Source organism: Paraburkholderia fungorum (assembly GCF_046027605.1).
GTDB lineage: Bacteria > Pseudomonadota > Gammaproteobacteria > Burkholderiales > Burkholderiaceae > Paraburkholderia > Paraburkholderia fungorum_F.
Genome location: NZ_JAQQEF010000011.1, coordinates 113,609 through 228,951 on the forward strand (window position 1 = coordinate 113,609; position 115,343 = coordinate 228,951).

95 protein-coding genes and 2 pseudogenes (2 of these 97 running past the window's edge) are annotated in these 115,343 nt (G+C 61.3%); 48 read left to right on the forward strand and 49 right to left on the reverse strand.

What is annotated here, in order from left to right; translation table 11 throughout:
* A protein-coding gene (locus tag PQR53_RS19640) for an MDR family MFS transporter (protein WP_408457211.1) crosses the window boundary here: on the reverse strand, positions 1-1,154 show its 5' portion. The gene continues 358 nt to the left of window position 1, outside the view; only the first 1,154 of its 1,512 coding nucleotides appear in the window; its start codon is at positions 1,152-1,154; its stop codon lies off the left edge, out of view.
* Between the two features lie 111 nt (positions 1,155-1,265).
* Here PQR53_RS19640 and PQR53_RS19645 point away from each other — a divergent pair, with 111 nt between their 5' ends.
* Positions 1,266-2,084 carry a TetR/AcrR family transcriptional regulator gene (locus tag PQR53_RS19645; protein WP_408457516.1) on the forward strand — a complete coding sequence of 273 codons (819 nt, stop codon included), beginning with the start codon at positions 1,266-1,268 and terminating at the stop codon, positions 2,082-2,084.
* A 36-nt stretch (positions 2,085-2,120) separates the two neighbouring features.
* On the opposite strand, the gene PQR53_RS19650 is transcribed toward PQR53_RS19645, so the two are convergent.
* A complete protein-coding gene (locus PQR53_RS19650; RefSeq protein WP_408457519.1) occupies positions 2,121-2,843 on the reverse strand; it encodes a ribonuclease activity regulator RraA in 723 nt (240 codons plus the stop codon).
* Between the two features lie 489 nt (positions 2,844-3,332).
* Here PQR53_RS19650 and PQR53_RS19655 point away from each other — a divergent pair, with 489 nt between their 5' ends.
* A complete protein-coding gene (locus PQR53_RS19655; protein ID WP_408457213.1) occupies positions 3,333-3,845 on the forward strand; it encodes a response regulator in 513 nt (170 codons plus the stop codon).
* Positions 3,846-3,953: 108 nt separating this feature from the next.
* On the opposite strand, the gene PQR53_RS19660 is transcribed toward PQR53_RS19655, so the two are convergent.
* The gene (locus tag PQR53_RS19660) at positions 3,954-4,544 is read right to left on the reverse strand and encodes a Fur family transcriptional regulator (protein ID WP_408457216.1); all 591 of its coding nucleotides are present in this window, start codon (positions 4,542-4,544) and stop codon (positions 3,954-3,956) included.
* A gap of 122 nt (positions 4,545-4,666) precedes the next feature.
* Positions 4,667-5,293 (reverse strand): glutathione S-transferase family protein, encoded by a 627-nt coding sequence (locus PQR53_RS19665; protein ID WP_408457219.1) that lies wholly within the window; start codon positions 5,291-5,293, stop codon positions 4,667-4,669.
* A 263-nt stretch (positions 5,294-5,556) separates the two neighbouring features.
* Between PQR53_RS19665 and PQR53_RS19670 the strand changes: the two genes are divergently transcribed.
* Positions 5,557-7,251 (forward strand): ATP-binding domain-containing protein, encoded by a 1,695-nt coding sequence (locus tag PQR53_RS19670; protein WP_408457222.1) that lies wholly within the window; start codon positions 5,557-5,559, stop codon positions 7,249-7,251.
* Between the two features lie 12 nt (positions 7,252-7,263).
* Here PQR53_RS19670 and PQR53_RS19675 read toward each other — a convergent pair whose 3' ends face one another.
* Positions 7,264-8,211, reverse strand: coding sequence for a phosphoribosyltransferase (locus tag PQR53_RS19675; RefSeq protein WP_408457225.1), 948 nt, complete (start codon positions 8,209-8,211; stop codon positions 7,264-7,266).
* Positions 8,212-8,509: 298 nt separating this feature from the next.
* On the opposite strand from PQR53_RS19675, the gene PQR53_RS19680 reads away from it, so the two are divergent.
* Positions 8,510-9,055 (forward strand): putative pterin-binding protein, encoded by a 546-nt coding sequence (locus PQR53_RS19680; RefSeq protein WP_408457228.1) that lies wholly within the window; start codon positions 8,510-8,512, stop codon positions 9,053-9,055.
* Entirely contained in the window at positions 9,025-10,884 is a 1,860-nt protein-coding gene (locus tag PQR53_RS19685; RefSeq protein ID WP_408457231.1) for an ATP-binding response regulator, read from the forward strand. The genes PQR53_RS19680 and PQR53_RS19685 overlap by 31 nt, the downstream gene beginning before the upstream one ends.
* A 104-nt stretch (positions 10,885-10,988) precedes the next feature.
* Here the strand turns inward: PQR53_RS19685 and PQR53_RS19690 are convergent, their stop codons facing one another.
* The 3 genes from PQR53_RS19690 to PQR53_RS19700 form a co-directional block, all read right to left on the reverse strand.
* Positions 10,989-11,843: a helix-turn-helix domain-containing protein gene (locus PQR53_RS19690; protein ID WP_408457234.1), complete on the reverse strand. Its 855-nt coding sequence runs from the start codon at positions 11,841-11,843 to the stop codon at positions 10,989-10,991.
* A gap of 335 nt (positions 11,844-12,178) precedes the next feature.
* A complete protein-coding gene (locus PQR53_RS19695; protein ID WP_408457236.1) occupies positions 12,179-13,519 on the reverse strand; it encodes a type II toxin-antitoxin system HipA family toxin in 1,341 nt (446 codons plus the stop codon).
* A gap of 2 nt (positions 13,520-13,521) precedes the next feature.
* Positions 13,522-13,776, reverse strand: coding sequence for a helix-turn-helix domain-containing protein (locus tag PQR53_RS19700; RefSeq protein ID WP_323045700.1), 255 nt, complete (start codon positions 13,774-13,776; stop codon positions 13,522-13,524).
* A gap of 323 nt (positions 13,777-14,099) precedes the next feature.
* Between PQR53_RS19700 and PQR53_RS19705 the strand changes: the two genes are divergently transcribed.
* The 6 genes from PQR53_RS19705 to zwf all read left to right on the forward strand — a co-directional run bounded on the left by PQR53_RS19705 (position 14,100) and on the right by zwf (position 20,496).
* A complete protein-coding gene (locus PQR53_RS19705; protein WP_408457238.1) occupies positions 14,100-15,440 on the forward strand; it encodes an NAD(P)/FAD-dependent oxidoreductase in 1,341 nt (446 codons plus the stop codon).
* 44 nt (positions 15,441-15,484) lie between these two features.
* Positions 15,485-16,117 (forward strand): cysteine peptidase family C39 domain-containing protein, encoded by a 633-nt coding sequence (locus PQR53_RS19710; protein WP_408457241.1) that lies wholly within the window; start codon positions 15,485-15,487, stop codon positions 16,115-16,117.
* A 95-nt stretch (positions 16,118-16,212) separates the two neighbouring features.
* Positions 16,213-16,479, forward strand: a complete 267-nt coding sequence (locus tag PQR53_RS19715; protein WP_408457244.1) for a hypothetical protein — start codon at positions 16,213-16,215, stop codon at positions 16,477-16,479.
* A gap of 90 nt (positions 16,480-16,569) precedes the next feature.
* Entirely contained in the window at positions 16,570-17,679 is a 1,110-nt protein-coding gene (locus tag PQR53_RS19720; RefSeq protein WP_408457247.1) for a potassium channel family protein, read from the forward strand.
* A gap of 143 nt (positions 17,680-17,822) precedes the next feature.
* Positions 17,823-18,812: a bifunctional Delta(1)-pyrroline-2-carboxylate/Delta(1)-piperideine-2-carboxylate reductase gene (lhpI, locus tag PQR53_RS19725; RefSeq protein WP_408457250.1), complete on the forward strand. Its 990-nt coding sequence runs from the start codon at positions 17,823-17,825 to the stop codon at positions 18,810-18,812.
* A gap of 202 nt (positions 18,813-19,014) precedes the next feature.
* On the forward strand, positions 19,015-20,496 hold the full coding sequence (gene zwf / locus PQR53_RS19730; RefSeq protein ID WP_179737692.1) for a glucose-6-phosphate dehydrogenase: 1,482 nt from the start codon (positions 19,015-19,017) through the stop codon (positions 20,494-20,496).
* A 122-nt stretch (positions 20,497-20,618) separates the two neighbouring features.
* Here zwf and icmH read toward each other — a convergent pair whose 3' ends face one another.
* From icmH to tssJ, 3 genes are all read right to left on the reverse strand, one after another.
* Positions 20,619-21,398 (reverse strand): type IVB secretion system protein IcmH/DotU, encoded by a 780-nt coding sequence (gene icmH, locus PQR53_RS19735; protein WP_408457254.1) that lies wholly within the window; start codon positions 21,396-21,398, stop codon positions 20,619-20,621.
* Positions 21,395-22,741, reverse strand: coding sequence for a type VI secretion system baseplate subunit TssK (tssK, locus tag PQR53_RS19740; RefSeq protein WP_408457257.1), 1,347 nt, complete (start codon positions 22,739-22,741; stop codon positions 21,395-21,397). Before tssK ends, icmH begins: the two co-directional genes overlap by 4 nt.
* Positions 22,742-22,849: 108 nt before the next feature.
* Entirely contained in the window at positions 22,850-23,476 is a 627-nt protein-coding gene (gene tssJ / locus PQR53_RS19745) for a type VI secretion system lipoprotein TssJ (protein ID WP_408457260.1), read from the reverse strand.
* Between the two features lie 363 nt (positions 23,477-23,839).
* Here tssJ and PQR53_RS19750 point away from each other — a divergent pair, with 363 nt between their 5' ends.
* The 9 genes from PQR53_RS19750 to tssA all read left to right on the forward strand — a co-directional run bounded on the left by PQR53_RS19750 (position 23,840) and on the right by tssA (position 34,673).
* Positions 23,840-24,523, forward strand: coding sequence for a tetratricopeptide repeat protein (locus PQR53_RS19750; protein ID WP_408457263.1), 684 nt, complete (start codon positions 23,840-23,842; stop codon positions 24,521-24,523).
* A 37-nt stretch (positions 24,524-24,560) separates the two neighbouring features.
* On the forward strand, positions 24,561-25,109 hold the full coding sequence (gene tssB / locus PQR53_RS19755) for a type VI secretion system contractile sheath small subunit (protein WP_408457266.1): 549 nt from the start codon (positions 24,561-24,563) through the stop codon (positions 25,107-25,109).
* A gap of 18 nt (positions 25,110-25,127) precedes the next feature.
* Positions 25,128-26,618, forward strand: a complete 1,491-nt coding sequence (gene tssC / locus PQR53_RS19760) for a type VI secretion system contractile sheath large subunit (protein WP_408457269.1) — start codon at positions 25,128-25,130, stop codon at positions 26,616-26,618.
* A gap of 72 nt (positions 26,619-26,690) precedes the next feature.
* Positions 26,691-27,194 carry an Hcp family type VI secretion system effector gene (locus PQR53_RS19765; RefSeq protein ID WP_408457272.1) on the forward strand — a complete coding sequence of 168 codons (504 nt, stop codon included), beginning with the start codon at positions 26,691-26,693 and terminating at the stop codon, positions 27,192-27,194.
* Between the two features lie 83 nt (positions 27,195-27,277).
* A complete protein-coding gene (tssE, locus tag PQR53_RS19770; RefSeq protein WP_408457275.1) occupies positions 27,278-27,757 on the forward strand; it encodes a type VI secretion system baseplate subunit TssE in 480 nt (159 codons plus the stop codon).
* Positions 27,758-27,885: 128 nt separating this feature from the next.
* The gene (gene tssF, locus PQR53_RS19775; RefSeq protein WP_408457278.1) at positions 27,886-29,724 is read left to right on the forward strand and encodes a type VI secretion system baseplate subunit TssF; all 1,839 of its coding nucleotides are present in this window, start codon (positions 27,886-27,888) and stop codon (positions 29,722-29,724) included.
* Complete coding sequence (gene tssG, locus PQR53_RS19780; RefSeq protein ID WP_408457281.1) at positions 29,688-30,782, forward strand: type VI secretion system baseplate subunit TssG; 1,095 nt, start codon at positions 29,688-29,690, stop codon at positions 30,780-30,782. The genes tssF and tssG overlap by 37 nt, the downstream gene beginning before the upstream one ends.
* 34 nt (positions 30,783-30,816) lie before the next feature.
* Entirely contained in the window at positions 30,817-33,492 is a 2,676-nt protein-coding gene (gene tssH / locus PQR53_RS19785) for a type VI secretion system ATPase TssH (protein WP_408457284.1), read from the forward strand.
* A 68-nt stretch (positions 33,493-33,560) separates the two neighbouring features.
* Entirely contained in the window at positions 33,561-34,673 is a 1,113-nt protein-coding gene (gene tssA, locus PQR53_RS19790) for a type VI secretion system protein TssA (protein ID WP_408457287.1), read from the forward strand.
* 87 nt (positions 34,674-34,760) lie between these two features.
* Here tssA and PQR53_RS19795 read toward each other — a convergent pair whose 3' ends face one another.
* From PQR53_RS19795 to PQR53_RS19810, 4 genes are all read right to left on the reverse strand, one after another.
* The gene (locus tag PQR53_RS19795) at positions 34,761-35,717 is read right to left on the reverse strand and encodes an OmpA family protein (protein ID WP_408457522.1); all 957 of its coding nucleotides are present in this window, start codon (positions 35,715-35,717) and stop codon (positions 34,761-34,763) included.
* 4 nt (positions 35,718-35,721) lie between these two features.
* Positions 35,722-36,714, reverse strand: coding sequence for a type VI secretion system-associated protein TagF (gene tagF / locus PQR53_RS19800; RefSeq protein ID WP_408457290.1), 993 nt, complete (start codon positions 36,712-36,714; stop codon positions 35,722-35,724).
* The gene (gene tssM / locus PQR53_RS19805) at positions 36,711-40,625 is read right to left on the reverse strand and encodes a type VI secretion system membrane subunit TssM (protein ID WP_408457292.1); all 3,915 of its coding nucleotides are present in this window, start codon (positions 40,623-40,625) and stop codon (positions 36,711-36,713) included. The genes tagF and tssM overlap by 4 nt, the downstream gene beginning before the upstream one ends.
* 267 nt (positions 40,626-40,892) lie before the next feature.
* A complete protein-coding gene (locus PQR53_RS19810; protein ID WP_408457295.1) occupies positions 40,893-41,738 on the reverse strand; it encodes a M15 family metallopeptidase in 846 nt (281 codons plus the stop codon).
* A 124-nt stretch (positions 41,739-41,862) separates the two neighbouring features.
* On the opposite strand from PQR53_RS19810, the gene PQR53_RS19815 reads away from it, so the two are divergent.
* Both PQR53_RS19815 and PQR53_RS19820 read left to right on the forward strand, forming a co-directional pair.
* Positions 41,863-42,816 carry a hypothetical protein gene (locus PQR53_RS19815; RefSeq protein ID WP_408457298.1) on the forward strand — a complete coding sequence of 318 codons (954 nt, stop codon included), beginning with the start codon at positions 41,863-41,865 and terminating at the stop codon, positions 42,814-42,816.
* Positions 42,817-42,852: 36 nt separating this feature from the next.
* Positions 42,853-43,087 (forward strand): annotated as a pseudogene (locus tag PQR53_RS19820) (nucleoside hydrolase); the annotation flags it as partial.
* 36 nt (positions 43,088-43,123) lie between these two features.
* Here the strand turns inward: PQR53_RS19820 and PQR53_RS19825 are convergent.
* Both PQR53_RS19825 and PQR53_RS19830 read right to left on the reverse strand, forming a co-directional pair.
* Complete coding sequence (locus PQR53_RS19825) at positions 43,124-44,080, reverse strand: LysR family transcriptional regulator (RefSeq protein WP_408457300.1); 957 nt, start codon at positions 44,078-44,080, stop codon at positions 43,124-43,126.
* A 1,261-nt stretch (positions 44,081-45,341) separates the two neighbouring features.
* A complete protein-coding gene (locus PQR53_RS19830) occupies positions 45,342-46,394 on the reverse strand; it encodes an NAD(P)-dependent alcohol dehydrogenase (protein ID WP_408457303.1) in 1,053 nt (350 codons plus the stop codon).
* 319 nt (positions 46,395-46,713) lie between these two features.
* Here PQR53_RS19830 and PQR53_RS19835 point away from each other — a divergent pair, with 319 nt between their 5' ends.
* Positions 46,714-47,787 (forward strand): AraC family transcriptional regulator, encoded by a 1,074-nt coding sequence (locus PQR53_RS19835; RefSeq protein WP_408457306.1) that lies wholly within the window; start codon positions 46,714-46,716, stop codon positions 47,785-47,787.
* A gap of 20 nt (positions 47,788-47,807) precedes the next feature.
* Here PQR53_RS19835 and PQR53_RS19840 read toward each other — a convergent pair whose 3' ends face one another.
* The 3 genes from PQR53_RS19840 to PQR53_RS19850 form a co-directional block, all read right to left on the reverse strand.
* Positions 47,808-48,590: a molybdopterin-dependent oxidoreductase gene (locus PQR53_RS19840; protein WP_408457309.1), complete on the reverse strand. Its 783-nt coding sequence runs from the start codon at positions 48,588-48,590 to the stop codon at positions 47,808-47,810.
* On the reverse strand, positions 48,587-49,219 hold the full coding sequence (locus PQR53_RS19845; protein WP_408457311.1) for a cytochrome b/b6 domain-containing protein: 633 nt from the start codon (positions 49,217-49,219) through the stop codon (positions 48,587-48,589). Before PQR53_RS19845 ends, PQR53_RS19840 begins: the two co-directional genes overlap by 4 nt.
* Positions 49,220-49,303: 84 nt before the next feature.
* Positions 49,304-49,936, reverse strand: coding sequence for a hypothetical protein (locus tag PQR53_RS19850; RefSeq protein WP_408457314.1), 633 nt, complete (start codon positions 49,934-49,936; stop codon positions 49,304-49,306).
* Between the two features lie 184 nt (positions 49,937-50,120).
* Between PQR53_RS19850 and PQR53_RS19855 the strand changes: the two genes are divergently transcribed.
* Together PQR53_RS19855 and PQR53_RS19860 are read left to right on the forward strand one after the other, a co-directional pair.
* Entirely contained in the window at positions 50,121-50,792 is a 672-nt protein-coding gene (locus PQR53_RS19855; RefSeq protein WP_408457317.1) for a heavy metal response regulator transcription factor, read from the forward strand.
* Positions 50,789-52,189, forward strand: a complete 1,401-nt coding sequence (locus PQR53_RS19860) for a heavy metal sensor histidine kinase (protein WP_408457319.1) — start codon at positions 50,789-50,791, stop codon at positions 52,187-52,189. Before PQR53_RS19855 ends, PQR53_RS19860 begins: the two co-directional genes overlap by 4 nt.
* On the opposite strand, the gene PQR53_RS19865 is transcribed toward PQR53_RS19860, so the two are convergent.
* From PQR53_RS19865 to PQR53_RS19890, 6 genes are read right to left on the reverse strand one after another with little or no spacing between them, the layout of a single operon-like run.
* Positions 52,186-52,605: a VOC family protein gene (locus tag PQR53_RS19865; protein WP_179737675.1), complete on the reverse strand. Its 420-nt coding sequence runs from the start codon at positions 52,603-52,605 to the stop codon at positions 52,186-52,188. The two genes, PQR53_RS19860 and PQR53_RS19865, sit on opposite strands and share 4 nt — an antisense overlap.
* 45 nt (positions 52,606-52,650) lie before the next feature.
* Entirely contained in the window at positions 52,651-53,487 is an 837-nt protein-coding gene (locus tag PQR53_RS19870) for an HAD family hydrolase (protein ID WP_408457322.1), read from the reverse strand.
* 33 nt (positions 53,488-53,520) lie between these two features.
* Complete coding sequence (locus PQR53_RS19875) at positions 53,521-59,334, reverse strand: non-ribosomal peptide synthetase (RefSeq protein WP_408457324.1); 5,814 nt, start codon at positions 59,332-59,334, stop codon at positions 53,521-53,523.
* Positions 59,335-59,383: 49 nt separating this feature from the next.
* Positions 59,384-60,241, reverse strand: coding sequence for a hypothetical protein (locus PQR53_RS19880; RefSeq protein WP_408457327.1), 858 nt, complete (start codon positions 60,239-60,241; stop codon positions 59,384-59,386).
* A 35-nt stretch (positions 60,242-60,276) separates the two neighbouring features.
* Entirely contained in the window at positions 60,277-60,981 is a 705-nt protein-coding gene (locus tag PQR53_RS19885) for an acyl-homoserine-lactone synthase (protein WP_179737661.1), read from the reverse strand.
* 14 nt (positions 60,982-60,995) lie between these two features.
* Positions 60,996-61,718 carry an autoinducer binding domain-containing protein gene (locus PQR53_RS19890; protein WP_408457330.1) on the reverse strand — a complete coding sequence of 241 codons (723 nt, stop codon included), beginning with the start codon at positions 61,716-61,718 and terminating at the stop codon, positions 60,996-60,998.
* A gap of 946 nt (positions 61,719-62,664) precedes the next feature.
* Between PQR53_RS19890 and PQR53_RS19895 the strand changes: the two genes are divergently transcribed.
* From PQR53_RS19895 to PQR53_RS19910, 4 genes are all read left to right on the forward strand, one after another.
* On the forward strand, positions 62,665-63,672 hold the full coding sequence (locus tag PQR53_RS19895; protein WP_408457332.1) for a hypothetical protein: 1,008 nt from the start codon (positions 62,665-62,667) through the stop codon (positions 63,670-63,672).
* 55 nt (positions 63,673-63,727) lie between these two features.
* On the forward strand, positions 63,728-64,990 hold the full coding sequence (locus PQR53_RS19900) for an MFS transporter (protein WP_408457335.1): 1,263 nt from the start codon (positions 63,728-63,730) through the stop codon (positions 64,988-64,990).
* A gap of 38 nt (positions 64,991-65,028) precedes the next feature.
* The gene (locus tag PQR53_RS19905) at positions 65,029-66,216 is read left to right on the forward strand and encodes a porin (RefSeq protein ID WP_494471271.1); all 1,188 of its coding nucleotides are present in this window, start codon (positions 65,029-65,031) and stop codon (positions 66,214-66,216) included.
* A 194-nt stretch (positions 66,217-66,410) separates the two neighbouring features.
* On the forward strand, positions 66,411-66,734 hold the full coding sequence (locus PQR53_RS19910) for a hypothetical protein (protein ID WP_179737653.1): 324 nt from the start codon (positions 66,411-66,413) through the stop codon (positions 66,732-66,734).
* 96 nt (positions 66,735-66,830) lie between these two features.
* On the opposite strand, the gene PQR53_RS19915 is transcribed toward PQR53_RS19910, so the two are convergent.
* Entirely contained in the window at positions 66,831-68,336 is a 1,506-nt protein-coding gene (locus tag PQR53_RS19915) for a sensor domain-containing diguanylate cyclase (RefSeq protein ID WP_408457340.1), read from the reverse strand.
* 213 nt (positions 68,337-68,549) lie between these two features.
* Here PQR53_RS19915 and PQR53_RS19920 point away from each other — a divergent pair, with 213 nt between their 5' ends.
* The 6 genes and pseudogenes from PQR53_RS19920 (at position 68,550) to PQR53_RS19940 (ending at position 76,031) form a co-directional block, all read left to right on the forward strand.
* Complete coding sequence (locus PQR53_RS19920; RefSeq protein ID WP_408457342.1) at positions 68,550-69,482, forward strand: 2-hydroxyacid dehydrogenase; 933 nt, start codon at positions 68,550-68,552, stop codon at positions 69,480-69,482.
* A gap of 143 nt (positions 69,483-69,625) precedes the next feature.
* The gene (locus PQR53_RS19925) at positions 69,626-72,547 is read left to right on the forward strand and encodes a molybdopterin-dependent oxidoreductase (RefSeq protein WP_408457345.1); all 2,922 of its coding nucleotides are present in this window, start codon (positions 69,626-69,628) and stop codon (positions 72,545-72,547) included.
* Between the two features lie 44 nt (positions 72,548-72,591).
* Entirely contained in the window at positions 72,592-73,338 is a 747-nt protein-coding gene (locus PQR53_RS19930) for a 4Fe-4S dicluster domain-containing protein (RefSeq protein WP_408457348.1), read from the forward strand.
* Between the two features lie 39 nt (positions 73,339-73,377).
* The gene (locus PQR53_RS19935; protein WP_408457350.1) at positions 73,378-74,328 is read left to right on the forward strand and encodes a dimethyl sulfoxide reductase anchor subunit family protein; all 951 of its coding nucleotides are present in this window, start codon (positions 73,378-73,380) and stop codon (positions 74,326-74,328) included.
* A 22-nt stretch (positions 74,329-74,350) separates the two neighbouring features.
* Positions 74,351-74,470, forward strand: a pseudogene (locus PQR53_RS38950) (IS6 family transposase); the annotation flags it as partial.
* Positions 74,471-74,867: 397 nt separating this feature from the next.
* Positions 74,868-76,031, forward strand: a complete 1,164-nt coding sequence (locus PQR53_RS19940; protein WP_408457352.1) for a porin — start codon at positions 74,868-74,870, stop codon at positions 76,029-76,031.
* Between the two features lie 251 nt (positions 76,032-76,282).
* Here the strand turns inward: PQR53_RS19940 and PQR53_RS19945 are convergent, their stop codons facing one another.
* From PQR53_RS19945 to PQR53_RS19990, 10 genes are all read right to left on the reverse strand, one after another.
* Positions 76,283-77,776, reverse strand: a complete 1,494-nt coding sequence (locus PQR53_RS19945; RefSeq protein WP_408457354.1) for an amidohydrolase family protein — start codon at positions 77,774-77,776, stop codon at positions 76,283-76,285.
* A 38-nt stretch (positions 77,777-77,814) separates the two neighbouring features.
* A complete protein-coding gene (locus PQR53_RS19950; protein WP_408457356.1) occupies positions 77,815-78,663 on the reverse strand; it encodes an ABC transporter permease in 849 nt (282 codons plus the stop codon).
* A complete protein-coding gene (locus PQR53_RS19955; protein WP_408457359.1) occupies positions 78,656-79,507 on the reverse strand; it encodes an ABC transporter permease in 852 nt (283 codons plus the stop codon). The genes PQR53_RS19950 and PQR53_RS19955 overlap by 8 nt, the downstream gene beginning before the upstream one ends.
* A gap of 6 nt (positions 79,508-79,513) precedes the next feature.
* Positions 79,514-80,572, reverse strand: coding sequence for an ABC transporter substrate-binding protein (locus PQR53_RS19960; RefSeq protein ID WP_408457361.1), 1,059 nt, complete (start codon positions 80,570-80,572; stop codon positions 79,514-79,516).
* Between the two features lie 86 nt (positions 80,573-80,658).
* Positions 80,659-81,846, reverse strand: coding sequence for an ABC transporter ATP-binding protein (locus tag PQR53_RS19965; protein WP_408457364.1), 1,188 nt, complete (start codon positions 81,844-81,846; stop codon positions 80,659-80,661).
* On the reverse strand, positions 81,843-83,201 hold the full coding sequence (locus PQR53_RS19970; RefSeq protein WP_408457366.1) for an amidohydrolase family protein: 1,359 nt from the start codon (positions 83,199-83,201) through the stop codon (positions 81,843-81,845). Before PQR53_RS19970 ends, PQR53_RS19965 begins: the two co-directional genes overlap by 4 nt.
* A gap of 22 nt (positions 83,202-83,223) precedes the next feature.
* On the reverse strand, positions 83,224-84,057 hold the full coding sequence (locus PQR53_RS19975) for an amino acid ABC transporter ATP-binding protein (RefSeq protein WP_408457368.1): 834 nt from the start codon (positions 84,055-84,057) through the stop codon (positions 83,224-83,226).
* Positions 84,058-84,079: 22 nt separating this feature from the next.
* Positions 84,080-84,727 carry an amino acid ABC transporter permease gene (locus PQR53_RS19980; protein WP_408428810.1) on the reverse strand — a complete coding sequence of 216 codons (648 nt, stop codon included), beginning with the start codon at positions 84,725-84,727 and terminating at the stop codon, positions 84,080-84,082.
* A 13-nt stretch (positions 84,728-84,740) separates the two neighbouring features.
* On the reverse strand, positions 84,741-85,598 hold the full coding sequence (locus PQR53_RS19985) for a transporter substrate-binding domain-containing protein (protein ID WP_408457371.1): 858 nt from the start codon (positions 85,596-85,598) through the stop codon (positions 84,741-84,743).
* A gap of 64 nt (positions 85,599-85,662) precedes the next feature.
* Positions 85,663-86,391, reverse strand: coding sequence for a maleate cis-trans isomerase family protein (locus PQR53_RS19990; RefSeq protein ID WP_408457373.1), 729 nt, complete (start codon positions 86,389-86,391; stop codon positions 85,663-85,665).
* 504 nt (positions 86,392-86,895) lie between these two features.
* On the opposite strand from PQR53_RS19990, the gene PQR53_RS19995 reads away from it, so the two are divergent.
* The gene (locus tag PQR53_RS19995; protein ID WP_408457375.1) at positions 86,896-87,591 is read left to right on the forward strand and encodes a GntR family transcriptional regulator; all 696 of its coding nucleotides are present in this window, start codon (positions 86,896-86,898) and stop codon (positions 87,589-87,591) included.
* Positions 87,592-87,667: 76 nt separating this feature from the next.
* Here PQR53_RS19995 and PQR53_RS20000 read toward each other — a convergent pair whose 3' ends face one another.
* Together PQR53_RS20000 and PQR53_RS20005 are read right to left on the reverse strand one after the other, a co-directional pair.
* Positions 87,668-90,238, reverse strand: a complete 2,571-nt coding sequence (locus tag PQR53_RS20000; RefSeq protein WP_408457377.1) for an adenosylcobalamin-dependent ribonucleoside-diphosphate reductase — start codon at positions 90,236-90,238, stop codon at positions 87,668-87,670.
* 364 nt (positions 90,239-90,602) lie between these two features.
* Positions 90,603-90,887: a DUF3331 domain-containing protein gene (locus PQR53_RS20005; RefSeq protein WP_179741437.1), complete on the reverse strand. Its 285-nt coding sequence runs from the start codon at positions 90,885-90,887 to the stop codon at positions 90,603-90,605.
* 345 nt (positions 90,888-91,232) lie between these two features.
* Here PQR53_RS20005 and PQR53_RS20010 point away from each other — a divergent pair, with 345 nt between their 5' ends.
* Entirely contained in the window at positions 91,233-92,315 is a 1,083-nt protein-coding gene (locus PQR53_RS20010) for an AI-2E family transporter (RefSeq protein WP_408457380.1), read from the forward strand.
* Between the two features lie 123 nt (positions 92,316-92,438).
* Here the strand turns inward: PQR53_RS20010 and PQR53_RS20015 are convergent, their stop codons facing one another.
* On the reverse strand, positions 92,439-93,299 hold the full coding sequence (locus PQR53_RS20015; protein ID WP_408457382.1) for an alpha/beta hydrolase: 861 nt from the start codon (positions 93,297-93,299) through the stop codon (positions 92,439-92,441).
* A 130-nt stretch (positions 93,300-93,429) separates the two neighbouring features.
* Positions 93,430-94,542: an OpgC domain-containing protein gene (locus PQR53_RS20020; protein ID WP_408457385.1), complete on the reverse strand. Its 1,113-nt coding sequence runs from the start codon at positions 94,540-94,542 to the stop codon at positions 93,430-93,432.
* 60 nt (positions 94,543-94,602) lie between these two features.
* On the opposite strand from PQR53_RS20020, the gene PQR53_RS20025 reads away from it, so the two are divergent.
* Complete coding sequence (locus PQR53_RS20025; RefSeq protein ID WP_408457387.1) at positions 94,603-94,863, forward strand: hypothetical protein; 261 nt, start codon at positions 94,603-94,605, stop codon at positions 94,861-94,863.
* A 233-nt stretch (positions 94,864-95,096) separates the two neighbouring features.
* Positions 95,097-96,269: a porin gene (locus PQR53_RS20030; protein WP_408457390.1), complete on the forward strand. Its 1,173-nt coding sequence runs from the start codon at positions 95,097-95,099 to the stop codon at positions 96,267-96,269.
* Between the two features lie 85 nt (positions 96,270-96,354).
* Here the strand turns inward: PQR53_RS20030 and PQR53_RS20035 are convergent, their stop codons facing one another.
* Positions 96,355-96,654, reverse strand: coding sequence for a hypothetical protein (locus PQR53_RS20035; protein ID WP_218899974.1), 300 nt, complete (start codon positions 96,652-96,654; stop codon positions 96,355-96,357).
* Between the two features lie 364 nt (positions 96,655-97,018).
* Positions 97,019-97,606, reverse strand: coding sequence for an NUDIX domain-containing protein (locus tag PQR53_RS20040; protein WP_408457392.1), 588 nt, complete (start codon positions 97,604-97,606; stop codon positions 97,019-97,021).
* A 122-nt stretch (positions 97,607-97,728) separates the two neighbouring features.
* Between PQR53_RS20040 and PQR53_RS20045 the strand changes: the two genes are divergently transcribed.
* From PQR53_RS20045 to PQR53_RS20060, 4 genes are all read left to right on the forward strand, one after another.
* Positions 97,729-98,484 (forward strand): DeoR/GlpR family DNA-binding transcription regulator, encoded by a 756-nt coding sequence (locus PQR53_RS20045; RefSeq protein ID WP_408457395.1) that lies wholly within the window; start codon positions 97,729-97,731, stop codon positions 98,482-98,484.
* Between the two features lie 395 nt (positions 98,485-98,879).
* Positions 98,880-101,708, forward strand: coding sequence for a xanthine dehydrogenase family protein molybdopterin-binding subunit (locus PQR53_RS20050; RefSeq protein ID WP_408457398.1), 2,829 nt, complete (start codon positions 98,880-98,882; stop codon positions 101,706-101,708).
* A complete protein-coding gene (locus PQR53_RS20055; protein ID WP_408457401.1) occupies positions 101,705-102,463 on the forward strand; it encodes a (2Fe-2S)-binding protein in 759 nt (252 codons plus the stop codon). Before PQR53_RS20050 ends, PQR53_RS20055 begins: the two co-directional genes overlap by 4 nt.
* Positions 102,463-103,785 carry a cytochrome c gene (locus PQR53_RS20060; RefSeq protein ID WP_408457525.1) on the forward strand — a complete coding sequence of 441 codons (1,323 nt, stop codon included), beginning with the start codon at positions 102,463-102,465 and terminating at the stop codon, positions 103,783-103,785. Before PQR53_RS20055 ends, PQR53_RS20060 begins: the two co-directional genes overlap by 1 nt.
* Positions 103,786-103,985: 200 nt before the next feature.
* Here PQR53_RS20060 and PQR53_RS20065 read toward each other — a convergent pair whose 3' ends face one another.
* Positions 103,986-104,393, reverse strand: coding sequence for an SRPBCC family protein (locus PQR53_RS20065; RefSeq protein ID WP_408457404.1), 408 nt, complete (start codon positions 104,391-104,393; stop codon positions 103,986-103,988).
* A gap of 130 nt (positions 104,394-104,523) precedes the next feature.
* Between PQR53_RS20065 and PQR53_RS20070 the strand changes: the two genes are divergently transcribed.
* Both PQR53_RS20070 and PQR53_RS20075 read left to right on the forward strand, forming a co-directional pair.
* Positions 104,524-104,940 (forward strand): hypothetical protein, encoded by a 417-nt coding sequence (locus PQR53_RS20070; protein ID WP_408457407.1) that lies wholly within the window; start codon positions 104,524-104,526, stop codon positions 104,938-104,940.
* 713 nt (positions 104,941-105,653) lie between these two features.
* Entirely contained in the window at positions 105,654-106,697 is a 1,044-nt protein-coding gene (locus PQR53_RS20075; protein ID WP_408457409.1) for a peptidoglycan DD-metalloendopeptidase family protein, read from the forward strand.
* Between the two features lie 759 nt (positions 106,698-107,456).
* Here the strand turns inward: PQR53_RS20075 and PQR53_RS20080 are convergent.
* Positions 107,457-107,855, reverse strand: coding sequence for a hypothetical protein (locus PQR53_RS20080; protein ID WP_179737621.1), 399 nt, complete (start codon positions 107,853-107,855; stop codon positions 107,457-107,459).
* A gap of 449 nt (positions 107,856-108,304) precedes the next feature.
* Between PQR53_RS20080 and PQR53_RS20085 the strand changes: the two genes are divergently transcribed.
* The 3 genes from PQR53_RS20085 to PQR53_RS20095 are packed head-to-tail and all read left to right on the forward strand — an operon-like array spanning position 108,305 to position 112,334.
* Positions 108,305-108,760, forward strand: coding sequence for a (2Fe-2S)-binding protein (locus PQR53_RS20085; protein ID WP_323043332.1), 456 nt, complete (start codon positions 108,305-108,307; stop codon positions 108,758-108,760).
* A gap of 1 nt (position 108,761) precedes the next feature.
* Positions 108,762-111,023, forward strand: a complete 2,262-nt coding sequence (locus PQR53_RS20090) for a xanthine dehydrogenase family protein molybdopterin-binding subunit (RefSeq protein ID WP_408457411.1) — start codon at positions 108,762-108,764, stop codon at positions 111,021-111,023.
* 12 nt (positions 111,024-111,035) lie between these two features.
* Complete coding sequence (locus PQR53_RS20095) at positions 111,036-112,334, forward strand: c-type cytochrome (RefSeq protein WP_408457414.1); 1,299 nt, start codon at positions 111,036-111,038, stop codon at positions 112,332-112,334.
* Positions 112,335-112,460: 126 nt separating this feature from the next.
* On the opposite strand, the gene PQR53_RS20100 is transcribed toward PQR53_RS20095, so the two are convergent.
* The 4 genes from PQR53_RS20100 to PQR53_RS20115 all read right to left on the reverse strand — a co-directional run.
* Positions 112,461-113,117 (reverse strand): amino acid ABC transporter permease, encoded by a 657-nt coding sequence (locus tag PQR53_RS20100; RefSeq protein ID WP_408457417.1) that lies wholly within the window; start codon positions 113,115-113,117, stop codon positions 112,461-112,463.
* 2 nt (positions 113,118-113,119) lie between these two features.
* A complete protein-coding gene (locus PQR53_RS20105; protein WP_408457420.1) occupies positions 113,120-113,866 on the reverse strand; it encodes an amino acid ABC transporter permease in 747 nt (248 codons plus the stop codon).
* Positions 113,867-114,011: 145 nt separating this feature from the next.
* Entirely contained in the window at positions 114,012-114,836 is an 825-nt protein-coding gene (locus tag PQR53_RS20110; protein WP_408457423.1) for a transporter substrate-binding domain-containing protein, read from the reverse strand.
* Between the two features lie 91 nt (positions 114,837-114,927).
* Positions 114,928-115,343: the 3' end of an ABC transporter ATP-binding protein gene (locus tag PQR53_RS20115; RefSeq protein ID WP_408457426.1), read on the reverse strand. It continues 658 nt past the right edge of the window; only the last 416 of its 1,074 coding nucleotides appear in the window; its start codon lies off the right edge, out of view; its stop codon occupies positions 114,928-114,930.

Genomic DNA, 115,343 nt, shown 5'->3' on the forward strand with positions numbered 1-115,343 from the left:
ACCATGCCAAGGCCGAAACCGAGAATGCCCATGTCGATATACATCACATGAATGGGCGTATCGATCTGCAGGCGTGCAAGCAGCAGCATGGCGACGGCCACGAGGAACGTGCCCGCGATCGGGAACATGCGGTACTTGCCGATCTTGCTGATGACACGGCCGGTCACCATCGACATGACGAACAGGCCGCCCATCATCGGCAACATCTGCATGCCGGCTTGCGTGGGCGTGGAGCCTTTGACCACCTGCAAATACAAAGGCAGAAAAGTGACCGAGCCGAACAGCGACACGCCGATGATGAAGCCAATCAGACTGCTCAGCAAAAACGTGCGCTGTTTGAAGAGTTCGAGCGGCATGATCGGCTCGACCGCGCTGCGTTCTTCGTGAATGAAGCCCCAGATCGCCACCAGCCCCATGCCGAGTGTGAACCACAGTTGCGGCGAGGACCACGGCAGGATCGTGCCGCCCTGGCTCGTGAACAGGATGATGCAGGTGAGCGCGCCGGCGAGAAACGCGGCGCCCATGTAGTCGATGGTGTGCTTGACATGCCGCACGTGCGGTTTGAACACCGCGCCGATCACCACCAGCGAAATGATGCCGAGCGGCAGGTTGATATAGAAAATCCAGCGCCATGACAGATGCTCGACGAGAAAGCCGCCGAGCAGCGGGCCGATTACCGTGGCGAGACCGAACACGCCGCCGAACACGCCCTGAAAGCGGCCACGTTCAGCGGGCGGAATCACGTCGGCGATCGCGGCCATCGTCACCACCAGCAGGCCGCCGCCGCCGAGCCCTTGCAGCGCGCGCAGCACGATCAGCTGGGTCATGTTCTGCGCGACGCCGCACAACGCGGAGCCGACGAGGAACACGATGATCGCCGTCTGCAGCACGATCTTGCGGCCGAACAGATCGCCGAACTTACCGTACAGCGGCACGACGATGGTCGAGCTGAGCAGGTAGGCGGTCACCACCCACGACAGGTTGTTGAGCCCGCCCAGTTCGCCGACGATGGTGGGCAGCGCAGTCGAGACAATGGTCTGATCCAGTGCGGCGAGCAGCATGACCAGCAGCAGTGCCGGAAACAGCAGGCGGATTGGCGGATGGTCGGCGGCCTGCCCGGCGGGCTGAGCATTGGGCTGCACGTCGGGCTTCATCAGTTCGGTGGGTTGAGTCGTTGTCGATTGGTCCATGACACCACGGCGTTGAAATTAATTAATTTGGAGATTAATATAGGCGACATCGTATCACTCGTCAAATCGAATGCAATGGCCAGGATTCCTTCGGATGAAAAGAAAGTGAAGAGCGCGCCGCGCAACCCAGTCGCGGCGGAGGCGCGAAAGCTTTCGAAGTCGGAGTCGGTCGCGGTGGGCGATTCCGCGAATGCTGTAAAGCCCGCACCTGCATCCGCAGCCGCACCTGCACCTGCACCTGCACCCACGCGACGTCCCGGCAGGCCTTCCGGCTCGGTGCGCGGCCCGGAGCAGCGCAGCCGCCTGCTGGATGCCGCGCTCGTCCTGTTCGCCCGGCAGGGGATCGTGGATACAACGCTCGGCGAGATTGCCCGCGAGGCGGGCTTCACGCCGGCGATGATGCATTACTACTTCAAGACGCGCGATCAACTACTCGACGTGCTGATCGACGAGCGTTTCGCGCCGCTGCGCTCGGCGCTCGGCGTGCCGTTTCAGGAAAATCCCGACGACCCGGTGACGGCCATCACGCAGCTTGCGCAGCGTCTCGTCCAGGTTGCGAGCGATCACCCGTGGTTTCCATCGCTGTGGGTGCGCGAAGTGATCAGCGACGGTGGTCTGCTGCGCCAGCGCATGCATGAACGGTTCGGCGACACGCATCAGAAAGCGTCGTTGGCCGCCATTGCGCGTTGGCAGAAGGAAGGGCGCCTGAATGCGGGGCTGGAGCCGTCTTTGGTGTTCGTCTCACTGCTAGGTCTGACGATTCTGCCGCTGGCCACGTCGAAGCTGTGGCGCAACGATCCTGTGCGGCGCAATATCGGCGGCGAGGAGATCGCCCGGCATGTAGTGGCCTTGCTGGTGCAGGGCATCGGCCCCAGCCCCAGCAAAGCGAGCTGATACGTCGGCTGCAGACCGGCTGACAAACCGGCCGACTCACATACGCTTATTTTTCTGCCGCCACGTCTCGTACTCAGCCTTGGTCTTTTCGTTCGGCGGATAAGTGCCGGGCAGCGCGGCGCCCTCACGGATACGCTCGGTGAGGAACACTTCGAGTTGCTCCTGCTCGACGGCGGCCTGGGCAACTTCGGCCGCCATTTTGCGTGGAACCACCACCACGCCGTCCGCGTCGCCCACGATCACGTCGCCGGGAAACACGGCTACTCCGCCGCAGCCGATCGGCACATTGATATCCACTGCATGATGCCGGATCAGATTTGGCGGCGCGCTGGCTCCGGCACAAAACACCGGTATGCCGAGCGCGGCGATCGTCGTGCTGTCCCGCACCGGGCCGTCGGACACCATGCCGGCCACGCCGCGCACCTGTAACCGTTGTGTGAGGATCGAGCCGAATGAGGCGCTGCCACGCTCGCCGCGGCAATCCTGCACGAGCACATGACCGGCTGGAATCGTCTCGACACATTTGCGTTGTGCGTACTCGGGATCGGCGAACAGTTCGAGCACGTCAATGTCTTCGCGCGAGGGGATATTGCGCAGCGTGAATGCCGGCCCAACCAGATTCGCGCCACCGTGTGCGGCGAGTGGCGCGACACCTTGCATAAATGTATTGCGCAAGCCGCGCTTGAACAGCTGGGTGGTCAGCGTGGCAGTGCTGACATGACGGAGTGCTTCGAGCGTGGCGGAGTCGAGATCGGACATGGTGTCGGGCGGCCTCAGGTTGTTGCTGTTGTGGGGAAGATGACGCTTGAGTGACGTGCTGTATTGCCGCGGCTGCGCGTAGCCGCGGCAATACAGCACACGATGATAGCGCCCCCGTGGATCGCGCGGCAGGCTCACGCAACCATGCGGATGCAGCGACCCCGGCGACGACCCGAGCGCGGCACGCATCGTGCTACCAAAGAGGGGGTGGACACGAACGCCCAGCATGAAACACAAGCGCGCAGGGCGTCGCAAAAGATCAAGAATGTCAGGGAAGATGCCGGGCGGACAAGGCGGTGCACATGGGTTTGCACCGGCCGCCCCGGCGAATCGGGTGTCGGCATCGGTCTGCCAGAACGGTGGCGCCGAGGGCCGGGTTTTCATTGGCGTGCAATTTTGGCGCGTTACTGTGCGCGCGCGTTGCGCTTAGGCCATGTTTTACAATCGCGGGCCTGGATGCAACTCGACGCATGAAATCGAGTCGGAACCATGGACAGCAATACCGCAGCCGCGCAAATCGGCGGCAAACAGCAGGACGATACGTTGGCCGCGCCTGTCGGCCTAACCGGTTTTTTAGAGCAACAACAGAACATGAACGGAGCATTGAGACTCGATCAGGCCACGATCGTGCTCGTCGAAGACGACCGGGACAGCCGGGAATCCCTGGCATTGTTACTCGAGGCGGAAGGGGCGCATGTCGTCGCAGTGGAGGATGCGGAAGAGGGGGTCGAAGCAGCGCTGCGGCTCTTACCTGATGCCGTGGTCTGTGACCTCGATTTGCCGGCCATGGATGGCTTCTATCTGATCCAGCGGCTGCGTGATCACGAGATTCGCGGTGACCACGTACCTTCGGTGGCGGTGGCGCTCACGGGCCATACCGACGACGCCTACCGCTTGCGCAGCATCGGCGAAGGCTTCCAGCATTTCATGACCAAGCCGGCGTTGCCCGAAGACCTCGTGACGCTATTGCACGACGCGATAGACGCCCGCGGGGCCGGTTGAACGGTTTGGCGGGCAATGGCAGTGTCTTTTCCCCGCGGTCTGGGCGCCAGACTTGCGCGGCCGAAACCGACCGCGATCAGCTGACAAGGCTGATCGCCGGCGCCATTGTCATTTGGTGGCTGCTGCCAAGGTTGCGGCGCTGGCGCTCGCTGCCTCCGCTGCCTGACAGGCGGCACATAAACCCTTCAATTCGATTTCATCGCTGGCGAGGCGGTAGCCCGCGTCTTCAATTTGCGCGACGAGTGCCTGGCGCAGCTTGGGTTGATGCAGTTCGGTGACGTTGCCGCATTGCTGACAGACCACCAGAATGCCATGCTGGCATTGCGTCAGGTCATGGCAGACGGTGAACGCATTGATCGATTCGATGCGGTGCACGAGCCCCGCCGACAACAGAAAGTCCAGTGCCCGGTAAACCGTGGGCGGCGCCGAGCCGGGATGGATCTGGCGCATGTCGTCGAGCAATGAATAGGCTTTGGTGGCGCGCCCGGAATTCAGCAACAACTCGAGCACTTTGCGGCGGATCGGCGTGAGTTTTTCGCCGCGTTCACGGCAATACTCTTCCGCGAGAGTCAGTGCGGCTTCCTGCGATCCACCGTTCTCAGCGTGCATGTGCCCCGGCTCATGATGATGAGCTGAGGCAGCGGGGGCGGCTTTATCGGCGGCGGTTGTGGACTTCGCGGCGGGCTTGGCGGTCTTCATGGGTCGATTATAAAGGCCATCGTGCTTCGCTGTGCCGGCCTGCTGTCCGCTTGCCCGACTCCCGCCTGCTTCCTGCCTGACAAGCCCGAGCGCCGCGGCCAGGCAAGAAGCGGCCGGATGGCCTACGTCAGCGGGAAATCGATGTATTTCTTGAAGCCCGAGCGCGTCGCAATCCGCGAATACCAGCGTTCCAGATTCGGCAGCGACGGACGTTCAACGTCGTCCAGCCCGAACCAGCGTTTCGCGTACGCGCCGATCACGATATCGGCGAGCGTGAACTTCTCGCCTTCGAGGAAGAAGCGGCCTTGCAGATGGTTGTCCAGCAGACGCCACAGCAACGTGACCGCGCTGAAATCGGCGGCGAGCCTGACGTCGTCGCGCTCCGCGGCGGGCGTGCGCACGAGGGCCCAGAACACCGGACGCTCGGTGGGTTGCAGCGTGGTCAGCGTCCAGTCGAGCCAACGGTCGATGCTGGCGCGCAGTTTCGGCTCCGACGGATACAAAAGGCTCGATTCACCGTATTGCAGCACCAGATAGCGCAGGATCGAGTTCGATTCCCACAGCACGAAGTCGTCGTCGACCAGCGTCGGGATTTTTCCGGTCGGATTCATGGCCAGATAATCCGGCTCGTTGTTGCGGCCGAATTGCAGGCCCGCGTCGATGCGCTCGTATGGCAGCACCAGTTCGTCGCAACACCACAAGACTTTCTGTACGTTGACCGAGTTGGCGCGGCCCCAGATCGTGATCATCCGGCAAATCCTTTTCTTGACATTGACAGTTGGTAAGCCGCGCACGGCGCGCGGCGTTCAGCCAGTAACGATACACGATGCGCATGGCTTGCGCGCCGCCGGTGTGCAACCGGCCGCGCGGGGTGGGCCGACGCATGGTTCAAGCGGCTTCCGATTCGCGCCCCCGAATAGCGGCCAACGCCGGCCAAAGCACCGGCCAAAGCATGCCGGCAACGCGCGGGCGTTGCGTACAATGGGCTCACCCGAATCCGACGAGGCACCGCATGGCCCGCATTGTTCCCGACGACTGGAAGAGCCTCGCCGCCACCGGCGCGGCGGCACGCGAACGCGAAACTCTCGCGCTGCTGGAAGAGGCGCTTCCCGATGGCTACACCGTCTATCACGGCGTGCACTGGACCCGCCTGAATCAGAACTTTTCGGTGTTCGGCGAGGCCGACTTCGTGATCGTCAGCCCGGCCGGGCGCGTGATGATCGTCGAACAGAAAACCGGCTTCCTGCGCGAAACGCCGAAGGGACTCGTCAAGGTCTATCTTCAGACGGAACGCAATGTGGCGATCGCGCTCGCGCATACCGTCGAAACGCTGCATCGGCGTTTCACCGCGGCGTTCGGCGCGGGCACGTATTTCATTGAAGAACTGCTGTATTGCCCGGACCACATCGTCAAGGACGCGGCGATTGCCGGCGTCGATCCGGCGCGGATCGTCGACGCGACGCGCAAGGGCCGGCTTGCCGCGATCATCCGCGAAGCCTTGCCGGCCGACGAACCGCGCCTTGCCTGCGCACCGAAAATTCACCACTTTCTCGCCGACGAACTCGCGCTCACGCCCGACGCCAGCGCGCTGGTGGGTCAGGCCGGCACGCTGGTCACGCGGCTGGCCGGCGGCCTCGCGAGCTGGGCGCGGCGGCTCGAGTTTTCGCCGTTCCGGCTGCGCGTGATCGGCACGGCCGGCTCCGGCAAGACGCAACTGGCGGTGCAGGTGATGAAAGACGCGGTGGCGCGCGGGCAACGGCCCTTGTACGTGTGTTTCAACCGGCCGCTCGCGGATCACATCGCGCGGGTCGCGCCGCCCGAGGCGAAGGTGGCGAACTATCACCAGCTCTGTGACTGGATCGCGCGCGACGCCGGCCGCGAGCCGGATTTCCAGTCCGGCGACGTCTTCGATCAGCTTGAAACGATTTTTGCGCAAACGCCGATCGATGCGCGCTGGCAATTCGACGTGCTGATCGTCGACGAAGGGCAGGATTTCCAGCAGCCGTGGGTGGCCGCCCTCGAGCGCCTGTTGCGGCCGGGCGCCGCATGGTGGTGGCTCGAAGACCCATTGCAGAATCTGTATATGCGTGAGCCGGTCGAATTGCCCGGCTGGACCACGCTGAAAGAGACCACCAACTATCGCAGCCCGCGCGACATTCTCGACTATGTACGCGACGTGGTCGGCGCTGCGGTGCCGGTCGCGGCGGGTCTTGCGTCGGGCAGTCCGTTTGACGGCTCCGATATTTCGCTCTCCGTCTATGACGAAACGAATGCCGCCGAGGGCAGCATCGAGGCGACCAAGCGGGCGATCACGCAGGCGTTGTCGCTCGGCTTTCGCAAACAGGATATTGCGGTGCTGTCGTTTCGCGGCCGCGAAGGTTCGGCGATGACGGCTCAGGATCATCTCGGCCCGCATCGCTTGCGCAGTTTTACGGGCAAGTACGATCTGTTCGGCAACCCGGAGTATCGCGAAGGCGACGTGCTGTTCGAGTCGATCTATCGCTTCAAGGGGCAGGCGGCGCCGTGCGTGATTCTCACCGAAGTCGACTTCGATACCTTCGACGAGCGTATCGCGCGCAAGCTGTTCGTCGGCGCCACGCGGGCGACCATGAAGCTGATCATCGTCGCTTCACAGCGGGCCGCGGAGCATTTGCATCTGCGCGACGGGAAAGAGCTCAGGGAAACCAGAGAGTTCAAAGAGGCGTAAGAAGCGTGGCCCTCACGTCCACGCCCGCGCGCCCACCAGCATCCCCGTTTGCGTGAGCGCGTCCCACCAGATCACGCGCAGCAGTGGCGCCTGCTGCGCGATCAGCAGCGCCTGCACCGGATCGCTCTCGACAAAATGCGTGACGCCGCCGCGCAACGCCGCAGCGGCCTTGTGAGCGGCGGCGCCGGCGGGACTTTCATCGTGCGTGCCGGGCGTGCGCATCACGAGGCGCATATGACCGAAGCCGTGCCGTGCGAGCCACGCTTCAGTGCGCGGGCGATCCAGTTCCGGCCGGCCGGTGATGATCGTGCGAACCCGTTGCATATCGATGCCGGGCAGCATCTCGAACGGCAGCAGCGCATCGCGTTCGGCGAGCGCCGCGGCCAGATCCTCGTCGTAGCGCGCGAGCGGCACGTCGGGTAGCAGAATGCCGTCGAGGTCGATCGCGTAGGTGGCGTATTCGTGGTCGTCGGCCATCGTGGGCGCCGCGCCCGACTCGACGCGCTGCCAGTCTTCACGATAGCGCTCGGTATAAGCCTGGCGCTCCCACGGAAACAGCGCGAAGTAACCCCGGGCGTCGATCGCGTAATCGGGTTGCATGCGGCTCAGATCGTCGACCGCGGCGGTCAGCGTCCTGACGTCGAGGCCATGCTGCTGAAGGAACGCGATGCAATCGGTCAGCGTAAAGCCGCGCCCCGCGATGTCTTCGCACAGCAGCACCTTCGAGCCCGCGGGCGGAATCGGCAGCGTCGAATCCCAGGCGGCGGTGCGCGTCTGACGGTCATAGCGCAGGAAGGCGACCGGCGTGCCGGCCGCATGCGAGACCATCAGCGCAAGCGGCGCGCCGCCACGCAGAATGCCGATCGCCAGCGTGAACCGCTCCGCCAGCAACGCGGGTTGCTGCGATTCGATCCAGCGATCGAGTTGTTCGTAAGTCAGGGGTAAAACCGGCTTGTTCATGACTCTGATGGCGTCGCGTTGCGCACGTGGAACAGCTGTCGGCTGGACGGAGAGCCGCACGCGGCGCAGCGTAGCGGCAGGCTCCCGTTTTTGAGGCAAAGAAATTTGGCGATATTATGCATGCGGTTCAAAGATCGCGCGTCGCAGTGACGCGCGTCACTGGAGCGGACGTTCCGTCAAGAACGACGCGGTAGCCGGAAACGGACTTGGCAGATTCGCCGGCAGGGCTGGATCTGCAGATGGGTCGACGCGACGGAGCCGCCCGCAAAAATAACAAACGATGGAAAAAACCAGGCAGATGAGCAAGGTGAGCACAGCGGTGGATGGCTGGACCGGCGGGAAGGCCACATGGTGGGGACTGGGGCTGATCCTCGCGCTCGCCGCGTGGAGCATGCAGGCCCAGGCGCAGGCAGACTCGTTGCCCTTATCGCTCGATGTGACGGGCAAAATCAGCAAGACCAACGACGCGGCGCACCGGTCATATCACTTCACCGAGGCACAACTGCTCGCGCTGCCGGTCCATTCGATTACGACCGCCACCACCTGGACCCCGCGTTCCACCTTCACAGGACCGCTGCTCGCGGATATCCTGAAGACAGTCGGCGCATCCGGCAGCGCAGTCGAGATCCATACGCTCGACGACTATACGTACACCATTCCGGTGTCGGACTGCGATCGCTACGGCGTGGTCGTTGCGTACAGCATGAACGGCCGGCGCCTGAAGATCAGCGACTTCGGGCCGCTGTTTCTTATCTATCCGCGCGACGCGTTCCCCGATGAACTCACGGGCGCGTTGGGCGATTCGAAATTCGTATGGCAGATCAAGGCACTCATCGTCAAATAACGCGCCGCCCCTGGCGTCGTGTTCTCTATGTGCTGATCTGGCTGACCGCGCTCGCGGCGCCGGCCGGCGCAATCGGCTATCTGTTGTACGCGAACCTGCTCAACCCGCGCGCCACCGAACAACTGACCGGTTCATACGACGGTTTCTATTGGGACGCCGCGCAGCTGCAGATCGCCTACGCGCGTTTCGAGAATCAGCTGCTGCTGTATCAGTCCGGCGTGGACGACGACTATCAGCGGCTCATGCTGCGCTACCAGTTGCTGCAATCGAAGCTGCATGTGATGGCCGGTTCGACACGCCGCTTGACCACGCAGATCGCTTTGCTGCAACGGCAGCTGGACGAAATCCAGGCGCTCGATCATCTGCTGGACGAAATTCAGCCCGAGGTCGACGCCTTGCCGAAGAACCGCAGCCGCGCCAATCGGATCGTCGCGGAGTTGCGTCAACATTGGAACGAGGTCAACGATCTCGCGTTGACCCGCCGTTTCGCCGACGTGGCCGACCGTGAGGCGATGAGCCGCGATTTCATCGACAAGCGCCGCATGCTGTTCGCGGGCGGCCTGTTGCTGCTGTTACTGTCGGCGGCCGCGACCACGCTGCTGGTGTTCAACGGCCGGCGCCGCACGCGCCTGATGCATCAGCAGCACGCGGCGCTCGAAGCCGAACACCAGGCGAGCCGCGCGGCGCGCGAGGCGAGCCTCGCGAAGGACGCGTTCCTCGGCATGATCAGCCACGAATTGCGCACGCCGTTGCACGCGATCGTGTCGTCGATCGAATTGCTGGGCTTCAACTATCACTCCGAGGCGGACCGCAAGGTGATCCAGCGGCTCGAAACCGCCGGGCGGCATCTGGAAGCCCAGATGAAAGACCTGACCGACTACGCGCGGCTCGGGGCCGGCAAGCTCGAGTTGCGGCACGAGCATTTCGAGGCGCGCGAACTGCTGGCGTCGATCGTCGACGAACATGCAATGTCAGCCGAGGCGCGCGGGCTTACGCTGGAAAGCGAGGCAAGCGGCGTGAGCGGGCTCGTCGATTCCGATCCACACCGGATTCGCCAGATCATCAACAACCTGGTCACCAACGCGATCCGTTATACCGAAGCCGGCACGGTGCGCGTACAACTCAGGCAGCGGCCGGCGCTGTTGATCTTCGTTGTCAGCGATACGGGGCCGGGCGTGCCGCATGCGCAGATTCCGCTGATCTTTCAGGAGTTCACGCAACTGGACGCGTCACGTACGCGCCGCTTCGAGGGCGCGGGGATGGGGCTCACGATCGTGCAGGGACTGGTCCGGCTGTTCGGTGGCACCGTCGAGGTGGCGAGCACGGTGGGCGAGGGCACCACCTTTACGGTGACGATCCCGGTCACGCCGGTCGCGGCAACCGAGCCGCCCGGCGTGGCGGCCCATGCCGAACCGGGCGGCGCGCGCCCGTGCGTGCTGATCGTCGACGACAACCGCCTGGTTCGCGAGTCGCTCGGTGAAATGATCGCGCACATGGATTTCGACGCGCATGCTGTCTCGAGCGCCGACGAAGCGCTCGCGTGGCTCGACGCGCATCGCTGTGACGTGGTGTTGCTCGATCTGCATATGCCGGATCGCGACGGTTATACGTTCCTCGCGGATTTCGCGGCACGTGGGGGACCGTCGTCGGGTGTGCCGGTGATCGTGGTGAGCGCGTACGCGCCGCAGGCGCATAGCGCGGGCCGTGCGGATGGGGGCGCGGCTGAAGCCGGCTTGCAGCCGTTTTTTGAAACCTTGTTAAAGCCAGTCCATTACGAGGAACTGCGCAGCGCGTTGCAGCGTGCTTTGGCTGTGCGGCACACGGCGTGATGCAAGGCGTGATGCGGCGTGTGATGAAGCGTGACGCGACGACCGGGGGCCGCGGATGGAGGAGGGCTCAACCTGAGCACACACCTTCAGACGCTTGCCTCGCCTCAGGGCCGGTTGAGGCGCTTGGACAGATCGGCGACCAGAATCGCCATGCGCGCGGGCTTTTCATAGCACGCGACGTCGTAATTGCGGATCACCTGGCTGATCTCCGATTCGCTGGCCTTGCCCGTCAGCAGTTCGCCGGTCAGCACGAAAATCGGCGCGTCCGGATTCTCCGATGCCCGCACGGCGCCGATCGCCGCCGCCGAGGTTTGCGAGCCGAACAGCCAGTCGATCACGATGCCGTCGAAGACCTGGGTTTGCAGTTGTTCGGCGAACGCCGCGAGGCCGTAGATCGCCACAGCCGCGAAACCGCTGCGTTCGAGATAGTCGCGCAGGTTGTCGGCCGACGCCTGGTCGTCGTCGACCACGGCAATGGTCGGCTTGTCGGTTTCAGCGCGGCGCGGATAGATCTCGATCTTGTGGACCTCGTACGCGCTTTGGTAAAGCGTGCCGTCGTGACGCGCCACGCGCCACTGGCCGAGCTTCGAGTACGCGACGAATTCCGGGCGGCTGCCCGGTTCGAGCGCGGCGCCGACCCATGCCGTGCAGGCCAGCTCGATCGCGCCGATGCTGAACACCGCTTCCTGGGCGATCGCGCCGACCATGCCCGGATCGAGCGACTGCGCGCCGAATAGCTGAGCGGCAGGTTCGCCGAACACCTCGGCCACCTTCTTGATCTGCGAGAGGGTCCACGGGCTGTTGCCGCGCAACTTGCGGTGTCCCTGCGAAAAACTCAGATCGAGGATGCGGCACAGCTCCGTGGTTTGCTGGCGTTTGCCGATGCCATGCCGGCTCATCAACTCGCGCACGCGCTCGGCCACTGCGATGGAGTCAGGTGAGTGTGTTTCGTTAGTCATACTGCGTGAAGATCCGCCTTCTTGAAGGGTGGCTGTGGAGAGTGCGATACCGCACGCGCGGTCCGGCCATGCCCATTGAATGGGCGTTGACGCGGCGACGCAGGGGACAGCAAATGTACCGTAAAAAGTATCGCGATTTGTGTTTTTGTATGACCGTGATCGGGTCTTTCAGTGCGCGGCGCGAGCGGACGGACTCGGCGATTTTTATGCATTTGGCATGAATTGCATTTTACCGATGAAACCGTACCGCATCGGCAGAGAATTATTCAGCGTCTCATGCTGCCTTATGTGGCTGCCTGCCTTATGCGGCTGACTACCTTATGTGGCTGACTACCTTATGTGGCTGACATCTTGTCGAGCCTGGCCGCCGAGCTTTTCAGACCTTTGAAGATCCGCTCGGCGACCTTGCCCGGAAACCGCTCGGGCAATTCGGACGAGACCCGCGCGATGACCTCGGGCGTCTGGTCGATCAGCCGCTGGATCAACGGCTCGGCGTTCGCGCCGTACGAGCACCTCAGCGCCATGGTGTTGAAGTGGCGCCGCTGCACGTCGCGAAAGGCGTCGTGTTTGCTGCGCGACCACATTGCCATGGCGAGCCTCGCCTTGTACCACGACCACTGGTTCGGCCCACTGCCTTCCACCGGCCAGATCGACATCACGTCGTAAAGCGGCGTTAGGCGGTACTGGCCGCCCGCCAGCAGGCGAATGCTGAAATTCTTGGCGTGGCCGTCCGGCGCGGCCAGCATCCAGAACAGGATCTGGCTTGCCAGCAGCGTTTCGATGTCCTGTTGCGCCGAGACCGATTGCTGAAGAATCCGCGCGAGGTCCAGCACGCCCGGACCGCCTTCGTTTTCATACTTGCGATGCGACGGCACGCCGTACACCTGGCAGAAGTCTTCCTGCGGCAGGCGCAGCAGCCAGTGCCCGCTCGAATGCAATTGCCGGTCGAAGCGCTCGACGCTTAGCACCCGCTGCTTGCCGAACGTCAGGATCTCGGTGTTAGCCACCGGCAGGCCATAGGCGCGCAGGATGCGCAGACACAGCCATTCGTTTTCGACCGAGGTGCTGAGGTCGGCGAGCTTGTTGCCGACGAGCCCCAGCGGCAACTTGAAAATATGCGTGGTGGGCGTGGCGCCATGCGGACGTTGCCACTTGCCGTCATGCCACAGCAGGGCGGTTTTCTCCTGCGCGCCGGCGAGCGAGATGCGGAAATCGTCCGCTTCATCGGATGCGCCGGCGGCGGGGTTGCTGACGGTGCGCGCCAGCATGGTTTCGATCTCGCTGTCGGAGAGCGGCGTACCTTCGATCCGTTCGACACCGGCCGGCGCGTCGTCGACGGCCAGCAATTGAACGGCGCCCACGCAATCGCGGCCGATGGCTTGCAGCAGGTCGAACGCGTCGAGGGTGTCGGTCTGGTAGCGCTGGGCGATGCGCTTTCTGATCGCCTCGCTGTCGGGTAGCAGGTTGTCGAAGTAGTTGAGCACCCGCGGTCCTTTGTGCGCCGCGTTGCTCGGCGCGAACGGCAGCGAGAGCGAAAGTGGCCGGCCCGCGGAGGAGACGACCCAGGCGGGGTCGTAGGCGAACTCCATGGGGCCGCGGGTGGGAAGGCGCCAGACGCCGACACGCTCGCCGTTGGCCCACACCGAAAGCGCCCGCGAATGCGTTTGGCGGCCCATGCTTACCACTCGATCAGAGGCGCCGGCTCAGGCACCGGCTGGTTTTTGTCGCGAACCTGCAGTTGCAGGCCGTAGGCGCCGCATAGCGCCAGCAGTTGTGTGAGGGTGAGGGCGGTGGCGTCGGTTTCCAGCGCCGAGATACGGCTCTGGCTGATGCCGATGCGCGCGGCGGCTTCGGCCTGGGTAAGGCCGGCCTGGCGCCGGCCGGCGGCGAGCAGCTGGGCCATCTGGTCTGGCGTGGCGACGAGGTGGATCATGACAGATTATCCGCGAGACGAATAAATGCACTTTATGCGTCTCGCAGGTATTTGTCAAATATTCGTGTGACGCATATTCGACAAATATCTGTCTGGCGAATAAAATACAAATATTCGTTTGGCAAATAATTTGCGCTTTCCTGTTTCCTGTCTGCCACGGCAAACGGCAAACGGCAAACGCCAAACGGCAAACGGCAAACGGCAAACGGCAAACGGCAAACGGCAAACGGCAAACGGCAAACGGCAAAACAGGCGCATTACGCCATTGCGGACGACCGGGCTGCCTGCGAAGATTACGCCCACACTTAAAACCCGCCAGCCCGATGACCACGACTTACCCGCTGCACGCGAGCTTCACTCTTGCCGACCAACCGTTCCCAAAACACGCCGACGTGGTGATCGCCGGCGCGGGCATCATGGGCTGCGCGGCCGCCTACTATCTCGCGCGGCGCGGCCTCTCGGTGGCGGTGCTCGATAAGTCGCGCATTGCCGGGCAGCAGTCGTCGCGGGCGTGGGGCTTCGTGCGCCAGCAGGGCCGTGAAGCCGCCGAAGTGCCGCTGATGATGGCCGGCATCCGCTTGTGGAAAGCACTCGAAAGCGAGCTGAATTTCGATCTCGAATGGCGTCAGGGCGGTTGCCTCTATGTGGCGACCGCCGAACCGGACTGGACCTCGTTCCAGCAATGGATGGACGTGGCGCGCCAACACGGGCTCGATACGCGCACGCTCGATCGCAAGCAGATCGACACGATCGTCACCGGCATGCAAGGCTCGGTCCTTGGCGGCCTCTACACCCCGAGCGACGGCCAGGCCGAACCACGCCGCGCCGCCGCCGCTTTCGCGGCGCGGGCAGCCGAAACCGGCGCGCTGTTTTTCGAAGGCTGCGGCGTGATCGGTGTCGAACGCGCAGGCGGCGCGATTGCCGGCGTGGTGAGCGAGCGCGGCACGATCCGGACGTCGCGCTTCATCTGCGCGGCCGGCGCCAGCAGCTGGCGTCTGCTCAAAACGCTCGGGCTCGAACTGCCGCAGCAAGCGGTGCGCGGCACCTGCATGCGCACCAATCCGCTGCCGCGCGTCACCGCGTCCACCTTCTGGGGCCACGGCCTCGGCGTGCGGCAACGCGCGAATGGCGCGATCAATCTCGCTGACGACATGCAAGTCGACGTCGATATGACGCTCGGCCATTTCCGCGCGCTCAAGTGGTTCCTGCCCGAACTGTGGAGCCAGCGCGAGAAGTTCAGTTTCCATCTGAACGGCGCGTGTCTGAACGATCTGCGGGAGCGCCTGCCAGGCGGGGTGCCAGAGAACGAACGCGTACTGCATCCGCGCGATCCGCATCCACAGCCGAACGTGAGCCATGCACCGCGCGCTTTGAAAAAACTGCGCACGCTATTTCCCGCGTTGAAGAACGCCCAGGTGGTGGAGTCGTGGGCCGGTCTGATCGACGTATTGCCCGACGGTATTCCGGTGATCGACGCGCCACCGCAAGTCAGCGGCCTGACCATTGCCACCGGTTTTTGCGGACACGGTTTCGCGATGGGACCGATCGTCGGCAAACTGCTCGCCGAGATGAACGACGGCGGCAAAGCTTCGCTCGATCTGTCGGCGTTCCGCTTGCAGCGTTTCTTCGACGGGACGATGCAACGTCCGCGCAGCATGCTGTGAAAACCCATGCGGTAAAAACCTCTTCCACCCACTCCGCTCGACTCATGAACCCACCGACGCTACGCCACACCGACGTGCCGTACTACACGCAATGGGGCAGCCCCGAATGGGTGCGCCACATCGTCGAACAACAGGGCGACCCGTGCGACGACCCAGCCTGGCAACGCAGCGGTTTCGCCGACCCGGAGCGTTACCGCTTCTGGGGCAAACGCCTGTGCGGTCTGACCTGCCTCGAATCCGCGCTCGACTACTGGCGCATCGAACATGCGCCGCGCGCCGCGCTGCTGGATGAAGCATTGCGGCACGGCGTGTACCGGTTGCGCGACGACGGTGGCGTCGACGGCTTGATCTATCGGCCGTTCGCGGATTGGATCGGCAGCGCATTCGGCATTCAGGTCGAGGTACTGCCTCAGGCGGCGCTCGAAGAGATCGCCATGCGCATCGACGGCGACACGCTGGTGATCGTCTCCGTGAGCCCCGAGATCCGCTATCCGGAGCGGCCGAACCAGCGCCAGGGTGGGCATCTGATCCTGCTGCACGGCCGCGATCGCGAGGGCGTATGGTTTCATAACCCGTCGGGTATCGCGCCTCACCAGGCGGATGTGTATTTGCCGCTCGCAACCATGGCGCGTTTCTACGCAGGGCGTGGCATGACGCTTACCCGCATCGCGCGCTAGCCGCGGCGGTCGGCACGCCGGATGGCGAGCGCAATGATCGGGCCCGTTTTCTGCTGAACAGGATGTCACCGACCTTTGCGATAGCGGACCCCGTCATGAATCGAATCCACGTCCTTGCCTCCAGCCTTGTCGTCAGCGTTGCAGCGCTGAGCGCAGCGACCGCGGCGAACGCGGCCTCCGAAGATGATCAGGCCAAGGCCTGTCGCGGCGACGCCATGCATTTCTGCTCCGCTGAGATTCCGAACAAGGAAAAAATCACCGCCTGCATGAAGCAGCACGTCGACGAACTCAGCCCGCCGTGCCGCGCGATGTTCAAGGGCGGCAAGAAAGGCGACGCCAAAGCCCAACCCGCTCCGCAGTGAAGGCGGCGGCGCGGCCGCCTGCTCCCGATCCGGCCCCACGGCGCACGAGGCGTCGTAGAATCGCTTGTTCTCGATTCCTGGAGCCGCCGCGTGTCTGATCAGCCCCACCCAGCACCGCAGCCACGCCCGCCACGCTTTCGCCTGCCGCGCCGGGCGCGCACCCCCTGGCAGGCGCCGCGCGCCCGCACGCTGTTCACGCGCCCCACGGCGTCGCCGCAGCGCATGCTGCTGCAGCGTATCTATCTCGTGCTCGGTCTCTGCGTGCTCGCCTTCGCCGTGCTCTATCTCGACCGCGACGGTCTGCGCGACGCCAATCGCAAGGTGCTCGGCATCGTCGACCTGATGTACTTCACGATGGTCACCGTCGCCACCGTCGGCTATGGCGACATCGTGCCGGTTACCGCCCGGGCGCGACTCATCGACGCCTTCTTCATCGTGCCGATCCGGATCGTGATCTGGTTCGTGTTTCTCGGCACCGCCTATCAGTTCGTCATTCAACGCGTCATCGAGGAATTCCGCATGAAACGCCTGCAAAAACAACTGCGCGATCACGTCGTGGTGTGCGGCTACGGCTTGAGCGGTTCGGTCGCGGTGCGCGAGCTGCTGGAAAGCGGCTTCACCGCGGAGTCGATCGTCGTCATCGATTCGCGGCAGGAGGCGCTCGAAGCGGCCACGGCCCTGGGCGTCGCGGGCCTGCTCGGCGATCCATCGCGCGAGGATCTGCTGCAGCAGGCGCAGGCGCGCCTCGCCCGCGCGGTCATCATCGCCGTCAGCGACGACGCCATCGCGATCCTGCTGACGTTGACCGTGCGCAGTGTCGCGCCGGACACGAAAATCGTCGTGCGGATCCAGGAGCAAACCTACCAGCGCCAGTTGCGTCAGGCCGGCGCGGACGTGATCGTTTCATCGACCAAGATCGGCGGCCTGTTGCTCGCCGACGCGGTGGACAGCAACTACATCGTGCCGTTCGTCAACGATCTGCTGTCGGCGCGCGGCCGCGTCAATCTGGTGGAGCGTCCGGCGACGGCGCTCGAAGTGGGCCGCTGGAGCAATGCGCTGCCGGGCGCGGTGGTCGTCGGGCTGATACGCGCGGGAAAGATGCTGTCGTTCTACGAAGACGAGCCGTGTCCGATCGAGCCGGGCGATCTGTTGATGGTGATCCAGTCGTCGCGTCACGCGAGTGACGCGTCCGGCGCTTAACTGACGGAACCGATGAACGACAGCGCCGCGCATGTGCACGGTTTTTGCAAGCAGGATCGTCGATGAACGCGATCCGTCGACTGATGGTTTTCTGGTGTGCTGACTTAAATGCATCATTTCGAAAGGACAGGAAAATCCCGCTTATGACCCGTTCGTCTCGCCCGCTCACACAGATTTTCGACGCCGCCGCTACCGCGCGGCTGATCCCGTATGCAACGCTCGTCGACGCGTTAAAGCGCGCGAGCATCGACTACGCGCAGCAACGCATCGTGAGTCCCGAGCGACTCGTCGTGCCGCTCAACGAGGGCGGCATCATGCTGTCGATGCCGGCCACCGCGCCCGATCTCGCGATCCACAAACTGGTCAACGTGTGCGCGAGCAACAAGCCGCGCGGCATCCCAACGATCCACGGCCAGGTGATGGCGTTCGACGCCGACACCGGCGAGACGCTCTTCATCCTCGACGGCCCGACGGTAACCGGGCGTCGCACGGCGGCGATGTCGATGCTCGGCATACACACGTTCGCGCCGGCCACGCCGCGTGAATTCCTGCTGATCGGCACCGGCACGCAGGCGGTGAATCATCTGGAAGCGATCGGCGAACTGTTCCCCGACGCGCGCGTGTGGGTGAAGGGCAGTGCGCCCGCACGGGCCGAAGCGTTTTGCGCCGCGCATCGTGCCGATGGCACACAAGGAACACCGGGCACCGGTGGCGCGCAGGGTGGCAAGGTGCGCGAACTGCAGCCGCTGGCCGACCCTGACGCGAACATTCCCGATTCGATCGACGTGGTGATCGCGCTGACCACCAGCAAGCAGGCCGTCTACAACGAAGCGGCGCGCCCGGACCGGCTCGTGATCGGCGTCGGTGCGTTCACGCCGGCCATGGTCGAGATCGGCGCGCGCACGATCGCAGGCAGCGCGCTATTCGTCGACGACGAAGCCGGCGCGCGGCATGAAGCCGGTGATTTCATCCAGGCGGGCGTCGATTGGACGCAGGTCGGCGGAATTGCCGCAGTGGTCGAAAAAACCGCTTCGTTGCCGCCGGGAAAGCCGATCGTTTTTAAAAGCGTCGGATGCGCGGCATGGGATCTGGCGGCCTGCCGCGTCGCGCGCGAAGCGTTGCGGGGAGGCTGATCGTGGACCGTTTGCGTCGCCTGGCGCGGCGGGATTCTTAGGTCCGGGTTGGCATCTTGCGCCAACCTGCGGCACATGTTGCCGTGCAAACAATCTCAAAACGTTGCACCATAGGCGTTTGCCAGAAAAAAGTGCCGGCCCGCCGGCGTTTTTTGCTCCTTGTCTTTTGACCTGACGCCTATCACGACGCTGCGACCGCGCTATGACGACCCAACACGCTTCTGCCACTCCCAAATTGCCGCTCGACATGATCATCTTCGGCGGCACCGGCGATCTGTCGTTCCGCAAGCTGCTGCCCGCGCTCTACATGGCGCATCTGCACTGCAATCTGCCGCCGGACACCCGCATTCTCACGATCGGCCGCAAACCGTGGTCGCGTGAGGAGTACATCAACGAATTCATGGAAGCGAAGGCGAAACCCTTCATCGAAAAGAAGGCGTTCGATGCCGCCGCCTGGGACAAATTCCTGGCGTTGTTCGAGTACGTGCGCATGGACGTCGATTCGGTCGAGGATTACCACCGTCTGAAAGAAGCGTCGCGCGACGGCGTGCGCCGCGTGTTCTATCTCGCGACCTCACCGGATCTGTTCACTAACATTTGCGACAACCTGTCGGCGGCCGGTCTGGTCGACGAGAATTCGCGTGTCGTGCTCGAGAAACCGCTGGGTCACGATCTGGCGTCCGCGCAGGAGATCAACACGGCGGTCGGCAAGCATTTCAGCGAAGCGCAGATCTACAGGATCGACCACTACCTCGGCAAGGAAACGGTGCAGAACCTGATGGTGCTGCGCTTTGGCAACGCGATTTTCGGCCCGCTATGGCAGGCGCCGTATATCAAGAGCGTGCAGATCACCGTGGCCGAAGAGGTCGGGGTGGGCAGCCGGGCCGGCTTCTACGATAAAACCGGCGCGCTGCGTGACATGGTGCAGAACCACTTGCTGCAGCTGCTGTGCATCGTCGCCATGGAGCCGCCGGTGTCGCTCGATCCGGATGCGGTGCGCGACGAGAAGCTCAAGGTGCTGCGCTCGCTGCGCCCCATGACGCCCGAGGATATCGCGCGCGATACCGTGCGCGGCCAGTACACGGCCGGCGCGGTAAACGGCGAGCCGGTGAAGGGCTACCTCGAGGAAGACAACGTACCGGCCGGCAGCCGCGCCGAGACTTTCGTCGCGTTGCGCGCGCATATCAACAACTGGCGCTGGGCCAACGTGCCGTTTTATCTGCGCACCGGCAAGCGGATGCAGAAGAAGGTATCGGAAATCGTGATCGAGTTTTCCGAATTGCCGTTCTCGATCATTCCGAGCGGTGGGCGCAATTACGGCAACCGTCTGGTGATCCAGTTGCAGCCGGAAGAGTCGATCCAGTTGCAAATGCTCGCGAAAGAACCGGGCAGTGGCATGCACATGCTGCCGGTGAATCTGAACCTGGACTTGCAGCAGGCCTTCACCGAGCGGCGCGCGGAAGCGTATGAGCGTTTGCTGATCGACGTGATTCGCGGACGCCTCACGCACTTCATGCGTCGCGACGAACTCGAAGCCGCATGGGCATGGGCCGAACCGATTCTCGAAGGCTGGAGCAAGTCGGGCGACAAGCCGCGTGCTTATACGGCAGGCACATTTGGACCGGCTGCGTCGACGGCGCTGATGGCGCGTGAAAACGCGGTGTGGGCGGAGGAATCGCAGTAAGCGGGTAGTCGAGCGTCGGCGCTACGTCGACGTTTCGAAGCGTTCGTCTCGCACATCTCGCACAAAAAAAGGCGGCCCGTTTTCGCGGGCCGCCTTTTTCATTATGGGCTTGCCGTTCTGATTTACGGCAGTGAGATCGTCAACGTGGCCGATTGCGGGCCAAGCTTGACCACCTGCGAATACGGTGCGAGCGTGCGCAACGTCTGATCGCGCAAATAGGTGTTCAGGCCAAGATAAGCCAGCAGTCCCACCAGCGCGAATACCGCCCCGATCGACCACAACGGCACCTCGCGCTTGAGCCGGTGCGCGACCTGATCGGGCAACGGCCAATGCGGCGCGAACGGGGCGCGCTTGCCTTTCATATGCGCGATTTCGTCGCCGATTCGCGCGGTCAGATAGGCGAGCTTCTCCGGTCCTTCGAGCAGATATTTGCCCTGGAAGCCGAGCAGCAGGCACATGTGGAACACTTCGAGCGACTGCAAACGCGCGGCGCCTTGCGCGCGGCATTCCTCGAGATACTGGAAGAACTTCTCGCCCGCCAGTTGTTCGCCGAACAGCACCAGTTGCAGCGGCCGGCGTTCCCATTCAGTGCGAATCCTGAATGTCGACGACAACACCGATTCGTCGATGGCGGCGCAGAACGCAAACTTGGACGCGTAGACGTCTTCCGCCGACGCATTGAGCTTTTTTGCTCCGCGCTCGAAGTCGCCGAGAAACTGCTGGATGCGCTGGCTGAATTCGTGCGAGTCGCCGGGCTCGCGGCCGTTCTTCAACAAGAACAGCATGAAGAAGCCGTCGTACAGCAGATCGAGCAGCGAGCGCACCTGGTAGCTCGGCTCGGTCATGGGGGCGGGCGTCGCGGCAGGCGTGCTGCCGCCAAACAGGGAGGGCGCGTAGCTCATGATGTGACGGCGATCAGTTCGAGTTGAAGATCGTTGATGCCCGACGGCGCGTAGATCATGGCCGATTGAGCCTGCAACATGCGGTCATACAATGCGCCGCGCGATTCGAAAGAGAAGTAGCACGCGCCCGGCCGCACCGGAATGGCGGGCGGCACTTGCGGCGTATAGACGAGCCGCACGCCCGGCATGGCCGAGAGCACCAGCTTGTCGACGTCGTCCGGCGCGCCGACCTTGAAGCGGGCGGGCACGGCTTCGACGAGTTCAGCGGTCGGCATGTCCGCGGAGACGGCAATGTAGAACAGGGTCTTGTCGTCGATCTTGCCCGAGTCGAGGCGGCCCGCATGGAACGACGGACGCACTTCTTCGAGCGCGATCGCGAAGTATCGCGTGGAGATCACGGTTTCGAGCAGATCGCGCAGGATCGTGTCAAGGCGCGCGAAGCCCGGGCCCGGATCGTCGTGCCGGTAAGCCGGCAGATCGGACAGCGCATAGCCCTTCGAGAACGTCATTAACTGCCCGGCCAGACGCAGCAACTCCTGGAACAGACGTTCCGGATGCAGCGCCGAATGCTGGTACAGATGCGCGAGCGACGCAAACGCGGCGCTCGCCGTATGCAGCAGCCAGAACGACGCGATGTCGCCGGAACGGAACTCGATGATGTTCTTGGTCGGCTCGCGGTGAAAGCCGTACAGCGCGTTGACCTTCGCCTGCAGCGCGTCGATCAGTTGACGCAGCCGTTGATGCAGGATCGGGGACGCGTCGATCGCGAGGCAGGGCGGCACGAATGTGTCGTCGATTTCAAAACCCGACGTGGCGGTGCGGCGCACGCGCACGAGCGGCACCGACAGCAACTGGTCGCGCGGTTCGCTGTGCGCAATCAGTTTGACGCGGGTCTTGAGAAACGTGATGTCGGCTTCGGCGGCGTCCGTGAAATGATCGGCCACTGGCGTTTGTTCGCTGACGTAACGCGACACGAAACCCGCGTTGCTGTCTTGCGAGTAGTTCGCGCCGGTTTCGCGCAGCGGATGCAGTGCAAGATAAAACGTGAATTCGTTGATGCCGTCGGGCAGCGTGTCGAGCGCGATCGGCGGCGGCAGGTCGTCGGCTTGTGGCGCGGAATAGAGCGCGCCATCGGGAAACACCAGCGAGAGCTCGCTCACGCGCAGCACATTGCTGCCGAGTGCGTCGCGGTCCAGACGTGCCGAACGCAGGCCCCAGTTGTACGGCTGAATCGCCTGGATCGATTCGAACAGGCGCGCCTCATGATAGGCGTCCTGACGCTGAAAATGCTGCGGCCTCAGAAACAGGCCTTCCCCCCAGAGCACTTTTGCGGAATAACTCATCTCAAACCTGTTATATGCGTTCAGCGTGTGACGAGGCCGGAGATAACCGATTCGAACGCCGAATTGTTAATTCTCTAAAAAATGTTAAATCGTATTTTGCCGGCATCTTTAACCGCAACTTACCGACGAAAGCATATTCAGCGGTTGGGCGGGCAATCCCTGTTCAGGTGGGATCACAGTGCCGTTGGTCACCGTCATTGCACAGTTATGCAGGCCGATCATTATGCCGGATTTCTCCGACTTCGCCGGGTCGAAAGCGAATTTCCAACGCTGCATGGCCGGATCGCGGAATAGCGCGACGATACCGAATGCCTGAGCTTCACGCGAGACTTTTTCGGTGACGATGTAACGTTGACCGGGAATCAGCGTAACTTCGCGCACGCCGAGCAGATCGCCGCCCAGTATGGTCTTTTCTTTGGCCGGATCGGTGAAGGCGTCGAATGGCGCCTGCTGGAATGAAGTGGGGTCTTTCAGCACATAAAGCCGCACGACCAGTGCCAATGGGCGTTTGTCATTGGCGGCATTCAGATTGGGCGCCGCGTACAACGTGAGGCCGACATTACGCGGCGGCTTTTGCGCGTCCGGTACGTCCGGCTTGCCGATGCCGCTCGCCTGCAAAACCGCGCTGGCAGCGGCTCCCAGCGCCGGCACAGCGGCCGCGCAGCCGCCCAGCAGCGCGCACGCCGCGGCGCTGGAAATCAATAGCGATGCATGGCGAACAAGACGCGAATTCATATACATCGACCGGCCTGGCGCCGTCCCCAGTCAAAACATCAATAACGAAATCAATCCGGCCAATTTGCAGCAACGCTATGCCGCGTAATGCCGCTTTATGCAAAGCGCATTGCTGTCCGGCGCAACCCTTTCTGCTGTCTGGTATGCGGAAATTTTTGCCGTTCTCTAGATTGCGGCAATTGAATCAGGAAACAATTTCTGCATGTTTCGTTTAAATGAACCTGATGCATTTTTTTTGTGCAATGCTTCTTCACACGAAAGTTGAATTATCGAAATTTGGCCTGTACTATACCCGCGCAGTTGAAGCAAAGCAAAACTCGGGTTTCTCCCTGAATTAAAAAAATCGCACGTCGGTGAAAAACGATGAATGAGCGTCTTTTAGTAAAACTATCTGGGGTTGTGTTGGCATGCGGCGTGATTGCCGGTTGCGCGACACAGGGCAACAACACAGCGGCCACACCGGAGGCTTTTAATAAGCAACTCGCGGACGCGGACACTGTCGCGAAGGGTGGCGATCAGGATCGCGCCATTGCGCTTTATCAGCAATTGTCAAAATCCGATCCAACACGTGAAGAACCGTGGTCGCGCATTGCGCAGATCCAGTTCACGCAGGGGCATTACGGTCAGGCCATCGTCGCCGCGCAGGAAGCCCTGCAGCGCGACCAGACCGATCGCCAGGCAAAGAGCGTGCTGGCTGTAGCAGGCCTGCGCGTGGCCACGCAATCGCTTGGCGAATTGCGCCAGGATGCGTCGCTCGCGGGCGACGCGAAGTCGGACGCGCAGGCGCTCGCCAAGCAGTTGCGCGACACGCTCGGCGAAGCCACGTTGTTCCCGCCCGATCCGAACGACAAGCCCGCGGTGAAGAAGAAACGCATCGTTCGCCACGTCGCCAAGGGCAAGGCCGCGGATACGCCGGATGTCACCACCAGCGCCGCCACGCCGGCCGCTCCGGCGGCGCCCGCCACACCGGCTGCGCCTGCAGCGCCAGCACCCGCCAAAGCCGCGCAAAGCGGCGGCGCGTCCGATCCGTTCAGCGCGCTGCGCTGATCCACACGCCTGATTCATCTGCATCCGGGAGCCGACGATGGCGAAGAAAGAAAGTATTCAAAAACGCTTGCAAAAAGTGCGGCCGCCCCGCGTTCAACTCACGTACGAAGTGGAGCGCGGCGATGCGATCGAGGTGAAGGAACTGCCGTTCGTCGTCGGTGTGGTTGCCGATCTGGCAGGGCAGTCCGAAGTCGAGCAGCCGAAGCTGCGCGATCGCAAGTTCGTCAACATCGACCGCGATAATTTCGACGACGTGATGAAAGCGATCGAGCCGCGCGCGGCGTTTCAGGTGGAAAACCGCCTGAGCGAGGCCGGTGGCAAATTCGCCGTCGACCTGCGCTTCAAGTCGATGGCCGATTTCAATCCGGACGAAGTGGTCGCGCAGATCGAGCCGCTGCGCCGTCTGCTCGAAGCGCGTTCGAAACTGGCCGACCTGCGCAACAAGCTGGCCGGCAACGACAAACTCGAAGATCTGCTGAGCGAAGTGCTCAACAACACGCAGCAATTGCAGACGCTGGCGAAAGACCAGGGCAACGCAGCAGACCAGCACGCCGGCGCGCTGGATCACGACAAGCAGGGCGAATAAGTACGTACGGGGTGTGAGATGAACCAGCAAACGGCAGCAGCCCAACTCGCCACCGCGCAGAGCGGCACGGAATCCACGTTGCTCGACGAAATCGTCGAGAAAAGCCGCGTGGCCAAATCAGAGTCCGAACACGCGCGCGCGAAAGACCTGATCGGCGAACTCGTACACCAGGTGCTCGACGGCACCGTGGTGGTCTCCGACAACCTGTCGGCCACCATCGACGCACGCGTCGCGGAACTCGACCGCCTGATCTCCGCGCAACTGAGCGCGGTGATGCACGCGCCGCAATTCCAGCGCATGGAAAGCACGTGGCGCGGTCTGGACTATCTGTGCAAGGAAAGCAATACCGGCTCGACGGTCAAGATCAAGGCGTTGCACGCGCCCAAGCGCGACCTCGTGCGCGACTTCAAGAACGCGATCGAATTCGATCAAAGCGCACTCTTCAAGAAGGTTTATGAAGAAGAGTTCGGCACTTTCGGTGGCGCGCCGTTCGGCACGATCATTGGCGACTTCGAGGTGACGCGTCAGCCTGAAGACGTGTACTTCATCGAACAGATGGCGCACGTCGCGGCCGCGGCGCATGCACCGTTCATCGCATCGGCGTCACCTGAACTGATGGGTCTCGAAACGTTTGCCGATCTCGGTAAGCCGCGCGATCTCGGCAAGGTGTTCGATACCGTCGAATACGCGAAGTGGAAGTCGTTTCGCGACTCCGAAGACTCGCGTTATGTCGGCCTGACGTTGCCGCGTTTTCTCGGCCGCCTGCCGTTCAATCCGAAAGACGGCGCCACGGCGGAAGGCTTCAACTTTGTTGAAGACGTGGACGGCACCGATCACAGCAAATACCTGTGGTGTAACGCAGCGTGGGCCTTCGCGGCTCGCCTGACGGCCGCGTTCGACGACTTCGGCTGGTGCGCGGCGATTCGCGGCGTGGAAGGCGGCGGTCTGGTGGAAGATCTGCCCACTCACACGTTCAAGACCGACGACGGCGAAGTCGCGCTGAAATGCCCGACCGAAATCGCGATTACCGATCGTCGAGAAAAGGAACTGAGCGACCTCGGTTTCATTCCGCTCGTGCACTGCAAGAACTCGGATTACGCGGCGTTTTTCGCCGCGCAATCGGTCCAGAAGCCCAAGAAATACAGCACTGATAGCGCGAATGCGAACGCCGTATTGTCCGCGCAACTGCAGTACATCTTCTCGGTGTCGCGCGTGGCGCACTATCTGAAGGCGATGATGCGCGACAAGATCGGCAGTTTCGCATCGGCACAGAACGTCGAAGTATTCCTGAATCGCTGGATCTCGCAGTACGTGCTGCTGGACGACAACGCGACCCAGGAGCAGAAAGCGCAGTTCCCGCTGCGCGAGGCATCGATACAGGTCTCGGAGATTCCGGGCAAGCCCGGTTCGTATCGCTCGGTCGCTTTCCTGCGCCCGCACTTTCAACTGGACGAGCTGTCGATCTCTTTGCGGCTTGTCGCTGACCTGCCGAAACCGGCAAATTCATAAACGAAGTCAGAAGACCCGTGCTGGCCGTACGGGTCGACTGTTAAAACCACCTCTTTGGGGAGTCGATGAGTTATGAAGGATATCTATTTAAAATTCGGCAATCCGGCGATCAAGGGCGAGTCCGCCGATAAAGATCATGCTGGCTGGATCGAAATCGATTCGTGGAGTCACTCGATCACGCAACCGCGTTCGGCAACGGCTTCAACGGCGGGTGGTCACACGGCCGAGCGTTGCGAGCACGCCGACATGCAGTTCACGAAAGACATCGACGTGGTCAGTCCGCTGCTTTATCAACACGCATCGGGCGGCACGACGTTCGACGAGGTGACGATCGACTTCATGCGTTCGGACGGCGAAGGCAATCGCATCAAGTACCTGGAAGTGAAGCTCAAGTACGTGATCATCTCGAGCGCCACGCCGAGCGTGGTGGGCGAAGGCCTGCCGACGGAACAATTCTCGCTGAAGTACGCTGCCGTGCAGTGGAAGTACACGCAGCAGAAGATTGGCGGCAACCAGGGCGGCAACGCGCAAGGCGCGTGGAGCCTGACGAAGAACGACAAGACGTACGCGGTCTGATGCCGGGGCGCACGCGGCGCGCGGCCTGACAAGGCTGGCGCACGCCGCGCGCAACTCGCGTCGAACTGCTTCTTCGGACGCTGATGAAACGCTTCGAACCCAGCTTTCTCGACAAGCTGTTCGACGACGAACCGCATCTGCCGGCTTCTCCGGCGATGCGGCAGTTGTCGTTGGACGAGTTGAAGGCCACCGTCGCGCGCGATGTCGAGGCGATCCTGAACACCCGGATCGCACTGACCGAGCACGAACTCGCTGCGCTGCCGGAATGTCAGCGCTCGGTGCTCACGTACGGGCTGAACGATTTTGCGGGCCTGAGCCTCGCGAGTCACTACGACCGCACGTTCATCTGCAAATCGATTCAACAGGCAATTGCACGGCATGAGCCGCGCTTACAGCAGGTGGCGGTCACGCTCGAATTGAGCGAACAATCCACCAACGCGCTGAACTTTGCGATTCAGGCGCTGCTGGTCGTGCATCCGGCGGAAGAACCGGTGAGTTTCGATGCGATGCTGCAGCCTTCCACGCTGCAATACTCGGTGACGCGCGCACGCGCAAAGCTTTAGTAACTGATTTTGACGGCTGGTTTTTAGTAACTGCGTTTCAGTATTTCGAGTACCGCTTTGCCGCCACCCTCAACGCGCAACGGGGGCGATAGATTGGGCGGAGAAGGAACAGGTCCGGGGATAGATCGATGGAAGAATTGCTGCCGTATTACGAGCGCGAATTAGCATTTCTGCGGCGCTATTCGCGCGATTTTGCCGAACGCTATCCGAAGATCGCGGCGCGCCTGGCAATGTCCGGCGAGCACTGCGAAGATCCGCACGTCGAGCGGATGATCGAATCGTTCGCGCTGTTGGGCGCGCGCATCAACAAAAAGCTCGATGACGATTACCCCGAATTCACCGAAGCGCTGCTGGAAGTGTTGTATCCGCACTATCTGCGGCCTTTTCCGTCGTGCTCGATCGCGCAGTTGGGCACCTCGGCCGCGTTCAGTCACCTGACCGAACCGGTGCTGATCGAGCGCAGCACCGAACTCAAGTCGCGGGCGATTCGCGGCGTGCAATGCCGTTTTCGCACCGCCTACGAGGTGACGCTGGCGCCGATCCGGATCTCGGAGGCGAAGTACACGTCGGTGGCGATGGCGCCGAGCGCGACCGTCCTGCCGGGCAACGCGACGGCGATCGTGTCGATCACGTTCGAATCGACGGCCGCGCAGCTCGATCTCTCCGCCTTGAAACTCGGCACATTGCGCGCGCACCTGCACGGCGAGCAATCGTTTATCGCGGCTTTGGCGGATTGCCTGTTCGTCAACGCAATGGCCTCTTATGTGGAAGCCGATCGTTGCGGCGTGTGGAAGCCATTGCGTGAATCGCCAGTCGTGCAAGCCGGATTCGACGAAGACGATGCGCTAATCGACTATCCGGCCAAATCGCATCCGGCGTACCGGTTGTTGACGGAGTACTTCGCGTTCCCCGAAAAATTCAACTTCACCGATTTCGATCTGGTGGCAATGACGCGCGCAAGCGGTCGCTGCCAGCGCCTGACGTTGCATGTCGTGCTGAAGGAAGTACGCAGCGATTCGCACGTCGCACGTCTGCTGGATTCGTTGTCCGCGCATCATTTCCGGTTGTTCTGCACGCCGGTGGTGAATCTGTTCGAACAGCACGGCGAGCCGATCCGCATCAGCCATCAGGCGATTTCGTATCCAGTGGTCGCCGAAGCGCGCCGCGCGTTCGCCTACGAGGTCTATTCGATCGACTCGGTCAAGCTCGTCCGGCAACAGGCGCATGAAGAATCGGTGATCGAATTCCGGCCATTCTATTCGCTGCATCACGGCGAAGCGGCACGTGCCGGGCACTACTGGTTCGCGCGGCGTAACGATTGGGTCGCGCAGAAAAGCCCGGGTTACGAGACCGAAATCTCGATCGTCGATATCGACTTCGAACCGGCCGCGCCGCAAACCGATACGCTGAGTCTCGATCTGACCTGTACCAATCGCGATTTGCCGGCGGGCCTCGCCGTGGGTCTCGAAGGCGGCGATCTATTTCTGGAAGGCGGCTCGTTGACCGGCAACATTACGATGCTGCGCCGGCCGACCCCGAGCGTGCGTTTCGAGCGCGGACGCGCCTCGCACTGGCGGTTGATATCGCATCTGGCGTTGAATCATGTGTCGCTCGCCAATAGCGGACTGTCGGCGCTCAAGGAAATGCTGGTGCTTTACGATTTGCGGCGCACGGCGGTGTCGGCGCGGCATATCGACGGCCTGGTCGGCATCGAGCAGCGCGCAGCGGTGCAATGGCTGCCGGGCAAACCGTTCGCGACCTTCGTGCGCGGCATCGAGATTCGTTTGACGATCGACGAAGAGCATTTTGTCGGCACGAGTCTCGCGTCGTTCGTGCGGGTGATCGACACGTTTTTCGGGCTGTACGTGCATCTGAACAGCTTTGTGCAACTGGTCGTCGTGTCGAAGCGCACCGGCGAGGAGATTCTGCGATGCAAACCGCGCAGCGGCGAGTCGATCCTGGCGTAGTCGAGCAGCTTCTCGACGAACCGCATCGCTTCGAATTTTTTCAGGCGGTGCGGATTCTCGAGAAGTGGTTCGCGCAGCAAGCGCCGTCGAGTAACGGACGTCCCGGCGAAATCGTCGCGCAGCGGATTGCCTTTCGCAATTCGTTGTCGATGTCGTTTCCCCCTAGCGAAATTCACAGCGCGCAGTCCTACGACGAGGAAGGCGCGGCGCTGAAAGAGAAGCCACAACGCACCGCCGCGCTCGAAGCGGGGTCGCTTCATAAGGTCGATATCACGCCGGCGTTCTTCGGTTTACTCGGCGGCCAGGGCGCATTGCCATTGCATTACACCGAGCAGATCGTCGCGCGCGAGCAGATCCAGCGCGATAGGGCCGCGCGCGAATTCTTCGACGTGTTTTCGAATCGCGCGACCGCTCTGTTTTACGCGGCATGGAAGAAATACAGGCTGCCGTTTCATTACGAACTGGATCGCGACGAACGTTATCTGCCGCTGTTGCTCGCGTTGGCGGGAGTAGCCGATGACGACACCCGCAACAGTCTGCAAAGCGGCGACGGCGCGCTATTCGACGAAGCAATCGCTGGTTATGCATTGGCCGCGCGGCACCGGCCGGTTTCGGCGGCCTACTTGCAGCGCACGCTGTCTGAGTACTTCAAGGTGCGGGTGCGCGTCGATCAGTTCGTCGGCAAATGGTACGACGTGCCGCGCGATCAATTGACCGTGCTCGGTGGTGTCAACGCGACGCTCGGCGCGACCGCGCTGGCCGGCGAGCGGGTCTGGCAGCGCGACATGCGCGCGCGGCTCGTGATCGGCCCGCTCGACAAGGCCGACTACGAAGCGTTTCTACCCGGCGCCGACCACGCCGTGGCGCTCGAACGCATGTTGACGTTGCTCGCCGGGGTGACGCTCGAATACGAGGTCGCACTGGTGCTGCGCCGCAAGGAAGTGGGGCCCAGCATGCTGAGCGGCGGCGCGCGCCTCGGCTGGGACGCATTTCTATGCACCAGGGAAGCCGACCATGACCGCGCGGACGCCCGCTACGAATTGCACGTGATTCACTGACCATAACGATAGACCAGGACCCGGATCGCACGACATGAGCACGTCCCTCAATACCCTGATCGCCAAACTGAATCCGACTTGCCGGCAGGCGGCTTTGCTCGCGGCGAACAACTGTCTCGCGCGCGGTCACTATGAGGTCGACCTCGAGCATCTGTTGCTGGCGCTGCTGGATGAAGCGGCGAGCGATGTCACCGTGGTGCTGCGCGCGAGCAGGATCGACGCGCATGCTTTGCGCGCGGATATCGAGCGCGAATTGCGGCGTCTGAAGACCGGCAATACGCGCACGCCGGTGTTCTCGATGCATCTGATTGACCTCCTTGAACAGGCGTGGCTGATTGCATCGCTCGATTCGCAGATTGGACGGATCCGTTCGGGGCATTTGCTGCTCGCGTTGCTGACGGCGCCGGAGCTCGCGCAGTTCGCCGAGCGCATGTCGCCGTTGCTGCGCGAAGTGCGCGTGACGGATCTGAAACACAAGTTCGACGAATTGACCGCGGGGTCGCGTGAAGTCGAGCGTAGCAATGCGGAAGAAGGCGCGGCGGAAAGCACCGGCGATGCACCGGCGGCAGATTCAACACCCGGCGCACCGTCGAAAACCCCCGCACTGGATACGTACACCAGCAATCTCACGCAGCGTGCGCGTGAAGGCAAGATCGATCCGGTGATCGGCCGCGAAGGCGAGATTCGCCAGACCATCGACATCCTGATGCGTCGCCGGCAGAACAATCCGATCATGACGGGCGAGGCGGGCGTCGGAAAAACGGCTGTGGTCGAAGGCCTCGCATTGCGCATTGCGGCCGACGACGTGCCGACGCCGCTGAAAGGCGTCGCATTGCATGTGCTCGATATGGGGCTATTGCAAGCAGGCGCGAGCGTCAAAGGCGAATTCGAGAATCGCCTGAAAAACGTGATCGACGAGGTGAAGAAGAGTCCGCATCCGATCATTCTGTTCATCGACGAAGCGCATACGATCATCGGCGCGGGCGGCCAGGCCGGGCAGAACGACGCGGCGAATCTGCTGAAGCCGGCCTTGGCGCGCGGCGAACTGCGCACCATCGCGGCGACCACGTGGAGCGAATACAAGAAGTACTTCGAGAAAGACGCGGCCTTGGCGCGGCGTTTCCAGGTCGTGAAGATCGAAGAGCCGGGCGAGACGCTCGCGGCGGCGATGTTGCGCGGCATGGCCGCGTTGATGGAACAGCACTTCAACGTCCGCGTGCTGGACGATGCAATCACCGAAGCGGTGCGTCTGTCGCATCGCTACATCAGTGGGCGTCAACTGCCGGACAAAGCGATCAGCGTGCTCGACACCGCCTGCGCGAAAGTTGCGCTCGCGCATAGCTCGACACCGGCCGCGATCGACGACACGAAGAAGCGGCTCGAACGTATCGACGCTGAAATCGCCGCGCTGGAACGCGAGGTGGCGAGCGGTGCGCTGCACGACGAGCGGCTCGCGGAACTGCGCGGCCTGCGCGAAGAAGACGTGAAAGATCTGGCCGTCGACGAAGCGCGCTACGACAAGGAGCGCGCCCTGGTGACGGAAATCATCGGCTTGCGTGCCGAGATCGATGCGGCGCGCGTGAGCAGCGCGGACGCCGAGCAGGCCGGCAAGGCGCAGCAGGCGCGCGAAACGCTTACCACGCGTGTTGCGGAACTGCACGCATTGCAAGGCGGCCAGCCAATGGTTCCCTTGCAGGTCGATGGCCACGTGGTCGCCGAAATCGTCGCTTCATGGACCGGCATTCCGCTCGGCCGCATGATCAAGGACGAAATCCAGACCGTGCTGAATCTGCAACCCCTGCTGGCGGCGCGCGTGATAGGGCAAGACCATGCACTCGATGCGATCGCGCAACGCGTGCGCACCGCCAGCGCGAATCTCGAAGACCCGAACAAACCCCGCGGCGTGTTCATGTTCGTCGGACCGTCGGGCGTCGGCAAGACCGAAACCGCGCTGGCGCTTGCCGACGTGCTGTACGGCGGCGAACGCAAGATGGTCACGATCAACATGAGCGAGTACCAGGAAGCGCACAGCGTGTCCGGCCTGAAGGGTTCGCCGCCGGGCTATGTCGGTTACGGCGAAGGTGGCGTGTTGACCGAAGCCGTGCGCCGCAATCCCTACTCCGTGGTGCTGCTCGACGAAGTTGAAAAGGCGCACCCTGATGTGCTGGAAATGTTCTTCCAGGTGTTCGACAAGGGCACGATGGACGACGCCGAAGGGCGCGAGATCGATTTCCGCAACACGCTGATCATTCTGACTTCCAACGTCGGCTCGCAGGCGGTGATGCAATCCTGCCTGAATAAGAACGCCGAAGAACTGCCGGATGCGGACGAACTCGCGGAGACCTTGCGCCCGCAACTATACAAGGCATTCAAACCGGCATTTCTCGGCCGCATGAAAGTGGTGCCGTACTACCCGATCTCCGACGAGGTGCTCGCCGAAATCATCGACCTGAAACTGGAGCGGATTCGCCGCCGCATCGAGTCGAATCACAAGGCGGTTTTCGAGTGGGAAGAATCGCTCGTCGATGCGGTGCTCGCGCGCTGCACCGAAGTGGATTCCGGTGCTCGCAATGTCGATCACATTCTGAACGGCACGCTATTGCCTGAAGTCGCGCAGCAGGTGCTCGAGCGCATTGCGAACGGCACCGCGATCGAACGCATCTCTGTGCGGGCGAGCGAAGCGGGTGAGTTCGAATACACGGTGGCGTGACGAGGTATGTGCCTGCTGCCGCCGAATTTTTTAAATGCCGAAGTACCGGATACCGATTGCTTTCTGTCATGCCGACTAATCTGAACACACTGCTGGCGCCGATCAGCGAAGCCTCGCCTTGTGGCGAAGATCTGCTGTTTTCAGCGGATTTCGACGCGATCCAGCACGCGCGCCGTTTTGAAGACCCATCGCTGGATCAGGGCGAATGGGTCACGGATATCAAGGAGGCCGACTGGCCCTTCGTGGTCGAACGCTCGTGCAGCCTGCTGCAGACGCAGACTAAAGATCTGCGCCTCGCTGTCTGGCTCACCGAGGCGCTTGCCATCGAAGAGGGCATGACAGGTCTCACGCAAGGTTATGCGCTGCTCAAAGGGCTGTGCGAACAGTACTGGGATCACGTGCATCCACTGCCGGAAGGCGACGATACCGAGTATCGCCTCGGCAATGTCGCGTGGTTGATCGGCCGCACCGGCGATCTGCTACGGGCCATGCCGCTCACATCGTCGCAAGGCAGTTCGTACAGCACGATCGATTGGGATGTGGCCACGCATGTTGCACAAGCGGTCAAGCGCGATCCGGATCACGCGGACGATATCGCGCGCGGCAAGCCCTCCGTCGAGCAGATCGAGGCGTCCAAACGCGCCACGCCGCCGGCGTTCTATTCGTCGCTGCTGGTCGATCTGAAAGCGTTCGAAGCCGCGATGCTGGCGCTCGAACAGCAACTGGACCAGCGTGCCGCCGATTCCGCACCGAGTTTCCGTCAGGCAAAGGATGCGTATGAGAGCGTCTACCGATTGGCGGAACGCTTCGCGCGCGAACTGGGTGTGAGCGCTGAGGCGTCGTCGCCGCCAAAGGCGCCGAAGCCGGAAGAGCACGAACGCGCCGAGCCCATCTTCAAGACCTCACCGCAACGCGAGGAACCCGTGTTGACGACCAGCGCGACCACGATCAGCCCGATTGCCGGAATCCAGAGCCGTGCGCAAGCCGTCGCGCAGTTGCGCGCGGTGGCCAGATTCTTTCGCAGCACCGAGCCGCACAATCCGGCTGCTTACCTTGCCGACAAGGCGGCCGAGTGCGCGGATATGCCTTTGCATCAATGGCTTTCCTCGGTGGTGAAGGACGACGGATCGCTTGCGCATATTCGCGAGTTGCTGGGCGTGAAGCCCGAGGACAACAGCTAGAACTTCGGTCGTGCAAAAAAAGCATGGCATCGAAAATCGGTGCCAGGCTTTTTTTAACCAAACGCTCGCGCTCAGGCAAACAACACCTCAAGACCCTGCACGAAACTCAATGCGCCGGTTACGTGCGCGTCCGTCGGTCGTATCGTTGGAAGCAATCGGTTGATCCGGACCGACGCCTGTGGTCGTCATCTGCTCGGGCGCAATGCCCTTGGCGACCAGATAACCCTTCACCGCATCCGCGCGCGCCTGACTCAGCGCGATATTCGAGGTGCGATTGCCCGAGTTGTCGGTGTGACCGATGATCGCCACCATCTTCGTCTGCATCTTCGACAACACTGCCGCCATTTGATCGAGAATCGCGCGGCCTTGCGGCGTGAGCGTGGCGCTTCCCGTCTCGAACTCGATCGTGCGATTCGCCAAAGTCTGATCGAGCAGGCCCTGTTCGGAGGCGCTCACGCGCAGGCCGTTCTTGATCGTATAGGTCGGATTCAGTGCATTGGCCATATCGCTCGCGAGCTGCTGGCGCTGCGATTCGTTGTGCACTTCGCCCTTCACGTCGATCTGCGTGCCATCGATCTTCAACTGGCCTTTGCTGATCTGCTTCAACTGCGGGCCGATCAGCTTCTGCACGTTGGCGGACCAGTTCGGCGGCGTTGCGACGTCGGCGACTTCGATCTGATCGACCACGTTTGCCGCGCCGTAGGTGTCGCGCAGACGCGCGAGCACCGCCGCCCTGGTCGCTTCATCCGGCACCTTGCCGCCCACGACGACCTGGCCCGGCGTGGCGTTGGCAGCCGGGGGTGCTGCGCTGACCGTGCCGGTACCGGCGCCCGTGGTGCCGCTGGCGAGCCCGGCTGTGCTCACTGCGGGGCCGGCATTGCCCGGTTGCGTCGACGAAGATGCGGGCAGAACCGTCGTGTGAATCGAAATGCCGCTATTGTCGACCGGTGTGACGCGTGCCGGGCCGTCGTTGTCGGCATGGGCGAGCGCGCTGATCAGAAGGCCAGCCAGCAGCGAAGCAATGCGCGTAGTTTGGCTCAACATCATGTCACGCTCCCGTGAATGCTTCGCGGAACGTGTCGATGCTGACACGCAACGACAGTTGCGGTTGGTCGAGATAGCTGACGAGCTTGCTGATGCCATGATCGTTTTGTGCGTGTTCGTCGATCCACTCGGGATCGTCGATATCGATGTTATGCGCCGCGTACGCCTGCGGATCGACCACGCTATGCAGCGTCCTCGCCGAGGCGCCGTTAAAGCCGATGATGAGCCGCTCGCGCTCGGCAATCGTGCCGATGAAAATCGCCAGTTCGAAATCGGCCTGCGCGACGAACGGGGCGATCAGTTCGAGCCAGAATGCGGCGACTAGCGAACGATAGAACGGATCGTTCGGCAGCGGCAGCGTCAACCCGCGTTCGAGATGCGACGAACCACTTTGCATCACCGGACGCAGCAGCGAACCGAGTGCCAGCATCGCCCCGCGCAAACGCACCGGATGGCCGCTCGCAAGCAGCATCTGTTCGAGGCCGGCGAGCGTCTGATGCTCGACAAAGTCGTTGAAGGTGCCGTCGTGCGGATTGCCCGGGCCGCCGCTTATTTCGATCGGCACCTGGGTTTCGCCAAGCGCTTGCAGCGCGCCCGCTGGCTCGCTCACGCCGAGCAGCGGCTTCATATGCGAGGCAATGCGCGACCACAGGCGCGCGAAGGCCAGCGGACTGTGCGCCAGAAACGTCAGCGGTTTTTCGACTTCCAGCGCGGTAGCGGCAAGAAACGGAAAGCGTCGCGACGATTGATCCTGGCTTGCCACCATATGCCCGGCAATCGCCAGCTTGCTGCGCGAACCGAGGAACGCGAAGTGCATCGGCTTGGCGTTTTCGTAGACGATCTTCCAGCGCGGATCCTCGGTGAGCAACTCCATGGCCTCGGCGATCCAGCGGTCGAGCGTGGCCAGCAACTGCGGGTTATGCGCGCTTTTGACGAAGTCGCCGCGCGACGGAATCTTGCCGAAATAGGCGATCTGCGCCTGCACGGTTTGCGTCATTGCGCACCCCCTGTATTCGAAACCGCGGTGGCGGCTAACGCCGGCCGTGCCGCTTGCGACGCCGGCGCGACAGCTGGCGTGGCGCCCGCTGTTCCTGTTGGTCCTGCTGGTGGTGTGGCACCCGCGGCCGTCGCGTTGACCGAATTGGCCGCCGCGCTCACGTCCGCCACCGACGACGGCAGCCGCAAGCCGCGCAGGCTTTGCTGTTGCGGCGCGTCGCTGCTGGCGCCGCCCGAAGCCTGCGACGTGCTGATGATGCGCATGCTGACCGCCACGGTGACATTGCCTTGCGTCCACGACAGATCGAAGGTGCCGTCCGGACGACGCTTGCGCTGCGCCGAGTTGATCAGCTTCTCCAGACCGTAGCGGCCCGGCTCGTTCACCAGTTGCAGCGTGCGGCCGTCGAAGGTCGTGGCACTCAGCGTGGCGCCCGGCGAGCCCGACGGATTCGGCCACACGAAGTTGGTCCACTGCGGCGGCGTATTGCGGTAACGCATCTGCTGGCCGTCGATCGCGAGCGTGTATTCCGTAGTGCCGCTGCTTGGCTGCGGCAGGATCTGGAACACGGTCTGCGGTTCGGACGAGCCTTGCGCTCCCGAAGTTGCGGCTCCTCCGGCAAGCGGCGCCACCCAGCGCGCGAACCCGCTGGTGAAGTCGGGCGTCAGCGCGAGACCCATATCTCCCCACGTGCGTGAAGTCAGCGTGTCGCCACGGCGTACTGCGAGCGGCCCGAGCGTGGTGCCGACGAATTTGGCGATCGCGCCGTCCGGCCCGAACACCTGGGCGATTTCGCCGGCGCCGGCTTCGACCTTGGCATCGCCGGCAAACGGATACTTGGTCGCGAGCGACCCCTGGAAGGTCTGATAGACCTGCGCGTTCCACACCTTGTTGACTTCGACGCTGGCCGGCTGGATCACCACCGCATACGCGGCCATCAGCGGACGCACCAGCAGTGGACGCAGTGCCTTGCGTTGCGAATCGGTGAGACCCGTCAGCATCTGTTCGTCGACGTATTTCAGCGAATCGGCCAACTCGGAGCCGCTGCCGTCGAGCGTCTGCTGCATGAGCTGACGCGCGCCCGGTCCCGGATCGCCCTGGTTCCTGATTACGTTAAAGCGCGTGCGGACCTTCGAGAGCGTGTCCATGTAGCCCTTCAACATCGAGCCATTGTCGCCGGAGACGACGATGCGCCCCAACGCCGAGAACTCCTGGCCGATCGGACCCATCGGCACCTCGGCCGGATTGCCGTTGATGTCGATGTTGGCGCTCAGCTGGCCGGTCGGCGCACGCGAGAACCATTGCTTGAACCAGCTCGTGACGCCGGTTTGCGCGCGCTTCAGGTTCGCATTGAAGAGCGACGGGTTGTCCCACGAAGTCTGGTCGTACGCGGTTTCGAGCACCTTGCGGATCGGCGAATCCTGCGGGTCGCCGAGGCGATTCATCGCATCCACGGCCTGGCTGAAGCTGCCGAAGCTCTGCACGGCAATGCCTTGCATGAACTTCTGCCAATGCATCGCGTACTCGGTCTTGTACATCGCCACGAGCGCCTTCTGGATCTGCTCGGGGCTGCCTTCCAAAGTCAGATCGTCATGCGCGGAGGTGTTGAGCACCCAGTCCTTCGCCTGCAATTCTTTGGTCGCGGCATCGCGAATCGCCGGCTGCACGTACTGGAACCAGGCTTCACGCGTGAAGGTGCCGGGGATCGCATAGCTGCCGGCCACCAGCGCCGTATTGTTTTCGCCGACGATGCGCGCGATCGTCATGGGCGCGAAGCGGGTCGACGCGCGCGCCTTGATTTCCTCATAGACGCGCTGACGGGCCGGCATGCCACGCACCACGCGGCGCAGGTTTTCACGGGTCTGGTCGACGAGGCCGAGGTTCTGGTCGATCATCGGCCAGTCGTTGTCGGACACGCGCGACAGATAGAAGGTGATCATGCGCTCGGCGCTGCGGATCATCTCGTCGCGGGGCATGTTGCCGCGATTCGTTTCGAGCCAGCCGCGCCAGAAGCGGGCCACCTGATCGGTCAGATGAGCCGTTTCCACATGACGTTTGTCGCTGAGCATCAGGTAGGTCTTGAGCGCGTTGTACGCGTCTTCGACATTGGTCGGCGACGCGTCGCTATACAGGCCACCCTGGCTGTTCGCCGCCATCGCGCTATGCGCCGATACGGGAATCGGGGTGGCCGCGTCCGGATTGCGGTTCAGCGGGGCCAGCTGGTCCGGGTGCGCGTTCACGTCTTTCAGGAACGAGGCGAGATTCTGCGAGACCGGGTCGAGCAGGATCTGGCGCACGCCGTTGTAATACTCGGTGAGCAGGTGCTGCTCGAGGCGGTCGCCCTGATACAGCCCGAGCGACACCGCGAGCGGCTTGTCGCGGCGGAACTGCTCGAGCTGGTCGATGCGGTCTTCGAGAATGTCCATGGCCTGCAAACGCGATTGCAGGTCGTTGCGGTTCTGCTGCAGGCGCACCACGTTGTCGAGGTCGGCCTTCACATTGTCGGTGAGCTGCTGATTGCCGATCGTCGACCACGTCCAGCCGCCTAGCGCCAGCGCCAGCACCGCGACGAAACCGAAGAACGTTGCATAACGCATGCGCGTCTTGGCGGGGCTGGCGAATTGCCTGACCGTTTGACGATCGGCGAAGATCACCTTGGAGAACAGGTCGCGCAGGAAGAAGCCGTTCTTCGAGAACGCGCTATGCGGCTTGGGCAGGCTCTCCGCGGAGAGGCTGAAGCGGTTGGCGATACGCGTGGCAGCGGCGCTATTGGTTTCGCCTTCCTGCAATGCGCTCGTGAAGTAGAAGCCGCGAAAGATCGGCTTGTGCTGGAACGGGTTCGCTTCAAACAACGTGGCGAGAAACGCGCGCAACGCGGGCTTGATGGTCGAGAATTCGAGCGGGAAGCTCAACTGACCCGGCGAAAGCTTGTTGCCGCGATTGATCGACATCTGCGCGACGCTGATTTCTTTCAGGCCGTCGTACAGTTCTTCAAAGTGCTCGTCAAAGAGGCCCACTACATCGCGCTTTTCGTCCGGCTCGTAGGGCAGGGTGGCGCCCCACACACGGTCATATTCGTGACGCTCGCTGCCGCTGAAAAATTCGGTGAAGCCCGTGATCAGGTCGGCCTTGGTGAACATCACATACACGGGCGCGAACACTTCGAGTTTCTCGGTGAGCTCCTGCACGCGCTGGCGCAGATTCTTGGCGAGGTTGATCGCGAACTCGGGCTTGCTGCTGGTCAACTCGGCAATGCTTGCCGTCACGATGATGCCGTTGATCGGTGCCTTCGGCCGGAAACGCTTGAGCAGGCCCAGGAAGCCGAGCCATTCAGTGCGGTCCTCTTCGTGCACGGAATAGCGGCCGGCGGTGTCGAGCAGAATGCCTTCAGTCGTGAAGAACCAGTCGCAATTGCGCGTGCCGCCAATGCCGTGAATCACCGCGCTGTTCTTGTCGGCGAAAGGAAACTGCAGCCCTGAATTCAGCACCGCGCTGCTTTTTCCCGCGGCGGGGTTGCCGATCACGATGTACCAGGGCAATTCATACAGCGCCGAGCCGCCGGACATCTGGCCGATCTTCGAGGTCTTGATCGTTTTCACCGCATCGACGAGGCGCGTGCGCAGGACATCGAGTTCGGCCTGGCGCGCGGGTGTCGGCGCGGGCTCGCTTTCGGTCTGCTTTTCGGCCTGTTGCTCGAGCATTTCGCCGAGCTTGTTGTTCGCGCGCCGCGCGCGCAGGCGGCGCACCGCCCAGACCAGCAGCCAGAGCACGATCACCGCGCCGAGCACGATGGCGGGCCACATCAGGTCGACCTGCAAGGTGTCGGCGCCGATGAACAAAACTGCCGCGAGCGCGAGCAGGCCGATGATCGAGAGCGTGCGTGTATGGGTCAACACGTTAAGAATGCGTCGCATAAGCCGGTCGGGTCTTGGTGATGTGTGTTGTGGCGCGTGTGTGGCAAACAGCGGGGCGCGAGTGCAGGCAAAGTCTGCCTGCACCGTGTTTGAAAAAATACGAAAGCATATTCAGGGAAAGGCGAATGCGGCCGAATTGTTAAATCCGCCATGGAATGCCGGCGCTATGGCGATTCGGCCAATGCCGTTATCCGTGGGGAATTGCCAACTTTTGCCCGAAATATTGATTGAACGCCCCATGCCAGCCTCTTTATGTGCCGCTTCGTCTTAATGTCCACGCCCCAGGACGAAGCCGGGTTTGTGATATTCAACGTGCCCGAGATCCATCATTTTCCAGCGACCACCCCACGTCAGGCCGACCTGTTCAGCCGTCTGTCCGTATAGTTGATAGCCTCGCATGGCCCAGGGGTCTTTTTCTGAAATGACGAGCTTGCCGTCGCGCAAAAACGCGTTGTCTGCGGCAAGACCGTATTGGTGATAGCTCTGAAATGCAGCGGCATTGGTGACGTTACCCCCCATTTGCGCAAGCCGGTTTTGCCGCTCCGGACTGCGATAACCTTCCAGCAATGCCATTTCATACCCGTATTGCTCGTGCATGATTTTGTACACGAGCAATAAACGCGTTCTGAAATCGGCGTCGAGCAAATTCCAGTCGCGGCTCGCGTCTTTCAGCGCGGGCCGGATCTGCTCCACTTCCTGCGTTGCAAATACCTCTGGCGGCAGCGGCGGCGGGGGCACGAGCTGTTCGCCATTCAATAACGCAGCAATTTTCTCGTCTGGTACTCGTGCAGTGTCATCGAATTGGAATAATTGCCGGCCGCGTAAAGCCAATGCCACCAATGGCGGCGTCGCAAGAATACCTGTCGTGGTTAAAATCAGCAAGCGCCGCTTTGCCAGTAACTTTTGCATATCGACTATTGTCGATTGCGAAATTTTTGCCGAATTAGCTAAATGACCTCGAGCTTTTGATGCACGTTGCGATGCCCCGCGCATAACGCGGCCATGAATGGCGAGTGCGGCGTCTAATAAGGAGGCGCGTACCGCCGGCAATAGCAGCATTGCTGCGATTACAACGGCGATGGCGAAATAGGCGAGAAGTACTACGGCAATCAAAGTCGACCCCGGAAATTGGAAACAATTGTATTTTGTAATGCTTGCTCTTAGAATCAGGCCTGCTCGGAGAGGAGCCGGAACGTATTATCACGGCGAAATAATCCAGGATTCAATGAGACAGTGAATGAGTGCGCCGGAAAGTTCGAATTCCAAAGCCCCGCCTAGCCTGTTATCCGATAAGGCTAAGGGCGCCGATGGCAATGGTTCGCGAATTCTCGCGAATCTGGAAGGCCGCGTCGCGCCGCCTGCTGACAAACCACGCCGGTCGAAAGTGCCGCTCGTGCTGGTCGCCTTGCTGGTGATCGCGGCGGGCGGTTGGGGCGCATGGCATATGCAGCAGCGCATGCAAACAGCGTCGATCGCATCGGTTGCGGCAGTCACGCCTGCTGGTGCCGGGAAAGCCGCTGTGCCGGCATCGGCCGCGAGCGGTGCGCCGCAGGTCACCGCGAAAGCGGAGCCGCCGGCTGCGGCATCGTCGCAAGCGGCCACGATCGTTGCCGACGACAGCGACAGCAAGGCCCCTGCGGCATCCGCAAGTGCGCCTGCGAGCGACGATGAAAGCCGCTTGTCGCGCGCGCTTGCCGATGGCGCTGAGCCGAGCAGCGCGTCCGTACCGGTTGCGTCGGCCACGGTCGCGCCGGCGGCAACGGCGCCTGCGGCAAAGCACGGCAAGAGCGCAACGGCTCTTGCCAGCAATGCGAAACACGAGACGTCGACCCACGGCAAGAAAGAAAGCACGATCGCAAGCAATCATCACGCGAGCGCGCCGGGCGCCGTCGCTCAAACGAAGAAATCGCGTGCGGCCGGCAATGCTTCGAAAGATGATTCGGATGCCGATCTATTGGCCGCGCTCGTGGCACGCACCAAACCGGCCGATGCAAAAGTGGCAGATGGCAACACGCCCACCAGGGTCAGCACGTCGGCGACGCCTGGGAACGCCAAGCTGGCCGAACGCGTGAAAGAGTGCGGGCAACGCGGCTTCTTTGAAGACCAGTTGTGCCGCTGGCGCGTGTGCGACGGACATTGGGGCAAGGATCCTGCCTGTCCGGGTTCGGCGCCGCAGGCTCGCCAGCCTTAGTTGAAACGGCGCGCGTCCTGGCGACGCACTATCGAATCAGGCATCCGGGACACGTTGACGCTGGCGTATCCGATGCATCCGTCGTTCGAGACGCAGACGGTAGGCGAGTGGCCGGATCGGCGTCAATGCTGGCAAATCGGCCGGTTACACCGGTTTGCCGCTGGTGGGTTTGCAGAAGGTGACGGTCGTCAAACGTTTCGACAACCCGAATTTTTTCAATGTCCACGTTGATCCGCTGACGCGTCCGGTGCTGGTGACGCTACCGAACTAACACTTCCGTGGTGCTGCGAGTCTGCATGAACCCGCCTCAGGCGGGATGCAGGCCGCGCAACAGTTGGCGGACTCGCGACATGTCCTGATCGACGTCTTCGGTCTGTTCGAACAATTCCGCGAGCCAGTCGACGAAGGCGCGCACGCGCGGGGACACGCGGCGGTTCTTCACATACGCGACCGAAACGGGCATCGGCACGGGTTTCCATTGCGGCAGTACTTCGCGCAGGAGTCCCGAATCGAGGTAGGGCTGCGCCGCGATCCGTGCGGGTTGAATCAGGCCGAGGCCTTGCAATCCGCAGGTGAGATAGGCCTGCTCGTCGCTGACTTTGACGAAGCCTTTTACCTTGACGTTTTGCGCTTCGCCGTCCACTTCGAAGTCGAAGTCGACTTCACGGCCGTTATGGGGCGACATGCAATTGACCGCGACGTGTCCGCGTAGATCGTCGAGATCGGCGGGCGTGCCGTGGCGGGCCAGGTAGGCGGGGCTTGCGCATGTCACGTGCTCGAGGGTGCCCAATTGCCGCGCGATGAGATTCGAATCTGGCAATTCGCCTAACTGGATACTGCAGTCGATGGCCTCCGAGACCAGGTCGACCGTGCGGTTGCTGATGCCGATGGCCAGATCGAGGTTCGGGTAGCGGGTGTGGAAGTCGTCGAGTGCCGGCAAGACGATCGCGCTCGCTACTGCGCCGGGCATTTCGATGCGCAGCCGGCCGGTCAGGTTATCCGTTGCATGGCGGAGGCTGGCTTCCATTTCGTCGATGTCGGCGAGGATTTGCGCACAGCGCTCGTAGTAGGCCGCGCCTTCTGGGGTAATGCTCAGGCGCCGCGTTGTACGGGTTAGGAGGGCGGTGCCTAGCAGGGCTTCCAGGTTCTGGACGATGGTTGTCGCTGTCGCCCGGGGGATGTCGAGGGACTCCGCTGCGCGGGTGAAACTGTTGGTGTCCACGATTCGGATGAATGTCCGCATTGCAGTTATTCTGTCGATCACGGTTTAGACTCCAATGGGTGTTAAAGGGGGTGTCTTGCGGGGCGCTTTTAGGTTGTATGCCTGCGGCGTTGGCCTTTCCTTGATCTGTTTGCCTGCGGGCGCTTGTTGGTTGTGTGCCTACGGTGTTGGCCTTTCCTTGAATTGTTATTGGTTTATTAGCGTCGCCCCTGTGCGGGGCGGGCACCTACTTTTCTTTGCCTGCCGCAAAGAAAAGTAGGCAAAAGAAAGCGGCTCACACCGCTAGCTCATAAGCGGGTCCCCTGGCTTGGAGGGGGTAGTGGTGCATCTGGAATCCGTGCTCTCGCACATTCGACGTGAGTGACACAGCAGTCATACTTCCGGCGGCGCTGCGCGCGCCGACGCGGTACTTCATAAAACCACGCGCCGTTTTTACGCTCGTCAGTACTTCATAAGCCGCTCGATGTATTCAATGCACACGGCGCTTTAAGAAGCAGCTAGCCGTTTTACGCCTCGCAGTAATTCACCAATTCGCTCGTTGCACTTGCCTCGACATTTCAGAAAGCAGCTAGCCGTTTTACGCCTGGCAATAGTTCACCAATTCGCTCGTTGTACTTGATCTCGGCGCTTCAGAAAGCGGTTAGCCGTTTTTACGCCTGGCAGTAGTTCGTCAAGCTGCCTGCAGCATTGGGTTGCCCACAGCACTTCAAAAGCCGGCTTGCCGTTTTCAGAGCCCAGTCGCACCGATATGCGGCTAGCTACGTTTAGCGTTGGTGGCAAATTCAAAACACTGGATCCGTTGGCATTTCGCCGAGGCGAAGCCGACGGCCCCCCAACCACGTCGAAACGAAGCCACGGGTTTGCATGTGAACCCTTCCGGCGAGCACGTAGTGCGAGGCGGGAAGCATGATTGCTTTGTCGCTAACGCGGAGTGTGCGGGGGCACGGATTCCAGATGCACCACTACCATGACTGCGCGGGGTACCCGCTTAAGAACTAGCGGTTTGAGCCGCTTTCTTTTGCCTACTTTTCTTTGCGGCAGGCAAAGAAAAGTAGGTGCCTGCCCCGCACAGGGGCGACGCTAATACACCAATAGCAGATCAAGGAAAGGCCAACGCCGTAGGCACACAGACAAAGCGCCCGCAGGCAAACAGATCAAGGAAAGGCCAACGCCGTAGGCACACAGACAAAGCGCCCGCAGGCAAACAGATCAAGGAAAGGCCAAACGCCGTAGGCAAACAGCGAAAGCAAGCCCCTGCCTGCAAGGCAACCCAAAACCCCCGGCTGCCTTGCAGGCAAAAAAATCACTTCCTCAAAGAATCGAGATCAACCACAAACCGATACTTCACATCACTCTTAAGCATCCGTTCATAAGCCTCATTAATCCCCTGCATCGGAATCACTTCAACGTCCGAAGTAATCCCATGCTCGCCACAAAAGTCGAGCATTTCCTGCGTCTCGGCAATCCCGCCAATCAGCGAACCCGCCAGACGGCGACGCTTCATGATCAGATTGAACACCTGCGGCGACGGATGATCGTGCTCCGGCGCACCCACCAGCGTCATCGTCCCATCGCGCCTGAGCAGATTCAGAAACGGATTCAAATCATGCGGCGCAGCCACGGTATTCACAATCAGATCGAAGCTGTTTGCATGCGCTTCCATTTCTTCAGCATTCTTCGAAATGACAACCTCATGCGCACCCAGTCGCTTCGCATCTTCAATCTTCGACGGCGACGTCGTAAACAGCACGACATGCGCGCCCATCGCGCGGGCCAACTTCACGCCCATGTGACCGAGGCCGCCAAGCCCGACGATCCCGACCTTCTTGCCAGGACCGGCGCCCCACGTGCGCAGCGGCGAATACGTCGTGATACCCGCGCACAGCAACGGCGCGACACCCGCCGGGTCGAGATTCTCCGGCACGCGCAGCGTGAATGCCTCATCCACCACCAGTTGCGTCGAATAACCGCCGTAGGTGATCTGACCATCAAGCCGGTCCACACCGTTGTACGTGCCGACAAAACCGTTTTCGCAATACTGCTCAAGATCTTCCTTGCAGCTCGCACACGTGCGGCACGAGTCGACGAGGCAGCCCACGCCCACCACGTCGCCTGCCTTGTACTTCGTCACGTCCGGGCCGACCGCCGTTACGCGGCCGACAATTTCATGGCCCGGCACCACCGGAAAAACCGTGTTCTTCCATTCGTTACGTGCCTGATGCAAGTCGGAATGGCACACGCCGCAAAACAGTACTTCCATTTGCACGTCGTGGGCGCGCAGTTCGCGTCGCTGGATTTCGAACGGGGCGAGCGGCGCGGTAGCGTCGGTCGCTGCATAGGCATAAGTCGTGCTCATGGGTAGCTCCAGCAAAGAGGGTGATGTCGCAAGGCGCCGACGATGGGCGACGCGTGTCGCCGATGCGGCCAAACCTTGTTATGAACCGGGATCACCGCGCAGGCGGTGGTCGACTTATTCACCGAAACAGTGAAGGGACGACCGAGCCCGGCGCAGCGCGGAAAAGATGATCCGGCAGGGTTCCCATAGTAGGAGCCGGGAGCGAAGCAGGGAATACCTGAATATCTTGAAGGTTTGCCTAAAACTCCTGGTGACGAGCGCAGTAGGTCGTTTGATGCTAAATTTCAAGCATTATTCTCTTGCACGTCACTATACCGTCATGTCAACCCGTTCTATTGAACCCGCCCCGGCCGAGCTCGACGCGCGCAATCGCGATCTGGTCGATGGCAATTCCGTCGAGCACAATCCGGCCGACTGCGACCGCGTCGACGGCGCCCCCGGCAATGGCACCCACGGCGATCCTGCCCAGCAGCGTCTCGTCGAATGGTTCGACGCGCTCGCGCCCAATCCGGGCATCACGCGCTCGAGCCTGGAAGGCGTCAATCTGCTGCGGGCCAATCAGCCGATGCCGCGCATGCCCGTGATGTACGAGCCGAGCATCGTGATCGTCTGCCAGGGTCGCAAACGCGGTTTTCTCGGCGATCAGGTGTTCCAGTACGACGCGCAACAATACCTGGTGCTGTCGGTGCCGCTGCCGTTCGAATGTGAAACCGAAGCGAGCGCGGAAGAGCCGTTCCTCGCGATCTCGGTGCGGGTCGATCTGACCATGGTGGCCGAGTTGCTGATGGCGCTGAACGAAACGCAAGGCACCACACAGCACGAACCGCTCGGCATCTATTCGACGCCGCTCGATCCGGCGTTGTCCAATGCCGTGCAGCGATTGATGGAAGCATTGGCTTCGCCGCTCGATGCGCGCATTCTCGCGCCTGGCGTGGTCCGCGAAATCTGTTATCGCGTGTTGACGGGCGAGCAGGGCGACGCGATTCGCGCGGCGCTCACGCATCAGAACCATTTCGGCCGCATCGCCAAAGCGCTCAGGCGCATCCACGCCGACTATCACGGAGAACTCGATGTCGATACGCTCGCCGCTGAAGCGGGAATGAGCCTCGCCGTTTTCCATGCGCAGTTCAAAGCCGTGACGGCCACCTCACCGATGCAATACGTGAAGACCACGCGTTTGCATCACGCGCGTTTGTTGATGGTGCAGGACGGCTTGAACGCGGGCGCGGCCGCGGCACGCGTCGGCTATGAAAGCGCGTCGCAATTCAGCCGTGAATTCAAGCGCCTGTTCGGCCTGAGCCCGGTCGATGAAGTCAAACGCATGCGCACCGTGTACGATGCGCCGCCACCGCGCATCGTCAAGCCGGTTGCCCGGTATGTGACCGCGGTATAAGCGTGCGTTCGCAGGAAGCGTCATAGCCCGCTAAACCAGTTGTACCCCTGGTCTTCCCAATAGCCACCAGGGTTCGTGTTGGTCACGAAGATCGCGGCGATGTGCTTGGGATTCTTGAAGCCGAGTTTGGTCGGCACGCGCAGCTTGAGCGGATAGCCGTATTTGGCCGGCAGCGGCGCGTCGCGGAAATCGAGTGTCAACTGGGTTTGCGGATGCAGCGCTGTCGCCATGTCGAGGCTCGAGTAATAGCGGTCCGCGCATTTGAAGCCGACATAGCGTGCGCTCAGATCGGCGCCGATTCGTTCGAGAAAAGTGCGAAACGGCACGCCTCGCCATTGCCCGATCGCGCTCCATCCTTCGATGCAGATGTGGCGCGTAATCTGTGAGGCCTGCGGTAAGGCGCGCAGTTGATCGAGATTCCACGTGCGCTTGTCGGACACCAATCCGGACACTTCCAGCTGATACGTGGAACCGTCGATATCCGGCGCATCGAACTCCGGATAGAACGCGTTGAACGGGAACGGGTCCGTGATTTCGCTTGCCGAATAGGTCGGCGCGAGTTTGTTGCGATCGAACAGCCATCCCTGCACGCGATCGTTCCAGCGTGACATGGCCCACAACACCTTGTCGACCGAATCGCCGTCCTGCATGTTGCAGCCCGAGAGCATCGCGAGCGCGCCGATCGAAAGCGATGAGCGCAGCAACAGGCGCCGTTGCAGGCGTTCGATTTGCGGTTTGTGGTCGGCGAGGATAATGCGCGTGTTGCGCGATTCGCGCGAGTCCGGGCGTTTTGATTCACTCATGCCTCGCTCCTTTTGTGCGCGGAGAGCCGGGCGCGGCCGGTCAGCATCGGCAACAGCGTGCGCGGCACCAGCAGCACCAGCGCGAGGTGCACGACGACGAAACCCACCACGCCCGCCATCGCCACGAAGTGCACGCGACGCGCGAAATCGAAGCCGCCGAACAGCGCGGTAAGCCACGAAAATTGCACCGGTTTCCAGATCGAAAGCCCCGACGCAACCAGCAGCACACCAAGGCACAAGACGAACAGATAAAGCGCGCGCTGCACCGCGTTATATTTGCCGGTATCGTGCGGCAACCTGAGTTGCATTGCCAATGCGGCATCGTGTAAGACATCGCGCGGATAGACCGGCAATAGCTTGCGACGGAAATGCCCACGCGCGATGCCATACGTCAGATATAACAGGCCATTCGCGCATAACAGCCACATCGCCGCGAAATGCCATGCAATCGAGCCGCCCAGCCAGCCGCCAACGGTCGCCCACACCGGGAATCTGAACGGAAAGAAGGGCGAAGCGTTATAGATCGCCCAGCCGCTCATCACCATGCAGACCATCGCGAATGCGTTGATCCAGTGCGTGATTCGTACGACGAGCGGGTGCACGACAAAACGCGCTTGCGGTTCGGACATGGTGGGAAGTGGCGACACAAGGAAAAAGTTGAAAGCCGCGTCATCAATTGACGCGGCGATTCGAACGGCTGAAGAAACGCCGTATTACATCGGCGGCGTTACACCATGCTCGCCTGCCGAAATGAAATTCGCGGCCATCGAGCCGTCGGCTTCCTTATGGGCGAACAGCACAACTTTCGCGCCCGGCACCAGCAGCGAACGGTCACCCGGTTCAAGCGCGACGATAGGCACGTCTTGCGGAATCACGACCTTCTTTTCGCCGTCCTTGTACTTGACGGTGATCGTGCGGCCGTTGCTGACCACGAGCGAGCCCACCGTGCCGTTAGTCATCGTGCTGTTCGAGCCAAGGTCCCACGGGCGATGACCGTCGCCGGAGCCGCGCATGCTGGCGGGGAACACGTGCACTTCGAGCGCCTTCAGCGTGCCGTCGGGCTGCGGGATCGCTGCGGTACCGACATAGCTGTCCGGCTTGATGTCGTTCACATTGGCGAGCGTGACGCCGCGAATCGGCGTGTCCTTGCTGAGCTTCACGTCAACGTCCTTGCCGTCGCGCGTGTGGACCTTGAGCAGGTCGCCCGAGAGCGAGGTCACCGTGCCGCGTACGCCGGTAGGTGCGGTACTCTGGGCCTGCGCGACGGATCCTGCGGCGAACAACGAGGCCGCGACGAGCACGGGGGCGACGAGGCTGCGCATCGCATTAGCGGAAACAATCTTCATGAGTCTGCTCTGGGTGGGTGGAGGATAGGGTCAGGTTAGGCGCGCGAGTGGCTCCGGCGAGTGACAGACGGATGACAAAAACGTCATGAACGGTGCGCCGCGGCCACGTAGAATGACCGGCATATCCAAGTCCATATCCATGGCCCACGCGCGCGGCGGCGCACGGGGCGGGAATCCAGGCATCATGAGCATCCTCGTCATCGAAGACGACCCGAAAACCGGCGACTACCTGAAGAAGGGGCTTCGCGAAAGCGGCTACGCGGTCGACCTCGCGCGCACCGGCACGGACGGCCTGCATATGGCGCTGGAACATGCGTACGACCTCGTGGTGCTGGACGTGATGCTGCCCGGCATCGACGGCTGGGAAATCATGCGTGCGCTGCGGGCGCGACGCGATTTGCCGGTCATTTTCCTGACCGCGCGCGATCAGGTCAGCGACCGCATTCGCGGCCTGGAACTCGGCGCCGACGATTACCTCGTCAAGCCGTTCTCGTTCACAGAGCTGGTGTTGCGGATCCGCACGCTGTTGCGCCGCGGCGTGATCCGTGAAAGTGATGTGTTCGAGATCGCCGACCTCAAGCTCGACGTCCTGCGGCGCAAGGTGACCCGCGAGGGCGTCGAGATTCCGCTGACCAACAAGGAATTCATGCTGCTGCATCTGCTGGTACGCCGGCAGGGTGAGGCGCTGTCGCGCACGCAGATCGCCTCGGAGGTGTGGGACATGAACTTCGACAGCGACACCAATGTGGTCGACGTGGCCATCAAACGGTTGCGCGCCAAGGTCGATCATCCGTTTGAAAAGAAGCTGATTCATACGGTGCGCAGCATCGGCTACACGTTCGGCGACGGTTCATGAAATTGTGGACCGAACGTTCGTTGACGGCTCGCACCACGGTGCTGTTCGCGACGATTGCGTGTGTCGTGATCGGCACCTTGGGTGCCTATTTCTATCACTCCGCTCAGGTGACCTTGCAGCGCCGCGCGGACCTGGTGCTCACCGGCCGCGTCGAGCATTTCAGCCGCATCGTGCACGATCTCTATTCGGTAAGCGAATTGAAGAGCCGGCCTTTGCTGTTCGAGAGCATGCTCGGCGCGGAGCAGGACGTGTTGCTGTTTCGCCGTCCAGGCGAAGCGCCGTTCATCGATGTAAATCCGGCGAACGTCGCGGTGCCTGAACTGCACGCCGGCACAGAAGACAGGTTGCCGACGCTCTCGGATATTCGCCAGACCCTGTTGCCGGACGGCGTTCCGGTTCATTGGGCGATCGCCGTCGTCAAGGCGCGCGAGGACGGCAGCGCAATCGAAGTGATCGCCGCGCATCCGATGACTCAGGAAGTACGGATGCTGGCCGCCTACCGCAATCGCATCTTACTGGCCACGCTGACCGGTATGCTGGCCGCCACGTTGCTCGCCTACTACGTGTTGCGGCACGCGTTTCGGCCGGTGCGGGAGATCGCCACGCGGGCGGCACAGATCAGTCCGGCGAGTTTGTCGGTGCGGCTCGACAGCGAAGCCGCGCCGGTTGAATTGCGTCAGCTGACACACGCCTTCAACGCAATGCTCGACCGTCTCGCCGATGGTTATCAACGCCTCTCGCAGTTCTCCGCCGATCTGGCGCATGAGATTCGCACCCCCGTGGGCGCGTTGATCGGCCAGACTCAGGTGACGCTCGCCAAGCCGCGCGAAACCGATGAATATCAGCAATTGCTCGAATCGAATCTCGAGGAACTGAGCCGTTTGAGCCACATTGCGGAGAACATTCTGTTTCTCGCGCATGCGGATCATGCGGCGTTATCCATCGACCGTGAGCCGGTCGATCTGCGTGGAGAACTCGTCAGGATCGCAGACTATTTCGAAGGTCCCGCCGACGAACGCGGCATGCGCTTTACCGTCGAGGCTCAAGGCGTGGCGTCGGTCAATCCGATGCTATGCCGGCGGGCGATCAACAACCTCGTCGTCAATGCGGTGCGATATGGTTCGGGCAATACGGTAGTGCGTCTGAGCGGCACGCAGGACGAACAGGGCGCGACGGTCGTGGTGGAAAACGACGGTGCGCCGATTCCTGGCGAGCAGCTGGACCGCCTGTTTGATCGTTTTTATCGCGGAGATGCCGCGCGTAGCGAGTTTACCGAATCGAGCGGGTTGGGACTCTCGATCGTCAAGGCGATCATGCATTTGCACGGCGGCACGGCGCGCGTGGTGTGTCCGGCGCCAGGCGTGGTGCGTTTCGAATTGCGTTTTCCGGGCGTTTAGCGGGCTGCCTGTACGGCCGCGGTCGTGGCCGGCTCATGGCAGCACACGCAGAGCTTGTTGCCGTCTGGATCGCGGAAGTACGCGCCGTAATAGTCCGCGTGATAGTGGGGACGCAGGCCCGGTGACCCCTCGCAGGCGCCGCCATGAACAAGCGCCGTAGCATGCGCGCGATCGACCGTGCCGCGGTCCGCGGCGAGGAGCGCTGACATCTGGCCGTTACCTACGGTGGCGGGTTGACCGTCGTAGGGCCTGGCGATCACGAACAGCGGCCGTGGTGCATCGGCCGCCATCCATGCCGCCCAGCATGCATCGTCATCACGGAACTTGAGCCGCAGCCCTAGCGTGTCCATGACCGCGCTATAGAAATCGAAAGAACGCTCGAAATCCGTAATGCCGACGAATACGTGGGAAAGCATGGATGTCGCTCCTTGTTTGCTCTGTAGTGCAATGGCCAGTGATTGTCACAGCGAAAGTAGTTGCTCAAGATAGTGCGCAACCCCATCCTGATGATTGGGCAATGCCTGAGGAAGATTTGGCAAATGACGTTGCAACTCGAGCATAGCATTGCCCATCAGCACGCCATGGCCCACCGAGCTCAAGAGTTCGAGGTCATTCATTGCATCTCCGAAGGCGATGGTTTGTGCCAAAGGGATGTGTTGACTGGCGAGGAAGCGTTTGACCGCTGTCATCTTGTTTTGACCGCGAGAGACGATATCAATCGTGAGCGGCGAAGATTTGCTTAATGCGGAGTCGACGCCGAAGCGCTCATGTAAGGTACCGAATGCGCTATCGATTTCAGCATCGGCGCCTTGTAGAAGAATTTTAAATGCCGCAATACTGTGCATCTCTCGCTCAGAGTGATAGTGACAGGTTAATCCTGAATTTGCGATATAGTCCGCGAAGTAGGGATTCTGCGTTACACAATGCCATCCACTGTGTGAAAAAAGCGTGACGTGCAAGGGAAGGCGTCGGATAAAGCGCAAGATTTCCTGGCTTACCGCAGGCGCTAGCGTCTGTTCCCACACGGGGAGCAGCAGTGGATCAGTTTTGATGAGGGCGCCATTGCAGGAAACGACAGTTGGCGTGAAGTCGATTTTTTCCAGAATTCGCCTGGCATCCGCATCGAGCCGCCCGGTGGCAATGACAATCGCCATATTGCGTCTATGCAGAAGCTCCAGGACCTTGATTGAACGGTCAGAAATATTTCCTTGATCATCGAGTAAGGTTCCGTCGAGATCGATAACTGCGGCGCGCCATGGTTCAGACGAATCTGTATGGAGCAAAGATTGTAGCGTCATTAATTCTCTCCGATGGGTCGATTGAATGCAGGATCAATTTTCGATGACCTGGCATTTCTTCTCCAAAGGCACTTGCGGGCGGACTGATGTCTCTATCATGCCATCCAGTATCCCGACAAAACGTGCTAAAAGACACGCTACCGTTTCTTCCGCTAGTTCACTGGCGTCGTAAAACAGGCGGAGTTGCAAACCATCCTTGTGCGGGAACAGGCAAAATACCGTTTGATGGTTGCTGCCGGAAACCACCTCCAGCAAATTGAAACGGAACGGCAGGTCGTTGTCGAGAGGTGCTTCAGGCATATTCTCGAACACGAACAAGCTGCCAAAAGGAGAGACAGGGAGCCAGTTCTGGTCGTATTGGTTCAGTTCATGGAAGGCAAATTGCTGGCGATCCCTCTGGGTACGGGAGATGTCCTCAAGCAAGTCGGACATGCTGCGCTGTCTAATTGCTGTTAAGCGCAATACCGGGCTGGCCACAAACAAGCCAACCAGATGCTCGGCGTTGTCGATTTCGGCCGGCCGTTCGCTCATTGTGGTTCCGATACAAATGTCGTCCTCGTCCAGTCTCTCCGAAAGTGCCAATATCCAGGCCAATTGGGTGAGTTGATTTGCAGTATAGCCGTGCAGTTTTGCAAACTTATACAAGGCATCATTCTGCATGGATGTCAATGCCGATTCCACATATCGCATACGGAACTTACATCGGCTATCAACCGTTTCTCCTGCGTCGCCAGGCAGTCGCTGATTGAGCTTTGCGCCTTGCAAGTATGGTTCCCAGAATGCACGCGCTCGCGTGCTATCGAAATTACGTTGCAGGAACGCCGAAAACGGCGCAAAACTACGAGGTTGCTGCGTCGGCGGAATGCCTTTTTGAAGCGCAACATAGGCCGCACTAACCTCCTTCATCATGGTGCCGAGGGACCATCCATCAAACAGAATATGGTTGAAGGTATGGATTAGTACATGGCGTTCGGTTTCCGCGCGAGCGATAAATAACCGGAATAGCGGGGGATGTTCAAAGTCAAACGGTTGATTACGCTGCTGCAGGATTGTGTGATGCAATGCATCGCGTTCGGCTTCGTCATCAAGCCCACTCCAATCGACAATCTGAAAAGGTAACGTAACCTGCTTGCAAATAAAGATATTCGGGTCGCCAGGAGAGGCGCCATCGCTAAACCCGGCTCGCAGGATGTCGTGCTGTGACACCACATGTGCCCATGCCCTGCCGAGAAGTTCCGGCTCGAGTTGCCCATTTAGTTCATGGACTATCTGGTCAATCTGAAAATCTGAATTGACACGATTGAAATACATCAATTCACGCTGACAGTGGGTCGCACGGTAAATGTTTTCAATGGCATGTTCTTTCTGTAGTCGATCAAGCTCGGTCAATGTGATCGCTGCATCGGGGAAATCACCTGGTGTAAACAGACTGTGTCCCAGTGCCGATCTGGCCGCGCACAGATCAATGATCTCCTTAAGTACCTCACAGAAGTCGTTCGCGAGTTTTTGTGCAACGTCATGACGCAGTCGACTCGTCAAAGACAGAAGCAGGCGTTGCTGAAAGACACCGCCGACGATATTGATAAGGTTGTTGTCGACGTTGAGCGTATCGACGTGGGCGCCGCAACCTTCGGTAGCGAGCTGCCAATGATCGGACGGCTCGCTGGATATAAATTGTCCCAGATAGTTGAAGCTGATCGGGGGCAGCTCATATGCCTTGAGTTCATTCTCTTCTGCGTTCCCGCTACGCGCATACCTAAGCGCACCAAAACCAATTCCTTTGTCCGGAATTGCTCGCAAGCTTTCCTTGATGTGTCGTACAGTGCTGGTCAATGTCTCCTTTACTGCCAGCTTGATTGGATATAAACAGGTAAACCAACCAACCGTACTCCGGATATCCAGACCCGGATCGATTTCTTCCCGCCCGTGACCTTCGAGCGTCAACCAACTCTCCGATTGACCGTGCCAGCGCTGCAATGCCACGCATAGCGCACTTAGCAGGAGATCGTTAATCTCGGTGTGAAACGCACCCGCTGTCTCCTTGAGCATGCGGGTCGTCTGTGCCACGTCAAGCAGGATCGGCGTTTGATGATACTCATCAATAATGTCATCACGTAGCCGATAGTCCGGTTGGTTGGCAATCTGCTTCTGCCACCAGGAAATCTGGCTTGCGTGTTGTCTCGCGTAGTCCTCGACAGCAGCGACCCATTGCCGATAACTACTGCCTTTATTGCCGAGGCATTCTCCATGGCATAGCGCTTTCACGTCATTGAGAAGAATGCGCCAGGAAACAGCATCTATGATTAGATGGTGGGCCGCGAACCAGAGTTCGCACGCGTTGTCCTCCAGTCCGTCGATGTAGGCCACGCGCCACAATGGACCATGAAAAATATCGAAGTCACATTGCAGTGCAGTCAACTGCGCGTGGCGTTGTGCTTCGCTCATCCGCGCGAGATTCAAGTGTTCAATTCCGGCGAATGTCGTCGCTGAATCCGGCAGGTATTCCTGCTGCGGTCCTTCAGGCGTATCTACAAAACGGCAGCGCAGCATGTCGTGACGTAGCGATATCGTTGAAAACACGGAACGGATCTGTTCGACAGTAATTGAGTCGGGCAGCGTCAGACGGAACGCCTGATTGAAATAGTTGGGCCGTGGTAGTTGATTGGCAAAGAACCAGGCTTGTACAGGCAAAAGTCCAAAACGCCCTGTCAACGCTCCTTGTTCTCCAACTGGCAGGGGCTTGGCCTCATGGTTTTCCAGCCACGCCGCCAACTGCGCAACAGTCGGAGCGGCAAGCACATCCTTTACCTGCAAACAATGCCCCGCACGGCGCAGACGCGACACCAGGCTGATGCATACGATTGAATCTCCCCCGAGCCGAAAGAAGTGGTCGTGGATGCCTATGCGGTCTAATCCCAGCACTTCTTGCCAGTGAATACAGAGAGCGGTTTGTAGGGCGGTTTCCGGCGCGTGGTATCGACGGCCATCCAGCCATTCCGGTTCCGGTAAAGCCGCACGCTCCAGCTTGCCGTTTGATGTTAGCGGAATCGCATCGATAAACGAAATAGTGCTGGGCAGCATGTAGGCCGGTAAAAGGCTCTCGAGAGCAACGAGTAAATCTTCTCGTTGCGGCCGACAGCCGGCTTGCGCCACAACATATGCCACGAGCGCCTTATGGCCGGCGTGTTCCAGGTCAATTACCACGGATTGCTTTACGCCATCTAACGTGTTAATCGAATTCTCGATTTCCCTTAGCTCAACACGATGGCCTCGAACCTTGATCTGACTATCAATACGACCGAGATATTCAATGTTTCCATTTGGAAGCCACCGGCCAAAATCTCCGGTTCGATAAAGGGTTGTATAACCGCGGCTGCGATCTTCGGTGGTCGAAAAAGGGTTGGGAATAAAGCTTTCCGCAGTAAGCGCTGGTTGGTTGAGATAGCCACGTGCCAAGCCGGCTCCAGCGATGTGTATTTCACCCACGACTCCCACAGGCTGAATTTGTCCAGTCCTCGACAGGATATAGACCTGACGCGTGTTGATCGGCCGACCTAGCGGAACGCCGGCTGACCAGCCCTGTGTATCGAGATCAAAGGTTGTAGTGAAAGTGGTGCTTTCCGTTGGACCGTACCCGTTCAGAATATGTCGTGGCCGGGTCGGACTTGCTAGCAGTTCCAGCATGATATCGCTGCTCAGCGCTTCGCCCCCGACAAGCAGCACTCTCAGGCTGGCGAACATGTCCGGCAGTTGTCGATAGAGGCTATCAAACAAAGCACGTGTCAGCCAAAGTATGCTCACTTTTTGCTGGGCTAATAAATGGGCGACGTCGGCAGCCATCAAACTTTGAGTCGCGGGAGGCAAAATCAGGGTAGCGCCGTTACATAGCGCCCCCCACACTTCAAACGTAGCCGCGTCAAAGCTGGGATTCGAGAGAAACAGGAATGTATCGGCGTTCGTAATTTCGACAAAGCTGTTATCGCGCACCAATGAAACTACCCCTCTGTGCGGAATCTCAACTCCTTTGGGCTGCCCGGTTGTACCGGACGTATACATGATGTAGGCAAGATCATCCGGATCATTGATTAGAGGAAGGTTTTGAGTTGAATGATCCAGTTCCTTCGAAACGCTCACCAAATCCGCTGAAAGGCGCGCCTCTATCATTATGTCCTGTAATTGTGCCTGCCATTGGTCTGATGTGATAATCAATGGTGGTTTGGAGTCGTCGATCATAAAGCGAATACGCGAGTTGGGATAGGCGGTCGAAAGAGGTACCCAGGCTGCACCGGCCTTTAGCACGCCCAGCATTGCGATGATAAAATCGAAGCCCCGTTCGAGATAAATGCCAACTGGTGTGTTTTCAGGAAGCTCATGCCCGTGCTTTCTTTCAAATTGCAGGCGCAACTCGCGGGCCAGTTGATTTGCCCTGGCATTCAGCGTCTCGTAACTCATGACGTCCAGTCCCATGCGCAAGGCCACGTTCGGTCCGCGGAGCTCTGCAACGTCTTGTACCAGTTTCTGAATGCTGGCTCGATGCGGATAAGCTGTTTCAGCAGGGTTTAGAGCGCGCAACTCGCATTGTTCCCTTTCATCAAGCAGAGGGAAATCGCCGATTGGTGTGTCAGGCTGCAGTAACAGCTGCCGCAAAAAAGTGCAGTAATGCCGGGAACAGGTTTCTATCTGGTCGAGGGAAAATACATCGTGTAGGTATCTGAGACGAAAATCGAATCGGTCCTCGTACTCGTGATACTCCAGCAAAATTGATGCGCCGCCTATGTCATCAAAATACCGCTGGTTGACTTCAGCGCTGCAATTGGCGAGTTGAATCGCATAATCGCGTAAATCCGTTTGCGCGAAACCCGCATCAAAAGATTCAATGCCGCAAGCTTGCGCAATCTGATGAGTGGGCAGCTCCGTATAACGAGCACCACAGGCGGAGCGGGCATCCCTAAAAAACTGCAAATTTCTCTGATACAGCTGGCGAAAGGAGCTTTTCTGTATATTGCACATTGGCAGCATGGCAACGTTAACGTGCGCTCCCATCGAAAAGTGATGACCCGCGGCGATTGAGACGGGAAAGCTGATCTGCGCTTTGTCGGTGTTGCCGTAGCGCGCGAGGAGCGCTCCCCAGGCACCGATAAACAGGTGGAACGGAGCAATATGCCGTAGCGGTTTATCCGGCCTCCATTTTTTTAGTTCGGCCTTGTTGAGGGAGAACATTACGGCGCCACTATTTCTGTCGGTGTCCTCAGGCCGCGTTAACTCGGGGAGCGTATTCGAGGGACTGAAATCACAGCTTCGCTGTTTCCAGAACGTTTCCGCACCTGCTACACGCAATTTGTCGCAATCACCTCGAATTTTCTCATTGATGGTCGAAATTTCCTGTACGGTCAACGATTTTGGATGAATGGATCGATTGTACCGTGCCTCCAGAAACTTGAATAAATGATTGCCTGAGATGCCGTCAACGATCAAATGATGCAGGACGATAATTAATTCATATTGTTCCGGTTGCTTTTCAAATATGCCAAATTTATACAAAGGTCCTAGTTCGATGTCGAAAGAGTGGTCGACGAATTTTTGCTGGTTCTCGAGGCCGCGGAAATACTGGAGTTCCCCTGGGTGATGATTTTTTATCCAGTATAACGTTCCCGCTTCCTCGAGCAGGTGACTATCGAATAGAACATGATCGGCAATGAAATCGTCAATCGCCGTTTTCAGTCTTGGAATATCCAGCTCCCCATGGATTGTTTGATCCACGACTACGTTATAGGCCCGGGAATCCGGGGCGATCTTGAACTCATTCCAGAAAATGGTAGAGTAGGGCGAGCATTTTATCTTGTGCATGAGATTTCCACGGGCCGAGAAGATTAATGAATCGGAAAAGAGAGTGAAATTAACGTCTGTCGACTCGCCCGATCCAAACGTGATCCTGGTCAAACGGTTGTATATCAGTCACGTAGCCTAATAGCATGCAGACCGACTTCTCATGTAAAACCGGGATGTTCTGGAGAATTTGAGGGGCGCGTTGCTCGTGAAGCAGAATGCGGCAATTTTTGCGAAATCTCGCGGCTACTCCAAGACTCCACTTAAAATGAAAATCTGTGGTGTCTGACACGTCGATAATTTCGGCATGAGTTTCCGTTATTCCGATAGTCAGATATTTATTTTCGTGATGCAGGTAGTGAATCTCGAGATATAACGGATGTTGGGAGAGATAATCGCTGGTTTTTTTGTCACGTTTCCGACCAAAATGATTGCGCCAGACCTCATCGGGAATTTCGTGCGCGTGCACATGTTCATAGGGTTGAATGGTTTGAGGTTGGCAGGTGACTTCTATGTAGCGAATAATTTGCGTGTTTGGCGTGAAATATCTGGAGAAGATTTTTTGATAAATTCTGGATTTTCGTTTGTCCGAAAAACACATAACAAGGTCCGCGTCATCGATATATGATTTGCGAAATAGATCAATCACCAGATTTCTCGATTTGCAGTGTTTATCGATGCCAAAGTCGCTAAGCAGATTGACTTTAAGTGCGTAATTATTAACGCGAAAATCATAACGTTTTGAATAAATGATCCCAAGGCAATCCTGATTTTTTTCAAAGCAAATGGCTCGATTATTTATAGACCCGTTGTCGAGCGGATCGTAAAAATTTTTCCATTTGAAATACTGTCTTCCACCCAGATCTCTTTCGAAAAAATTAGCAAGTAAATCGTAATCTGTCTCTTGTATCGCACGTCGAACAAACATAATTGTCTCCAGTGAAAAGCCGGTCGTTAATCAATTCAAATTGGCGGCCAGGCCACGGCGATTGTGGCGACAGTGGAAATCTTCCCGCCATGACTTATGTCGTCTGCGCGGCTGAGTGAAATCGATGGCTCGCAAGAGGCTTGTATGGGCGAGAAATTGGATGAGCACTTATGTTCATCGCTCAACGCCCTCAAGCCAGCTGTATTGATATCCAGTGAAAACGCAGCGAGACCGTTTTTTCCGGTCTGCGCCGGACCGATAGGCCGTAACACGAGTCCCAACCGACGATAGAGTCGATCCATGCTGGAGGGCGCGACACCTACTAATTGACGGATTCCCAGGCTTTGGGAGCGAATAAAGATGAAGCGAAGGAGTTCGCGAATTCCTGGGATACTGCAATCTACGCCGTTGTCGAAAGTAGTGAACCGGGATAGCTCCCACGTAAATGAATCGCTGATCAACGGAATGGAACACAGGTCGGGAAAAACTTCGGAAAGCAGATAGGGCCGCGTGGTAGGCAACAATCGAGCATAGCCGCAGATACTTCGACCCTTTGTATAGGCGATTACACAGACGGTATTGCCCCGGTCAAATTCGTCCCATTCCTCGATAGTGCCGGGACCGACTAACGGTAAGTCCCATTGCAACTGCTGGACGAATACCGTATGCCGGTATCGGCCAAGTTGCTGCCGTTCCCGAGGGCTCAGCTTGTCCATTGTGGTGAATACGATCTCTTCCATAGTCTGCTCGGTAGCTAAAGTAATCCGTAGGCAATGGCATAGGCTGCTGCACTGGCCTTGGACGGGGCGTTAAGTTTTCTCTTGCAATTTTTCAGATGAAAATTCACCGTATCGACCGAAATGTCGAGTGCATTTGAGATACCTTTGGCTGACTTTCCGTCGGCGGTCCAACGAAGAATTTCAATTTCACGCTGTGTCAGTCTGGCGTCGGTGGCGGTATTGCTCTGTTGATCGGCAATTCGACTGAAGCAGGACATTGACAATTGCCCGAGCGAGAGGAGAAAAGGCCGCAACGCCTTGATCTCACTGGCGCCTAGTGGCGTGCCTTGTCTTGCCAGCGAATAAACCCCGACCTGACCACGAGCGTCCCAGCAGGGTTGTGAAATGCCGATTGCAAGTCCCGCCGATTTGGCTTCGTCCCATAAGTGTTCTGCGTCGGCAAACAGCCGGTCGGCCCATATGACCGGGGTCAGGTCACCCGATTCGAGTTTCGCTATGGGATCTATTGTCAGATACTCCCTTTCTCGATATCTCGCCACCCATTGCTCAGGATAGGAGCTTTTGATAACGATATTTCTGGAGCAGAAAGGCACGCGATTTACGTAGCCGAACGCGCAATACGAAAATCCGAGATCCAGAGAGGCGCGCGACAGGATGGAAAACGCGCGGTCAGTTGCTTCGCAGGTTTGTAATTCGAGGAATAGATCGCTCCACCATTCAGATAGGTCTTGGGACATCACTGGACTCCGCTATGCAAGTTTGTTTATGGACTAGTCTTTATATAAGTAGTTCTCGCTCCATCGGGTATGTACTGTAATAAAAATGATGATCGACATCGCAGTCAGAAATTTCTGCTTATATCGTAAATCATAAACTCGGCCCACTTAGCCGAAAGGTGCCATTTCCTACCAATTTCTGGCTGTGACGTATAGGCGCATGGCGCCAATTATTCGGTCCCGCAGCGCGGAGATGAGTGCTCAAAAAAGATGAAAGAGCACCTATGGAGGATATTCCTATTTTTAGAATAATTTATTCAGACGGTGGCTCGAATCGTTCGAACGCCAAATCTCCCCCGGCATGATGATCCACTCAGTGAGCGGAAAATGGCCTGGCGATGTGACACACCACGTCTCGTGGTAAGCGGCCGGCAGTTGAACAATTCCAGGCATTCATGAATGCGCGGCGATCCTTTAGCAGTGCGGTTACTCTTCAACATCGTAATTAGAAAAACTACCAGTCACGGGAGTTGTTCGATAATTGGCTTTGTGTAATTGTTCGAGCTTCCGGATTGATGTTCATGAATCGAATAGCAATTGACAGTTTTTACTTTTACTTGATAAAAAGGAGCTTGCTGTGGCCCAATCGCTTTCAGATATGTGTGACTTTCCCGTTTTTGATCCCGCTAAGGACTGGATCACGCTGGAACAGAGTCATGCGAATGAGGGATTTAATCGAGCCTGTGCGTATGTGAAGAGTCGCGCAGCGGAAGATAACCTCTCGATGAGCTTCGCGGAAAAAAAATCACGACCCTATCCGGTTATGTCGGGTGTGTGCGCCCTCCATGCAGGAACGGAGGAAATTCTGGCGGCGAGAATTGGGTTAATTTTTAGCGCATTACAGAAGATTGTTTCTGCCTATCGCACGGACGCTAATCTTCAGGAATTTCTGGCAATTCCGAAGCAATTGAACCAATGGGTCAAGGAGGACGCGGCGCCATCCAACAACCAGGTCGACTTGTGCCGCTTCGATCTGATGGGACGCACGCTGTCGGAACTCAAAATCATTGAGTTCAACTGCAATGCGCCCGGGGGAATCGTGTACGCGGGCATGATCAACCGTTATTGGCGCGAGGCGCCATTTGCCTCCGCGCTGATCGAATCGTGGGGCGGCGGCGCGTCTACCTTCGAACAGAGCGACTGGGTTGCAACGTGGTTGTCAAAGCTTGCGCATCGGCGCGGCATGCGCGATATCGAAGGTATTGGACTATTGCATCCGGCGGAAGGAAACATCCTGGAATTGCCGCATCTTAAGAAGCGCATCGAAGCGTGCGGCCTTCGCTCGGTCATGCTGACGCCTGAGCAGATCAACCAGAGCGACGCTCACACGTTCCAGCTCGCCTATTTGAAGTATGGCGTGCAGCGCGCGATTCAGGACGTCGGACAATGGGGTCAGTTCTGCCGGAGCGTGGTGGAAGGCCGGCTCGTGATTCAGTCGTCGCTGGCGGGACGTTGGGTCGGTGACAACAAGTTGTGCGTCGCGGTCATGTCCGATTCACGCTTTTCCTATCTGTTCAACGACGCGGAGCGCGCGGCGATCCGCACCATCATTCCGACGAGCCGCAAGCTCGGCGACGGTATCAGTCAGCGGGAAGTGATTCAGTACAAAGACGACTTTGTTGTCAAGCATCCGTACGGAACGCGCGGCGTCTCGGTTTTCGTCGGGCGGGACTACGATCAGGTCGAGTGGGCGGAACTGATAGGCAAAACTTCGTCGCTCGGTCATGTGGTTCAGAAATATGTCGACTCAGACTTTGAGGTCGACGGCGAATCTTGCTTCAGGGATCTGGTGGTGATGATCGCGAGTGGCGCGATTGTCGGATACGGATCGCGAGTGAGCCGGGCGCGCAAAGTCAATATCGCGCAGGACGGTCGGAAGATGGCGGTATTGAGTTCGCTGCAGGTCACTCACTAATGAGACCAGCGGCAGTGCATTCAACTGTCATCCTACCTGTTTGAGCCGAGTCCCGATGTTCGGCTTATTTCAGCGCTGGATCGTACTTAAGGGGACACGGTTCGGCGCGCTCGCGTGTGGGGATTTCAGGCTGTTTACTTTCGGTAACAGCCTGTCGCTGGTCGGAACGTGGGTGCAGCGGATCGGTACAGGCTGGCTTGCGTGGGAGTCGAGTCATTCGAGTGCGTGGCTGGGCTTGCTGGCGTTCGCCGATCTTTTCCCCACTGTGCTCCTTGCACCGGTCGCCGGCGTGATCGCCGACCGGTGCGACAAACGCCGCGTGATTGTCTATTGTCAGTTCGTCGCAATGGGGACGGCTGTTTTGCAGGCCTGTCTGATTCTGAGCCATGCCAATTCGATGGCGTGGCTGCTGGCGGTGACGTTGGTGTCGGGCATTGCCAGTGCGCTGTGTCAGCCGGCGCGCCTCTCGTGGATCTCGACATTAGTGCCACCGCAAAGGCTCGCGTCCGCGGTCGCGATCAATTCCCTTTGCTTCAATCTGGCGCGCTTTGCCGGACCTGCCTTGGCCGGCGCCATGCTGCTGAAGCTCGATCCCTCGGCGTTGTTCCTGCTGAATGCGCTGAGCTATGCCATCTTCATCGTCATTATTTTTCGCATCGCGCCTGGGGTTTCGAAGTCGGTCGCCAAGGATCCGCCCTCGCATTGGTTACGCGGGATGACGGAGGGATTCCGCTACCTGGTGTCGGACGCCCCGTTACGGGAAACCTTCCTGATTCTGACCGCATCCGCCGTTTGCATTCGCGGGGTTCCGGACCTCGCACCGGCTATCGCGGGCGAATTGTTGCAGCGCGGCTCACAAGGTTTTGCGTCGCTCGTCGCCGCAGCGGGCCTGGGCGCCATCGCGGGCGGCGTGTGGTGCAGCGGGCGCGACACGGCCAAACCGTTAGCAAGATTGATCGAGCGTCAAGTATTGGCCGCTTCGCTCTGTACCCTTGCACTGGCACTCACGCACGACTTTCGCCTCGCGCTCGCGCTGTTCCTTGCGATGGGTTTCTCGATCGTCGTGACCGGGATCGGTGCACAAACGTTTATTCACCTGTCGGTTCCGCAGGAGTTGCGTGGGCGCGTGCTTGCGTTATACGGCGTGGTCTATCGTGGTGGGCCGGCACTCAGTGCACTGTGGCTCGGCGCGGGCGCGCCGTTTCTGGGGTTGCGCCTGGCGCTGGGCGTGGGTGCATTGCTGTGCATGGCGGCCTACTGTGTCATGGCGATTCGGGTTCGCGCGCGCGCTCGTCGCCAGGATCCGCCAGCGCAATGACCAGTATCTACAGCTTGAATCGGTGCGTGCCCGGGCAGATGAGGCGACGCCTGGTGCTGCCCGTACATCTCATCGCCTCTTTGCTGAGTGCTGCAACCGAAGCTCGCGCGGAGCGCGGCGTGACGCTTTACGGATTGATCGACACCGGTCTGAGCTACGTGACGAATGTGGCGACATCCGGCGGACATGCTTCTTTGTTCCGATACGCGGATGGCGTCGCTCAAGGCAATCGTTGGGGTTTGCGCGGACGGGAGCGTGTCGGCGACGGCGTCGACGCGGTTTTCGTACTGGAAAGCGCTTTCAGTACCCGCGGCGACGTTTCGTCAGCTGAAGGCGAGCTGTTCACACGCAAGGCTTATGTCGGGCTGTCGAAGCGCGCGATCGGCGAATTGACGTATGGTCGTCAAAACGCGTTGTCGGCTGCCTATGTGGGCGCTAATTACACGATGGGAAGCCAGTCCGCAGCGGGCAATTACGCTTACCACATCAACGATCTGGATCAGCTGGCGGCCGCTCGTATCAGCAACGCGTTCAAGTTTAGCAGCGCCAACTTTGCGGGGTTCGAGTTCGGCGGCATGGTTTCGTTTTCCGAAGAGACGGACCGCTCGAGCGGTTTGCCGGCCGACCGCACTCAAGGTGAGGCACAACGTGTGATATCGGGCGCCTACAGTATCGGCTTGAATTACACGGGCAAGTCGTTCGGCCTGGGCACCGCGTGCACGCGGATCGGTTTTCGGAGCGGGGCGACAGCACCCGTCAGCGTGACGGTGGCGAACGTGAAGGTGGGCGCGCTGCGTTATCTGGAAACCTGTGCGCTGGGCGGCCAAACCACCATAGGGGCCGTGCGCGTGTGGGCTAATGTCACGCGCACACGCCTGATGCCGACGTCCGGCGCTGGATCGACACTGGATAACAAGGAGGTGGGCGTCCGTTATGCGCTGACGTCAACGCTTGGCGGCGCGCTCGGCTATACGCGCTCGACACTGGCAGGCGGTGCCCGCGGCAGGTGGAATCAGTTCAACGTGGCGCTCGACTATGCTGTGTCGAAGCGTACCGATCTCTACGTGCTGGCGATCCGGCAAACGGCATCGGGAAATAACATCGTGGCGGGCGTGGACCTGCCGGTGCAGGCGGAAATCGGCTCCAGCCCTCGCGTGATCGGCAATTCGGGAAGTGGTGCCGATAGTCAGACCGCTTTGCGCATGGGACTGCGCCATCGTTTCTGAGCGGCCTGTCCCGGCTTGCAGCCTTCAACACGGCAGTGCGGTGGCGGAGCTGCGCCGTGGTAGCGAGTTCGCCACATTGCGACGGGCCTTGACGCAAACCGGTAATACCGATACCGGGATGAACGGGCAACTGGTTGCGGTTGCCCGCGACGGATACGATGAAACATCTGATCCTAACCGCCGGGAAAACCGCTATGAAACGTTTCCACATTGCGTTGGCCGTTGCCAGCCTCGAGGCTTCCATCGACGATTACAGCGACCGTCTCGGCCAGTCGCCCACCGCGGTCGTACCGGGCCGTTACGCGATGTGGCGCACCGGGCTGCTCAACTTTTCGATCAACGAGATGCCGGATAAGGGTGGCCAGCTTCGGCACGTCGGTTTCGAAGACGATTCGGTGGAAGGGTATTCGAGCAGCAAGGACGTGAACGGGCTCGAATGGGAGCTGTTTTCGGTGGAAGAGCAGGATCGCCGGATCGTCAGCACTTACGGTGAGGCGGTGCGGACCGATAAGGGTTGAGGCGCGTGTCTGCCGAGATGCGCCCCATGCCGACACGCGAACGCGCCAACGCGCTATAACGCGTCACAACGCCACCGTGCGCGGCATGCTCCGGCATCAGTCGCGCGAACCGTCCGCAGCCGGACGGTTCGCATAGTGCCCGCGCTTTTCCTCATACATCAGCAGATCAGCGCGTTGCACGCCGGCCTCGAGCCGGTCGCCGCGCTGACAGGTTGCCGCACCCATCGAAAAGCTCAGCAGCGAGCCCGGATAGAACTGGTTGTTCAGATCGACCAGTTGGCGGATCGCGTCGATCATCGCGGCGCCGCCGCGCTCGTCGGTGTCCGGCAGCAGGATGGCGAACTCGTCTCCGCCGATACGCGCCGCATGAAAAGGCGCGTCCGTCGCCTTGGCAAGTACTTCGCCGGCCCGCCGTAACAAGGCGTCCCCGGCCGCGTGGCCGAGCTGATCGTTCACGCGCTTGAGCCCGTTCAGATCGGCCATGATGATCGTCACCGGCCACGGACCCTTGCGTTCCAGCCGGTTCAGTTCATCCACATAGAACGAGCGGTTGCGCAGCTTGGTCAGCACGTCATGCTTGCCCAGGAACTCCAGGTAAGCTTCGGCCTTCTTGCGCGCCGTGATGTCGGTGAGGGCCACCAGCACCAGGTCCCAATTGCGTTCATGGCCCGGCAGCACGGAGAACTGCAGGTGCACGTGCACCTCGCTGCCTTCGAGCGAATAGTTGAGCACTTCGCGCTGCTGGAACAGCTTGCCGTCCCACAGATCGATCAATTGCTCGCGGAAATGCGGCCGCATGTCGTCGCGGAAGACTTCGGACAGGCGCGACAGCAGCATTTTTTTGTCTTTCGCCGCGAACATGGTGAGCGTGTGCTGGTTCACGTCAAGCACGTGAATTTCCTGCATGCAACGCTCGACAAACTCGGGATGCACGTCGGTGAACACCCGAAAATCGCTGATGCCGGCCGCGCGCGCCTCGTCGAGCAGACGTTTGACCTCGCTGAAATCTTCCACCCACAGCGACACGGGCGAATATTCGAACAGGCCGCGCACATACTGTTCGGCAAGCGTCACGCGATGCCGCGCGCCTTCGAGTTCGGTAATGTCTTCGACGGAGACGAGCACACGGTCCCAGTTGTCTTCATGGCCGGGCAGCACGGCGCCTTTGAGCAGTACGTCGAGGCGCCGCCCGCCGAGGGTGTAGTTGACCGTCTGACTCGTGAACTGGGTTTGCCCGGCCCACAATTGGCATAGCTCCTCGAGGTGGGTCTTGAGCATGTCGTCGCGGAACACGGAGGCGAGATTGCTGGTGAGCGCCTCGAAATCGGCGGCCTCGAATTGCGTCAACGTCTTCTGATTGACCTTGATGACGCGAATGCTGTGCGCGCATTCGGCGACCCGGCCCGGATCGTCGGCGAAGTGGGCGCGCAGATCTGTCACGCCTTGGGCCCGCCATGCGTTGAATAGCGCGCGCACACCGCTGAAGTCTTCGAGCCAGAGCGAGACAGGCGCGAGTTCGAACATTTCGGAATCGTCTCCCAAGGGGACTTCTTTCGGGGCGTCGTTGGCGGGCGCTGAGCCGCGCGGGAGGATGTCCAGCATGAGATTCCCGTGGTCGGAGTTCGGGCTATTTTAATGCGGCTTCGGGACGGCTCAAAAGAAAGACGCTTGACCGGTCCCGTTTGCACAGCCGTCCCGCCGCAGCTCGCACCGGCCTGTTCGCCCGATATCGCTTGCCAGCGGGGCTGCGGGAGGCTTGTTACACTCACGCGTCGTGCCTCCCGTCCGTCATCGCCCAAAGAAAAAACGCCCGCCATGAAGCCATCCCTGCTGGTTCTTATCCCCTTGAAAGATACAAGCCGCGCCGCTGTCGAGACCGCTTTCGACGTCGTCCATGCCGCCGATGCCACCCAGCGGAGCGCCGCGATCGCCGCGCATGGCGCGACGATCCGTGCCGTGCTGACCAGCGGGACGGTCGGGCTGAGCGCCGCTGAAATCGACCAGATGCCACAGCTCGAGTTTGTCAGCGCGCTCGGTGCCGGCTATGAAAACCTCGCCCTCGAGCACGCCCGCAAGCGCGGCATCGTCCTCGTCAACGGCTCGGGCACCAATGCCGATTGCGTGGCCGATCACGCATTCGCGTTGCTGCTCGCCGTGGTGCGCGACGTGCCGCAACTCGATCAGGACACCCGCAAGGGCGCCTGGCGCGAGTCGTTGCCGATGCGTCCGAACGTGTCCGGCAAGCGGCTCGGCATCGTTGGGCTCGGCAATATCGGCGAGAAGGTCGCGCGGCGGGGTGCCGGATTCGATATGGAAATCGGTTACCACAACCGCAAACCGCGGGAAGGCTCGCCGCTGCGCTATTTCGACAGCGTGGAGGGGCTCGCGCAGTGGTGCAATTTTCTCGTGGTAGTGACGCCCGGCGGCGCCGGCACGCGTCATCTGGTTGGCAAGGTGGTGCTGGACGCACTCGGACCGGACGGTTTCGTGGTCAACGTCTCGCGCGGCAGTGTGGTGGATACCGCTGCTTTAGCGGAAGCGCTTACGGCCGGCTCGATTGCCGGCGCGGGTCTGGACGTCTACGAAGGCGAGCCGCATCCGCCCGAAGCCTTGCTGGCGCTGCGCAACGTGGTCCTGACGCCGCACGTGGGCGGCCGCTCGCCGGAGGCGATCGCGGCCTCGGTCGACAATTTCCTCGCGAACGCCGAGCGCCATTTCGCCGGTGAGCCGGTATTGACGCCGATCTGAGCTCTTGTAGGCAAACTGAAACCATCAGCGCAGCGGATAGTTTCTCTAATAAATCGCGATTTCCCTTGTGGCCCCGTGGCGAATAGGATGGTCGGTATTGAACCAACCGCTTCGACACCACCGGAGCAGCGACGGAGATCCGCATGGAACACCACGCCCGCACCCAGGACGAACGGCTCGAGGTCAAGACCACTACCTGCTACATGTGCGCCTGCCGCTGCGGCATTCGCGTGCATTTGCGCGAAGGCGAGGTGCGCTATATCGACGGCAATCCGGAGCATCCGCTCAACCAGGGGGTGATCTGCGCCAAGGGCGCCTCGGGCATCATGAAGCAGTATTCGCCCGCGCGCCTGACCCAGCCATTGATGCGCAAGGCGGGCGCGGAGCGGGGCAGTGCACAATTCGAACCGGTGTCGTGGGAGGTTGCGTTCGACGTGCTCGAAAAACGCCTCGCCTCGATTCGCGCCACCGATCCCCGAAAATTCGCGCTGTTTACCGGCCGCGACCAGATGCAGGCGCTCACCGGCCTCTTCGCCAAACAGTTCGGTACGCCTAATTACGCGGCGCACGGCGGTTTCTGCTCGGCCAACATGGCGGCCGGCATGATCTATACGATTGGCGGCTCATTCTGGGAATTCGGCGGCCCCGATCTCGACAGCGCCAAACTTTTCTTCATGATCGGCACGGCGGAAGATCATCATTCGAATCCGCTCAAGATCGCTATTTCGAAGTTCAAGCGCGCGGGTGGGCGCTTCATCGCGATCAATCCGATCCGCACCGGCTACGCGGCGATTGCCGACGAATGGGTGCCAATCAAGCCCGGCACCGACGGCGCGCTGTTCATGGCGTTTCTGCACGAACTGATCGCGGCCAACGCGTGGGATCACGAGTTCGTGCAGCGCTATACGAACGCGGCGGAACTCGTCGATCTCGACGAGGGCAGCGAGAACTTCGGCCTGTTCGTGCGTGACCCTGACCAGTCTGTCGGCAATCCGCTCTTCCCTCAGAATCATCTCTGGTGGGATGCCGAAGCCGCGCGCGCCGTGCCGCATCATTCACCTGGCGTTACCCCCGCACTGGAGGGCCGCTATGCGCTGGAGGACGGCACGCCGGTCACGCCGTCGTTCGCGTTACTGCGTGAGCGCGTGGCGGACTGCACGCCCGAGTGGGCGGCTGAGATCACCGGGATTGCCGCGGACACGATTCGCCGCCTCGCGGGTGAAATGATCCAGACCAGCCGCGACCACCGGATCACGCTGCCGATCCGCTGGACCGACGCGTGGGGCGAGACCCACGAGACCGTCACCGGCAACCCGGTCGCGTTCCATGCCATGCGCGGGCTGGCCGCGCATTCCAACGGTTTCCAGTCGATCCGCGCGCTAGCGGTGCTGATGTCGCTGCTGGGCACGATCGACCGCCCCGGCGGCTTTCGACATAAGTCACCGTTTCCCCGCGCGGTGCCGCCATCGGCCAAACCGCCGAACAGCCCCGACGCCGTCAAGCCGAACACGCCGCTAGCAAGCGGCCCGCTCGGCTGGCCCGCCGCGCCCGAGGATCTGTTCATCGACGAACACGGCGGCCCGGTTCGCATCGACAAGGCTTTCTCGTGGGAATATCCGCTCGCCGTGCATGGCGTGATGCATAGCGTGATCACCAACGCGTGGCGCGGTGATCCGTATCCCATCGACACGTTGCTGATTTTCATGGCCAACATGGCGTGGAATTCGTCGATGAACACGATGAAAGTGCGCGAGATGCTGGCCGACAAGCACGCGAATGGCGAGTACAAGATTCCGTTTCTGGTGGTGTGCGATGCGTTCCAGTCGGAGATGACGGCGTTCGCCGATCTGATCCTGCCGGACACGACCTATCTCGAACGCCACGACGCGATGTCGATGCTCGACCGCCCGATCTCCGAATTCGACGGTCCGGTGGATTCCGTGCGTGTGCCGGTCGTGCCGCCGACGGGCGAGTGCAAGCCGTTCCAGGAAGTCCTGATCGAACTCGCTTCGCGGCTGAAGTTTCCCGCCTTCACCACCGCCGAAGGCAGGCGGCGTTTTCGCGACTATCCCGACTTCATCGTCAATCACACCACGACGCCGGATTCAGGCGTCGGCTTTCTGATCGGCTGGCGCGGCAAGGACGGCGACAAGGCGCTGGTGGGCGAGCCGAATCCGAACCAATGGGAGCAGTACGCAAAGAACAACTGCGTGTTCCATTACCGGTTGCCCGAGGCGATGCAATACATGCGCAACTGCAATGGGCCGTATCTCGACTGGGCGGTGGAAAAAGGCTTCCGCAAATTCAGCGAACCGATCCTGATCCAGCTGTACTCCGACGTCATGCAGAAGTTCAGGCTCGCCGCGCAAGGCCGCAGGAGCGGCAGACAGCCGCCCGATCATCTGCGGGCGCGGGTCGAGAAGTATTTCGATCCGTTGCCGTTCTGGTACGCGCCGCTCGAAAGCGATTCCACCGATCTCGCGCGCTTCCCGCTCGCCGCCGTGACGCAGCGGCCCATGGCGATGTATCACTCATGGGACTCGCAGAACGCGTGGCTGCGGCAGATTCATGGCGAGAACTATCTCTACATGAATCCGCTGATGGCGGCTGAAAACGGTATCGCCGACGGCAGCTGGATCTATGCCGAATCGCAATGGGGCCGGGTGCGCTGCATGGCGCGCTTTAGCGAGACCGTGGAGCCGGGAACGGTATGGACCTGGAACGCGATCGGCAAGGCTTCGGGCGCGTGGAATCTCGGCGCGGGGGCGAACGAATCCCAGCGCGGCTTCCTGCTCAATCACCTCATCACCGACGAGTTGCCCGGTCGCGACGAAGCGGCCGCACGCCTCTCGAATTCGGACCCGGTGACGGGCCAGGCCGCGTGGTACGACGTGCGGGTGCGGATCTTTCCGGCGGAGGCGGACGCGCGGCATACGCTGCCGCAGTTCGACGCGATGCCGGCGTTGCCCGGATCGAACGGGGTGATATCGCGGGTCGTCCAGACCTACTTCGCGGGACGCGGCGAATTCGCGGCGCGGCTGCGTGGTGCGGTGGGGCGTAAGTAGCAGGTCGTAAGCAACGGGACGTAAATGGCAGCAAGGAGCGATTCATGACTCAGATGGCATTGGTGATCGACCTGAACGTGTGCGTGGGATGCCAGGCTTGCGTGACGAGTTGCAAGGAGTGGAATACGTCGGGCGAGTCGGGCAGTCTCGCCGATCTGAACCCGTACGACGCCGATCCGTCCGGCACGTTCTTCAATCGCGTGCAGAGCTTCGAAGCCGGCAGCTACCCGAACGCCGAGACGATCCACTTTCCGAAGTCATGCCTGCACTGCGAGGACCCGCCGTGCGTGCCGGTTTGCCCGACCGGCGCGAGCTACAAGCGCAAGGAAGACGGCCTCGTGCTGGTCGACTTCGACAAATGCATCGGCTGCAAATACTGCGCGTGGGCGTGCCCGTACGGCGCGCGCGAACTCGACGAGTCGCGTAAGGAGATGACCAAATGCACGTTGTGCGTCGATCGCATTCACGATGAAAATCTCTCCGAGCGCGATCGTCAACCGGCGTGCGTGCTCGCGTGCCCGACTTCCGCGCGGCTGTTCGGCGATATCCACGATCCGGAGTCGGTGGTGTCGAAGGCGATCGAGGAACGCGGCGGTTATCAGTTGATGCCCGAATGGAACACGCGTCCGGCGAATCATTATTTGCCGCGCGCTACCACCTTGGCATCCGGCTGCGGCAGCGGTGCGTGCTCGTGCAAAGACGCGGGTGCGGCGCTGGAGACGCCTGAATCGCTCGACGCGCAACTCGAGCACGGCGAACTGCATCTTGCGTCGATGGCGACGCGGATCTAAAGGCATTGAAAGCATCTAAGGCATCTAAAGGACTTCACAATGAATCCCGCTTTTTCGGTGGTTTTTCTCACTACGCTGAGCGGCGCGGCGCAGGGTCTGTTGATCGCGCTCGTCGGCGTGGAGACAGCCGCGCATCTCGGGCTCGTCACGGCGCCCGCGGACGCGTTCTATGTCACCGGCGCGGGCTTGACGCTCGTGCTGGGTGGGCTCGGACTGATTGCCTCGTTCTTTCATCTGGGGCATCCGGAGCGCGCATGGCGTGCGATCGCGATGTGGCGGACCTCGTGGCTGTCGCGTGAATGTCTGTGCCTGCCGGCGTTTCTCGCCTGTGCGTTTTTCTACGGTGTCGCCCACTGGTTCGGCTCGCCTTGGGCGATGGCAATAGGGTGGCTCGGCGTGCTGGCGAGTGCCGTGCTGTTTGTCTGCACGGCGATGATCTACGCGTGCCTGCGTTTTCTGCAGGAATGGGCCACGCCGCTCACGCTGGTCAACTTCGTGCTGCTAGGCTGCGCGTCCGGATTGACATTGGCGACGGCGCTGACCGCGTGGTTCGCACCTTCGCTGACAGCAGGGCTTGCGATCTGCGCCTGCGTGCTGACACTCGCGGGTTGCGCGAGCCGCTCGGCATCGCTGGTGCGCAATGCGCGCCTGCGGCCGAAGTCGACCGTGCAGAGCGCGACCGGCATCAAGAATCCGAAGCTCGTGCAGGTCTCGCGCGGCTTTACCGCTGGCGCGTTCAACCTGCGCGAGTTCTTTCACGGCAAATCGGCGGCGACACTGCGCAGTGTCAAGTGGGGCTTTCTGGCGACGGCGTTTATTGTGCCTATTGTGTTGATCGCGCTAGGCGCGGGATCGCATTCGATCGGCGTGTCACTGACTTTGCTGGCGGCTGCGTGTCTCGTGCAGTATGCGGGGCTGGTTGCGGAGCGGTGGTTCTTCTTCGCCGAAGCCAGGCATCCGCAGAATCTGTATTACGCGCGAGTGGGGTGATGCATGCGGGGGCGCGACCGCCGGATTGAAGGCTGACCGCTTACTTCCGGCCGACACCGAAGTCAGATCCTCGAAGTATCTGAATAACCTGATCGAGCGAGACCACCGAAACATCAAGTCCTGGACGAAGGTCGTGACTGGCCTATCGCATACAACCTGGGGACCTTTTGTCTACTTCCTTGCTTGCAGTCTATCGGCAGGGCCTCGAGGTGAGGCCGTGAATGACGGCTGAAATACGATAAAAGGCAGCTGCAAGCTTGCGCCCTTCACTGTCACACGGCGCGCTGCGCTGGTGCTGCATTGCACTGTCGGTGGGATTCTCGAAAAGCCCTGACGCGTTTCTGGCTTAACGCAACGACGCCGGCCCAACGCCGTCACAGCCTCGTCTTCATTGCGTACCAAGACTGCCAATTTTGCATACAATTTATCATAATAATGTTGGCATGATCATTGCGTTGTGGATTCAACTTTCTTTTCAACTTCTCATTGCACCGAAGGGGTTGGCGATAGGACATTCACCACGTAGTAGAAGGAACGTCATGAAATTGCAGCGAAAAAAACGTCTATGGCTATTTATCCCTGCCATGCTGCTTGCCAGCGCAGCCCATGCCCAGAGCAGCGTCACGCTCTATGGGTTGATCGACGAGGGCCTTAACTTCACCAGTAACGCGCAGGGCCACAGCGCCTATCAAATGAAGAGCGGTGACTTTTACGGCAGTCGCTGGGGCGTGAAAGGCAGCGAAGATCTCGGTGATGGCTATCGGGCGATTTTCCAGCTGGAGAATGGGTTCAATGCCAGCAATGGGGCGCTTGGCCAGGATTCACGCGAATTCGGCCGCCAGGCATTTGTCGGCATCGCTTCCGACCGGTACGGCACGTTGACGCTCGGCCGCCAATACGATCCGACCTCGGACGGGAACAGCTTCGGCGCCCTCACGGCGGCTGGTAACTGGGGCGGGGATCTCGCGGCGCACCCGTTCGACAACGACAACGCGGATTGGGACTTCCGCGTGAACAATTCCGTCAAGTACGTGAGCCCTACTTACCGAGGGCTTACCGCCGAGGGCATGTATGCGTTCAGCAACGAGGCCGGCGGGTTCTCTAACAACAGCCTCTATGGCGGCAGCCTCAACTACCAGAATGGAGGGCTGACGGCGGCGGCATCGTATATGAAGATCAATCACCCCGGAGCGAACACGTCCGGTGCCGTGGTCGGCGATACCTTGTTCACGGGTTCTTCGGAACAGAACTACGGCGCCGGGATATCGTATAAATTCTCGAAGACGCTGCTGGCCTTCGTCTACTCGCATGTCGACGTGTACGACCCCACGGCCAACTCCTATTTCACGTCGAATACGGGCCCAGCCGGCGGTTCGTGGAACTCGTGGAAATTCGACAACTTCGAAATTAACGACCAGTACTTCTTTCGGCCGAACTTTTGGTTAGGCACCGCCTATACTTTCACGGACGCGCGACTGGCATCGAGCGTCGGGTCATTCAATCCCAAATGGCATCAGCTCACGCTGACACTCGACTACGATTTATCCAGCCAGACATCCGTTTATGTGCAAGGTGCATACCAGCACGTCGTCAGCGCACATACGGGTACGGACTTTGACTATGCGTCGAACGTGGCGGACGCGGGTATGTCGTCCAGTGAAAACCAGATGGTTTATCGCGTCGCGATAATGCACCGCTTCTGACCACCGCTTCTGACCACCATTTCTGACCACCATTTCTGACGGCCTGCGCTGCTGCGTCGCGCGGCGCAGGTCAGCTCTGGTGGCTGCGCCGGGAGAAACAATAATCGCGCCGTCCTCAAGTCCGACCGATGCCGTATCGGACTTGAGAGAAGCGCGTTACCTTATCGAAGCGATCGGGCTGCAACTTCCTGCTGCTTGCCGAGATGAGAAAAGCAGGACTCACGATCAACGACATCCAAATGCGTTAGCGGCTATAGCTTCGCCGTGTGAGGTTGCCAGTTGGCCTGCAGCGCCTGGGCGCGCGCGTAGACCTTCTCCATCTCTGCACGCAGCGGCGCGACCGATTCGTCCGCGAGGTCAAACTCCGCGCCAAGTGCCTCGTAAGCGCTATTGATCTCGCGCAGCAGCGCACCTTCATCGACGCGCGTAAGCCGTCCGTTCCGCATGACTGCCTCGCCCGCCACAAACACGCTGTCGATCGCGGCGCCGCGCTCGGCGTACACCAGTTGCCGCACTGGATCGGCTAACGGCGTGAAGCTGATCGCATCGGTCCGGTAGGCGACCAGGTCGGCGCGATAACCCGGCTCGATCGCGCCGAGCTGGCCGCCTAGTCCGAGCGCCGTCGCGCCGCCAATCGTCCCCGCATGCAGCGCCTCGGCCGCGGACAGCCATCGCGAATAGTCGTCGCCGCGTATTTTCGACACGGCCGCGGCGCTGCCCATTACGTTGAGCATGTTGACGGTGACCGTCGACGCACAGCCGTCCGAGCCGAGACTCACGTTGACCCCTGCGTCGAGCAGCGCACGCACCGGTTGCACACCGGAGCCGAGCATCAGATTGCTCCACGGATTGTGTTGCGCGCTCGCGCCGGATTGAGCAAGGCACGCGATCTCCGCGTCCGACAACCAGACCGCGTGGATGAGCGATGTTCCTGGACGCAGAAATCCCAGTTCGGCGAGGCGCATCACCATGGGCTTGCCATAGAAGGCTTGCGCCGTCACCACCTGCAAGCGTGTTTCCTGAACATGGATGATGACCGGCAGATCATGCGTGTCGGCGAATTCACGGCAACGAGCGAGAAATTCCGGCGTGCAGCGCTGCGGCGCCGAAGGCGCAATCAACATGCCCACCCGGTCATGCTGGGGATGGTGATGCGCCAACTCGCTTTCCAGCAGTGCGAAGAACGCATCGGGCGAAGGTCGCGGCTGCGCACGCAGCTGCGCGAGCAGGGCGGGCGGGAAAATGCTGTCGACTTCCGGGAAGTTATCGACAATCGCGCGATCCATCATCGAGAATCCGACCAGCGCGCGAATTCCCGCGTCCTCGTAGGCCTGGAAGATGGCTTCGACCGCGGCGGGGTCGATGATCTGACCGAGGCTCACGTCGTCGACGAGTGTGGTGGTGCCGCTGCGCAGCGATTCGAGCGCGCCGATCAGCGTTCGCAGATAGATCTGGCGCGGCGTCAGCTTGACCGGGCGCGGCGCGCGCACGTAGTGCATCCACAATTCGAGTGGCAGATTTTCGAGCCGTCCCTTGTGAAAATGCTCATGCGAATGTTGATGACCATTGATGAGCCCCGGCACCAGCAGGCAGTCGTCGAGCGGCATGCGTTCGCCGTCGGTCGCGCTGCCGCCCGGCACGATGGCGGCAATGCGTTCGCCTTCAATCACGACGTCGACGCGCCGCGGCTCGTAATGCTGTTCGGTGCCGTGTAATGCCCTGACGTTGGAAAGTATCTTGCGCACGGTTTCTGAAGAATCGAAGGAAGGGTGGACTGCGGCGGCTAGCGAAACTGCCGCGACAAGCCGGCGAGTCGCTCCATCAGCAACATGGAAATCAAGGTGGCGACGATCAGCACGCCCGAGGCCGCGGCCGCCCGCACGTCGAGGCTGTCTTCGATGATATGCCACAGGTGGATGGGCAGCACTTCGGATCGCGCGTCCGACAGGAACAGCGACAGCGCGACGTTATCGAACGAATTCATGAACGCAATGAACGCCCCCGACGCAATGCCCGGTACCAGCGCCGGCAGTACGACGCGGCGGAACGTGAACCAGCCGCCCGCGCCGAGGCATCTCGAGCTGTCGAGCAGCGCCGGATCGAGCTGCGCATAACTGGCCGAGGTCGTGTACAGCACATACGGTGCGCACAGCGCGATATGTCCGGCGAGCAGACTGTAGAACGAAAGGCCGGCGCTTTCGAGATTGAACAGGATCAGGATACCGAGCCCCAGCGCGAGCGACGGAATGGTCAGCGGCGCCATGAAAAACGAATCGAGCAGTCGCGCGGCGAACGTGCGGCGGCGCGCGAGCGTCACCGCCGCGGCGACCGCCAGCACGGTCGCGCAGACAGTCGCCGCGGCGGCCAGCTTCAGGCTCAACAGCAGGTCGTCGATAATCTCCGGCGAATCGAAGATCAGCGCTTCATACCAGCGCAATGACAGCCCCGGCGGCGGAAACTTCAGCGAGTAGCCCGACGTGAGCGATGTCACCAGGACGATCAACGTGGGCCCGATCAGCATCAACAGACCGATGCCTCCCAGTAATCCCAGCACCGCATTGAACGGCAGGCGGCCCGGTTGAGAGCGGCGCGCGGGCATGACCCCCAGCGCGGCAAGCGTGGATTTAGCCATGGACGAACCCTCTGGTCTTGCGGCCGAAATAGTTGAGCAAGGTCACGACGAGCAGCACGCTCACCAGCAGAATCACGGCAAGCGTCGCCGCAAACGGATAGTTCTGCGTCTGGATGGCCTGTTCGTAGATGTAGAACGGCATGTACATCAGCTGGCCGCCGCCCACCAGGGTTTGAACCACGAACGCGCTGACCGCGCCGGTAAACACCAGCAAGGTGCCGCTGAGCAAACCCGGCATCGCAAGCGGTACGGTGATCTTCCACCAGGTGCGCCAGCTGCTTGCCCCCAGCGCGTACGACGCCTCGGGCAAGCGCGTGTCGAGCGAGGTGAGGGTGGTGACGAGCGGCAACACCATCAACGGCAGCTCGATCTGCGCAAGCGAGAGGATCACCGCCAGCGGCGTGTACAGGAGCTTGACCGGCGGCCCCGCGTGTCCGAGCGCCATCAGCAGCGCGTTGACCAGCCCTTCATTGCCGAGAATCACGACCCACGCAAACGTGCGCACCACCGAACTGGTCAGAAGCGGCAGCAGGATCAGCACGATCAGCACGCGCCGCCAGCGCGGCGGGCTCACCACGTACAGATGCGCGACCGGATAACCGAGCACGATCGTCACCAGCGTGGTCGCCACGCCAAGCCAGAGTGTTTGCCAGAGGATGCCGCGGTTGTAACTGTCGCCAAAGAACACCATGTATTGGTGAATGCCGACATGCGTCATGGCTGTGTCGTTGTGCAGGCTGATCAGCGCGACAAGCAGGAGCGGCACGCCCACAAACGCGATGAAGAACAGGCCCAGTGGCAACACGAGCAGCCAGTCGCGCGGCATCCGGTGATTCGCGTTCATGATGCGTCAGACCTTGACCAGACGGTTGAAGCGGTCGATATATTCCGCGCGGCGCGGATTGATCCGTGCCCAATCAACCTGCACGAACGACGTCATGTCATTGGCGTTGTGAGCAATCGCGGCGAGCGCTGCACCGAACGGCACTTTTGTGTTGGTCGGCGCGACGTAGTAGGGCGCGCTCGTCATCTGTTGCTGCACTTCGACACTCAACGCGGTGTTGATATACGACGCGGCGAGATCCGCCACCCGGGTGTTCTTCACGATGTTCATCGTGCTGCGCACGATACCCCAGTTGCTGTCGGGGCGCGTGAGCGCAACCGGCACGCCCTTGGCCTTGAGCGACTCCACGTTATTGATGTAGTGGCACGCAATATCCACCTGACCTTGCTGGAACAGCGTGCCGAGCGCGCCAGGATTGGCGGCCACCGCACCGACGTTCGGCATCAGACGCCTGATGTAATCGAACGCCGGGTCCATGTGATCTTCGTCGCCGCCCAGCATCTTGGCAAGCGCCACCATCCATACGGTGCCTAGCGTGGAATCCAGACTCACGAGGCCGACGCGGCCCTTGAATTCCGGCTTGAGCAGATCGTTCCAGGATTTCGGCGTGGTCTTCACACGCTCCGTGTTGTACGCAATGCCGTAGACCTGCGCGGACACATAGGCGCCCAGACCTTTCGGGTCGATGAAGTGCGCGGGCAGATTCGCCAGATTCGGCACCCGGGCTGCCGGAATGGGTTCGAACACGCCTTGCGCGATGCCCTGCAGGTAGGGACCCTCGTCCATCATGACCACGTCGAACGGCGGGTTATTGCGCGCGGCCACCAGCTTGGTCAGCGTGTCGACCGCTTGCGAGGCGGTGAGCACGGCGCTCACGCCCGCGGCCTTGCGAAACGCGGGCAACAGGAGCTTGCGTTGCGACTCTTCCCACGCACCGGGAAACGTGGTGGCGGCGAGGGAGTCGGACGCGGCCATGGCAAGCGGGCTGCCAAGCGACAGGCCGACAGCCCCCGCTGCGCCCATCAGTTGCAGGAGCTTGCGGCGTTGGTGATCGATCAGCGACATAAAACCTCAGGATGGATAGTTGAAGAGGATGAACCGGCGATGCCGAAGCGGGTGGCGCGTTGAATCAGGACGATCGTGACCATGCGCTAAACACCTGCGGTACCGGGTTGGGGCGCCTTGAATGTCCGTACCCGTGCACCCGGCTTGAAATCGAGCGCGACGCGCAAGCCGGGGCGCAAACTGGCACCCTCGGCGCGCGGCACGGAAATCTTCACGGCGGGTCCGGCATCGGTCTGCAGATCGACCATTAGCGTGGGACCGATCGGCATCGCCAGTTGCACGGTAGCCAGCAACTGAGGCGCGCTGGCACCGGGCTGCGGCAACTGCCATGCCCATTGCTCGGGGCGAACCGCCAGCAGCGCCGCACCGGCATCGCGGCACGGGCCGGGGTGAGCCACGGCCAGCACGGCGCCATCGGCGAAGTTGGCGAGGCACTCGCTGCCGTGCACGCGCAAGGTGACCGGCAGCAGATTCGCCGTGCCGACGAAGGTGGCGACGAAGGGAGTGGCCGGCTGATCGTAGATCGCGACCGCCGAGTCGTATTGTTCGAGCCGCCCGCGATTGAGCACGGCGACCCGGTCGGCCATGCTCATGGCCTCTTCCTGATCGTGCGTCACCATCACGGTCGTGATATTCAGTTCGCGCTGGAGACGGCGGATTTCGATTTGCATATCGAGCCGCAGGTTTTTGTCGAGTGCCGCGAAAGGCTCGTCCAGCAGCAGGATGCGCGGCTCGACGGCAAGCGTGCGGGCCAGTGCCACGCGTTGTTGCTGACCGCCCGACAACTCGCGCGGATAGCGCTTCGCAAATGCTTGCATGCGTACCATTTCAAGCATCTGCATGGCCTTGTGAGCAGCATCACGACGCGCGGCGCCGTTGGCTTCCAGGCCGTAGGCGACGTTGGCGGCGACCGTCATGTGCGGAAACAGCGCATAGTTCTGGAAGACGATGCCCACGCCGCGTTGGCGCGGCGCGAGGCCGTCCACGCATTGGCCGCCGACACTTACTTCGCCCTCGGACTGCACCTGCAGACCGGCGAGGATGCGCAACAGGGTGCTCTTGCCACAGCCCGATGGGCCGAGCAATGCAACCAGCTCGCCTGGGGCAATTTCAAGCGTGACGTCTTCGATCACCGGCACGGCGCCGAAACGATGCCGGATGCCGCGCATCTGCACGGCGGCACCAGTTTGCGAGGCGCGTGCTTGCGAGGCCGCAAGGCCGGCGCTCGCGGCGCCGTGCTTCGACTGCGAATCGATCCTGTGCGCGGTGCTCATGCGCTAGCCCTCTTCCATAGTTGCGTGGCAGCGTGCTTTCCAGCCGCAATGACGGCATCGGCGTCGCAACGGGTGGGGATGCCGCCGTCCACTACGATCTCCCCGTCCACGATGACCATCTCGACATCACGCCCAAGTCCCGTGTGCACCAGCGTGCCCAACGGATTGGGGTGCGGAGTCAGATGCGCGCGCTGGAAATCGAAGATGGCGAGGTCGGCGAGCCAGCCTGTCTTGAGGCAGCCGAGTTCGTCGCCGAGGCCCATGGCGTGCGCGCCGTTGTGCGTCGCCATGGTGAGCGCATCGGCGGGTTGCCAGTCCGCGGCGACTTCGCCCAACTGGATGCGCGCGATGGCCAGCGCCCAGCGCATGACCTCGGTCATATCGGCGTGCATGTTGTCGGTGCCCAATGCAATGCGCGCGCCGGCGGCGCGCAGACGTGGCGTAGGCGCCATCGTGCCGCCGGTCGCGTTGCCCTTGGGGATGTGCGCCACCGTGATGCCGGCCCGGCCGACGCGTGCGATGTCGTCGTCGTCCAGATACAGGCAGTGCGCCGCCACAAGCCGTTCGGTGAGCAGCCCGACGTCGTCCAGCAACTGCGCGGGACTCTTGCCTGAACGTTTCTTTACGACGCTGACCTCGGTGCGGCTTTGCGCGAGGTGCGTCGTCACGCCGAGGTCATGCGTGCGTGCCGCCTCGGCGATCAGACGCAGAAAGTCGTCGGAGCAGGTATCAGGCGCATGAACCGCTAGTTGGACGCCCGTGCGTCCGTTGTGCTTGCGATTCCAGCGGCCGGCCAGCGTCAGTGCGTCGTTGAGCGTGCGCTCGCCGGTCGCGGTATGGTATTCCCAGCGTCCGTCCGCGACGCCGGAGAAGTCGACGTCGTGCAGGCGGCCGCATGAATACACTCGCAGGCCGAGCTCGGCCATGGCCTCCATGGTCAGATCGGCGTGGACGTAGCTGTCGTTGATCAGCGTCGAGCCGAACAGCATGGCTTCGAGCGCGCCGAGACGCGCCAGCGCGATCGCTTCGTCCGGACGCACGTCATGGCCGTGGGGAATCCCCGGCGTGTAGGCGGGCGCGAAGCCCAGGTCTTCGGCGACGCCGCGCACCATGGTCAGAATGGCGTGGGTATGGACGTTCACGTAGCCGGGTACGATGACGCGTCCGGCAAGCCGGCGCGTGGTCCGCGCGCGTGTCTGTACCGGCAGATCCTGCGCCCGCCCGACAAAGGCGAGCCGGTTGCCGCGAATGCCGATCGCCGCGTCGTGCAACAGCGGTTGAGCCGGGTCCATCGTCACGACGGTGGCGCCCAGCAGCAACAGGTCAAGGTCAAACTCGATAGGTAAGGCAGTCATCAGCCAGGTGGTCCGCTTCAGGTCAGGTATGCAGGTGTTGCAGGAAACGCCGCGTGCGCTCTTCGCGCGGACGGCCGAAAACATCGCCGGGGGTGCCTTGTTCGACGATGGCGCCGGCGTCCATGAAGACCACCCGATGCGCGACGTTCCGCGCGAAGCTCATTTCGTGGGTCACGACCATCATCGTCATCCGCGCCGTGGCGAGATCGCGCATCACGTCGAGTACTTCGTTGACAAGTTCCGGGTCGAGCGCCGAGGTCGGTTCGTCGAACAGGATCATCTCCGGTTCCATCGCGAGCGCGCGGGCGATCGCGACGCGTTGCTGCTGGCCGCCGGAGAGTTGCGCCGGCCGTTTGCCGAGGTGTTGCGCGAGATGGACTTTTTCCAATGCCAACTGGGCCCGAGCGCGAGCCGCGTCGCGCGAAAGCCCCAATACGCGCTGAGGGCCGGCGGCGACGTTATCCAGGGCACTCAGATGCGCGAACAGGTTGAAGCGCTGAAACACGAAGCCTATGCGGCTGCGCTGTCGCGCCAGGTCGGCTTCGGGCAGCGTGCGGCCTTGCTCCGATAGCCCGATACGCTCGCCGCCAAGGCGGATCGTGCCGCCGTCCGGTCGCTCCAGGAAGTTCAGGCAGCGCAGAAGGGTCGTCTTACCCGAACCCGACGGCCCGATCAGCACGACGGTCTCGCCGTGTTCGACCTGCAGCGAGACGGAGGGCAGAATGACCTTGTCGCCGAAGCGCTTGTGCAGGCCTTCTATGGACAACAGCGATGCAGCTGCGCCTGCATGCACGCGCGCGGCGGCGTCCATCGCGGGGGCTGCGGGCACGTCAGGGACGGTAACGGTGGAAGACATGCTGGAACCCGGGCTCATGAAATCAATATTGCGGCAGTCGTCGCTCGAGGTAGCGCGACAGCCACGCCAGCGCCGAGATCAACGCGTAGTAGTAGAGGGCGATCAGCAGGAAAATCTCGAACGGCGAGAAATACGTCGCAATGATTTCCTGCCCGGCGTGCGTGAGTTCATACACGGAGATGGCGGACAGCAGCGCCGAGCCCTTGATCAGCGAGATCAGTTCGTTCGTGAGCGGCGGCAAGATGCGCCGCCAGGCTTGCGGAAAGAGCACGTGCAGAACGATCTGAGCGTGCCGCATGCCGATGGATTGCGCGGCCTCAGTCTGGCCGCGATCGACGGACTGCATGCTGGCACGCACGATCTCGCAGATGAAGCCGCCCGCATTCAGGCTCAGCGCGATGACGCCGGCCCAGTACTCGTCGAAATTGATGCCGATGACCGGCAGCGCAAAGTAGACGAGAAAGATCTGCACCAGCAGCGGTGTGCCGCGCACGAAATCGACATAGGCCAGCACGGCGATGCGGACCGCCCTGAAGCGGCTGAGTGCGCCAAAGCCCAATACGAAGCCGAGCACGATGCCAATCGCGATCGCCGCGAGGCAGACCTTGAGCGTAGCGAGCAGGCCGACCGCGAGGATCGGCAACGCCATGACGATAATGCTCCAGTCCATGGACGCCGCGCTCTCAGGAAAGCGCCGGAATCGCGTCCGGCAAGTTCATGTCGAAGCCAAACCACTTCTGCTGCAGCGTATGCAGCGTGCCGTCGCTTCTGAACTGACGCAACTGCTGATCGATGAAGCCGATCAACGCGGTGTCGTCGGTGCGCGCCGCGATGCCCGCCCAGTTGTCCGCGCCGATGCCCTTGACGATGGCGTATTTGCCGGGCGCATTCTTGAGGACGAGTGAAAGCGTCGGCAAGGTGTTGAGCACGCCATCCACCTTGCCCTCTGCCAGGGCAATGTAAGCGGCAGGATGGTCGTCGAAGGTTTTCACGTCCTTGAAGCCCGCTCCGCCCGCTGCTTTCAGTTGCGCGTCGAGTTTGGGCTCCAGTATCTGGCCCGGTGAACCGAGCTTGAGCCCCAGCACCTTGCCGTTCATGCCGGCAATGCCGGTGACGCTCTTCTGATCCGCCGCGCGAATCAGCAGCGCCTGCGAAGCTTCCACGTACGGCACCGAGAAGTCCACGTGCTTTTCGCGCTCGACCGTATAGCTCAGGCTGCTCATCACCAGATCGAACTTCTTCGTGTAGAGAGACGGAATCACGCCCGACCACACCGTGTCGATGAACTGCGCCTTGACGCCGAGATTGCGGCAAAACGCGTTGGCCAGGTCGACGTCGTAGCCGATCATGGTGCCGCTCGCGTCGCGATAGGTCAGCGGCGGATAAGTCGCTTCGCAGCCGATGCGCAGCACGCCCGCCTTCTTGATGCCATCAAGCGTGAGCCCGGCGGCCATCGCAAAACGGGGCAAACCGATCGACACCAGGGCTGCGCCCGCGCCGGCACGTTGAAGGAATTGGCGACGGGAAAATCGTTCGGACATCAGGCTCTCCATGGAAATCACAATACGTACGAGATAAAACAGCGTGTGAAGCCCGCCGCGTCGCTCATGCGACTTCCCGGAACAGGCTGCCCCAGCCGCTGACGCGCGAGGTGTCGATGCCGCTCATCCGCAACGCCTTCCAGACGACTGTCGAGATGGTGTCGTACACGGGGATGCCGAGTTCGGCCTCGAGTTCTTCAGCGAGCGGCGCGCCGCGCAAGTTGGTGCAGAAAATCGTAATGGCGTCGGGTTTGCTCTTTGCGACTTCGCGCGCCATCTCACGCAGCGTGTCCGCGCTGACTTCCGAAAACGAAAAATTGTCCTGCTTGTTCAAATGACGTTCGGCGACACACTCAAAGCCCGCGCCGCCATACGTTGAGACGACTTTTGCCTGCACGTCGTCACGATACGGCGTCACAAGGCCGAAACGACGCACGCCCGTCGCGGCGAAAATCTCGTTGAGCGCGAGCACCGAGGTGCAGGCGGCGATACCGGTGCGTTCGGTAATGCTGCGGCACAGGCGTTCGTCCGCCTCAAACCCGAGCCAGGCTGACGACGTGCCGTTCCAGCCGATTACGTCGAGCTTCGCGTCGGCAAGCAGTACTGCGGCGTTGAGAATTTCCTCGTCGTTGAACTGGGCCAGCGCCTGTTCGGACAACGCGATTTCGGTCACCCGGAAGCGGCCGAAATGCGCGCTGACGTCCGGCAGGCCGGCGAGCATGGCCGATGTGACGGGTTCGAGAACGGTGTTGGAAGACGGGGTCAACATGCCAATCAAAGTGCGTTGCGTCATGATTTCCATATCAGGGGGTAGCTTCCGGCAGGCTGCGCCGGAAAGAGAGGCTTGATCGACGCTACTAACGCAAACTTTGTGCCAACATAATTTGAATGGTTTGTACGCAATACAATTATTATTGTATGCAATCGTATGGGTGGGTTAGATCGCGTGTGGACCTGCTTCCAAGCGCCTTCGCTGGAGCGAACGTCTCTATTTCAAGCTATAAACTGACGAATGACGCGAGTGCATAAAGTGGTGCGTGGGCGCACCAAACACGAATCTTCGGCACCAAACGCGGGTATGGTGCAGGCAAGGAGGTATTTTGAAAGGGGGGCCTGTCGCCCCACATCGGGAGCAACGCTGTGAGGTCCTGTATACAAATGAGTTACAATTTCCTTCGCCCGAACGAGAAGTTGATACGAAGGTTCCAGCGAACTTCTGTGTGCAAAAACGCTTCAGATTGTTCTATCATCGATTCACTTCTCAGTTGCGAGAAACACTTTGAGCCGAGCCTTCTCCATGCCAGCCAGTAAAGTTGCCGCACCCAAGACGCCGTATACGAACGAGGAAATTTACGGCCGTATTCAGAAGGCGGTGCTCGAGCATCGCCTTGCACCCGGCACAAAATTGATCGAAGAGCGGCTCGCGGAAGCCTCGGGTGTGAGCCGGACGAAAATCCGCGAAGTGCTCAACAAGCTTGCCCACGAGGGGGTGGTCGAGTTGGTGCCGAATCGCGGCGCCTTTATCGCCAGCCCGAGCGTCCAGCAGGCGCGAGACGTATTTGTTACGCGGCGTATGATCGAGCCGGAAATGGCCAGGCTGCTGAGCCGTACCGCGTCATCGGCGCAAGTGCGCGCGTTACGCAAGCACGTGCGGCAGGAGAGCGATGCGCGCAAACAGAATGATCGGCCCACCATCATCCGCTTGTCGGGTGAGTTCCATGTGCTGATCGCGGAGATGATCGGCAACGAGATTCTCTTACGGATGATGCGCGAACTCGCACCGTTGACGTGCCTCGTCATCACGCTTTACGACAAACCGAATGCGCCTGCGTGCCCGCATCACGAGCATAGCGATCTGATCGATGCAATCGAAGCGCACGACGGCGCCAAGGCGGCGGCCTGCATGCTGGAACATCTGGAGCATATCGAGGCGACGTTGAACTTCGATGAGGTGAAGGACGCCTCGTCGGATATCGAAGCGATCTTCTCCTGATCATCGCCCATCTTTACTGCGTTGCATCCGCCTCACGCAATGCATCCTCCACGCCTGCGGCGTGGTTAGCTGACGTTCACCCGCACGCGCCAACCTCGCCACACGCGGTACAGAAGTCGCAGCCATCCTTGCGGATCACCGCATTCGCGCCGCACGAGCCGCACTTGCGTCCAAGCATGGTATGCAGTCCTTGCGCACCGCCGGGTTGTAGCAGGGCGGCATCGTCAGTCGAGCCGGTGCCGCCAGGAGGCGGCCGGATGCCGAAATCCGCCGGCAATGCCGTTTCGGCTCTCATCTGCCCGCGCGGCAAACGCGCCAGCATGCGCGACGGCACCTGGTTGCCTTCGGCATCGAGAAAACCGCGCCGATGCAGAATCTGCTGGATCGCAAACGCGAGCGCCGCCACTTCGGAGTCATGCCAGCGCGGGGTGCGATGACCGTCAAGACGCTGCACTTCGCCGAGCCGCACCTGCCCACGATCCCACGACACCTTGCGCATGTCCTGCAAGTTACGCGCGACAAAACCGCCGCGTGCCGCAAGCGACAGCGAACGCATCGTCGCCGTGATCCATTGCTGCGACTCGTCGCGCTGACCGGTCGGAATGAAGAACTCGATGGGGCGTTCGATCGTGACGTCTTCACCGCCAAGCCGTCCCGTCACTTCGATAAACGACACTGCCACGTAAAGCGACTTCTTGCCGGCTTGCGTCAGATACTCGACCTTTTCGATGATCGCCGGCAGTTCTCCCTTGGGCCGATGATCGATCGCGATCCGCAGCGGATCCTGATCGGTCTCGGCCAGCGTGTCATCCGCTTGCGGCGGGCTCACGCTCAGCACCGCGCCGAGCGTTTCGTTCGGACGGTAGGTGGCGAGACCCTTGAGCCCGTTTTTCCACGCGTCGAAGTAGAGGCTTTCGAATGCTTCGAACGGATAGTCCGCCGGCACGTTCACCGTCTTCGAGATCGACGTGTCGACGTAAGGCTGCACGGCCGCCATCATGTCGAGGTGGTCGCGTGCCGACATTTCGAGTGCGCTGACGAAGTAGTCAGGCAGGTTTTTCACATCGCCGCCGAGCTCGCGATAAAGACGATACGCGTAGTCTTCGACATCGAACGATTCGCGGCCGCCGTCGGCCATCACCTTCTTGCGCGTGTAGGTCCATGAGAAAGCCGGCTCGATGCCGTTCGACGCGTTGTCGGCGAACGCGAGGCTGACGGTGCCGGTCGGCGCGATCGACAGCAAATGGCTGTTGCGGATGCCGTCGCTGCGGATTGCCTCCTTGATGTCGTCGGGCAGGCGCGAAGCGAACGTACCCGCTTCGAGATAACGCGCGGCGTCGAACAACTCAAACGCGCCGCGCTCGCGCGCCAGTTCCACCGATGCCCGATAGGCTTCGTCGCGCATCAGCCGGGCAATGCGTACCGCGAAGTCACGGCCTTGCTGCGAGTTGTAGCGCAGGCCGAGCATCACCAGCGCATCGCCGAGCCCAGTGAAACCCACGCCGATGCGGCGCTTGGCTCGCGACTCGTCATATTGCTGCTGCAGCGGCCAGAGCGTCACGTCGAGCACGTCGTCGAGAAAACGCACCTGGGTGCGGGTGCGTTTGGCGAGACCGTCCCAGTCGAACGAAGGCTTGCGGCCTTTCATTTGCGCGAACGGATCGAGCACGAAACGCGTGAGGTTCAACGGTCCGAGGTTGCAGCAGCCGTAGGCCGGCAGCGGTTGTTCACCGCACGGATTGGTAGCGCGGATGGTTTCGACCGCACGTAGATTGTTGTCCTCATTCATGCGCGAGATGAACACGATGCCGGGCTCGGCGACGTCATAGGTGGAGCGCATGATGCGATCCCAGATCTCGCGGGCGGGCCGTTCGCTATAGACCCACAGGCCGTCGTCGCGCTGCCGCACGTCGCCCGCCGCGCGCAATGCCGGCGACGGCTCGGCGCGATGCACGAGTTGCCACGGCTGATCTTCTTCGACGGCACGCATGAATTCGTCGGTCACGCCCACCGACACGTTGAAGTTGTTCCAGCGGCCCTTTGAATGTTTGGCCTCGATGAACTCGATCAGATCGGGGTGATTGCAGTCGAGCACGGCCATTTGCGCGCCGCGCCGCGAGCCGGCACTTTCGACGGTCCGGCACGAGGCGTCGAATACGTCCATATAACTGCACGGTCCGGACGCCGATGAACTGGTGGTATGAACGCGCGCGCCCTTGGGCCGGATCGCGGAGAAGTTGTAGCCGACGCCACCGCCGCGGCGCATGGTTTCGGCGGCCTGCAGCAACGCCACGTAAATGCCGGGAAGGCCCTGTTCGTCGACCCCTTGGATCGCGTCGCCGACCGGTTGCACGAAGCAGTTGATGAGCGTGGCGGCGATACCTGTGCCTGCCGCGCTCATGATGCGCCCGGCGCCCAGTGCGCCATGCCGGAGATTGTCGACAAAGCGCGCTTCCACCGACTCGCGCAGCGCTTCAGGTTCCGCCTGGGCGACGCCACGCGCGACGCGTTTGAACACGTCGTCGGCGGTTTGCTCGTCGCCTTTCGCGTATTTCTCGAGCAGAACGTCCAGCGAGAATTGTTGCGGTGCAACTAACTGGACGGAGGGAACCGCTGCGGCGCGGGTTTCGTGAGTGTCTTCTGCCATGGGTGTCGCCTCTCGTTTGCCGCGAGACGGGCTGCGGCGCGTTCGAATGGGATGCGGGGCATTCATTTGACGGTGCGCGTGTGGCAGGCATGGTGACCTGGCGCAACGTGGACCACCATAGCGCACGTGGCGAAGCGCTGCAATCGGGCGTTGGGGGATGAGGCCGTGGATTGGCCGTCCGCCAGTTGCAGTGGCCTTTCGCGCTACCTTTCTAAGGCGGCGAGGTGGAGTAAGGCGCCGGGCGCGTGACGCATCGGCTGAGAAAGGAGAGCGGCGGCAAGTCCGCGCAAACAGATCACAAGGGACGCCAGCAACGGCAGAACCCGTAACCGCACGGCAGCGAAGTGCCGTGCATACAAAAATCTTACGCTTCAGCGAGCTCGCATAGAACTTCAGCGCAAATCATCGCGGACGCGTTAGAAGGCGCTGGCCGTTCTGCCGGTTTGAACACCGCATCGCCGCGGCGAATCTTGCGCCGCGTGACAGCACAGGTGCCTGAGGTATGCGCCGAGCGCCGCCGCCAACGCTGCTCGCCATAGTGGCAACGCCCCGGTTCGACCCAGCGGATCACCAGTGTCGTGTCGGAGCGCTCGAGAATTTCGATGCGTACGCCATTGGTACCGTCTAGGGGGATGGACTCTAAGGTCATCATCGTCGGCTCCGTATTGTGGAGTGCCGAATGTAGTCCCGTGCGCGCTGGATAGCCATTGTGCAGCGGTTGAAACACTGTTCTCCAAACAGCAACAATGAAACTTGACATCCTCGCTTACCCGAAACGACGGGGCTTTGCGGGCCATATGCAAGGCGAGTTTACGATAGGGTGGATTTTTGCAACGCAGTGTTGTGCTCAGTGCGACGAGAATGCCGCCTGTAGAGGGCGCCGGTGCTTCCTTTAAGATGTGGTTATTGATGAGCGACCGTGCGATGCAAGTGTAGCGGCTTTGCATTTTTCTGGCCGGCACGCGCGCATATCCACACGACCCTAAGAGCCCACATGATTTCACGCCCCCCGGTAGCGCCCCCCGAATCACCGTCTCCGCCTGATCGCCTGAAGAAGCAGAAAACGGCCTTGCTCGTGCTGTACATCGCACTCGTGTTGCTGGCACTGTGGGTCGTGCGCGATTTCATTGCGGTGGCGGCCTGGGCCGGCGTCATTGCGATTGCGCTGTGGCCGCTTTTAAGAAAGTTGGAGGGCAACCGCTGGTTCACGGGCCGCACGACGCTGGTCGCCGCGGTGCTGACACTCGTGATCGCATTGCTGGTGGTGCTGCCAATCGGTATCGGCATTACCGAGGCGCTGCGCGAAGCGCATGATATGAACGAGTGGTTCAAGGCCGCCCAAGAAAACGGCATTCCGATGCCGGACATCATCGAGCGTTTGCCGGTTGGCGCGCAACAGATTTCGAGCTGGTGGCAGGCCAATCTGGCGCAGCCGCTGCGCGATTCGGCAGCCATGAAGGGCTTGCACAGCACGACCGTGATGACACTCGGCCGCCACTTCGGCGCGCGGGCTGTGCGCGCTGTGATGGTGTTCGCCTTCATGCTGGTCACGCTGTTCGTGATCTTTCAGGCCGGACCGCGTTTGTCCGGCTCGTTGATGAGAGGCGTGCGGCGCGCCTTCGGCGACGACGGCGCGCACCTGCTCGGGCGCATGGCCGCGGCGGTGCGCGGCACAGTGTCGGGGCTGGTGGTGGTCGGGCTCGGCGAGGGCGTGCTGATGGGTGTCGCCTATTTCGTGACCGGCTTGCCGCACGTCGCGCTGCTCGCGTTCATCACGGCGATCGCCGCGATGCTGCCGTTCTGCGCGCCGATCACGTTCGGCCTCGCGGCCTTATGGCTGTTCTCGCAAGGCGCGGTTGCCGCGGCCATCGGGCTGGCCGTGTTCGGCTCAGTCGTGGTGTTCGTCGCTGAACATTTCGTGCGGCCGGTGTTGATCGGTAACTCGACGCGTCTACCCTTCCTGCTCGTGCTTTTCGGCATTCTCGGCGGGGCCGAGACGTTCGGTTTGCTGGGCCTTTTCATCGGCCCCGCGCTCATGACCGTGCTGATGGTGCTGTGGACCGATCTGGTGCAATAGTTGCACGTTGCCCGGCGGTCCGAATCGCGCGTGATCTGGCAATTCGAGCCGCACCTGAACGAGCCTCACCTGAATTGTCGGCACGCGCGTTGCCGGCACGCTCCGTCCTGCGGATCCGGTGGTTTACTTTTCCTGATCGCGCGCGGGCTGTTTGACGCAACCCAACGTATATTTCAACGCGGCGGGCAGCAGCGCGCTCCAGACGTCCCAGGTATGGCCGCCGTCGATAATGCGCAGCGCCGCCGGATTCCCCGCCAGCCGAAGATGCGTATAAAGCGACGACGCATCAGCCTGGATCGCTAGATCGTCGTCGCCGGCGGCGATGAACATCGGCAGGCGGTATGGCCGGCTGATGTAGCGTTCCCATTGCGCCGGATAGTTAAGCGAATGCCAGACGTGCGGGTCGAACTGCCGCTCGCCGAACACGCCAACGCGCCGCGCCGCCGAAGCGAGCGGCGGTTCATTCGGGTAGATCGCGGGGCTTAGCAGCAGCGCGCCGCAAAACAGTTCCGGTTGCGTCATGGCGTAGCGCAACGCGCCGAAGCCGCCCATCGACACGCCGCCGATCATCCGCCCGCCACGTTGCGTCGCGACCGCATAGCGCGTTTCGATCTCGGGCATCAGATCGTGGAAGAACGCCGTCTCCATCTTCTCCTTGCGATCGACGTACCAGTCGGTACCGCCTTGCGGCATCACGATCGCGACCGGCGGCATCTCCTTGCGTTCGATCAGCTCGTCGGCGGTGGTTTGCAGATGGCCCTGCGTGAGCCAGTCGTTGGCGTCGCCGTTATTGCCGTGCAGGAGATAGAGCACTGGAATGCGTGCGGCGTCGTGGTGATAGCCGGTGGGCAGATAGATCGTGTAGGCCCAGTCGCGGCCGAGCGCCTCGGAGTGGAAGCTTCGGCTAATGACGGTGCTGGCGCTCGCCGGCGCGCCGACAGCAGCGCACAGCGCGAGGAGTACGGAATGTAGGAATAGACGCATGTCAGTGTAAGAGGCCGCCGCGCAGCTCGCGCGCGGCCGTCATGCTATCAGTATCGACGGTGGAAATCGGCAAGCGGCAGTGAGTCAAGCGGCAAAAATCCGCACTTGTGTCCGCAGGCTGCTCGCTGACTCAGGGCGCCGTTCCGAGCCGCAAGCTCCAAAGGCGCGTCAAGAACCGCTTGAGCGGCTCCGACGCTCTCGCGACGGCGAACAGCGCGCCGACCGCAAATGCATCCGCCACCAGCCCCAGGGGATAGTTCAGATAGCCGTCGGTCGCGTCATACAGCACCGAATCGATGACCAGCGAAATCACGGCGCCGGCGATAAAGCACAGCAGCCCCTGCCGGCCGATCATGCCGATCCACGGCATCCATTGAGCGAGCTTTCTTGCCCAGCCCAGCTGGATCAGGTTCGCGACGAGCCACGCAATCGCGAGAAAATTGACTGCGCGCAGGTACGAGAGGTTTTGCTTGAGGCTGCCATCGAGCGGCTCGCGTTCGATAAACAGCTTGTAATAGGCCGCGGCCGCCACCACGGCGAACGCCAGCACGGTGATCAGCCAGCCGAGACGGTGCGCGCTGAGCCGCTGATAAACCGGCTGGCAACGTGCCAGCACGCCGAGCACGAACAGCAGCTGCCAGGCAAACGGGTTGAAATCCCAGTGCATGTCCGGCGCGGCGGGCAGGTAGGCGTCGATAGCCGGTGCGCCCGCCCACAGCGCGACGCTGCCGGCCAGCAGCAGCCACGGCTTGCTGCGCGCGAGCGGCAGGATCATCGGCACGAGCAGCGCGAAGAACGCATACATCGGCAACACCGAAGCGAGATACGGCTGACGCCGGAATAGCAGGATGTCGCGCAGGGCGGCGACGGGGGCGGCCATCAGATCGTCGAGATCGGCGGTGGCGAGATTGGGGCCGTTGATACTGAACGCTGTCAGCACGGCGCTCACCAGCAGCATCAAACCGGCGGTGATGAGAAAGGCCCGATAGATTTCGAGCGAGCGCCGCAAGAAGCGGCTGCGCGCGCTCGCCTCGTTACGCCGTTCGGCAAGCGCCGCGTAGGCCGTGGCGGTGGCGAAGCCGCCGAGGAAGACGAAGACTTCGGCCGCATCGCACAGTGCATAGGCATGCAGCGTGACGCGCGACAGAATGCTGCCGCCGATGTGATCGACGACGATGACCAGGAGGACCAGCCCGCGAAAAAAATCGAGCTCGATCAAGCGGGGTTGCGACTTTTTTTGCATTGTGTGGCGCCAAAAGCAGCCCCATGCGACGGCGCGCTAGTCCAGCGCGGCAGGCGTCTCATGAGGCTTTTTGAAATGGGATCAGGTACTGCGGCGGGCTTGAAGAAGGCCAGTAAAAATGACCCGTTTGACGGCGCGGAGTTCCGCTGCAGCGCCGCAAAAGCTTTCGATTATATTTCTTTCCATGACAAAGCCGCGGCGGGCCGTGCTGGATCCAGCCGTCCGCCGGCGTCCGGGACAATCGCGCGCCAGCCGCTCGAACAGGCGGCGATTGCTTGCGTCGTGCCGGGGTCGGCGCAGGCCAGGCGACCGCCGGTTTAAGGGCGGCCGGCGCGGCATCGTTTACCTGAATAAGTACCGCGAAAGAAGAGGGCGCCGCACGCAGTGGAGATTTCGCAACGTTTTGAGATATGGACGCGACACCCGATGGACGGCGGCGTAACGGCATGTGAGGATTTCCTGAAGGGGCGTCGGGGTCGATAAACGCCTCCAGAAGCGTCAAAAGAAAGCGGTCGGATCGAGTTGTCCCATTACTCGAGTTCTGGGAGATCTTCATGAACAAGCAAGTGTTCGCGCTGGCTGTCTCCACCGCTTTGTCCGCCACCTCCTGTGCTATTTTCTGCGCGCCTGCGTATGCCCAGACGAGTGTGACGCTGTACGGCGTGCTCGATGAAGGCATCAACTACACCAACAACGTCGGCCGCGGCCATGTCTATGAACTTGCAAGCGGCGATGCGCAAGGCAGCCGCTGGGGTTTGAAAGGCGCCGAGGAACTCGGCGGCGGCCTGAAGGCGATCTTCCAGCTGGAAAACGGCTTCGACGTCAGCTCCGGGCGGCTTAACCAGGGCGGCCGGATGTTCGGGCGCCAGGCGTTCGTCGGTTTGAGCTCGGCGCCCTACGGCACGTTGACCTTCGGCCGTCAGTACGATTCGGTGGTCGACTATCTGGCGCAGACCACGGCCAATGGCAACTGGGCCGGTTCGCTGTTCTCCCACCCGTACGACAACGACAACACCGACAACACCTTCCGGCTCGACAACAGCGTCAAGTACACCAGCCCGTCGCTCTCGGGCTTCCAGTTTGGCGGCGTATACAGCTTCAGCAATGACACGGGCTTCGCCAACAATCGCGCGTACAGTTTCGGCGGCCAGTACACCTACGGCGGACTGCTGGTGGCCGCGGCGTATCTGCAGGCCGACAACCCCGGCAACGGCTCGAACGGCGCGATCACCGCAAACGACGCCAGCTTTATTGCCGCCCGCATGCGCGTGTTCGGCGGCGGCATCACATATACCTTCGGGCCGGCCACTGCCGGCTTCGTGTACACCAACTCGAACTATCTGGACCCGACCAGCAACGGTTATCTCGGCGTGACGCCGCTCGTCGCACCCGGTGTGTTGTTGAACTCCCTGAAATATCAGAACTTCGAGGTGAACGGCAAATACCAGATTTCGCCGATGCTGTTTGTCGGGGCCCAGTACGTGTACACGATGGAAACCTACGACGCCTCGAGCGGCGGCGTGAAACCGAAAATTCATTCGTTCGGCCTGATGGCGGACTACAACCTGTCCAAACGCACCGACGTGTACATCCAGGGTGAATATCAACAGGTGACCGGCGACGCCACCTATTCGATTCTGGACGATGCCTTCAATGTCGGCACCCAGTCGCCGTCATCGACGTCGAAGCAGGTCGTGGTGCGAGCGGCGATACGGCATAAGTTCTAGCGATGACTGGGCGCGCCGGTTGTGGACTGAATGATGACTGCGAGTTCGAGCGTCATTGAATGTCGCTTTCCCGGGTGACGGGAAATCAATTCATTACGTAATTCTGAATCAGAATGCCGATGATCACGCCAGCGGGAATGCCGAAGGTTCTGCCGCGAATGGTCGCGCTCAGATCTTCGTCGAGTACGAAGCGGCAGCGGCGTTCACGCCAGACGGTTTTATAGGCCAATGGCTTTGCATCGACGATAACGAGGGAAATGAGCGCGGTCACGATGACCTGTTCCAAAGCATGCAGCTTCGCCATGAACGGCGAAAATTCACCGGCATTGCACAGCAATACCATCACGACCGCAGCGATCAGGGCGCCGAAAAAGAAACCACCCATGAATCTGTTCGCTGAATTAAGAGAATCCACTTAAACCTCAAATCATCCACCGGCTTTATCGAGCCGGCGAAGTAAAAAATATACTGACGGAAATAGTTTTCACGCTTAAAGACTTGCCACGCTTTTACAGCGAGGCAGTCAGTCTCAAACGGGACCCGTAAGGATATTTTTTTGACCTTCTTCAACATATCGTCCCTTTCCCAGGCTTGTGTGGGATCAGTCCGAAATGCCTGGCTCGAGATCAGGCCGGTGACAATCAGGCCGGTGACGAAACAGCCGTAACGGCGGCAAGGCGCACGCCGCATAGGCGCCCATTGCCGTCACGACGATCCTGCCGGGCAACCGGCGCACTGCGAACCGATGCTTACGCGCCGAACAGATTCAACTTTGCGTATTGCAACAGCATGATCGTCTTGCCGTCGACGATCTCGCCACGCTCGACCATCGCCAATGCTTCTTCCACGGGCAGTTCGAGCACCTCGATATCTTCGCCTTCGTCGGCAATCCCGCCGCCCGCGCCGACCTTTGTCACCGCGTTGTATTCCGCCACAAAAAAATGCAGCTTTTCCGTCACTGAGCCGGGGCTCATGAAGGCTTCGAACACCTTGCGCACTTCGTGCACGCGGTAGCCGGTTTCCTCTTCCACTTCAGCGCGAATCCGTTCCTCAGGCGAGGCGGCCTCCAGCAGCCCCGCCGGCGCCTCGATCAGCATGCCGTGGTGGCCATTGACGAACGCCGGCAGGCGAAATTGCCGCGTCAGCACCACGGTGCGGCGGCGCGCGTCATACAGCAGCAGCGTCGCGCCGTTGCCGCGGTCATAGGTTTCGCGACTCTGGCGTTGCCAACTGCCGTCCGCACGCTGGTAGTCGAAGGTGGTTTTCTTCAGCACGTACCAGTCGTCCGATAGCACTTTCACGTCGACAATCCGCACCCGCCCGGCGATCTCGTTCATGGTTCGCATCCTGTTCTGTTGGGAAACGCGGTCGGCACCGCACGCAATTATGGTATCGTGCAATATCGTGCAAAAACAAGAAATTTCGTGCAAATCACCGGAACCCTCAAAGGACCGCCGTCGTGCTTACATCGCAAAGAAAACAGTTGATCGTCGAGGCGCTCAAGCGCGACGGCCAGGTGATCGCCAAGACCTTGAGCGTGGAATTCGACGTCTCCGAGGACACCATTCGGCGCGATTTGCGCGAGCTCGCTGCCGAGGGGCAGCTTCAGCGGGTACATGGCGGCGCGCTGCCCGCGTCGCCGGCGGCGGTGGACTTTGCCGGACGCGAGCGCATCGAATCGGCGTCGAAAGCGGCGATCGGCCGGGCGGCGGCCGGCCTGATCGGGCGCGGCCAGATTGCCTTCATCGACGGCGGAACGACTGCCGTGCAACTGGCGCGTCACCTGCCGCGCGACTTGCGGGCGACGATCGTGACGCACAGCCCGAGCATTGCTGTGGAACTGGCGGAGCATACGGCGCTCGAGATCATCATGATCGGCGGCCGCCTGTTCCACCATTCGATGGTCAACGTGGGCGCGGCCGCTATTGAAGCCCTCAGCCACATCCGCGCTGACCTCTACTTCATGGGCGTGACCGGCGTGCATCCGCAAGCGGGCCTGAGTACCGGCGATATGGAGGAGGCCTACGTGAAGCGCGCGTTCGCGGAGCATGCGGCTGAAACGGTGGTGCTGGCGTCGGCGGAAAAACTCAATGCGGCGTCGGCGTACAGGATTGCGGATGTGTCGGCGGCCAGCACGATCGTCGTCGAGCGGAACACGCCGGAGGCACTGACTGCCCCGTTCGAGGCATTGGGTATCACGATTTTGCGTGCGTAGTTTGCGATAAACCCGCCACCATGACGATTCATACCCGATCCGTTATTTGCGAGATAGCTGACAAAAAATGACGCACCCATTCGGGAATAGGCGAGATAATCCCGCCCCTTGCCCTCAGTAGGACTGGGGAAAAAGGCAACTCACGGTAGTTCAAGGTAGATCAGATCGACTGCGGCATAGCCGAAGTGATGGCCGCTGCACGTCGCCGTTACGCCCGGGCGCCCGCAAGCGCCCGCGGATCGAACACCTCCCTCGTGGTGACAGCCTCTGCGCGCTTGTGCATGCGCGATCGCGTGAGCAGCACACGGAGCGGGATGTTTTTCACGCGCTATCGACTGGCTTTGCGCCGTCGTCCTGCCCACGAGTTGCCACTGTGTTCACTAAAGGAGAAGTCCATGGGGAAACTCGACCTTTCGCGTCGTAGTTTTCTGAAGGCCAGCGTATTGGCGGGTGTGTCGGTGTATCTCGCGCCGATGGGCAGCCGCGCATTCGCTGCGTTGTTCGAAGAAAAAATCCTGACACCGGTTCAATGGGACTCGGCTAACGGCCAGGCGAAATTCCGCATCGACGGGATCGCGAAAGTGACCGGTTCCAAAGTGTTCGCGCGCGACATCCGCGCCGCCGACATGCCGCACTGGCCACAGCAGCAGTCGCACGCCTTCATTTTGCGCACGACGCAGGCCGACCGCAGCTATGAAGGCTTCGACCTGGCGCTGCTCGGCGATGATCTGAAACCCGACCGCGTGGTCACGGCTGACGATCTGACGCGCGATGGTCTAATCTTCCCGGCCTTCTACGGCGACGACATGCTGCTGCCGCCGGGCAAGACGCCCGCGTATCTCGGCCAGGCCGTGGCGATCCTGATCTATCACGACTTCGCGCGCTTCCGCTTCGCGAAGAACACGCTCAAGTTCCAGGATCAGATCATCCGTTACGGCGCGCAGACCGGGCCGCTCGAACGCGATCCGTGGGGCACGTTCCGCTTCGTGCGCGTCGGCGGCAAGACGCCCTATGACGACGACACGTTCTCCAGTCTGAAAGACGCGCCAGTGTTCCCGAGCACGATGCGCAAGCACCAGCCGGTGTGGCCCGACGGCGTCGAACACGGCAAGCTCGACGAGCAGGGCATGTTCCACGCCGGGCAGATCCAGCAGGAACTGGATCATCCGTCGGCGGACTGGCTGGTGATGGAGCGCGAGTACAACACGCAGTCGATCGACACGGCCGCGCTCGAACCCGATAACGCGAACTGCTGGTACGACGCGGCGACGCAATCGTTGCACATGGTCGTGCCGACCCAGGCGCCGCTGGAAGTCGTGGAAAGCGCGGCAGGGATGGTCGCGAAATGCGCGTTCCCGGTGAAGAACCTGTTTGTGCACCCGTGCTATACGGTCGGCTACGGTTCGAAGGACCACTTCAACGTGCCGTTCTACGGTCTCGTCTGCGCGATGTATGCGGATGACCGCCCGGTACGTCTGGCTAACGATCGCTACGAACAGTTCCAGACCTCCTTGAAACGCCACGCGTTCAGGATGAACTACCGGATCGCGGTCGACAGGAACACCGGCTTGCTGCAATCGTTCAAGGCCGCGATGGAAGCGGACGGCGGCGGACGTTGCAACTTTTCGCCGTCGGTGGCGATGGTGGGCGCGACGGCGGCGCAGTCGATCTACTACTTCCCGAAGAACGATCTGTCCGCGGTGGCAATTGCTTCGCGCGCGATCGACGCGGGCTCGGCACGCGGCTACGGCACGCTGCAAAGCATGGCCGCGACCGAGATGATGGTCGACGAAATCGCCGCGCAACTGAAGCTCGATCCGATCGACTTCCGCCTGAAAAACGCGCTGCGTTCGGGCATGAAGAACACCCAGGGCGCGGTGCCCGCCGGCGCGATTCGCGTCGACGAGGTGTTGCAGAAGGCGAAGGTTCATCCGCTGTGGACGAATCGCGCGAAACGCAAGACCGAGTTCGAAGCCGCGCATCCGGGCAAGCGCTACGGCGTCGGCTTTGCGTGTGTGCAGAAAGACTTCGGCACCGGCGCGGAAACCTCGTTCGCGAAGGTCGAGTTCAGCGCCGACGGCAAGATCAGCCTGCAACACACGGCCGCCGAAATCGGCACGGGCGTGTCGACCTCGCAGGCCATCGCGGTCGCGAAGTGGCTCGGCAAGCCAGCTACCGACGTGCATGTCGCGATCACCGATTGGCCCGATCTGCCGGTCGTCACGAGCGGCGATCCGTACCTGATGTCGCAAGCGGACCAGGACAAGCTGGCCGCGAATCCGCGTTGGTCGCCAGGTTATGCGTCGCCGTCGAGCGCGACGAACTCGGCGTTCTACTTCACGCACAGCACGCGCGAAGCCGCACGCGTGATCTTCGCGCACGGCTTGTGGCCGGCGGCGCAGGCGATCTGGCGCCAAGGCGACGGTGGCGGGCAGGCCGCGCCGCTGGTGGTGCGCATCGAAGAGGCGCGCTGGGTCGACGGCAAGCTGTCCGCGGCGGGCCTCGAAGCGCTGCCATTCGAACAGCTCGCGAAGAAAGCGCACGAGTTGGGTCTGGTAACCGGCGCGACTGTGCACGTGTTCAACCGCTGGCAATGGACCGAAGCGGACTTCGAGATCGACGGCAGCGTCGAACGTTTGCCGCTCGATGGTCTTTCAGTGCGCTACGGCGATAGCGCTTCGGCCGACAGGCAAAAACTGCAGACCACATCGAATCGCTACCGCGTGCTCGACCGTCAGCGCGTATTCATTCCGCCGGTGCAACGCAATAACGCCGCGGTCACGTACTACAGCGCGGTCGGCACGCTGGTCGAACTGTCGGTGCATGAAGCGAGCGGCAAGGTGGACCTGCTCGCGCATCACTCGATCATGGAATGCGGCAATCAGCTCTCGCCGCAACTCGTGTCGGGCCAACTGCAAGGCGGCCTTGCGATGGGTATCGGCCATGCCTTGCACGAGTATCTGCCGCTTTATGAGGACGGCCCCGGCAACGGCACGTGGAACTTCAATCGCTACCACTTGCCGCGCGCGACGGACGTCGCCGTCTGGACCCAGACCGGCGAAGTACTGCCGCCGCTGACCGAAACCGATCCGCCGAAGGGCATTGCCGAGGTGGTGATGATTCCGGTGGTCGGCGCAATCGTGAACGGTATCGCTCACGCGATCGATCATCGCTTTACCGATCTGCCGGTTACCCCGCAACGTATTCAGGAGGTGCTCGCATGACGACCCCCAATCAGATTTCCGCTCATGCTGCGAGTGGCGTGGTGAATGGCAACGTCGCCTCGGGTGTCGTGTCCGGTGCTTCGGAGGCCGCTGCGGCCAAGGTCGCCTCCGGCCCGGTCGCCTCGGGGGCTGTCCCCGCCAGCGCACCGGCTGCTGCTGTGGTCGAGCGTCCGTTGACGCATTTCCGCACGCTGCCGGTAACGGTCAAGGTGAACGGCGAGATCGTCGGCCCGACCGACGTGCCAGCCGGTCTGATGATGATCGACTTCCTGCACGAGTACCTGCATCTGACCGGCTCGCGCCTCGGCTGTGGCCAGGGCATCTGCCACGCGTGTGTCGTGATCGTCGACAAGCCGGACGGCACTAGCGAGGAAGTGCGCACCTGCATCACCGGCGCGAATTTCTTCCACGGCAAAACCGTTCGTACGATCGAAGGGCACGCCAGGCGCAACGAGGCGGGCGAGGTCGTCGAGCTGTCGCCGATCCAGCAGAAGTTTCTCGAACACTTCAGTTTTCAGTGTGGCTACTGCACGCCGGGTTTCGTCACTGCGGCGACTGTGCTGATCGAACGTCTGAAGCGTCAGCCGATCGCCAGGGACCAGGTCGAGCGCACCATCACGGAGGCGCTGAACGACCATATTTGCCGTTGCACGGGTTACGTGCGCTATTACGAAGCCGTGAAGGAAGTCGTGCTGACGACGCCCGGCCTCGTAAAGGAAGGCAGTCCCCGTGGGCGATTGGGGGGCGCCGAATGATGAGCCGTTCGATGAATTTGCGCCGCGTGTTGCTGCTGGTCGGCGCCGCGGCTTTACTGGGCGCTTGCGCCAAACACGACGACTCTGCTGTCGCGATGCAGGCTGCTGCAGCATTGGGACCGCAATCCACCGCGGCCGATCCGCTCGCGCGCGGACGTTATCTCGTCAAGGCCGCCGACTGTGCCGCCTGCCACACCACCTCCGACGGCGCACCGTTCGCCGGCGGCGTGAAGCTGGCCTCGCCGTTCGGCACCTTTTACGGCACCAACATCACGCCGGACAAGGACCACGGTATCGGCAACTGGAGCGCGGACGATCTGTACAAGGCGCTGCACGACGGCGTCACGCCGGACAAGCAGTTGTATCCGGCGATGCCGTATACGTCCTACCGCCAACTGTCGCGTGCGGACAGCGACGCGATCTACGCGTATCTGATGGCGCAGAAGCCCGCGGCGGTGGCGAACCACGAACCGGAGCTGTCGTTCCCGTTCAACCTGCGTTTTGGGGTGCGTTTCTGGGACTGGCTGTTCCTGACGGACACGTTGCCGGACGCATCGGAAGGGCAATCCCCCAAGGGGACTTCCTCCGGGGCGCCCCCCAAGGGGACTTCCTCCGGGGCGTCGGCGGAGTGGTATCGCGGACGCTATCTGGCAAGCGCGCTTGGCCATTGCGCCGAATGCCACACGCCGCGCGGCAAGTTCGGTCAGCTCGACGGTGCCAGGCCGATGACGGGCGCGGCGCTCGGCCGGATCGCCGCACCGGACATCACGCCGCATGGTTTGGCGTCGCGTGGCTGGACGGCCGCCGACTTGCAGACTTTTTTCGCCACGGGTATCGCGCCGCAAGGCTCGGCATTCGGCGAGATGTATCCGGTTGTGCATCTGAGCAGCCAGTACATGACGCATGACGATCTGCGCGCGATGTCGACGTATCTGCTCGGCGACCAGCCGCCGCCGGCGCAACCATTGCAACCGTCACAATCGGTCTCCGCCGATGCCGCGCAACTCGAGACAGGACGCAACGTCTATCTCGCGGTGTGTGCCGGCTGTCACGGGTTGGGTGGCGAAGGCAAGCCGCACGTCGCGATACCGATGCACGCTAATTCCACGCTGCGTCAAAGCGATGCGCACAATCTGATCGTGGCGATGCTCGACGGCATCGGCGCGCAGGATTTCCCGGGCCTCGAACGGATGCAGGACATGCCGGGTTTCGCCACGCAACTGAGCGACACGGAGCTCGCACAGCTCGCGAATTATCTACGCGCCACGTATGGCGGCCAGCCTGCCGACGTGACGGCCGATGCGGTGAAAGCGTTGCGCTGAACCTGCGCTGCGTTGAACGTCGAACATTGAGCGTTGAATGCTGAATGTCGGGCGGTAAGCGTTAAGCGTGATGTGAGAAGCAGCCGGTGCCCGTTATGAACCGACTCCGCGAAGTTGGACGCCCGTCCGACGATTTGCGGTGTTTTCATCGAGGCGCCGGCTTTTTTATGCGTGGGCCCGTGCCGCTTAACGCAAGTAAATCAACTCCGCGCCTCCAGCAACCCCTTCAGTTTGTTCAGATCGCGCTCGACCCACTGCGCGTCGGCGGCGAATTTCTCGTCGGTCATACCAGGTACGCGAAACAGGGTGAACTGCACGTCGCTACCGCTGCCGTTGGCGATCACCCGCAGCGGGATGTAGATCTCGTTGCCGTCGGGCAAGAGCACGTAATGGTCGAGTACGCCGTAGTTGTTAGGGGCGGAGAAGCGCACCGTCACGGCGCCTTCGCTGCCTTCGAACACCCACATCGGGCCTTCGTGGCGCAACGGTTTGCCGAGCCCCGATGCCCACGTCGGGAACGCGTCCGGTGGTGAAGTGAAAGCGTAGACATCGCGCCAGTCGCGCGCGATATGGACGGTGATGATTTGTGCTTGTGCAGGCGCGGTCATTGTGTCTCCCGTGAATGGCACGCAATGAACTCGCGCGCCGAGGCTTGCTCAAATGGTATCGCGCCGATGCCGTCCGGCGGCGCGACTTACGTTTCGCCGTAGACTAACTGATTCCCTTCACGGAGATTTCATGAGCAATCGCGCGACGCAGACGCTTCCTCATCATAGTTACGCTAATTCGCTGGGTGCACCTCTGGCCTGTGTACAAGGCACGATCAGCAAGGTGTTCCTCGCGCCGGAGTTTCACCATGCCGCCGAGCATCAGCAATTCGTCATCAAGATCGACAAGGTCTTGAAGTTCGAGGGCGGCACGCAGAACCTCGTCGGCACCGAAGTGTTCGTTGCGGTGCGTTTCGGCGACAGCGAGGGGCTCACGCAGCAAATCCCCGGCTTGCAGGTCGGACAACCAATCGAGGCGCAAGGCGAATACATCCCCGAAGCCAGCGCCTATCCCACCGCCGATAACAACAACCCCGTTCTGCCGGTGCTGCACTTCACACATCATCCGGTCGGCTTCGTGCTGTATCAAGGCAAGACCTACAGTTAGTGGGCGCCCGTGCTATCGAGCCAGGGCGGACAGCTAGACGCCTTCGTTTTATCGAGCGGGACGGGCATACGAGCGTCCGCTCGCCAGCACATTTTCCCTGCGCGTTCTTCGTCGCGGCGATTGGCCATTCAAGTTTTGGTGGCGCTCTGCCGTTAAAGCAAACGTTGTCGCCCGGTTCCCGGCGGCGCAGCCGTTTACGGGTATTTGCGACCGTGCGCATCGAGGCTCCAGGCCGACGCCGCGCATGAGGCGCGAACGGGCTGCAGCGGCTGATGCAGCCAGAGCGGCGGCCGCCGGATCTGCAAGGAGCCGCGGTTGTTCAAGGGCAGACAGCGCGGGACTGGTTGCATGCGCAACCAGTCCGCAATACGGCGCGTAAGCTTTGTATCAGATTGTGTGGAGCGGAGCGTTTTCTGCAAAACGCACTTTACAATTCCGCGTGAATTTTAATCAGCAATCTGGCCCTTTTCGCGGAGGATCGCCGGTTATCGGGTATTGAGTGCCTCGTGTCCGGCAACTGGAATCTGGCGTCCGGTAGTCGGAGATCCGGGTCTTCGGCGACGCGAAGGGTTGGTTTGAACGGCATGGCATGGGTGGGCGCCGCGCGAGGCTCCCTCGCTGTGTCGCGAACGAAAGCAGCGCTTCACGGAACGCGCGCATCGTAAGCGACAGGGCCGCACCCGGCTCGCCAATAAAAAAGCAGGAGTCGAACAATGGTGGGAAAGCGCTTCGACAGAACAATGATGGCCAGTCTGGCTGGCGTGTGGGTCGCGCTGGCGGTCAGCGGTTGTGCGAATGTGGGGCAGCAGGGCGCGCAGACCGGCGCGGCATCAGGAGCATCGGTTGCGTCCAGTGTGCCGGCGGTGGCGGCAGCGCCCGCCTCCGATGCGCTCGCAGGCACACAGGTCAAGCTAGCCGCTGACGAGGGCACGCCGCTTAAAAAAGCGCCGCCGCTGGTATATCGCGTCAAGCGTGGCGACACGTTGGCGCGCATCGCGCAGCATCATCATTGCAGCGTCAGGCAGTTGGAGGCGTGGAATGGCCTCAAGAGTTCGTCGCGGTTGAAGCTGGGGCAGGTGCTGCATGTCGCCTCGCCCGAAACGGTGCGGGCGGTTAATGCGGCCAATGCGGCGGCCAATGCGGCGGCCAAAGCAGCGGCGGTCGCTGCAAAGGCTGCGGCGGCGTCCGCGCCTGCTGCGCCGCTCGCAGCGCAGCAGGCGCCGGCGGCAACCGGCGCGCAGGCAACGCAATCCACCGCACAGGCAGCAGCGCAGGCAGCGACGCAATCCACCGCGCAGCCAACGACGCAATCAGCCCCACAACCCTCCGCGCCTAGCGCGGCCGAGGCGCGCGAAGTCGCGCAGCAGACTTCCCGGCACGCGAATGGGGTGTCGCTCGCATGGCCTGCCGGCGGCCGCGTGGTCGAGGCTTTCCAGCCGGGCGAAACGCGCGGCATCGAGATTGGCGGCAAGGTAGGCGATCCGGTGCGGGCCGCGGCTGACGGCAAGGTAATGTACGCAGGCACGGGCCTGAACGGCTACGGCAGTCTGATCATCGTCCAGCATAACAAGGACTTTCTGACCGCCTACTCGCATAACCGCAAACTGCTGGTCAAAATTGGCGACATTGTGCTGCAAGGCCAGCAGATCGCTGAGATGGGCGACGAAAACAACTCGCGCGTCTCTGTCGGATTCGAGTTGCGCCGCGACGGCAAGCCGATCGATCCGATGCCGTATTTGCCACAAGGCCGCGGCTAGATCCTCGGCCGCGCTCCCGGCAGGTCCGCGACCCGTGTCTCGGACAATTAAAAGAGCCGGCGATTTTTCGCCTCTCTACACAAGCAGCGAACCCGGCAAATCATTTGCCGGGTTCGCTGCTTTGTCACATGTGTCTGTCTGGGAGTGGCCGTGAGCAAACGCTGGGTTCGTTGCGATGGCATACCCACCTGTCCGGATCCGATGCTGAGCAAATCAGCTTGCGGCTGTGCGCCTTCTTCGATCGAGCCAGTGCATAGCGGTAAGCGTCGCGGAAAGTCTGCTTACCTTAGCGGGCGTCTCCAAAGCGCGCTGACCGGGTTTTTGCAGCGTTCCTGGCGAGCCTCCCGCAAAAGCTCACCTTTGACTCATCTTTGTTTTAGTCAGCAAAGCCAGGTAAATTGAAAAGAACGTTAATAACGGCATCGCCGGATTGATGCTGAGCGGCACAGGGACAACGCACTATTACGTATCGAGCATAAATCGCCTTAAAATAAGGCGTCTTTGCGTTGGCTGAGTTTGGAAAGCCTGGTAATCGTCGAGGGTGCGTCGATTTTTGATTTAACGAGACGACGCGCGATCGACCGAAATGCACGCATACCAATGGTGAGCGAATCCGGGAGCCGCAGGCACAACCATCACTGCGCGCCGTCCGGTGTCGCGCCAGGCGCGGCCGATCGCACGACGCCCTGCGGCCGCGTTCAACCCCAGCAACGTCCTCCACCTCACGCCAACGAAGCTGGCGCGTCACCGCACCGCCGCCTATTTCGCTTCAGTGCTGCGCAGCAGTTGGGAGACTTGGCCATGGTGATGCAGGATCGCCGGGTCGGCTTGCAGGAGCGGCAAGTAGCGCGGCAGGAACGCGTTATTGGGCTGGTCGGGAGAAAACAGGCCGGTGACCGCTTCAACTGCGGCGAGCCGATCGGCCGCCTCCGCTTCCTTGTCGTCGAGAATCTCGTCGACATTGGCGATGACTGTTGAGAGCGGCGTGAGCCAGCGGAACCCCGAGCCGTTGATGAGCACCTGCAGGAAGGCCGCCGGTGTCACGGGGCCGAATTCCTTTTCGTACACTGCGCGCTCGTGATCGAGAATTGATTTATGCAGCGCCAGTAGCGGTCTGCGAATGTCCGAGAGGAATTGACTGCATTGCTGGTCGTTCATCTTGCGGCTCCTTCGGATAGTCATGCCGGATCAGGCCGGGCGATCGGGTCAAGCCAGATCCATGCTACCAAAATCGTTCGAGGATGCATCAGTCAGAATGATGCGCGTACGCGAAGCACGTCAGGTCAAGCCAATCCGATAATGGTAACGCATTGATTTGAAATCCGTTTCACTTCCGGAAAGGGCGGCGGGCCGGATCTTTTCTTTGCATGCGAACGCCGCAGAGCTGCCGCGCCGCCGGCGAACTTCTCGATGCGCGACTACAATTTCCCGGGTCCCTCCAGCGCATTCGCGCTGCGCATCATCTACTGTACTCATTGAACTGCAGCTGCATTGCCGCATTGTGTATTAGCCCGGCTTGTCGAATAAACATGGCAAGTCTTTGCGTTTTGGTTCGACGTCTCTGTCTAAACAGCCTGACCAACAATAAACCCCACTCGGAGCCGCCCATGACAACGTTCAACATCAACGGCCAAACCCATACTGTCGACGCACCCCCCGACATGCCCATGTTGTGGGTCTTGCGCGATCTCGTCGGCTTGACCGGCACCAAGTTCGGTTGCGGCATTGCCCAATGCGGCGCGTGCACCGTCCATCTCGACGGCGTCGCGGTACGCTCGTGCGTGCTGCCGGCAGCGGCCGTCGGCGACAGGAAAATCACCACCATCGAAGCGGTCGGCAGCACGCCGGCGGGGCAGAAGGTGCAGCAGGCATGGCGTCAGCTGGACGTGGTGCAATGCGGCTACTGTCAGTCGGGGCAGGTGATGTCGGCGGCTTCGCTGATTGCGAGCAACCCCAATCCGACCGATGCGGATATCGACGCCGCCATGGCCGGCAACATCTGCCGCTGTGGGACGTACAACCGCATCCGCGCGGCGATCAAGCAAGCCGCGAAGGGAGCCTGACATGTCCCAGGGATTGCTCGATGCACAAAAAGACGCGCAGCCGTTAGCAGACGAAAGGAGCGGCAAAGACGGCAAGAGAGGCATCACACGCCGCACGTTCCTCAAGCTCAGCGTCACGGTCGGCGCGGCAACGGGCGGCGGCTTGCTGCTGGGCTTCAGCATGCCGGCCGTCAGCCAGGATCAGAAGGCCGGTAAATCGGTGATCGGTGGCGATGGGATTGAAGCGCCGCAAAACGGCGTATTCGCGCCGAACGCGTTCATCCAGATCGACACGGCGGGCAAGGTCACGCTCGTGATTCCGAAGGTCGAAATGGGTCAGGGCGTCTACACGTCGATCCCGATGCTGATCGCCGAAGAGCTCGAGGTGCCGCTCGACTCGGTCACGCTCGACCACGCGCCGCCGAACGAAAAGCTTTTCGGGGACCCCTTGCTCGGCGGCCAGCTCACCGGCGGCTCGACGTCGATCCGCTACGCGTGGGAGCCGATGCGCAAGGCAGGCGCAACCGCCCGCGTACTGCTTGTCAGCGCTGCCGCGCAGCAATGGCAGGTCGATCCGGCAAGCTGCCATGCGCAAGCCGGAGAGGTGATCCATGCCGCCAGCAATCGCAGCATTGGTTACGGACAGTTGGTGAACGCCGCGGCCAGCTTGCCCGCGCCGCAAAACGTCACGTTGAAAGACCCGAAGGATTTCAAGCTGATCGGCACCGCGGCAAAGCGCCTCGATTCGCCGGAGAAAGTCGACGGTACCGCGATGTTCGGACTGGACGTGCGCGTGCCCGACATGGTCTACGCGGCGATCGCGAATTGCCCGGTGTTCGGCGGCACGCTTGCCAGCGTCGACGATACCCACGCGAAGCAGATTCCCGGTGTGCGCCAGGTCGTCAAGCTCGATAACGCGGTCGCCGTGATCGGCGATCACACGTGGGCCGCCAAACGCGGTTTGCAGGCGCTGGATATCAAATGGAACGAAGGCGCGGGCGCGACGCTGGGCATGCAACAGATCGTCGACGATCTCGCCCAGGCATCGCAGCGTAATGGCGCGGTGGCGCGTAAGGACGGCGATGTCGGCACTGCGTTTTCAAACGCCAGGTCACGCATCGACGCCGTGTATCAGCAACCGTTCCTGGCCCACGCCACGATGGAACCGATCAACTGCACCGTGCATGTGCGGCCCGACGGCTGCGATGTCTGGCTCGGCTCGCAGGTGCCGACGCGGGTGGTGGACGCCGCGGTTGCCGTCACCGGTTTGCCCGCCGACAAGATTGTCGTGCACAACCATCTGATCGGCGGCGGTTTCGGCCGGCGGCTCGAGTTCGACATGGTCACCCAGGCGGTCAAGGTCGGCAAACAGGTATCGACGCCGGTGAAGGTGGTGTGGACGCGTGAAGAAGACATCCAGCACGACATGTACCGGCCGTACTACTACGACAAAATCTCCGCCGGTCTCGATGCGAACGGCAAGCCGATCGCGTGGCAGCATCGAATTGTCGGCTCGTCGATCCTCGCGCGTTTCGCACCGCCGGCGTTCAAGAACGGTCTCGACCCGGACGCCGTGGAAGTCGCCTCCGATCTGCCCTACGACTTGCCGAATCAACTGATCGATTACGTGCGCCAGGAACCGCACGCCGTTCCCACCGCGTTCTGGCGCGGCGTGGGACCGACGCGCAGCACCTTCGTGGTCGAGAGTTTCATCGACGAACTCGCCGCGCAGGCGAAAGTCGATCCGGTCAAATATCGCCGCGATCTGTTGGGCAAAACGCCGCGCGCGCTGAACGTGCTCAATACCGCCACGCAGGCGGCGAACTGGGGCAGCGCGGTGCCTACGGGCCAGGGGCGCGGGGTGTCGGTGATGCACGCGTTCGGCAGCTTCTTCGCGATCGTGGTCGACGTGGCGGTCGATCAGGGCGAGGTGGCCGTCAAACGGGTGGTGTGCGCGGTCGACTGCGGAATGGTGGTGAATCCCAACACGATCGAAGCGCAGGTGCAAGGCGGCATCATCTTCGGCATCACGGCGGCGCTCTATAGCCAGATCACGATCAAGGACGGCCGCGTCGAGCAGAACAACTTCACCGACTACCGGATGCTGCGGATCGATCAGACACCGCCGATCGAGGTGCATATCGTGAAGAGTAGCGAGGCGCCAGGCGGCATCGGCGAACCGGGCACGGCGGCGCTCGCGCCGGCGCTGACGAACGCGATTTATGCGGCCACCGGCAAGCGGCTGCGGCAATTGCCCGTCGGCAGCCAACTGCAAACCGCCTAACCGGAGCCCGATATGAAAAACACACTCAAGGGTTTGGGCGCGGCGCTGTGCGTGGCGTTGCCGGTGCTGACGCAAGCACCGGCTCAAGCGGCTCAAGCGGCACCAGCGGCGGATCAGGCACTGGTGCAACGCGGCGCGTATCTGGCGAAAGCCGGGGATTGCGTTGCCTGCCATACGGCGCCGAAAGGCAAGCCATTCGCCGGCGGCTTGCCGATGAACACGCCGATGGGCCAGATCTACACCACCAACATCACGCCCGACCAGCAAACCGGCATCGGCAGTTACACGGAAGAAGACTTTGCAAAAGCGATGCGTGAAGGCGTCGCAAAAGACGGTCACAACCTGTATCCCGCGATGCCATACCCGTCGTATGCGAAGGTCAACGACGACGACATGAAAGCGCTGTACGCGTACTTCATGAGCGGCGTCGCGCCGGTGCAGCAGGCGAACCGCGAAGCGGACATCAAATGGCCGTTGAACATGCGTTGGCCGTTGAAGTTCTGGAACATGGTATTCCTCGAGAAGGGCGTCTATCAGGACAAGCCGGGCAAGGATGTCGCGTGGAATCGTGGCGCCTATCTGATCCAGGGGCTGGGGCACTGCGGTTCGTGTCATACGCCGCGCGGCATCGCGTTCCAGGAGAAGGCGCTGGATGAAGGCGGCAGCGCGTTCCTGACTGGCGGCGTGCTCGACGGCTGGTTCGCGGCGAACCTGACGGGTGAGCACAACGTCGGTTTGGGTCGCTGGAACGATCAGGACCTGCAGGCATTCCTGAAGACCGGCGCGAATCGCCATGCATCGGCGTTCGGTTCGATGACCAGCGTGATCAACAACAGCACGCAGGGCATGAACGACACCGACATCGCGGCGATGTCCACGTACCTGAAGTCGCTACCACCGGCGGGCGGCAACGGGGCGCCTCCCTACACGTACGACCCGCAGGCGACGAAGGTGTCGCTGAACCGCCCCGCGAACGATGCCGGCGCGCGTGTTTACACGGCGTACTGCATGCACTGTCACGGTGTCGATGGACGCGGTTTTGCGCCGATGCTGGCGCCGTTGGCCGGTAATCCGAACGTGCTGGAGAAGGATCCGTCGTCGCTGATCAACGTGACGTTGAACGGCACGGAGGATCTGGTGATCGGCGGCATTCCCGCGCCGTATCCGATGCCGAAGTACGCGCCGGTGCTCAACGATCAGCAGATCGCCGATGTGCTGAGCTTCGTGCGGGCCGGGTGGAACAACGGTGGACCGACAGTCACGGCGGGTGAGGTGGCGAAGTTGCGGAAGTCGACCCAGGCGGCGAAGTAGTCGAATCGCTGCGGCAATAAAAAGCGGCAACCGGAGCGAAATGGTTGCCGCTTTTCCGCGAATGCCTGTGACGCTACCAGGCGATTTCGGAACAGTTCGGTGCAGCAAAGAACAGCCAACGGCAGGTCACCGATGCTGCCCGACCTTCTGCCGCTTTTCCAGCACGCGCGCATACCACGTCAACGGAAAACACATTGCGAAGTAAATCATCGCGACCATGCCGTAGATCGGGAACGGGCGGAACGCGGCATTGGTGATCATCGTGCCGGTCTTGGTCAACTCGGTGAAGCCGATGATCGACGCCAGCGCGGTGCTTTTCACCACCTGCACGAGAAAGCCGACCGTCGGCGCCACAGCGATCTTCAGCGCCTGTGGCCAGACGATATAGCGCAATTGCTGGCTGAACGTCATACCGAGACTCGCCCCCGCGGCCCATTGGCCGCGCGGCACGGCTTCCACGCAGCCGCGCCAGATATCCACCAGATAGGCGCTCGTATAAAGCGTCAACGTGACGGTCGCCGCCACCCAGGGCGAAACATCCACCCCCAGCAACGGCAGGCCGAAGAACGCCAGAAACAGTTGCATCAGCAATGGCGTGCCCTGAAACACTTCCACATACACAACGACGATCCGGCGCAGCCACGGGATCGGCGACACGCGCATCGCGAGCAGGATCAGCCCGACCACACCGCCGCCGACAAACGCGATCAGCGACAACAGCACCGTCCAGCGGGCGGCGAGCAAAAGATTGCGGGCGATGTCCCACAGCGTGAATTCGACCATGATCAACGCTCCGTCGGCAGAGTGCGGGCACCGCGCCACATCAGGCGGGTGCGCCAGTTACGCGAGGGGGTGTCGGCACCACGCGCCGCGCGGCCGGCAAACAGTCCGCGGCCAAACCGGTTCAACAATTGGCGCAACAGAATCGACAAGGCCAGATACGCTGCGGTGATGATCAGATAGCTCTCGAACGAGCGGAAGTTGCGCGACTGAATGAAGTTGGCCGCATAGGTCAGATCGGGCACCGAGATCTGCGAGACCACCGCCGAGCCGAGCATCACGATCAGCACCTGGCTCAACAGCGCGGGGAACACGTTGGCGAGCGCCTGCGGCAGCACGACGTAGCGGAACACTTGCCGTCCGTGCAGGCCGAGCGCTTGCGCTGCCTGCACCTGGCCGCGCGAAATCGAATCGATGCCGGCGCGCACGATTTCGATCGCATACGCGCCGAGATTGACGGTCATCGCCAGAATCGCGGCCTGCACCTCGTCGATATGAATGCCGAGGCTCGGCAAGCCGAAGAAGATGAAGAACAACTGGACGATGAACGGCGTATTGCGGATCAACTCGACGTAAGTCGCGACCACCCAGCGCGCCCACTTTGGCCCGGCCACCGCGATACTCGCGCCGCCAATCCCGACGAGACCGCCGAGCACGGTGGATACGGCGGTCAGCCCAAGCGTGACGGCGACGCCGCGCGCGAGCAGCCCCGCATAGAGGCCGAAGCCACTGAAATCGAACGCATAGGTCATGGTGTGGCGCTCATCATGAGGTCAAACTCCGCGCAACCGCCCCGCGGAAAGTCCCCTTTGGGGGCGCCCGAAAGAACGCCCCTTGAGGGGCGCTCCGAAGGACGTCCCCGAGGGAACCGGCTTGGTCAGTTCGCGCAATAAAGGTTCAGAGGTCGGCCGGCAGCGGCGCACGCAGCCATTTCTGCGAAATCGCGTTCATCGTGCCGTCCTTGCGGGCCTTGGCAATCGTGTCGTCGACTTTCTGCTTCAGACGCGGCTCGTTCTTGTTCAAACCGACGTGGTCCGGCGAGCTGAACAGCGAGAACTTCTGCTCCGGATCGTTCGCCGGATGACGCGCGAGAATGGTTGCGCCGACGTCGTTGCCGACTACCATCAACTGTACCTGACCAGAAAGAAACGCCGAAATAGCGCCGTTAGGATCGTCGAAACGTTTGATGGTCGCCGTGGGCGGGGCGATTTTGGTCACGCTCAGGTCTTCCAGCGTGCCGCGCGCGACCGAAATCGACTTGCCGGCGAGGTCGGCGGCGTTCTTCACGGGCAGCGCTTTCGGGCCGAAGACGGCGAGGTAGTAGGGCGCGTAAGGCTGCGAGAAGTCGATCACTTTTTCGCGCTCCGGCGTCTGGCCGACTGAAAGCAACATGTCGGCTTTGTGATCGGCGAGGTAGGCCATGCGGTTGTCGCCCGTCACTTGCACGAGTTCGACTTTCGCGTTCAACGCCTTGCCGATCAGATTGGCGACGTCGATGTCGTAGCCCATCGGCTTCATATCCGGGCCGATCGAGCCGAACGGCGGATAGTCCTCGAATACGCCGATGCGCACCGTGCCGGACTTCGCGATCGTGTCGAGCGCATCCGCCTTCGCGGCCGACGGAAACGCGCACAAGGCACCGAGGCCGGTGAAGGCGAGCGTCGCAGCGAGGGTGGCGACGACGCGGCGGGTGCTGTTGCGGGCAACTTGCGGTTGATTCATGGTCTTTCCTCTGTCGAAAACTCGGTATTGGAATGGGTGTCGGTGAGCGCAACGGTAAGCGCATCGGCGAGCGCTGCGCGGATTAACGAGCTTAACGAGCCGCCCGCGCGGCAATCAGTTTGCACGCGTGCGGTGGCAATTCCGCGAGTACCGGCATACCGAGCGTCAGGCCCGGCGTTTCCCTCGGGGTGGTCGCGGCGGTTAGCGTGAAGCCGGCGCAATCGATCGTCGCTTCGAGCGACGCCCCCACGTCGCGGATAAAAGTCACCGTGCCCGCGAGCCGGTTCGGCCCGGCATCCGCGGACGCCGACTTGACGCATACGTCCTCCGGCCGGATCAGCAGACGGATATCGCTAGTGGACTCCGGCACCCGCGCCGGTTGCGCAACGGCGATGCGCCGGCCGCCCGGCAGACTGACCCCGCCCGCGCCGTCGTAGGTGACCGGCAGGATGTTCCCAAGACCGATGAAATCAGCGACGAATTCGCTGACCGGATCGCGATAGATAT

Coding starts and splice junctions, on each gene's coding strand:
- PQR53_RS19645 (WP_408457516.1), top strand. CDS start 1,266: ATGGCCAGGATTCCTTCGGATGAAAAGAAAGTGAAGAGCGCGCCGCGC.
- PQR53_RS19650 (WP_408457519.1), bottom strand. CDS start 2,843: ATGTCCGATCTCGACTCCGCCACGCTCGAAGCACTCCGTCATGTCAGC.
- PQR53_RS19655 (WP_408457213.1), top strand. CDS start 3,333: ATGGACAGCAATACCGCAGCCGCGCAAATCGGCGGCAAACAGCAGGAC.
- PQR53_RS19660 (WP_408457216.1), bottom strand. CDS start 4,544: ATGAAGACCGCCAAGCCCGCCGCGAAGTCCACAACCGCCGCCGATAAA.
- PQR53_RS19665 (WP_408457219.1), bottom strand. CDS start 5,293: ATGATCACGATCTGGGGCCGCGCCAACTCGGTCAACGTACAGAAAGTC.
- PQR53_RS19670 (WP_408457222.1), top strand. CDS start 5,557: ATGGCCCGCATTGTTCCCGACGACTGGAAGAGCCTCGCCGCCACCGGC.
- PQR53_RS19675 (WP_408457225.1), bottom strand. CDS start 8,211: ATGAACAAGCCGGTTTTACCCCTGACTTACGAACAACTCGATCGCTGG.
- PQR53_RS19680 (WP_408457228.1), top strand. CDS start 8,510: ATGAGCAAGGTGAGCACAGCGGTGGATGGCTGGACCGGCGGGAAGGCC.
- PQR53_RS19685 (WP_408457231.1), top strand. CDS start 9,025: ATGGCAGATCAAGGCACTCATCGTCAAATAACGCGCCGCCCCTGGCGT.
- PQR53_RS19690 (WP_408457234.1), bottom strand. CDS start 11,843: ATGACTAACGAAACACACTCACCTGACTCCATCGCAGTGGCCGAGCGC.
- PQR53_RS19695 (WP_408457236.1), bottom strand. CDS start 13,519: ATGGGCCGCCAAACGCATTCGCGGGCGCTTTCGGTGTGGGCCAACGGC.
- PQR53_RS19700 (WP_323045700.1), bottom strand. CDS start 13,776: ATGATCCACCTCGTCGCCACGCCAGACCAGATGGCCCAGCTGCTCGCC.
- PQR53_RS19705 (WP_408457238.1), top strand. CDS start 14,100: ATGACCACGACTTACCCGCTGCACGCGAGCTTCACTCTTGCCGACCAA.
- PQR53_RS19710 (WP_408457241.1), top strand. CDS start 15,485: ATGAACCCACCGACGCTACGCCACACCGACGTGCCGTACTACACGCAA.
- PQR53_RS19715 (WP_408457244.1), top strand. CDS start 16,213: ATGAATCGAATCCACGTCCTTGCCTCCAGCCTTGTCGTCAGCGTTGCA.
- lhpI (WP_408457250.1), top strand. CDS start 17,823: ATGACCCGTTCGTCTCGCCCGCTCACACAGATTTTCGACGCCGCCGCT.
- zwf (WP_179737692.1), top strand. CDS start 19,015: ATGACGACCCAACACGCTTCTGCCACTCCCAAATTGCCGCTCGACATG.
- icmH (WP_408457254.1), bottom strand. CDS start 21,398: ATGAGCTACGCGCCCTCCCTGTTTGGCGGCAGCACGCCTGCCGCGACG.
- tssK (WP_408457257.1), bottom strand. CDS start 22,741: ATGAGTTATTCCGCAAAAGTGCTCTGGGGGGAAGGCCTGTTTCTGAGG.
- tssJ (WP_408457260.1), bottom strand. CDS start 23,476: ATGAATTCGCGTCTTGTTCGCCATGCATCGCTATTGATTTCCAGCGCC.
- PQR53_RS19750 (WP_408457263.1), top strand. CDS start 23,840: ATGAATGAGCGTCTTTTAGTAAAACTATCTGGGGTTGTGTTGGCATGC.
- tssB (WP_408457266.1), top strand. CDS start 24,561: ATGGCGAAGAAAGAAAGTATTCAAAAACGCTTGCAAAAAGTGCGGCCG.
- tssC (WP_408457269.1), top strand. CDS start 25,128: ATGAACCAGCAAACGGCAGCAGCCCAACTCGCCACCGCGCAGAGCGGC.
- PQR53_RS19765 (WP_408457272.1), top strand. CDS start 26,691: ATGAAGGATATCTATTTAAAATTCGGCAATCCGGCGATCAAGGGCGAG.
- tssE (WP_408457275.1), top strand. CDS start 27,278: ATGAAACGCTTCGAACCCAGCTTTCTCGACAAGCTGTTCGACGACGAA.
- tssF (WP_408457278.1), top strand. CDS start 27,886: ATGGAAGAATTGCTGCCGTATTACGAGCGCGAATTAGCATTTCTGCGG.
- tssG (WP_408457281.1), top strand. CDS start 29,688: ATGCAAACCGCGCAGCGGCGAGTCGATCCTGGCGTAGTCGAGCAGCTT.
- tssH (WP_408457284.1), top strand. CDS start 30,817: ATGAGCACGTCCCTCAATACCCTGATCGCCAAACTGAATCCGACTTGC.
- tssA (WP_408457287.1), top strand. CDS start 33,561: ATGCCGACTAATCTGAACACACTGCTGGCGCCGATCAGCGAAGCCTCG.
- PQR53_RS19795 (WP_408457522.1), bottom strand. CDS start 35,717: ATGTTGAGCCAAACTACGCGCATTGCTTCGCTGCTGGCTGGCCTTCTG.
- tagF (WP_408457290.1), bottom strand. CDS start 36,714: ATGACGCAAACCGTGCAGGCGCAGATCGCCTATTTCGGCAAGATTCCG.
- tssM (WP_408457292.1), bottom strand. CDS start 40,625: ATGCGACGCATTCTTAACGTGTTGACCCATACACGCACGCTCTCGATC.
- PQR53_RS19815 (WP_408457298.1), top strand. CDS start 41,863: ATGAGTGCGCCGGAAAGTTCGAATTCCAAAGCCCCGCCTAGCCTGTTA.
- PQR53_RS19830 (WP_408457303.1), bottom strand. CDS start 46,394: ATGAGCACGACTTATGCCTATGCAGCGACCGACGCTACCGCGCCGCTC.
- PQR53_RS19835 (WP_408457306.1), top strand. CDS start 46,714: ATGTCAACCCGTTCTATTGAACCCGCCCCGGCCGAGCTCGACGCGCGC.
- PQR53_RS19840 (WP_408457309.1), bottom strand. CDS start 48,590: ATGAGTGAATCAAAACGCCCGGACTCGCGCGAATCGCGCAACACGCGC.
- PQR53_RS19845 (WP_408457311.1), bottom strand. CDS start 49,219: ATGTCCGAACCGCAAGCGCGTTTTGTCGTGCACCCGCTCGTCGTACGA.
- PQR53_RS19850 (WP_408457314.1), bottom strand. CDS start 49,936: ATGAAGATTGTTTCCGCTAATGCGATGCGCAGCCTCGTCGCCCCCGTG.
- PQR53_RS19855 (WP_408457317.1), top strand. CDS start 50,121: ATGAGCATCCTCGTCATCGAAGACGACCCGAAAACCGGCGACTACCTG.
- PQR53_RS19860 (WP_408457319.1), top strand. CDS start 50,789: ATGAAATTGTGGACCGAACGTTCGTTGACGGCTCGCACCACGGTGCTG.
- PQR53_RS19865 (WP_179737675.1), bottom strand. CDS start 52,605: ATGCTTTCCCACGTATTCGTCGGCATTACGGATTTCGAGCGTTCTTTC.
- PQR53_RS19870 (WP_408457322.1), bottom strand. CDS start 53,487: ATGACGCTACAATCTTTGCTCCATACAGATTCGTCTGAACCATGGCGC.
- PQR53_RS19875 (WP_408457324.1), bottom strand. CDS start 59,334: ATGCACAAGATAAAATGCTCGCCCTACTCTACCATTTTCTGGAATGAG.
- PQR53_RS19880 (WP_408457327.1), bottom strand. CDS start 60,241: ATGTTTGTTCGACGTGCGATACAAGAGACAGATTACGATTTACTTGCT.
- PQR53_RS19885 (WP_179737661.1), bottom strand. CDS start 60,981: ATGGAAGAGATCGTATTCACCACAATGGACAAGCTGAGCCCTCGGGAA.
- PQR53_RS19890 (WP_408457330.1), bottom strand. CDS start 61,718: ATGTCCCAAGACCTATCTGAATGGTGGAGCGATCTATTCCTCGAATTA.
- PQR53_RS19900 (WP_408457335.1), top strand. CDS start 63,728: ATGTTCGGCTTATTTCAGCGCTGGATCGTACTTAAGGGGACACGGTTC.
- PQR53_RS19905 (WP_494471271.1), top strand. CDS start 65,029: ATGAGGCGACGCCTGGTGCTGCCCGTACATCTCATCGCCTCTTTGCTG.
- PQR53_RS19910 (WP_179737653.1), top strand. CDS start 66,411: ATGAAACGTTTCCACATTGCGTTGGCCGTTGCCAGCCTCGAGGCTTCC.
- PQR53_RS19915 (WP_408457340.1), bottom strand. CDS start 68,336: ATGCTGGACATCCTCCCGCGCGGCTCAGCGCCCGCCAACGACGCCCCG.
- PQR53_RS19920 (WP_408457342.1), top strand. CDS start 68,550: ATGAAGCCATCCCTGCTGGTTCTTATCCCCTTGAAAGATACAAGCCGC.
- PQR53_RS19925 (WP_408457345.1), top strand. CDS start 69,626: ATGGAACACCACGCCCGCACCCAGGACGAACGGCTCGAGGTCAAGACC.
- PQR53_RS19930 (WP_408457348.1), top strand. CDS start 72,592: ATGACTCAGATGGCATTGGTGATCGACCTGAACGTGTGCGTGGGATGC.
- PQR53_RS19935 (WP_408457350.1), top strand. CDS start 73,378: ATGAATCCCGCTTTTTCGGTGGTTTTTCTCACTACGCTGAGCGGCGCG.
- PQR53_RS19940 (WP_408457352.1), top strand. CDS start 74,868: ATGAAATTGCAGCGAAAAAAACGTCTATGGCTATTTATCCCTGCCATG.
- PQR53_RS19950 (WP_408457356.1), bottom strand. CDS start 78,663: ATGGCTAAATCCACGCTTGCCGCGCTGGGGGTCATGCCCGCGCGCCGC.
- PQR53_RS19955 (WP_408457359.1), bottom strand. CDS start 79,507: ATGAACGCGAATCACCGGATGCCGCGCGACTGGCTGCTCGTGTTGCCA.
- PQR53_RS19960 (WP_408457361.1), bottom strand. CDS start 80,572: ATGTCGCTGATCGATCACCAACGCCGCAAGCTCCTGCAACTGATGGGC.
- PQR53_RS19965 (WP_408457364.1), bottom strand. CDS start 81,846: ATGAGCACCGCGCACAGGATCGATTCGCAGTCGAAGCACGGCGCCGCG.
- PQR53_RS19970 (WP_408457366.1), bottom strand. CDS start 83,201: ATGACTGCCTTACCTATCGAGTTTGACCTTGACCTGTTGCTGCTGGGC.
- PQR53_RS19975 (WP_408457368.1), bottom strand. CDS start 84,057: ATGTCTTCCACCGTTACCGTCCCTGACGTGCCCGCAGCCCCCGCGATG.
- PQR53_RS19980 (WP_408428810.1), bottom strand. CDS start 84,727: ATGGACTGGAGCATTATCGTCATGGCGTTGCCGATCCTCGCGGTCGGC.
- PQR53_RS19985 (WP_408457371.1), bottom strand. CDS start 85,598: ATGTCCGAACGATTTTCCCGTCGCCAATTCCTTCAACGTGCCGGCGCG.
- PQR53_RS19990 (WP_408457373.1), bottom strand. CDS start 86,391: ATGACGCAACGCACTTTGATTGGCATGTTGACCCCGTCTTCCAACACC.
- PQR53_RS19995 (WP_408457375.1), top strand. CDS start 86,896: ATGCCAGCCAGTAAAGTTGCCGCACCCAAGACGCCGTATACGAACGAG.
- PQR53_RS20000 (WP_408457377.1), bottom strand. CDS start 90,238: ATGGCAGAAGACACTCACGAAACCCGCGCCGCAGCGGTTCCCTCCGTC.
- PQR53_RS20005 (WP_179741437.1), bottom strand. CDS start 90,887: ATGACCTTAGAGTCCATCCCCCTAGACGGTACCAATGGCGTACGCATC.
- PQR53_RS20010 (WP_408457380.1), top strand. CDS start 91,233: ATGATTTCACGCCCCCCGGTAGCGCCCCCCGAATCACCGTCTCCGCCT.
- PQR53_RS20015 (WP_408457382.1), bottom strand. CDS start 93,299: ATGCGTCTATTCCTACATTCCGTACTCCTCGCGCTGTGCGCTGCTGTC.
- PQR53_RS20020 (WP_408457385.1), bottom strand. CDS start 94,542: ATGCAAAAAAAGTCGCAACCCCGCTTGATCGAGCTCGATTTTTTTCGC.
- PQR53_RS20025 (WP_408457387.1), top strand. CDS start 94,603: ATGAGGCTTTTTGAAATGGGATCAGGTACTGCGGCGGGCTTGAAGAAG.
- PQR53_RS20030 (WP_408457390.1), top strand. CDS start 95,097: ATGAACAAGCAAGTGTTCGCGCTGGCTGTCTCCACCGCTTTGTCCGCC.
- PQR53_RS20035 (WP_218899974.1), bottom strand. CDS start 96,654: ATGGGTGGTTTCTTTTTCGGCGCCCTGATCGCTGCGGTCGTGATGGTA.
- PQR53_RS20040 (WP_408457392.1), bottom strand. CDS start 97,606: ATGAACGAGATCGCCGGGCGGGTGCGGATTGTCGACGTGAAAGTGCTA.
- PQR53_RS20050 (WP_408457398.1), top strand. CDS start 98,880: ATGGGGAAACTCGACCTTTCGCGTCGTAGTTTTCTGAAGGCCAGCGTA.
- PQR53_RS20055 (WP_408457401.1), top strand. CDS start 101,705: ATGACGACCCCCAATCAGATTTCCGCTCATGCTGCGAGTGGCGTGGTG.
- PQR53_RS20060 (WP_408457525.1), top strand. CDS start 102,463: ATGAGCCGTTCGATGAATTTGCGCCGCGTGTTGCTGCTGGTCGGCGCC.
- PQR53_RS20065 (WP_408457404.1), bottom strand. CDS start 104,393: ATGACCGCGCCTGCACAAGCACAAATCATCACCGTCCATATCGCGCGC.
- PQR53_RS20070 (WP_408457407.1), top strand. CDS start 104,524: ATGAGCAATCGCGCGACGCAGACGCTTCCTCATCATAGTTACGCTAAT.
- PQR53_RS20075 (WP_408457409.1), top strand. CDS start 105,654: ATGGTGGGAAAGCGCTTCGACAGAACAATGATGGCCAGTCTGGCTGGC.
- PQR53_RS20080 (WP_179737621.1), bottom strand. CDS start 107,855: ATGAACGACCAGCAATGCAGTCAATTCCTCTCGGACATTCGCAGACCG.
- PQR53_RS20085 (WP_323043332.1), top strand. CDS start 108,305: ATGACAACGTTCAACATCAACGGCCAAACCCATACTGTCGACGCACCC.
- PQR53_RS20090 (WP_408457411.1), top strand. CDS start 108,762: ATGTCCCAGGGATTGCTCGATGCACAAAAAGACGCGCAGCCGTTAGCA.
- PQR53_RS20095 (WP_408457414.1), top strand. CDS start 111,036: ATGAAAAACACACTCAAGGGTTTGGGCGCGGCGCTGTGCGTGGCGTTG.
- PQR53_RS20100 (WP_408457417.1), bottom strand. CDS start 113,117: ATGGTCGAATTCACGCTGTGGGACATCGCCCGCAATCTTTTGCTCGCC.
- PQR53_RS20105 (WP_408457420.1), bottom strand. CDS start 113,866: ATGACCTATGCGTTCGATTTCAGTGGCTTCGGCCTCTATGCGGGGCTG.
- PQR53_RS20110 (WP_408457423.1), bottom strand. CDS start 114,836: ATGAATCAACCGCAAGTTGCCCGCAACAGCACCCGCCGCGTCGTCGCC.